The 83,800-nt window shown below is 60.8% G+C and carries 84 protein-coding genes, 1 tRNA gene and 1 pseudogene; 60 read left to right on the forward strand and 26 right to left on the reverse strand.

The features are described 5' to 3' along the window. Nucleotides 1-26: 26 nt before the first annotated feature. The 5 genes and pseudogenes from HX818_RS04690 to HX818_RS04710 all read right to left on the reverse strand — a co-directional run bounded on the left by HX818_RS04690 (nucleotide 27) and on the right by HX818_RS04710 (nucleotide 3,152). A pseudogene (locus tag HX818_RS04690) lies at nucleotides 27-407 on the reverse strand (termination factor Rho). A 57-nt stretch (nucleotides 408-464) separates the two neighbouring features. Then, the gene (locus tag HX818_RS04695) at nucleotides 465-731 is read right to left on the reverse strand and encodes a hypothetical protein (protein WP_004371249.1); all 267 of its coding nucleotides are present in this window, start codon (nucleotides 729-731) and stop codon (nucleotides 465-467) included. 48 nt (nucleotides 732-779) lie between these two features. Next, complete coding sequence (locus HX818_RS04700) at nucleotides 780-1,127, reverse strand: hypothetical protein (RefSeq protein ID WP_177008408.1); 348 nt, start codon at nucleotides 1,125-1,127, stop codon at nucleotides 780-782. 85 nt (nucleotides 1,128-1,212) lie between these two features. Next, complete coding sequence (locus HX818_RS04705; protein ID WP_087692765.1) at nucleotides 1,213-2,406, reverse strand: MFS transporter; 1,194 nt, start codon at nucleotides 2,404-2,406, stop codon at nucleotides 1,213-1,215. Between the two features lie 86 nt (nucleotides 2,407-2,492). Next, complete coding sequence (locus HX818_RS04710; RefSeq protein WP_177019570.1) at nucleotides 2,493-3,152, reverse strand: HD domain-containing protein; 660 nt, start codon at nucleotides 3,150-3,152, stop codon at nucleotides 2,493-2,495. Between the two features lie 112 nt (nucleotides 3,153-3,264). On the opposite strand from HX818_RS04710, the gene HX818_RS04715 reads away from it, so the two are divergent. From HX818_RS04715 to HX818_RS04740, 6 genes are all read left to right on the forward strand, one after another. Beyond that, nucleotides 3,265-3,744, forward strand: a complete 480-nt coding sequence (locus HX818_RS04715; protein ID WP_004371239.1) for a GNAT family N-acetyltransferase — start codon at nucleotides 3,265-3,267, stop codon at nucleotides 3,742-3,744. Nucleotides 3,745-3,893: 149 nt separating this feature from the next. Further along, complete coding sequence (locus tag HX818_RS04720; protein ID WP_177019571.1) at nucleotides 3,894-4,715, forward strand: SDR family oxidoreductase; 822 nt, start codon at nucleotides 3,894-3,896, stop codon at nucleotides 4,713-4,715. Between the two features lie 31 nt (nucleotides 4,716-4,746). Then, nucleotides 4,747-5,727, forward strand: coding sequence for a substrate-binding domain-containing protein (locus HX818_RS04725; RefSeq protein WP_008434927.1), 981 nt, complete (start codon nucleotides 4,747-4,749; stop codon nucleotides 5,725-5,727). Further along, nucleotides 5,724-7,232: an L-arabinose ABC transporter ATP-binding protein AraG gene (araG, locus tag HX818_RS04730; protein WP_004371233.1), complete on the forward strand. Its 1,509-nt coding sequence runs from the start codon at nucleotides 5,724-5,726 to the stop codon at nucleotides 7,230-7,232. Before HX818_RS04725 ends, araG begins: the two co-directional genes overlap by 4 nt. Before the next feature lie 16 nt (nucleotides 7,233-7,248). Further along, on the forward strand, nucleotides 7,249-8,214 hold the full coding sequence (gene araH / locus HX818_RS04735; protein WP_004371231.1) for an L-arabinose ABC transporter permease AraH: 966 nt from the start codon (nucleotides 7,249-7,251) through the stop codon (nucleotides 8,212-8,214). Nucleotides 8,215-8,399: 185 nt separating this feature from the next. Next, nucleotides 8,400-9,203 (forward strand): IclR family transcriptional regulator, encoded by an 804-nt coding sequence (locus tag HX818_RS04740; protein ID WP_004371229.1) that lies wholly within the window; start codon nucleotides 8,400-8,402, stop codon nucleotides 9,201-9,203. 139 nt (nucleotides 9,204-9,342) lie between these two features. Here the strand turns inward: HX818_RS04740 and HX818_RS04745 are convergent, their stop codons facing one another. Continuing rightward, a complete protein-coding gene (locus HX818_RS04745; protein ID WP_177019619.1) occupies nucleotides 9,343-10,395 on the reverse strand; it encodes an NAD(P)-dependent alcohol dehydrogenase in 1,053 nt (350 codons plus the stop codon). Nucleotides 10,396-10,576: 181 nt separating this feature from the next. Here HX818_RS04745 and HX818_RS04750 point away from each other — a divergent pair, with 181 nt between their 5' ends. Further along, a complete protein-coding gene (locus tag HX818_RS04750) occupies nucleotides 10,577-11,467 on the forward strand; it encodes an AraC family transcriptional regulator (RefSeq protein ID WP_177019572.1) in 891 nt (296 codons plus the stop codon). Between the two features lie 193 nt (nucleotides 11,468-11,660). On the opposite strand, the gene HX818_RS04755 is transcribed toward HX818_RS04750, so the two are convergent. After that, the gene (locus HX818_RS04755; protein WP_008434918.1) at nucleotides 11,661-13,325 is read right to left on the reverse strand and encodes an electron transfer flavoprotein-ubiquinone oxidoreductase; all 1,665 of its coding nucleotides are present in this window, start codon (nucleotides 13,323-13,325) and stop codon (nucleotides 11,661-11,663) included. Nucleotides 13,326-13,879: 554 nt separating this feature from the next. Between HX818_RS04755 and HX818_RS04760 the strand changes: the two genes are divergently transcribed. The 15 genes from HX818_RS04760 to HX818_RS04830 all read left to right on the forward strand — a co-directional run bounded on the left by HX818_RS04760 (nucleotide 13,880) and on the right by HX818_RS04830 (nucleotide 25,578). After that, nucleotides 13,880-14,629, forward strand: coding sequence for an electron transfer flavoprotein subunit beta/FixA family protein (locus HX818_RS04760; RefSeq protein ID WP_004371224.1), 750 nt, complete (start codon nucleotides 13,880-13,882; stop codon nucleotides 14,627-14,629). A gap of 2 nt (nucleotides 14,630-14,631) precedes the next feature. Next, nucleotides 14,632-15,561: an electron transfer flavoprotein subunit alpha/FixB family protein gene (locus tag HX818_RS04765; protein WP_004371223.1), complete on the forward strand. Its 930-nt coding sequence runs from the start codon at nucleotides 14,632-14,634 to the stop codon at nucleotides 15,559-15,561. Between the two features lie 83 nt (nucleotides 15,562-15,644). Beyond that, nucleotides 15,645-16,460, forward strand: a complete 816-nt coding sequence (locus HX818_RS04770) for an ABC transporter substrate-binding protein (RefSeq protein WP_177019573.1) — start codon at nucleotides 15,645-15,647, stop codon at nucleotides 16,458-16,460. A gap of 9 nt (nucleotides 16,461-16,469) precedes the next feature. Continuing rightward, nucleotides 16,470-16,832 (forward strand): DUF4398 domain-containing protein, encoded by a 363-nt coding sequence (locus HX818_RS04775; RefSeq protein WP_008434912.1) that lies wholly within the window; start codon nucleotides 16,470-16,472, stop codon nucleotides 16,830-16,832. Further along, nucleotides 16,829-17,641 (forward strand): OmpA family protein, encoded by an 813-nt coding sequence (locus HX818_RS04780; RefSeq protein ID WP_004371220.1) that lies wholly within the window; start codon nucleotides 16,829-16,831, stop codon nucleotides 17,639-17,641. Before HX818_RS04775 ends, HX818_RS04780 begins: the two co-directional genes overlap by 4 nt. A 313-nt stretch (nucleotides 17,642-17,954) precedes the next feature. Then, a complete protein-coding gene (locus tag HX818_RS04785; RefSeq protein ID WP_008434911.1) occupies nucleotides 17,955-19,394 on the forward strand; it encodes a PLP-dependent aminotransferase family protein in 1,440 nt (479 codons plus the stop codon). Between the two features lie 104 nt (nucleotides 19,395-19,498). Next, the gene (locus HX818_RS04790) at nucleotides 19,499-20,026 is read left to right on the forward strand and encodes a translation initiation factor 2 (protein WP_177019574.1); all 528 of its coding nucleotides are present in this window, start codon (nucleotides 19,499-19,501) and stop codon (nucleotides 20,024-20,026) included. Nucleotides 20,027-20,189: 163 nt separating this feature from the next. Further along, nucleotides 20,190-20,444, forward strand: a complete 255-nt coding sequence (locus HX818_RS04795; protein WP_004371217.1) for a YkgJ family cysteine cluster protein — start codon at nucleotides 20,190-20,192, stop codon at nucleotides 20,442-20,444. Between the two features lie 44 nt (nucleotides 20,445-20,488). Further along, the gene (locus tag HX818_RS04800) at nucleotides 20,489-21,094 is read left to right on the forward strand and encodes an START domain-containing protein (RefSeq protein WP_004371215.1); all 606 of its coding nucleotides are present in this window, start codon (nucleotides 20,489-20,491) and stop codon (nucleotides 21,092-21,094) included. A 79-nt stretch (nucleotides 21,095-21,173) separates the two neighbouring features. Further along, nucleotides 21,174-21,434, forward strand: coding sequence for a hypothetical protein (locus HX818_RS04805; RefSeq protein WP_004371213.1), 261 nt, complete (start codon nucleotides 21,174-21,176; stop codon nucleotides 21,432-21,434). A 213-nt stretch (nucleotides 21,435-21,647) separates the two neighbouring features. Next, on the forward strand, nucleotides 21,648-21,989 hold the full coding sequence (locus tag HX818_RS04810; protein WP_003193463.1) for a ribonuclease E inhibitor RraB: 342 nt from the start codon (nucleotides 21,648-21,650) through the stop codon (nucleotides 21,987-21,989). Nucleotides 21,990-21,993: 4 nt separating this feature from the next. Then, entirely contained in the window at nucleotides 21,994-22,164 is a 171-nt protein-coding gene (locus HX818_RS04815) for a hypothetical protein (RefSeq protein ID WP_177019575.1), read from the forward strand. 250 nt (nucleotides 22,165-22,414) lie between these two features. Next, on the forward strand, nucleotides 22,415-23,824 hold the full coding sequence (locus tag HX818_RS04820) for a circularly permuted type 2 ATP-grasp protein (protein ID WP_004371206.1): 1,410 nt from the start codon (nucleotides 22,415-22,417) through the stop codon (nucleotides 23,822-23,824). A gap of 3 nt (nucleotides 23,825-23,827) precedes the next feature. Further along, entirely contained in the window at nucleotides 23,828-24,778 is a 951-nt protein-coding gene (locus HX818_RS04825; protein WP_004371204.1) for an alpha-E domain-containing protein, read from the forward strand. Beyond that, complete coding sequence (locus HX818_RS04830; protein WP_004371203.1) at nucleotides 24,775-25,578, forward strand: transglutaminase family protein; 804 nt, start codon at nucleotides 24,775-24,777, stop codon at nucleotides 25,576-25,578. The genes HX818_RS04825 and HX818_RS04830 overlap by 4 nt, the downstream gene beginning before the upstream one ends. Before the next feature lie 206 nt (nucleotides 25,579-25,784). Here HX818_RS04830 and HX818_RS04835 read toward each other — a convergent pair whose 3' ends face one another. Beyond that, a complete protein-coding gene (locus tag HX818_RS04835; protein ID WP_177019576.1) occupies nucleotides 25,785-26,588 on the reverse strand; it encodes a cytochrome c in 804 nt (267 codons plus the stop codon). Between the two features lie 681 nt (nucleotides 26,589-27,269). On the opposite strand from HX818_RS04835, the gene HX818_RS04840 reads away from it, so the two are divergent. From HX818_RS04840 to HX818_RS04850, 3 genes are all read left to right on the forward strand, one after another. Beyond that, nucleotides 27,270-28,475 (forward strand): acetyl-CoA C-acetyltransferase, encoded by a 1,206-nt coding sequence (locus HX818_RS04840; RefSeq protein ID WP_102369690.1) that lies wholly within the window; start codon nucleotides 27,270-27,272, stop codon nucleotides 28,473-28,475. A 16-nt stretch (nucleotides 28,476-28,491) separates the two neighbouring features. Beyond that, complete coding sequence (locus HX818_RS04845; protein ID WP_177019577.1) at nucleotides 28,492-30,639, forward strand: 3-hydroxyacyl-CoA dehydrogenase NAD-binding domain-containing protein; 2,148 nt, start codon at nucleotides 28,492-28,494, stop codon at nucleotides 30,637-30,639. Nucleotides 30,640-30,738: 99 nt separating this feature from the next. After that, nucleotides 30,739-31,467, forward strand: coding sequence for an amidotransferase (locus HX818_RS04850; RefSeq protein WP_008434897.1), 729 nt, complete (start codon nucleotides 30,739-30,741; stop codon nucleotides 31,465-31,467). A gap of 131 nt (nucleotides 31,468-31,598) precedes the next feature. Here HX818_RS04850 and HX818_RS04855 read toward each other — a convergent pair whose 3' ends face one another. The 3 genes from HX818_RS04855 to HX818_RS04865 form a co-directional block, all read right to left on the reverse strand. Then, complete coding sequence (locus tag HX818_RS04855; RefSeq protein WP_004371189.1) at nucleotides 31,599-32,570, reverse strand: magnesium and cobalt transport protein CorA; 972 nt, start codon at nucleotides 32,568-32,570, stop codon at nucleotides 31,599-31,601. A gap of 71 nt (nucleotides 32,571-32,641) precedes the next feature. After that, on the reverse strand, nucleotides 32,642-33,397 hold the full coding sequence (locus HX818_RS04860) for a 1-acyl-sn-glycerol-3-phosphate acyltransferase (RefSeq protein WP_010165976.1): 756 nt from the start codon (nucleotides 33,395-33,397) through the stop codon (nucleotides 32,642-32,644). A gap of 215 nt (nucleotides 33,398-33,612) precedes the next feature. Then, nucleotides 33,613-34,302, reverse strand: a complete 690-nt coding sequence (locus HX818_RS04865) for a crotonase/enoyl-CoA hydratase family protein (RefSeq protein ID WP_004371187.1) — start codon at nucleotides 34,300-34,302, stop codon at nucleotides 33,613-33,615. Between the two features lie 333 nt (nucleotides 34,303-34,635). On the opposite strand from HX818_RS04865, the gene HX818_RS04870 reads away from it, so the two are divergent. Continuing rightward, nucleotides 34,636-34,725: transfer RNA gene (locus HX818_RS04870), tRNA-Ser, on the forward strand. Nucleotides 34,726-34,880: 155 nt separating this feature from the next. Then, complete coding sequence (locus HX818_RS04875; protein WP_087692754.1) at nucleotides 34,881-35,339, forward strand: DUF2442 domain-containing protein; 459 nt, start codon at nucleotides 34,881-34,883, stop codon at nucleotides 35,337-35,339. A 75-nt stretch (nucleotides 35,340-35,414) separates the two neighbouring features. On the opposite strand, the gene HX818_RS04880 is transcribed toward HX818_RS04875, so the two are convergent. From HX818_RS04880 to HX818_RS04900, 5 genes are all read right to left on the reverse strand, one after another. Then, nucleotides 35,415-35,684, reverse strand: a complete 270-nt coding sequence (locus HX818_RS04880; protein WP_087692753.1) for a short-chain dehydrogenase — start codon at nucleotides 35,682-35,684, stop codon at nucleotides 35,415-35,417. A gap of 243 nt (nucleotides 35,685-35,927) precedes the next feature. Further along, nucleotides 35,928-36,281 (reverse strand): gamma-glutamylcyclotransferase family protein, encoded by a 354-nt coding sequence (locus tag HX818_RS04885; protein WP_177019578.1) that lies wholly within the window; start codon nucleotides 36,279-36,281, stop codon nucleotides 35,928-35,930. A 17-nt stretch (nucleotides 36,282-36,298) separates the two neighbouring features. After that, nucleotides 36,299-36,961 carry a M24 family metallopeptidase gene (locus HX818_RS04890; protein ID WP_177008392.1) on the reverse strand — a complete coding sequence of 221 codons (663 nt, stop codon included), beginning with the start codon at nucleotides 36,959-36,961 and terminating at the stop codon, nucleotides 36,299-36,301. 68 nt (nucleotides 36,962-37,029) lie between these two features. After that, the gene (locus HX818_RS04895; protein WP_008434886.1) at nucleotides 37,030-37,608 is read right to left on the reverse strand and encodes a DUF4337 domain-containing protein; all 579 of its coding nucleotides are present in this window, start codon (nucleotides 37,606-37,608) and stop codon (nucleotides 37,030-37,032) included. A gap of 54 nt (nucleotides 37,609-37,662) precedes the next feature. Beyond that, nucleotides 37,663-38,547, reverse strand: coding sequence for a LysR family transcriptional regulator (locus HX818_RS04900; RefSeq protein ID WP_177019579.1), 885 nt, complete (start codon nucleotides 38,545-38,547; stop codon nucleotides 37,663-37,665). A 96-nt stretch (nucleotides 38,548-38,643) separates the two neighbouring features. Here HX818_RS04900 and HX818_RS04905 point away from each other — a divergent pair, with 96 nt between their 5' ends. Then, entirely contained in the window at nucleotides 38,644-39,612 is a 969-nt protein-coding gene (locus HX818_RS04905) for an SDR family oxidoreductase (RefSeq protein WP_177019580.1), read from the forward strand. Here the strand turns inward: HX818_RS04905 and HX818_RS04910 are convergent. Beyond that, a complete protein-coding gene (locus HX818_RS04910; RefSeq protein ID WP_087692747.1) occupies nucleotides 39,599-39,955 on the reverse strand; it encodes a DUF2784 domain-containing protein in 357 nt (118 codons plus the stop codon). The genes HX818_RS04905 and HX818_RS04910 overlap by 14 nt on opposite strands. 24 nt (nucleotides 39,956-39,979) lie before the next feature. Then, complete coding sequence (locus HX818_RS04915) at nucleotides 39,980-40,876, reverse strand: LysR family transcriptional regulator (RefSeq protein ID WP_004371170.1); 897 nt, start codon at nucleotides 40,874-40,876, stop codon at nucleotides 39,980-39,982. A gap of 97 nt (nucleotides 40,877-40,973) precedes the next feature. Here HX818_RS04915 and HX818_RS04920 point away from each other — a divergent pair, with 97 nt between their 5' ends. Beyond that, entirely contained in the window at nucleotides 40,974-41,822 is an 849-nt protein-coding gene (locus tag HX818_RS04920) for an oxidoreductase (protein ID WP_177019581.1), read from the forward strand. A gap of 104 nt (nucleotides 41,823-41,926) precedes the next feature. Further along, entirely contained in the window at nucleotides 41,927-42,613 is a 687-nt protein-coding gene (locus HX818_RS04925; protein ID WP_004371166.1) for an HAD-IA family hydrolase, read from the forward strand. Nucleotides 42,614-42,730: 117 nt separating this feature from the next. Here HX818_RS04925 and HX818_RS04930 read toward each other — a convergent pair whose 3' ends face one another. Continuing rightward, a complete protein-coding gene (locus HX818_RS04930; protein WP_177019582.1) occupies nucleotides 42,731-43,123 on the reverse strand; it encodes a YbaN family protein in 393 nt (130 codons plus the stop codon). Nucleotides 43,124-43,143: 20 nt separating this feature from the next. Next, nucleotides 43,144-43,731: a YecA family protein gene (locus HX818_RS04935; protein WP_004371163.1), complete on the reverse strand. Its 588-nt coding sequence runs from the start codon at nucleotides 43,729-43,731 to the stop codon at nucleotides 43,144-43,146. Nucleotides 43,732-44,007: 276 nt separating this feature from the next. Here HX818_RS04935 and recQ point away from each other — a divergent pair, with 276 nt between their 5' ends. After that, nucleotides 44,008-46,134 carry a DNA helicase RecQ gene (gene recQ, locus HX818_RS04940; RefSeq protein ID WP_004371161.1) on the forward strand — a complete coding sequence of 709 codons (2,127 nt, stop codon included), beginning with the start codon at nucleotides 44,008-44,010 and terminating at the stop codon, nucleotides 46,132-46,134. A 121-nt stretch (nucleotides 46,135-46,255) separates the two neighbouring features. Next, the gene (locus tag HX818_RS04945) at nucleotides 46,256-46,690 is read left to right on the forward strand and encodes a MarR family transcriptional regulator (protein ID WP_004371158.1); all 435 of its coding nucleotides are present in this window, start codon (nucleotides 46,256-46,258) and stop codon (nucleotides 46,688-46,690) included. Nucleotides 46,691-46,822: 132 nt separating this feature from the next. On the opposite strand, the gene HX818_RS04950 is transcribed toward HX818_RS04945, so the two are convergent. Next, a complete protein-coding gene (locus HX818_RS04950; RefSeq protein WP_177019583.1) occupies nucleotides 46,823-49,012 on the reverse strand; it encodes a patatin-like phospholipase family protein in 2,190 nt (729 codons plus the stop codon). A gap of 83 nt (nucleotides 49,013-49,095) precedes the next feature. Here HX818_RS04950 and HX818_RS04955 point away from each other — a divergent pair, with 83 nt between their 5' ends. Continuing rightward, entirely contained in the window at nucleotides 49,096-49,383 is a 288-nt protein-coding gene (locus tag HX818_RS04955; RefSeq protein WP_003214624.1) for a SelT/SelW/SelH family protein, read from the forward strand. Here HX818_RS04955 and HX818_RS04960 read toward each other — a convergent pair. Further along, nucleotides 49,377-50,267 (reverse strand): DMT family transporter, encoded by an 891-nt coding sequence (locus HX818_RS04960; protein WP_003214622.1) that lies wholly within the window; start codon nucleotides 50,265-50,267, stop codon nucleotides 49,377-49,379. The genes HX818_RS04955 and HX818_RS04960 overlap by 7 nt on opposite strands. Before the next feature lie 154 nt (nucleotides 50,268-50,421). After that, nucleotides 50,422-51,213, reverse strand: a complete 792-nt coding sequence (locus HX818_RS04965) for an AraC family transcriptional regulator (protein ID WP_102606513.1) — start codon at nucleotides 51,211-51,213, stop codon at nucleotides 50,422-50,424. A gap of 133 nt (nucleotides 51,214-51,346) precedes the next feature. Between HX818_RS04965 and HX818_RS04970 the strand changes: the two genes are divergently transcribed. Next, on the forward strand, nucleotides 51,347-52,156 hold the full coding sequence (locus HX818_RS04970; protein WP_003214618.1) for a UDP-2,3-diacylglucosamine diphosphatase: 810 nt from the start codon (nucleotides 51,347-51,349) through the stop codon (nucleotides 52,154-52,156). A 149-nt stretch (nucleotides 52,157-52,305) separates the two neighbouring features. On the opposite strand, the gene HX818_RS04975 is transcribed toward HX818_RS04970, so the two are convergent. The 3 genes from HX818_RS04975 to phhA all read right to left on the reverse strand — a co-directional run bounded on the left by HX818_RS04975 (nucleotide 52,306) and on the right by phhA (nucleotide 54,754). Next, nucleotides 52,306-53,502, reverse strand: a complete 1,197-nt coding sequence (locus HX818_RS04975) for an amino acid aminotransferase (protein WP_177019584.1) — start codon at nucleotides 53,500-53,502, stop codon at nucleotides 52,306-52,308. Then, nucleotides 53,502-53,858: a 4a-hydroxytetrahydrobiopterin dehydratase gene (locus HX818_RS04980; protein ID WP_010166022.1), complete on the reverse strand. Its 357-nt coding sequence runs from the start codon at nucleotides 53,856-53,858 to the stop codon at nucleotides 53,502-53,504. Before HX818_RS04980 ends, HX818_RS04975 begins: the two co-directional genes overlap by 1 nt. Before the next feature lie 104 nt (nucleotides 53,859-53,962). Then, entirely contained in the window at nucleotides 53,963-54,754 is a 792-nt protein-coding gene (phhA, locus tag HX818_RS04985) for a phenylalanine 4-monooxygenase (protein WP_063028067.1), read from the reverse strand. Nucleotides 54,755-55,020: 266 nt separating this feature from the next. Between phhA and HX818_RS04990 the strand changes: the two genes are divergently transcribed. The 26 genes from HX818_RS04990 to HX818_RS05115 all read left to right on the forward strand — a co-directional run bounded on the left by HX818_RS04990 (nucleotide 55,021) and on the right by HX818_RS05115 (nucleotide 83,654). Next, nucleotides 55,021-56,586, forward strand: a complete 1,566-nt coding sequence (locus HX818_RS04990; protein WP_003214613.1) for a sigma-54-dependent phenylalanine hydroxylase transcriptional regulator PhhR — start codon at nucleotides 55,021-55,023, stop codon at nucleotides 56,584-56,586. A 307-nt stretch (nucleotides 56,587-56,893) separates the two neighbouring features. Continuing rightward, complete coding sequence (locus HX818_RS04995) at nucleotides 56,894-57,634, forward strand: flagellar basal body rod protein FlgF (protein ID WP_003214611.1); 741 nt, start codon at nucleotides 56,894-56,896, stop codon at nucleotides 57,632-57,634. A 63-nt stretch (nucleotides 57,635-57,697) separates the two neighbouring features. Continuing rightward, on the forward strand, nucleotides 57,698-58,483 hold the full coding sequence (gene flgG, locus HX818_RS05000; RefSeq protein WP_003214609.1) for a flagellar basal-body rod protein FlgG: 786 nt from the start codon (nucleotides 57,698-57,700) through the stop codon (nucleotides 58,481-58,483). 53 nt (nucleotides 58,484-58,536) lie between these two features. After that, nucleotides 58,537-59,232, forward strand: coding sequence for a flagellar basal body L-ring protein FlgH (gene flgH, locus HX818_RS05005; RefSeq protein ID WP_003214607.1), 696 nt, complete (start codon nucleotides 58,537-58,539; stop codon nucleotides 59,230-59,232). A gap of 27 nt (nucleotides 59,233-59,259) precedes the next feature. Further along, nucleotides 59,260-60,348: a flagellar basal body P-ring protein FlgI gene (locus tag HX818_RS05010; protein WP_032899355.1), complete on the forward strand. Its 1,089-nt coding sequence runs from the start codon at nucleotides 59,260-59,262 to the stop codon at nucleotides 60,346-60,348. Nucleotides 60,349-60,352: 4 nt separating this feature from the next. After that, nucleotides 60,353-61,615 (forward strand): flagellar assembly peptidoglycan hydrolase FlgJ, encoded by a 1,263-nt coding sequence (gene flgJ / locus HX818_RS05015; protein ID WP_177019585.1) that lies wholly within the window; start codon nucleotides 60,353-60,355, stop codon nucleotides 61,613-61,615. A 10-nt stretch (nucleotides 61,616-61,625) separates the two neighbouring features. Further along, nucleotides 61,626-63,662, forward strand: coding sequence for a flagellar hook-associated protein FlgK (gene flgK, locus HX818_RS05020; protein WP_102604682.1), 2,037 nt, complete (start codon nucleotides 61,626-61,628; stop codon nucleotides 63,660-63,662). A 14-nt stretch (nucleotides 63,663-63,676) separates the two neighbouring features. Beyond that, nucleotides 63,677-65,260 carry a flagellar hook-associated protein 3 gene (locus HX818_RS05025; RefSeq protein WP_003214602.1) on the forward strand — a complete coding sequence of 528 codons (1,584 nt, stop codon included), beginning with the start codon at nucleotides 63,677-63,679 and terminating at the stop codon, nucleotides 65,258-65,260. 303 nt (nucleotides 65,261-65,563) lie between these two features. Further along, entirely contained in the window at nucleotides 65,564-66,493 is a 930-nt protein-coding gene (locus HX818_RS05030; protein ID WP_003214601.1) for a ketoacyl-ACP synthase III, read from the forward strand. Nucleotides 66,494-66,759: 266 nt separating this feature from the next. Further along, entirely contained in the window at nucleotides 66,760-68,217 is a 1,458-nt protein-coding gene (locus tag HX818_RS05035) for a flagellin (RefSeq protein WP_008434854.1), read from the forward strand. A 74-nt stretch (nucleotides 68,218-68,291) separates the two neighbouring features. Further along, entirely contained in the window at nucleotides 68,292-68,651 is a 360-nt protein-coding gene (locus HX818_RS05040) for a flagellar protein FlaG (protein WP_008434852.1), read from the forward strand. 80 nt (nucleotides 68,652-68,731) lie between these two features. After that, the gene (gene fliD, locus HX818_RS05045; RefSeq protein WP_177019586.1) at nucleotides 68,732-70,123 is read left to right on the forward strand and encodes a flagellar filament capping protein FliD; all 1,392 of its coding nucleotides are present in this window, start codon (nucleotides 68,732-68,734) and stop codon (nucleotides 70,121-70,123) included. Nucleotides 70,124-70,252: 129 nt separating this feature from the next. Continuing rightward, complete coding sequence (gene fliS / locus HX818_RS05050; RefSeq protein WP_003214591.1) at nucleotides 70,253-70,648, forward strand: flagellar export chaperone FliS; 396 nt, start codon at nucleotides 70,253-70,255, stop codon at nucleotides 70,646-70,648. 24 nt (nucleotides 70,649-70,672) lie between these two features. After that, nucleotides 70,673-70,969 carry a hypothetical protein gene (locus tag HX818_RS05055; RefSeq protein ID WP_003214590.1) on the forward strand — a complete coding sequence of 99 codons (297 nt, stop codon included), beginning with the start codon at nucleotides 70,673-70,675 and terminating at the stop codon, nucleotides 70,967-70,969. Nucleotides 70,970-71,140: 171 nt separating this feature from the next. Then, nucleotides 71,141-72,616, forward strand: a complete 1,476-nt coding sequence (locus HX818_RS05060) for a sigma-54 dependent transcriptional regulator (protein ID WP_003214588.1) — start codon at nucleotides 71,141-71,143, stop codon at nucleotides 72,614-72,616. Between the two features lie 110 nt (nucleotides 72,617-72,726). After that, nucleotides 72,727-73,938 (forward strand): PAS domain-containing sensor histidine kinase, encoded by a 1,212-nt coding sequence (locus tag HX818_RS05065; RefSeq protein ID WP_032899354.1) that lies wholly within the window; start codon nucleotides 72,727-72,729, stop codon nucleotides 73,936-73,938. Between the two features lie 6 nt (nucleotides 73,939-73,944). Further along, nucleotides 73,945-75,327, forward strand: coding sequence for a sigma-54 dependent transcriptional regulator (locus HX818_RS05070; protein ID WP_087694335.1), 1,383 nt, complete (start codon nucleotides 73,945-73,947; stop codon nucleotides 75,325-75,327). 129 nt (nucleotides 75,328-75,456) lie between these two features. Beyond that, nucleotides 75,457-75,789 (forward strand): flagellar hook-basal body complex protein FliE, encoded by a 333-nt coding sequence (fliE, locus tag HX818_RS05075; protein WP_003214581.1) that lies wholly within the window; start codon nucleotides 75,457-75,459, stop codon nucleotides 75,787-75,789. A gap of 14 nt (nucleotides 75,790-75,803) precedes the next feature. Continuing rightward, complete coding sequence (gene fliF, locus HX818_RS05080; protein WP_008434839.1) at nucleotides 75,804-77,579, forward strand: flagellar basal-body MS-ring/collar protein FliF; 1,776 nt, start codon at nucleotides 75,804-75,806, stop codon at nucleotides 77,577-77,579. Next, on the forward strand, nucleotides 77,572-78,591 hold the full coding sequence (gene fliG / locus HX818_RS05085) for a flagellar motor switch protein FliG (protein WP_003214577.1): 1,020 nt from the start codon (nucleotides 77,572-77,574) through the stop codon (nucleotides 78,589-78,591). The genes fliF and fliG overlap by 8 nt, the downstream gene beginning before the upstream one ends. A gap of 10 nt (nucleotides 78,592-78,601) precedes the next feature. Further along, on the forward strand, nucleotides 78,602-79,366 hold the full coding sequence (gene fliH, locus HX818_RS05090) for a flagellar assembly protein FliH (RefSeq protein ID WP_177019587.1): 765 nt from the start codon (nucleotides 78,602-78,604) through the stop codon (nucleotides 79,364-79,366). After that, on the forward strand, nucleotides 79,356-80,714 hold the full coding sequence (fliI, locus tag HX818_RS05095; protein ID WP_087694334.1) for a flagellar protein export ATPase FliI: 1,359 nt from the start codon (nucleotides 79,356-79,358) through the stop codon (nucleotides 80,712-80,714). The genes fliH and fliI overlap by 11 nt, the downstream gene beginning before the upstream one ends. Before the next feature lie 3 nt (nucleotides 80,715-80,717). After that, the gene (gene fliJ / locus HX818_RS05100) at nucleotides 80,718-81,167 is read left to right on the forward strand and encodes a flagellar export protein FliJ (protein WP_177019588.1); all 450 of its coding nucleotides are present in this window, start codon (nucleotides 80,718-80,720) and stop codon (nucleotides 81,165-81,167) included. An 88-nt stretch (nucleotides 81,168-81,255) separates the two neighbouring features. Then, a complete protein-coding gene (locus HX818_RS05105; protein ID WP_003214569.1) occupies nucleotides 81,256-81,561 on the forward strand; it encodes an STAS domain-containing protein in 306 nt (101 codons plus the stop codon). Continuing rightward, complete coding sequence (locus tag HX818_RS05110; protein ID WP_177019589.1) at nucleotides 81,558-83,276, forward strand: fused response regulator/phosphatase; 1,719 nt, start codon at nucleotides 81,558-81,560, stop codon at nucleotides 83,274-83,276. Before HX818_RS05105 ends, HX818_RS05110 begins: the two co-directional genes overlap by 4 nt. 30 nt (nucleotides 83,277-83,306) lie before the next feature. Further along, nucleotides 83,307-83,654 carry an Hpt domain-containing protein gene (locus tag HX818_RS05115; RefSeq protein ID WP_003214564.1) on the forward strand — a complete coding sequence of 116 codons (348 nt, stop codon included), beginning with the start codon at nucleotides 83,307-83,309 and terminating at the stop codon, nucleotides 83,652-83,654. Nucleotides 83,655-83,800 lie beyond the last annotated feature (146 nt).

Genomic DNA, 83,800 nt, shown 5'->3' on the forward strand with positions numbered 1-83,800 from the left:
AGCCCGCTCCCACATTTTGTTCCGCGTTAACCGGCCTTTTTCAGCGCCTCAATCAACTCATCCTTGCGCATGGTCGAGCGCCCGGAAATGTCCTTGGCACGCGCTGCTCTCAGCAAGCTTTCCTTGGTCTGCGTACCCAGCGAAACCCGGCTGTTACGCGGATGCCCCTAACGGCTGGCAGCAGCCCGCTTGGCCGACTCATGCCGGTCCTGGGACTTCTTCGCCGGCGCCTTGCGCTGGCCTGAACCGCCGGCCTTTTCGCCGCCGCCAGACTGCTTGTTGACGGTGGCCCAGGCCCGCGCCTCGGCTTCTTCTTTCGACAAGCCCTGGTGCTCATAACTCTCTTCGATATGGGCGGCCTTGCGCTTCTGTTCGGTGGTGTATTTGGCTTTGCTTCCACGAGGCATTGCGATACTCCTTCTGGCCCTCATACAAGATACAAGGGCCAGACCAGGCAAGGTGTGTTATTGGCCCGCTTCGCTTTCCAGCTTGCGAGCCGCTTCCACGCCGGACGCGGTGAGCTTGATCGGCAGGTTCAGCGAATGTTCACCGGCATCGTTGCAGGTCACATGGCCTTCCTTGATCCACCCGCGGTCCTGCAAGGTGGCCAAGGCGCTGGCCACCACTTTTTCACCTCGGTAGTTGTCCAGCACTTCTTTGCCCAACCCACTGGGATGAGCGTGGAGCAGACGGGTGAGGACTTCTTTTTCAAGGTTGTGATCGACGTTCATGCATACCTCTTCACTGGGAAATGGTTGGGTGTTCGTCTTTCTTGCGCATTAAGGCGCTGGCTGTTTTGGCGCGCCGGGGATGTTGGAGTCGTCACCCTTGTTGATCGAGGGCGAAGTGGCACCTGGGCCCATTTTGCCGTTGGGCACCGCACCGCTGTTGCGATTGGTGTCGTCGCCCTGGGTGCGTGGGTCCCTGCTGTTGTCGATGATGGCGCCGCCGTTGGTGTCCATGCCGGTACCCATCGAGTCCTTCGACTCTTGGGCGGCCGGGTTGGGCGGGCTGCCGACAGGGTCGGTCGGGCCGGTGCTGGAACCTGTGGTGGCGGCAAAGCTGCTCAGCGAAACAGCAGACAGCAAACCGGTGAGGGCGAGGGCGGCAAATTTGGAAGTCGTCATGATGGTGTCTCCATATGATTAATGTCCTTACCTGATATTGGTCCGCCCTCGTTTGTGATTCGTGCCTCGATACCGACGAACGGTCTTAGGTCGCTTGTAAGATTTTGTGTGACGAGATTCGGCGCCAGATCAACCGCGCCACCGTGATCAGCCAATTGAGCAGCGCCACCGCCAGTACGCTCATCAACAGGGTCGGCATGCCGTATTCGACGATGACCTTGCCCGCCAGCAGCGGGAAACCGAACACCCCGATAAAGTACGCCAGGCTGAACAACAGCAACGCCTGGGAGGTGGTGCCAGCGGGTGCCTCGTTCGCAGCCAAACCATTGATCACCGAATACGTCAGCCCGTAACCGACGCCCAGGGTGACGGCTGCCAGCAGGTAGCTGTAGTTGCCGCTGACCCTGAACCCGAACAGGAAAATCGACACCAGCATCAACCCCGACAACACACACGCCGCCCAATACGGATCACGCTTGACCACGATGCCGGCGATCAGCAGGCGGCTGGTAATCGCCGCACTCATGAAGCCCAGGAAGAACAGCGAATAGTCCAGCCCGTGCAGCGTTGCGTAGCTGGTCTGGAAACTCGACAGCCCGCCAAACACGCAACCGCCGAGGCCCACCATGATGATCGCGAACACCGCTTTCGATGACAGCACCTGGCGCGTGGCCGACCAGGAAATCTTCGCCACCGGCGCGGTGTGTTGACTCAGCGCGCGACCCAGTCGCCAGAAAATCAGCACACCCACCAGGCTCGCCAGCGCTGCTATATGAAAGGCCGCCGTCAGCGAAAAATCCAGGGCACTTGCCGCCCGCCCCAGCAGTGGCCCGGAGCCGATTCCGGTCATCATGCTGCCCGACAGCAGGGCAAAATACTTGGCCCGTTGCGCCGGTTCCACCAGCATCGCGACGATGATCGGCCCCAACGTGTAGAACACGCCCCAGCCCAATCCCAACGACAAGCCAAAGAACATCAAGCCCTCGCCGAACCCCGGCGCCAGCGCAAAGCCCAGGCACGCCACCACCAGCAATACGCCGAGCAGGGCGATCGACCTGGCAGCCCCCAGCAGGTCGGCCAGATGCCCGGAAACCAGCACCGCCACAAAGGTGCTGAGCATCGCCATGGAGATCACGCTGCCGGCGTCGTGTTCGTTGCCGCCGCGCGAATGGATCAGCAGCGACAGCAAGAATGTCGAGCCATAGGACAGGGAAAGCAGGTAGCTGGCGAGGCAGAAGAGGGCGAACAGTTTTCCGCCAACCGCAGGTGAGGCGTGCATGGAAGAGCCTTGCGTCTGTTGGATTTATGCCCAACTTTTTACCATGCACGGCACGTGGGATTGTTCTGTGGTTCGCGGCGCTTGCGTTAGCCCGCAGCGGAGTATGGTGTGCCGATTTCTTCGATGAACAGGTCCATGAATCCCTTCAGCCGTTCATGGCGCGCCAGGGCCATGCGTTGCCCCGTCGGCGTCTGAAATCCGCCCGCCAGATGCAGCAGCTTGGTCTGGAAATGGTCGAGGCAAAAGCGCTTGTCGTCGTACTCGCGATGCTGCGCCGTTGGGTCAGCCGGGTCATACAGCCCGCTGCCCATGCGCCCGGCGATGTAAAATGTGCGGGCCACGCCGATCATGCCCAGGGAATCCAAGCGGTCGGCATCCTGCATGATCTTTGCTTCAAGCGTCACCGGCGTCAGGCCCGCCGAAAAGCTGTGGGTCTCGATGGCGTGGGTCACCGCTGCAATCGTCTCGGGCTGCCACGCCAACCCCTGCAAAATCTGCCCGGCCTTGTCCGCCGCCAATGTTGAGGCCTTGGAACGCAACGGCGAATTCTTCTCCACCGCGACGCAGTCATGGAGCAGCACCGCCGCCAGCAGCACCTCCAGATCGCCACCTTCCTCTGTCTGGATCGACCGCACGTTGTGCCACACCCGTTGCAAGTGGGACAGGTCGTGGGCGCCGTCTTCCGAAGGCTCAAGGGCGTGAGGCAATAACGTCGCGGCGAGGTCGGTCAAGGGCGTGAAGGGCATGGGGATTCTCAAAGGTCGATGGCCTGCAGGTTAGCCGCGAATCAAATTGCACTGCAATCGGTCATTAAAGCGCCTTAGTATGTGTGCTCTCTTTCCCTGACAAGGCCTGCCCATGACCATCGAGATTCGCCCCGCCGTGCCCAGCGATGCTGCGCAGATCCTGACCTTCATCACCGAGCTTGCCGACTATGAAAAAGCCCGGCACGAAGTGATCGCCAGCGTGGTGGACATCGAGCGCAGCCTGTTCAGTGAAGGTGCCACCGCCCACGGCCTGATCTGCCTGCGCGACGGTTTGCCGATCGGCTTTGCGGTGTTCTTTTTCAGCTATTCCACGTGGCTGGGCAGCAACTGCCTGTACCTCGAAGACCTGTACATCAACCCCGAGCAACGCGGTGGCGGGGCGGGCAAGAAGTTGCTGCGCCACCTGGCGAAAATCGCCTGTGACAACGGCTGCGGGCGTTTCGAGTGGAGCGTGCTGGACTGGAACGAGCCGGCCATCGCGTTCTACAAATCCATCGGTGCCCAGCCCCAGGAAGAGTGGGTACGCTACCGCATGGAAGGCGACGCCCTCAGGGATTTCGCACAGGGTTAATTGTGCATAAAGGACCGGCTTTTAAAGCCGGTTTTTTTATATATTTGCTCACTATATGGGATGATAATTTATATATTGAGATGTTCCGGTTTCTGGGTTTATAGTCTTGCGCATCAGCACTCACTACCAAAAACAAAACAGGTGAAGCGATGCAGGCACAACCGTTGTCGTTACCTCCGGTGCCCGAGCCGACTTACGGCGAGCGACTGAAGAACAAAGTCGTGGTCATCACCGGTGCCGCCCAAGGCATTGGCGAGGCTATCGTCGCCTGCTTCCAGGCTCAGCAGGCGCGCCTGGTGATCGGTGATATCCAGGGCGAGAAGGTCGAGCGGGTCGCCGCCCACTGGCGCGAACACGGCGCCGAGATCTACGCACAACCTGTCGACATCACTTCCAAGGATCAATGGCGCGCCCTGGTGGACGTAGCTATCGAACGCTTTGGCCGCGTTGATGTGCTGGTCAATTGCGCCGGCGTCAACGTGTTCCGCGACCCGCTGGAAATGACCGACGAAGACTGGCGCCGCTGCTTCGCCATCGACCTCGACGGCGCCTGGTACGGCTGCCGTACCGTGTTGCCGCACATGATCGAGCAAGGCATCGGCAACATCATCAATATCGCCTCCACCCATTCCAGCCACATCATTCCGGGCTGCTTCCCGTACCCGGTGGCCAAGCACGGCCTGCTCGGGCTGACCCGCGCGCTGGGCATCGAATACGCGCCCAAGGGCATCCGCGTAAATGCCATCGCGCCGGGCTATATCGAAACCCAGCTCAACGTCGATTACTGGAACGGCTTTGCCGACCCGCACGCCGAGCGCCAGCGTGCCTTCGACCTGCACCCGCCCAAGCGCATCGGCCAGCCGATTGAAGTGGCGATGACGGCACTGTTTCTTGCGACCGATGAGGCGCCCTTTATCAATGCCACCTGCCTGATGATCGATGGTGGGCGGTCGGTGATGTACCACGATTAAAACTTTTCCAAATAACAAGAAGAGGTGGTTCATGCTCAAGAAAACACTAGGCACCCTTGCCCTCACGATGGCGCTCAGCGGCCTGGCCTCTGCCGAAGAAGTAAAGATCGGCTTCCTGGTCAAGCAGGCGGAAGAGCCCTGGTTCCAGACCGAATGGGCCTTCGCTGAAAAAGCCGGCAAGGACCATGGTTTCACCGTGATCAAGATCGCCGTGCCCGACGGCGAGAAAACCCTTTCCGCCATCGATACCCTGGCCGCCAACGGCGCCAAGGGTTTCGTGATCTGCCCGCCGGACGTGTCCCTCGGCCCTGCGATCATGGCCAAGGCCAAGCTGAATAACCTCAAAGTGCTGGCGGTAGACGACCGCTTCGTCGACGCCAAGGGCAAGCCCATGGAAGACGTGCCTTACGTCGGCCTGGACGCCTACAAGATCGGCCAGAAACAAGGCGAAGCCATGGCCACCGAAGCCAAGCATCGCAACTGGGACTGGAAGGACACCTACGCCGTCATCAATACCTTCGACGAGCTGGAAACCGGCAAGAAACGCACCGACGGGTCGGTAGAAGGCCTCAAGGCCGCCGGCCTGCCGGTTGACCATATCCTGTTCACCGCGCAAAAAACCCTCGACGTGCCGGGCGCCATGGACTCCACCAACTCGGCCCTGGTGAAACTGCCCAGCGGTGCGAAAAACCTGCTGATTGGCGGCATGAACGACAGCACCGTACTGGGCGGCGTACGCGCCACCGAAAGCGCCGGCTTCAAGGCCACAAACGTGATTGGCGTGGGCATCAACGGCACCGACGCCATCGAAGAACTGAAGAAATCCGACACCGGTTTCTACGGCTCGATGCTGCTCAGCCCCGATGCGTCCGGCTATAAAACCGCGACCTCGATGTTCGAGTGGGTGACCAAAGGCACTGAGCCTGCCAAGTTCACCGCACTGGATAACGTGACCCTGATCACCCGCGCCAACTTCAAGGAAGAGTTGAGCAAGATCGGTCTGTGGAAATGAACAGCGCCGCAGCAGAAAGCCTGCGCTTCAACGGCATCGGCAAGGAGTTTCCCGGGGTGAAGGCCCTGGCGCAGATCAGCTTTGAAGCGCGGCCCCATTCGGTGCATGCGCTGATGGGCGAGAACGGCGCGGGCAAGTCGACCTTGCTGAAAATCCTCGGCGGTTTTTATCCGCCCAACAGCGGCAGCTTGCAGTTGGGCGAACGCAGCGTGAGTTTCAAGTCGGCGGCCGACAGCATCGCCAGCGGCATCGCAGTGATTCACCAGGAGCTGCAACTGGTGCCGGAAATGACCGTCGCCGAGAACCTCCTGCTGGGGCATATGCCGTCGCGCTTTGGCGTGGTCAATCGCGGCGCGATGGTGCGCAAGGCGCGGGAGCTGCTCAAGGGCCTGGCGGATGAAATCGATCCGAACATGCGCCTGGGCAGCCTGTCCCTCGGCCAGCGGCAACTGGTGGAAATCGCCAAGGCCATGTCGCGCAATGCCCATGTGATTGCGTTCGATGAGCCCACCAGCAGCCTCTCGGCCCGTGAGATCGAGCGGCTGATGGTGATCATCGCCCGGCTGCGGGATGAAGGTCGGGTGATCCTCTACGTGTCGCACCGCATGGAGGAAGTGTTCCGGATTTGCGATGCGGTCACGGTGTTCAAGGACGGGCGCTTCGTGCGCACCTTCGAGGACATGACGCAGTTGAACGTCGACCAGTTGGTCAACTGCATGGTCGGGCGCGATATCCAGGATATCTACGACTACCGGCCGCGCGAGCACTGCGGTGAAGCGCTGCGAGTCGAAGGTTTGCTCGGGCCGGGGTTGCAGGAACCGGTGAGCCTGCAGGTGAACAAGGGCGAGATTCTCGGGCTGTTCGGCCTGGTGGGGGCCGGGCGCACAGAGTTGTTGCGCCTGCTCGCCGGGCTGTCCCGCAGCACCCAGGGGACCCTGGTGCTGCATGGCCAGGCGCAGACGTTCAAGACACCACGGGATGCGATTGCGGCGGGGGTGTTGCTCTGCCCCGAGGACCGCAAGAAGGAAGGCATCGTGCCCCGCGCGAGTGTTGCGGAGAACATCAATATCAGTGCGCGGCGTGACCATGCGCGCTTCGGCTGGCTGATCCAGGGCGGCTGGGAACGCACCAACGCCCAGCGGCAGATCAGCGCGCTGAACGTGCGCACGCCGTCGGCGGACCAGCCGATTCTGTTCCTGTCGGGCGGCAATCAGCAGAAGGCGATTCTCGGCCGCTGGTTGTCGATGCCGATGAAAGTGTTGCTGCTGGACGAGCCGACCCGCGGCATTGATATCGGTGCGAAATCGGAGATCTACCAGATCATTCATAACCTGGCGGCCAGTGGCATCGCGGTGATCGTGGTGTCCAGCGACCTGATGGAAGTGATGGGCATCTCCGACCGCATCCTGGTGATGAGCGAAGGCGCCCTGACCGGCGAATTGACCCGCGATCAAGCGGACGAAGCACGGCTGCTGCAACTGGCTCTTCCGCGTACGCGGGACTGAAGAATACGAGGTGGGTATGTCACAGGTAAAAACTGCAAGAAGCTTCTGGCCGGGGTTCAACCAGCGCAAGTTTCTCGATGATTGGGTCATGCTGCTGGCGGCCTTGAGCATCTTTGTGCTCAGCGCCATCTTCATCGACAACTTCCTCTCACCGCTGAACATGCGTGGCCTGGGGCTGGCGATTTCCACTGTGGGGATTGCGGCCTGCACCATGCTGTTTTGCCTGGCGTCGGGGCACTTCGACTTGTCGGTGGGTTCGGTGATCGCCTGTTCGGGCGTGGTGGCGGGGATCGTGATTCGCGACACCGACAGCGTGTTCTTCGGCGTGTCGGCGGCGTTGGCCATGGGCCTGGTGGTGGGGCTGATCAACGGCATCGTGATCGCCAAGCTGCGGATCAACGCGTTGATCACGACGCTGGCGACGATGCAGATCGTGCGTGGGCTGGCGTATATTTTTTCCAACGGCAAGGCGGTCGGCGTGATGGACGAAAACTTCTTCGTCTTTGGTAACGGCCAGCTGTTTGGCGTGCCGGTGCCAATCGTCATCACCGTGCTGTGCTTTGTGTTTTTTGGCTGGTTGCTGAACTACACCACCTACGGGCGCAACACCATGGCCATCGGTGGCAACCAGGAAGCGGCGCTGTTGGCCGGGGTGAATGTCGATCGCACCAAGATCATCATCTTTGCCGTGCACGGCGTGATCGGCGCGTTGGCCGGGGTGATCCTGGCGTCGCGGATGACCTCGGGGCAACCGATGATTGGCCAGGGGTTCGAGTTGACGGTGATCTCGGCGTGCGTGCTGGGCGGGGTGTCGCTGAGCGGCGGGATCGGGATGATCCGGCATGTGATTGCCGGGGTGCTGATTCTGGCGATCATCGAAAACGCGATGAACCTGAAGAATATCGACACCTTCTACCAATACGTGATTCGCGGCTCGATCCTGTTGCTGGCGGTGATTATCGACCGCATGAAACAGCGATAAAAAGGGCGCCACACGACCAATGTGGGAGCGGGCTTGCTCGCGAAAACGGTGTGTCAGTCAGCCTATGCATTAACTGGAAAACCGCATTCGCGAGCAAGCCCGCTCCCACATTTTGATCTCCTCTGTTTTGCTGGTCCGCATTTGCCATAATGCTCGCCGTTTTCGTACTTCCCAATAGGCCCGATATGCAGGAAAACGCCCAAACTCCCGTCAAAGAAGCCGCGCCCACCGGCACTCAAACCCTGCTTCGTGGCCTGGGCGTGGTGCAGGCAGTGGCGGCCGGTGCGCGGGATCTGAAGGAAATCGCCAAGCGCATCGGCACCACCCGCAGCACCACTCACCGCCTGGCCAGTTGCCTGGTGGAAGAACGCTACCTGCGCGTAGTGCCGCAAGTCGGTTATCTGCTGGGTCCCAAATTGATCGAGCTGGGTTTCCAGGCCCGTGAAGAACTGCCTTTGGTCAGCCTGGCAGTGCCGTATCTGGACGAGTTGTCGGCGTTGACCGGCGATACCATCCACCTGGCTATTCGCGAATACGACGACGTGCTGTACCTGCACAAGAACCCTGGCCGCAACGGCCCGGAAATGCGCTCGCGCGTCGGCCATCGCATGCCGCTGGCGCGCACCGGGATCGGCAAGGCGTTGCTGCTGGATGACAGCGTGGAAGAGTGGCAGCGCCTGTATCAGGTCAGCTTGCCGACGGGCGGGAAGAATCTGCAGTGGCCGCAGCACCCCGAGCAATCCTGGGCGCAGTTTGAACAGCGCATGCAGGAATACGTGGCGGGCGGTTATGCATTCGATCTGGAAGACAACGAACCGTCGATCCGTTGTGTCGCGGCACCGGTGCGCGATGCCAGCCGGCGAATCGTCGCCGGCATCAGCATCGCCAGTACCGTGCCCTACATGCCGCTGGAGAAAATGGCCGAGCTGATCCCTGTGATCAAACAGGTCGCAGCACGGCTGTCAGCGGAGTTGGGCGCGAAGGCCTGATCAGGCCGTGATCGTTCCCATGCTCCGCGTGGGAATGCCGCTTCGGACGCTCCGCGTCCAGCAGGACTTGAGCCCTGCGCAACGGTGACGCAGAGCGTCACAGCATGCGTTCCCACGCAGAGCGTGGGAACGATCATGATCAGGCCTTCAGGGTCGCCATGTCGATCACGAAGCGGTACTTCACATCACCGGCAATCATGCGGGTGTAGGCTTCGTTGATCTGGCGGATGTCGAGCATCTCGATGTCGCAGGTGATGCCGTGCTCGGCGCAGAAATCCAGGACTTCCTGGGTTTCGGCAATCCCACCGATCAACGAACCGGCCAGCACCTTGCGGCCCAGCACCAGCTTGGCAGCGTTGACGGGCGGGTCGACCGGCTCGATCAAACCTACCAGGATGTGCACGCCGTCAAAGCGCAGTACGTCGAGGTACGGGTTCAGGTCGTGCTGCACCGGGATGGTGTCCAGCAGGAAGTCGAAATGCCCGGCAGCGGCTTTCATCTGGGCTTCGTCGGTGGACACGATCACGTGGTCGGCGCCCTGGCGACGGCCTTCTTCAGCCTTGCTCGCGGAGCGGGTGAACAGCGTCACTTCCGCGCCCATGGCCTTGGCGAACTTGATGCCCATATGGCCCAAACCACCCATGCCCAGAACGCCAACCTTGTCGCCAGCCTTCACGCCGTAGTGCTTGAGCGGCGAGTAAGTGGTGATGCCGGCGCAGAGGATCGGCGCGGCGCTGGCCAGGTCGAGCTTGGCCGGGATCTTCACCACGAAGTGCTCGCTGACCACGATGCTGTCGGAGTAGCCGCCCATGGTGTTGCTGCCGTCGACCCGGTCCGGGGTGGCGTAGGTCATGGTCGGGCCTTCGAGGCAGTATTGCTCGAGGTCCGCGTGGCAGGCGTCGCAGTGACGGCAGGAGTCGACCATGCAGCCAACACCCACCAGGTCACCGACTTTGTGCGCGGTGACGCTGGCGCCGACGGCGGTGACTTTACCGACGATCTCGTGGCCCGGCATCAGCGGGTACACGGCGATGCCCCATTCGTTGCGTGCCTGGTGGATGTCGGAGTGGCAGACGCCGCAGTAGAGAATTTCGATCGCCACGTCATCGACGCGCGGGCTACGGCGTTCGAAGGACATGGGGGCGAGGGGAGTGGTGGCCGATTGAGCGGCATAACCGATGGCGGTGTACATGGAGAAACCTCGCAGGTGCAGTAACAGGTGAGGTGGCGCATTCTCCGCGCCGTGCCTGGGTGCGGCCATGGCGATTGCTCCGAGTCTCATGCCTATTCGTCCGGGAGTGCACCTGGATTGGATCGTTGTGGCGCCAGACCTGCGATGATGGTCTCATCCCCTTTTTCGCGAAGTTTTTGCCATGTTGTTGACCCGTCATGTCGATGCCAATGCCGCGTTGGTTGCCTTGATCGAACCCCTGACACCCCGTGATGGGTTCTCGCCCACGAACCTGCCGGGCGTGCAGGTATTGCGTGCCAGTTGCGATGTGGCGCGGGGCCCGCAGATTTATGAACCGAGCCTGATGATCGTCGCCCAGGGCAGCAAGGTCGCGTACCTGGGCCCGCGTACCCTGGAGTACGGCGCGGGGCATTACCTGATCCAGGCGATGCCGGTGCCGTTCGAATGCGAGACTTTTGCCATGCCGAATGCACCGCTGTTGGGGGTGACGGTGGGCATTGATCGGGTGGTGCTGGGTGAGTTGGTGATGGCGATGGGGATCCAGAGCGGGCCACCGCCAGCGGCGCAAACGTTGGAGTCGATGAGTTCGGTGGTGCTGGACGACGCCATGCGCGGCTGTGTCGAACGCCTGTTGCAGTGCCTGCACGATCCGCTGGAGAGCCGGATCATGGGTCCGGCGCGGGTGCGGGAATTATTGTTCACCGCATTGTGCGGGCCACAGGCGGATGTGTTGCGGGCGTTGGTGGAGCAGCAGGGGCAGTTTTCGCGGGTGGCGACTTCGTTGAATCACCTGCATGCCCATTACGCCGAGCCGCTGAATATCGAGACATTGGCAGGTTATGCGCACATGAGTGCGTCGACCTTCCACGAACACTTCAAGCGCTGCACGCTGTTGTCGCCGGTGCAGTACCTCAAGCGTCTGCGGTTGCTCAAGGCACAGCAGTTGCTGTTGGTGGAGGGCATGGGCGTGGCGCAGGCGGCCCACAGTGTGGGGTATCAGAGCACGTCGCAGTTCAGCCGGGAGTACAAGCGCTACTTCGAGCGCAGCCCCGGGGATGAGCGGGTTGCGTAGCTCTCCCGGGCACAATTCGGTCAAAAATGTGGGAGCGGGCTTGCTCGCGAAAGCGGTGGTTCAGCCAAAATATCTGTGACTGATACACCGCTTTCGCGAGCAAGCCCGCTCCCACATTTGACCGAGTCGATGGGTCTTTTTCCGGGCTACAAAAAAGGCCCCCATTTGGGAGCCTTCTGTTCAAGCAGCGGATTTACATATTCGGGTAAGTCGGCCCACCCGCACCTTCCGGCGTCACCCACGTAATGTTCTGCGAAGGGTCCTTGATGTCACAGGTCTTGCAGTGCACGCAGTTCTGGGCGTTGATCTGGAAGCGCTTCTCGCCGTCTTCCTTGGTGATCACTTCATACACGCCGGCCGGGCAGTAGCGCTGCGCCGGTTCATCGTAGAGCGGCAGGTTGGTGCCGATCGGGATGCTCGGGTCTTTCAGCTTCAGGTGGCACGGTTGTTCTTCTTCGTGGTTGGTACCGGAGATGAACACCGAACTCAGCTTGTCGAAGCTCAGCTTGCCGTCGGGTTTCGGGTAGTCGATCTTCTTGCTGTCCTTGGCCAGCTTGAGGCAGGCGTAGTCCGGCTTGGTATCGTGCAGGGTAAACGGCATTTTGCCGCCGAGGATGTTCTGGTCGAACCAGTTGAAGCCGGCACCAATGATCGGGCCGAACTTGTGCATCGCCGGGCCGAAGTTACGGCTGGCGAACAGTTCTTCGTAGAGCCAGCTGTTCTTGAAGCTGTCGACGTAAGCGGTCAGTTCGTCACCGCCTTCGGATTCGGCGAACAGGCGGTCAGCCACGGCGTCAGCGGCGAGCATGCCGGACTTCATAGCGGTGTGGCTGCCCTTGATCTTGGCGAAGTTCAGGGTGCCCAGGTCGCAGCCGATCAGCGCGCCGCCCTTGAACACCATTTTCGGCAGCGAGTTCAGGCCGCCTTTGCAGATGGCACGGGCGCCGTAGCTGATGCGTTTGCCGCCTTCCAGGTACTGGGCCAGCACGGGGTGATGCTTGAGGCGCTGGAACTCGTCGAATGGCGACAGGAAGGTGTTGCTGTAGGACAGGTCGACGATCAGGCCGACGACCACCTGGTTGTTTTCCAGGTGATAGAGGAACGAACCGCCGGTGTTCTCGGCGCTCATGATGTCCAGCGGCCAGCCGGCGGTGTGCACCACCAGGCCTGGCTGGTGTTTGGCCGGGTCGATTTCCCAGATTTCCTTCAGGCCGATGCCGTAGTGCTGGGCGTCGGCGTCGCTGTCCAGGTTGAAGCGCTGGATCAGTTGCTTGCCGATGTGGCCACGGCAACCCTCGGCGAACAGCGTGTACTTGCCACGCAGTTCCATGCCCGGGGTGTAGACGCCTTCTTTCGGGTTGCCTTCACGGTCGACGCCCAGGTCACCGGTGATGATCCCGCGCACCACGCCGTTTTCGTCGAACAGCGCTTCCTGGGCGGCGAAGCCCGGGTAGACTTCCACCCCCAGGTTCTCGGCCTGCTGGGCGAGCCAGCGGCACAGGTTGCCCAGGGAAATAATGTAGTTGCCTTCGTTGTGCATGGTCTTGGGCACAAAGAAGTCAGGCACCTTGGTGGAAGCTTCGCTGGAGCGCAGTACATAGATGTCATCACGCACAACAGGGGTGTTGAGCGGCGCACCGAGTTCTTTCCAGTCCGGGAACAGTTCGTTCAGGGCACGGGGTTCAAACACGGCACCGGACAGGATATGAGCGCCGACTTCGGAGCCTTTTTCGACCACGCAGACGCTGATTTCCTTACCGGCTTCGGCGGCCTTCTGCTTCAATCGGCAGGCGGCAGACAGGCCAGCCGGGCCAGCGCCGACGATGACCACGTCGAATTCCATGTATTCGCGTTCCACAGGCTATCTCCTACTCAAGGCTCAACGGCTTTTTTTTCTAATGGGTGGAGGTTCGGTAATCCGTCCCACAATGCCTGCATCAATCTCATGCAAGGGGCAGGGAACGACCCACCTTTCTCTCTAGGTGGCGCATTATATCTACACCACTCTCAGCGTCCAATACAAACGTTTGTTTGAATTGCCCGCAAGCTAGGTAAATCAAAGCAACGCGGCTTATAACTGACCATTTTGGCGTATTGACCGGAATAGGCGTTCCGGTCAATATACGGTCGGTTTTGCGCATCCCGTAGGCAGACTGTGGGTTTCAAGGCCACCTCGAAAGACAGGCTGAAGGCAAATAAGGGTGACGCGCGAGCCACGATGGCGCGCAGTTTACACGCCACGATAATGAATGACCTCTCAGTCACCGCTGACGAACGGTCATCACTCCCGTGAGCAAGGTCCCCCGCCGACGATTGCCGGTGTTTTTGGAGGTGCCCTTGTGTGCCGATGAGCATCAAACCGCCAGGTTCGCCTAGGCGACTTTCTTTTCACCGGAGAGTAACGAGGAATCCATGAAGGTTCTTGTAGCTGTCAAACGCGTTGTCGATTACAACGTGAAAGTTCGCGTCAAGGCGGACAATTCCGGCGTCGACCTCGCTAACGTCAAGATGTCGATGAACCCTTTCTGCGAAATCGCCGTGGAAGAAGCCGTACGCCTGAAAGAGAAAGGCGTTGCGACTGAAATCGTCGTCGTTTCCATCGGTCCGACCACTGCTCAAGAGCAGCTGCGTACCGCCCTGGCGCTGGGTGCCGATCGCGCCATCCTCGTCGAATCCGCTGAAGAGCTGACTTCCCTGGCCGTTGCCAAGTTGTTGAAAGCTGTTGTCGACAAGGAACAGCCATCGCTGGTGATCCTCGGCAAACAAGCCATCGACAGCGACAACAACCAGACTGGCCAGATGCTGGCTGCACTGACCGGTTACGGCCAGGGCACCTTCGCCTCGAAAGTCGAAGTGAGCGGCGACAAGGTTGCCGTGACCCGCGAAATCGATGGCGGCGCGCAAACAGTTTCCCTGAAACTGCCCGCCATCGTCACCACCGACCTGCGTTTGAACGAGCCGCGCTACGCGTCCCTGCCAAACATCATGAAAGCCAAGAAGAAGCCTCTCGAAGTGCTGACTCCGGACGCTTTGGGCGTTTCCACCGCCTCCACCAACAAGACCGTCAAAGTCGAAGCGCCGGCTGCACGCAGCGCGGGCATCAAGGTCAAGTCGGTGGCTGAACTGGTCGAGAAACTGAAAAACGAAGCGAAGGTAATCTAACCATGACTATCTTGGTAATCGCAGAACACGACAACAAGGTCGTGGCTCCGGCCACCCTGAACACTGTTGCCGCCGCCGCCAAAATCGGTGGTGATATCCACGTCCTGGTCGCTGGCCAAAACGTTGGTGCCGTGGCTGAGGCCGCTGCCAAAATCGCTGGCGTGAGCAAAGTACTGGTTGCCGATAACGCAGCCTACGCTCACCAATTGCCGGAAAACGTTGCGCCGCTGGTAGCAGAGCTGGGCGCTGGCTACAGCCACATCCTGGCTGCCGCCACCTCCAACGGCAAAAACATCCTGCCGCGCGTTGCTGCGCAACTGGACGTTGACCAGATCTCCGAGATCGTTTCGGTAGAAAGCGCCGACACCTTCAAGCGTCCGATCTATGCCGGTAACGCCATCGCTACCGTGCAGTCCACTGCGTCGGTAAAAGTCATCACCGTGCGTGCCACCGGTTTCGACCCGGTTGCAGCTGAAGGTGGTTCGGCTGCGGTTGAAGCTGTGGCTGCTGCCCACGACGCTGGCACTTCCAGCTTCGTTGGCGAAGAGCTGGCCAAGTCCGATCGTCCGGAACTGACCGCTGCCAAGATCGTCGTTTCCGGCGGCCGCGGCATGCAGAACGGCGACAACTTCAAGCACCTGTACGCCCTGGCCGACAAGCTGGGCGCTGCGGTCGGCGCTTCCCGCGCTGCCGTCGACGCAGGTTTTGTACCCAACGACATGCAGGTCGGCCAGACCGGCAAGATCGTTGCGCCACAGCTGTACATCGCCGTCGGTATCTCCGGCGCAATCCAGCATTTGGCCGGTATGAAAGACTCCAAGGTGATCGTTGCGATCAACAAGGACGAAGAAGCGCCGATCTTCCAGGTGGCTGATTACGGCCTGGTGGCGGACTTGTTCGAAGCCGTACCCGAGTTGGAGAAGCTGGTCTAATCCAGCCGCTTCACTTATAAAGAGCCCGGTCTTTTGACCGGGCTTTTTTTTGCCCGGTAATTTTTCAACTGGAGAACCCTGCCATGGAATTGCGTCCCTGGACTGTACTGCTGGCCCTGTCACTGCTGCCGACGGTGTCGCTGGCGGCGGGCAAATGTGATCGGCTGGTGATCACCGGCAGCCCGGACGCCCCGCCTTATCTGTGGCGTGATCCCCAGGACCCCACGCACTTGATCGGCGCGACCGCCGACATGCTGCAGCAAGTGGCCAAAGACCTCGGGGTGAAAATCGACCTGCTGTACGGCGGCAAACGTTCCCTGGCGCTGGAAGAAGTGCGCAGCGGGCGCATGGACATCCTCGCCGACGCGCCATTGACCCTCGACGCCCTGGACTCCCTCGACTACATCCACCCGGCATTGGTGCAAACCGATTATCTGGTCTGGACCCGCAAGGATTCGACCCTGGCCTACAGCCAGGCCGGCGACCTGCACGGCCACAAGGGCGCGGTGTCGGAAAGGGCACGCCTGAGCCGCGACTTTGAAACCTTCGCCGGTGAGCAACTGACCCTGCAGCGCCTGCCCACCCTGACCCCGGCGTTCCAGAAATTGCTGTTGGGAGAAGTGGACTACGTGCTCGCCGGACGTTATTCCGGCATGGCCATGGCCCAGACCCTGGGCATGAGCAACGACCTGGTGGCGCGGGAAATCCCCATCGACCAGCCGGGCCTGTACCTGGCCATTTCCCACAACTCCGCCTGCAACGATCCGTGGTTGCGCGGACAGCTCGCCAAAAAGATGACAGAATTGCCCGCGTCCGGTCTGGCGGAAACCGCGCTGCAGAGCAATCTTGAGCGCTGGAAAGCGCAGTTGCAGCAACCCGTCGGCACCCCAACAAAGTAGGGATTTTCAGTGACTATTCGACCTCTTTTCGCGGCCCTCGCCGTTGTAGCTCTGGCGGGATGTGCAGCCGATCCTGCGCCGAATGAACAAATGCGCCTGACCCAGCAAGCCCTGGAACAAGCCAGCGCCGTGGGCGCCGTCGCCAGCGATTCGCCCGAGCTGAAGCTGGCGGAAGACAAGTTCACCCAGGCCCGTGCCGACATGGCCGATGAATCCTACAAGGACGCCCGCATGCAGGCTGAAGAAGCCGAGCTGGACGCCCGCCTGGCGGAAGCGCGGGTGCTGACCCGCAAAAGCCAGGAGCAACTGAACGTGCTCAACACCCGTATCACCCGCCTGCGCAAGCAGTTGCAGTTGGGAGACGCCCAATGAGCCCGTTGATGCGTGGGTTGAGCTGTGTGGTGTTGCTGGGCAGTGCGCTGGGTGGTTGTGCGACCCATCCCGACAGTAACCTCGCCTTGCAACAGGCCAGCACTGACTTCCAGAAGGTCAAGGAAGATTCGAATGTGCTGCGTATCGCACCCAAGGACGTGATTCGCGCCGGTGAGTCCCTGGCCCGTGCCGACCGTTTCTCCAGCTTCTGGGGCAGCGGCGCCGATGTGGCGCATTACGCCTACCTGAGCCAGCGCTACAGCGCGATTGCCCGGGAACACACCGAGCAGGCACTCAATCAGGAGCGTGGGGTCAAGCTGGAGCTGGAACGCCAGCGCCTGCAACTGGCCCTGCGTGAAGCCAAGCTCTCCAGCGTTCAGCAACAGGGCAAATGGATTGAGGCGCAGATATCCAGCCTGACCACCGTCCAGCCTGATCGCGGGCTGGTGATGACCCTGGGTGACGTGCTGTTCGATACGGGTGATGCAGAGCTGCAAAACTCGGCCAACCGCACCGTGCTCAAAGTGGTGCAGTTCCTGCAACTGAACCCCAAGCGCGTGGTGCGCATCGAGGGTTACACCGACAATACCGGCGGCGAACAGGAAAATATCAAACTGTCCCGGGACCGCGCTCAAGCGGTTGCGGATGTACTGAGCGACCTGGGGATCGACGAAAAACGCATTCAGGTCGAAGGCTACGGCGATCAGTATCCGGTCGAAGCCAACGCGTCTGAGCGGGGCAGGGCGCAGAACCGTCGGGTAGAAATTGTGTTCTCCGACGAGAAAGGCCAGCTGGGCGCTGCTCGCTGAACCTGTTGTTCAAGATGGAGGGGTGATTCCTGTAGGAGCTGTCGAGCCCCAGCGAGGCTGCGACAGGATCGCCTCGGTGGACCTACGAGACTGAAGTGCCTGCATCGCAGCCTCGCTGAAGCTCGACAGCTCCCACATAAGCCCGATCAATGATCGGGTTTTTTGTGCCCGCGATTCAGTTCGCAACCCTTACAGTTTTTTCTATCACTGCCGCCCGCGCTCGACTATTGTGGCAACTGTCCCCGTACACTTCTAAACTGTGCCGGTATGTTTCACACAAAAATAAAATACCCGTGAAATCGAGTGCTGCGTCATGACCAATCTGTTGCTCTACCAACGTATCGCCCAGCAGCTGGCTGAGGATATCCGCCGCGGTGTCTATCAACCGGGCGAGCGCGTGCCTTCGGTACGCAAAATGAGCTCCCAGCTCAACGTCAGCCACGCCACCGTGTTGCAGGCCTACGCGAACCTGGAAGACCAGGGTTTGATTCGCGCGCGGCCGCAGTCCGGGTATTACGTGCACCAGACGCCGGCGCTCACTGCGCCCACGCCGGACATCGCCCGGGTCGAGCGTCCAGGGTTGGTCACCCGCAGCAGCATCATTCAACAGGTGTTGGTGGAATCCCGTCGCGAAGGCGTGTTCCCGCTGGGCGCCGCCGTGCCGAGTGTCGACTACCTGCCTGTGCGCGCGCTGCATCAGCAACTGGCCAAGGTCACGCGTTTCCAAAGCCCGCGGGCGTTCAGCTACATGTTCAGCCCGGGTTTCGAGCCGCTGCGGCGCCAGGTGGCGATCCGTATGCGCGATGCCGGGGTGGTGGTCGACCCCTCCGAAGTGGTGATCACCCATGGGTGTGTCGATGCATTGCAGATGTCGCTGCGGGTGCTGACCCGCCCCGGCGACCTGATCGCCGCCGAGTCACCGACCTATTACGGCTTGCTGCAACTGGCGGATCTGCTGGGCCTGAAGGTCATCGAAATCCCCAGCGACCCGGCCACCGGCATGAGCCTGGAAGCCCTGCAACTGGCAGCCAACCAATGGTCGATCAAGGCCCTGGTGCTGACCACGCGCCTGAGCAATCCCCTGGGCGGCACCATGCCCGAAGAGCGGCAGAAACAGTTGCTGCGCCTGGCCTCGGATTTCGATATCCAGGTGGTCGAGGACGATATCTATGGCGAACTGATGTTCGAACTGGGCCGCACCAAGGCCCTGAAAGCCTACGACCGTCTGGACCGGGTCATCTATTGCTCGAGTTTCTCGAAGACCCTGTCACCGGGCATTCGCATTGGCTGGATGATTGCCGGCAAGTACCAGCAGGAAATCCAGCGCCTGCAAATGTTCAGCACCCATTCGGCCTGCAGCGTGACCCAGATGGGCACGGCGGCGTACCTGGAGAATGGCGGTTACGACCGCCACCTGCGCTATATCCGCCAGGAGTACCGCAAAAACCTCAGCGCGTTCCAGCTGGCCGTGCAGCAGTATTTTCCCGAAGGCACCCAGATGACCCGCCCGACCGGCGGTTTTATCCTGTGGGTCAGTTTGCCTGGACGGGTCAATACCCAGGAACTGCACGTGCGCGCCTTGCAGCAGGGCATCAGCATTGCACCGGGGCTGATCTTCAGTAATACGGAACAGTTCAACCACTGTATTCGCCTGAACTGCGGCACCCCGTGGAACCGCGAGGCGGAGCGCGCCTTGATGACCCTGGGGATGCTGGCAAGCCAGTTATGCCAGGAGACTGCGGCGGGTTTTTGAGGCATGGAAAGGGGACACGACGGGTAGCTGGCTAATTACCATGCTTGTCATACCGTCCTCAACAAGCGAGCATATGGCCTTCTGCCGTTAATGCTGCTGGCGATATGACTTATACCTTTCCTGCTGCCCTGCTGATCTGCGTGTTAAGCCTGTGTAACGCTGGCGCTGTCCTGGCGGCTCCCGCTAGTGAAGCGGTGCCTGCTGCCAGCTCCCAGCAAACGGTGCCTGCTGCCAGCTCCCAGCAAACGGTGCCGGCGAAAAAAGCCGCTGCGGCCAAGAAGGCACCGGTCGCGAAGAAAGCCCCCGCAAAGAAAGCAACGCCGGTTAAAAAACGTGCGCCTATCGCCAGCAAGTCAAAGTCGGCCCACGAAGTCGCCAAGACGCCGCTGCCGCCTGCAGAGCTGGATTTGAGCCTGCCGTCGAACATGGTCCGCCACCTGCAACCCCTCGGCACCATGCCGCAGCCGAAGAACGTGCCGCTGCTGCCGCCGATGTTTGCCGAAAAGCCCACTGACAACAGCGCATTCCAGATCAACGGGCGCCTGCTCAGCAATGAAATGCAGCTGCAACTGCGCAACGAAGAACGCCGCGAAGTTGAAGGTGCGGCGCTGGATTTCCAGTTCAAGCAATAAACCCGACGAGTAAACGTGACGCGCACCCCTGACCTTCTGTCGCAGACTGGTCAGTCACTTTTGTTTTCGGTGAAAAACCCCTGTTAAGCCAATTTAAAACGTCTGTTTAAGGGCGTAGTCTTACGTGGCCATCAACGCTTGAGTTGTCGAGGATCTGTTCGTCATGAAATGCCGTGAAGGCTGTGGCGCTTGCTGCATTGCCCCATCCATCAGTTCTCCGTTGCCGGGAATGCCTGCCGGCAAACCGGCGGGCGAACGCTGCCTGCATCTTTCGGTCGAACAACTGTGCCAGTTGTTTGGCCAGCCTGAGCGGCCGGCAGTGTGTAGTTCGTTCCAGGCGGATATCGAGGTCTGCGGCAGTAGCCAGGCAGAAGCGATCAGGTTGATCGGCTGGTGGGAACAGATGACGGCGGCTTAGTGGGCTGTTCAAAGTACTGAACTTCAACAATAAGGAATAAGACCATGGGTTCACTGAAACGAATTGCTGTGTTGTGCGGTTTTACCGCGTTGTTCGCTGCCGCAGCGCATGCTGAAGACTGGCAGACGGCCAAGGATGAAGACGGCATCAAAGTGTCCTTGAGTGAAATTGCCGGCTCCAAGTACAAGGCTTATCGCGGTGTGACGACCATCAAGGCGCCGCTGGCCAAGATCCAGGCGCTGCAGGAAGACGTGGCGGGGGCCTGTTCCTGGATCCACGAATGCAAGTCGCAGAAACTGCTCAAGCAGGAAGGCGACAAGAGCTGGACCTACACCCAGTTCAAGGCACCGTTCCCGGTGACCGATCGTGACTCGATCCTGGAAATCACCACCACCAAGGCTGCCGACGGCACCGTCACCCGCAAGCTGTTGGAAGTGCCGACCTACCAGCCAGAAGTCAAAGGCTATGTGCGCGTAGCCCAGGTCGATGGTTACTGGAAGCTGGTGCCTAAAGGCGACAACCTGACCGAAGTGACCTACCAGGTGCACACCGAGCCAGGTGGCAGCGTGCCGTCTTGGTTGGCCAACAAGTTCGTGGTGGACGCACCGTTCAACACCTTGAAAGCCCTGAAAGAACACGCTGAAAAATAACTGCAGTTGATCAGGTGCCTCCTGCCTTGAGTGGAACGATTTCCAGGCCCTCAAGGTCCAGATAGATGTAAGCCCACCCATGGGTTTTATCGAGGAGGCTCTGATGCCAAAGTGGAACGTTTCCTTCACCAATGATCATGGTGAGTCGGTAGTCGAGCAATTCGAGTGCGAGCAAAAACCCACGCTTGAAGAAGCCGCGCGCCTGGTTCGCGCCCGCGTATCACCGGTGCTGGAGGAACTGGATCTCAACGATCTGGAGGGGCGTATTGCCGAACCCACGGTCAAGATTCTGAAAGATCAAAACAGCATCAAAGACCTCAAGGTCGACCCCGCCGCCTGAACATTCCCTGTACGCCTTTAAACAGACTCTGGTGGAGGTGATAGCTTCGCGCTACTCTGCAATGGAGATCAGCGAACGAATCGCTAAGGTCTGGTCTTGTCAGCTACATGCTTGTCTCCCAGCGGCGACGTCACTGCCGTAACACCCGCGTCCTTGCAGCGCGGGTCTTGGGAAGCACGGAAAGTCTATCCATCGGTTTGAGGAGGACGTTTCATGAGCACAGCCTATCAAGAAGACATCAGCACCAACGTGTTGCGCCGCATGAAAGAGGGCGGCTTTGACTTCTCGCGTTTCCACCCCATCGAGTTCTACGCCATTTTCCCGGATGAGGAACGTGCGCGGCGGGCTGCGGGTCGGTTTCGTGGGGAATCCCTGAATGCCCAGGTCAGCGCGCGGGATGACGGCGCCTGGTACCTGGAATTGAGCAAAATCATGTTCGCCACCTACGACGGCATAGGAGACTTCGAGCAGGACTTTGAGGCGGTGGTCGAGCCCTTGGGCGGAATCATCGAGGGATGGGGCGTGAAACAGGAGGTGCGTGGGTTACCCATGTAGCGACATGAGCAACAACACAGCGTATCGGCTGACCTTTGGGTCGGCCGTTTTTGTTTCTGGCGCGGGAAAAATCCTGCGCAAAAAAAAGCCACCCGAGCAGGGTGGCCAAAGGGAAGATCGCAAAGGAGGAGAGCGATTCGGTACAAGCGGTAATGCGCAATGGATGAAGCTGTAGGACGCGTCCTGTTCAGCTGATGGAGGTGATTATCCGCGGGGTTTGCCGGGCAGTGAAATCAACTCTGACTATGCTGGTGATAGTCATGGCCTGCATTGCAATGAGGCGCCGCCCATGACAGCGGGCATTTGCTGCACCGGGACGGTGCGATGAGACCTGCGTCTATATCCAACTGATTGATACTTAAGTGTTTATGCCGCTGGCACGGGCCTTGCGATGGTTCTGGCGTCCGGGTGACAAGGAGTACGGCATGATCCGCACTTATTATGATGAGATGTACGACGGGGCAGGGCAGGTGCGCCCCCATTACCGCGAATTTGCCCGCTGGTTGGCCGACACGCCGGCCGAACTGCTGGCCCAGCGCCGGCGCGAAGCCGATTTGCTGTTTCACCGGGCCGGTATCACCTTCACCTTGTATGGCGATGAGCAAGGTACCGAGCGCCTGATCCCCTTCGACACGATCCCCCGCAGCATCCCGGCCAGTGAATGGCGGATCGTCGAGCGCGGCTGCATCCAGCGGGTCAAGGCGCTGAACATGTTCCTCGCCGACCTCTACCACGAACAACGCATTATCAAGGCCGGGATCATCCCCGCCGAGCAAGTGCTGGCCAACGAGCAATACCAGTTGGCGATGCAGGGCCTGGACCTGCACCGGGATATCTATTCCCACATCTCAGGTGTCGACCTCGTACGCGATGGCGACGGTACTTACTACGTCCTCGAAGACAATCTGCGCACCCCCAGCGGCGTGAGCTACATGCTCGAAGACCGCAAGATGATGATGCGCCTGTTCCCCGAACTGTTCGCGGCCCAGCGTATCGCGCCCATCGACCACTATCCCAACCTGTTGCTCGACACCCTGAAAAGCTCCAGCCCGCTGGATAATCCCAGTGTGGTGGTGCTGACGCCTGGGCGTTTCAACAGTGCGTTCTTCGAGCATGCATTCCTGGCCCGGGAAATGGGCGTGGAACTGGTGGAAGGTGCCGACCTGTTCGTGCGTGATGACCGCGTGTTCATGCGCACCACCGATGGTCCCAAGGCGGTGGATGTGATCTACCGTCGCCTCGACGACGCGTTCCTCGACCCGCTGGCCTTCAACCCGGACTCCATGCTCGGCGTACCGGGCCTGCTGGCGGCGTATCGCTCGGGCAACGTGGTGTTGGCCAATGCCATCGGCACCGGGGTGGCGGATGACAAGTCGGTGTACCCCTTCGTCACCGAGATGATCCGTTTTTACCTGGATGAAGAACCGATCCTGAAGAATGTTCCGACGTTCCAGTGCCGTAATCCCAGTGAACTGTCCCACGTACTGGCCAACCTTCCGCAACTGGTGGTGAAGGAAACTCAGGGCTCCGGTGGCTATGGCATGTTGGTCGGCCCGGCCGCCTCGGCGGCGGAAATCGAAGCCTTCCGCGCACGCATCAAGGCCAAGCCCCACGCCTATATCGCGCAACCGACCCTGTGCCTGTCGACATGCCCGACCTTCGTCGAAAACGGCATCGCCCCACGGCACATCGACCTGCGCCCGTTTGTGCTGCAAGGCAAGGAAACCCGTGTGGTCCCCGGCGGCCTGACTCGTGTGGCGCTGCGGGAAGGTTCGCTGGTGGTCAACTCGTCCCAGGGCGGCGGCACCAAAGACACCTGGGTGGTCGAGGATTGAAATATGTTGAGTAGAACTGCCTCGGATTTGTATTGGATGTCACGCTACCTGGAGCGCGCGGAAAACCTCGCGCGGATGCTCGATGTCAGTTATTCGCTGTCGCTGATGCCCCAGGACGGGCGCGGCGATGGCCTGCATGAACTGGCGATGCCGCTGCTGATCACCGGCACCCTCGACGATTACCGCGAGCGCCACGGTGAGTTGCACGCCGAACGCCTGCTGCACTTCTTCGCCCTGGATGCGGCGAACCCGGCCAGCATCTACAGCTGCCTCGGCGCTGCACGCGCCAGTGCCCATGCCGTGCGTGGGCGAATCACCGCCGACATGTGGGAAAACATCAACGCCACCTGGCTGGAGATTCGCGACATCGCCCAGCAAGGCCTGAGTCGCTACGGCATGAGCCGCTTCTGCGAGTGGGTCAAGGAGCGGTCCCACCTGTTCCGTGGTGCCACCTACGGCACCATCATGCGTAACGACGCCTTTCGTTTTATTCGCCTGGGCACCTTTATCGAGCGCGCCGACAACACCCTGCGTTTGCTCGACGCTCGCTACGAAATGGCCGGCGACCAGGCCGAAGCGGTCACCGATGGTACCGCCCACGCCTACTATCAATGGAGTGCGTTGTTGCGGGCGTTGTCGTCGTTCGAGGCCTACACCGAAATCTACCGTGATGCCCCCGGCGCCCGACAAGTCGCCGAGCTGTTGCTGCTGCGCGCCGACGTGCCGCGGTCGCTGCGGGCCTGCAGTGAAGAGATCGACCAGATCCTTGGCAGCCTGCCCGGCATCAACGGTCGCCCGGCCCAACGCCTGGCAGCGGAAATGGACGCACGCCTGCGCTATACCGCCATCGACGAAATTCTCGAGGAAGGCCTGCACGCTTGGCTGACCGACTTCATCCCGCTCGTGCGCGAGTTGGGCGATGCTATTTACAGTTCCTACCTGGAGGCGGCATGAGACTTTCCATCAGCCACGAAACCACCTACCACTACGAAGACCAGGTGCGTGCCAGCATCCAGTACCTGCGGCTCACGCCCCACGACAGCGAGCGCCAGCATGTCCTCAGTTGGCAGTTGGACTTGCCCCGGCCGGTACGGGCGCAACTGGACCCGTTCGGCAACATCCTGCACGTGTTGACCCTGGACGAGCCCCACGAAGCCATCATCATTGGCGCCCGTGGCCAGGTGGATATCGACGAATTGCGCGAGGCCGAACATGAAAGCCAGTCGGCCTTCCCGTTCCTGCGCTGCACCCGGTTGACCGAGCCGGACGAGGCCCTGCGCAGCTTTGCCGAAAAGCATTGCCATCAACGCCGCGACCGCAGCGCATTGATCGACCTGATGCACGCGCTGAACCAGTACATGACCTATTCGCCGGGTTCTACCGAAGTCGACACCTGTGCGGCCAAGGCGTTTGCCGGGCGTGCCGGGGTGTGCCAGGACCACACCCACGCCTTCCTCGCCTGTGCCCGCAGCCTGGGAATTCCGGCGCGTTATGTGTCGGGGTATTTGTACAGCGAAGACTGCGAGCACCTCGCCAGCCATGCCTGGGCTGAAGCGTGGCTGGATGACGCCTGGTACAGTTTTGACGTGACCAATCAACTGGCGCGGCCGGAGCGGCATTTGAAGCTGGCGGTGGGTCTGGATTACCTGGACGCCTGCCCGGTACGAGGCATGCGTCGTGGGGGAGGGCATGAGCAAATGCATGCGAAGGTATTTGTAGCGCCGACACCGGTGATATCGGTGCAGCAGCAGTAGGATCCAGGGAGAGAGGGAGCTCTGTGTAGCAGGAAAGCTCTCCGTGCCAGGACAGCTTTTTGTGGCGAGGGAGCTTGCTCCCGCTGGGCCGCGAAGCGGCCCCAAGGCATGCCCCCGAGTTCTGTCTGGAGAAATGTGATTGCCTGATTGGGGCTGCTGCGCAGCCCAGCGGGAGCAAGCTCCCTCGCCACAGGTTTACCCGAGCCTTAAGGCTGCTTTCTGCCTGCCATATGCTTCAAATACCCCACCAGCAGATCCAGGTCCGCATCCGGCAACACGCTGGTGGCAAACGCCGGCATTTTCGCCTGTGGCCAGTGCCGCATGCTTTGCGGATCGCGGATGTAGCGCTTGAGGAAATCCCCGGCAAAATATTCAGTGGGGTTGTAAGGAATATTCAGGTCCGGCCCCACCTGCGCATCGCCGGCCCCGTTCAGGCGATGACATGCCAGGCAGTTCTTCTGGAACAGTGCGAACCCCTGATTCACCGGGTCATTCGCCGCCAGTTTCGGATCCGGCAACAACGCCGGGAAGCGCTCCGCCACCGTCTTCAACTGCTTGATCCCGGAAATCTGAAACGGCCACTGCTCAGGGCTGATATTGCCTGCCTGCGGATCGGTCCACACCAGATAAAACGGCCCGGCACTGGGCTTGCCGTCTGCCAGTGGCGGCCACGGATGCGCCGGATCTTCCACCGCCAGCCAGGCCCGCGCGCCGCTTTTTGATAGCAGCGGTGCCGCCGTCAGTTCCGCGGCAAAGCCGTCGAGGGCCACTGCCTGCAGATGGTTTTCCGGCGTGATGCCCGGCAACAGTGCTGCCAGCGGCACTGCGCGATACGTCATGTTGCGCTTGTAGGAAACGTCATCAACGATCTGCACCGTCTGCACATCCGGACGCTTGAGCAGTTCGGTGGTTTCCCAGGTTTTGCTGGCGTGATCCAGCTCGACGGTCAATTTCGCGGCGTGCGCCGGCAAGGCCAGCAGCAGGATCAGGAGGACGATGATCTGTTTCAAGGAAGGGCCACATATCGGAAAAGGCGGTGGAACTCACGATACCGCAAAATCACAAAATCTCGGCGCGCAAAACGGCAGCCCCTGACGGGATCGCTATACGCAATATCCCGAAAGGCGCTGCCAAAGGCTGCGATCCTGGCGCTGTGTCTGCGCAGAATGTGGGGTGTGAGAGGTCACCCAATGACCTTGGTGAGGTTGGGCAAGATCAGAATCAGGGTGGTGGCGAACAGAATAAGTCCCGCCTGACGTACTTTCGAATGCTTGAACATGGCTGACTGCCTTTTGTTGTTATTCCTGAGCGTCAAATGCGTGCCGGTCGATTCAACTATGACGGTGCTACATGACTCTTTTCTTACAGTTCCTACAGGTGCTCCAGCAAAACCCGGCAGCAACCTTTAACTTCTCTTACAGATTCAACCTTAGAGCCCTCGTTCTACACGGCTTAGATCCATTTCATCTCATCAACTTAATAAAACTTATTAAAAAGGCATGAGGCCAATTGCCAGCCAGACGCCAGCCCTACGGCTAGACAGCTAAAACGATTAATCAGCCGATTCCCGTAGCCTCCTACCGTTCGTCTGAGCGTGAGCGTCAAGGTCAATGAGCGGTTCGGTCATTGAATCCGGCGCCCCGGCGCCTAAGGTAAGGGCACGATTCGTTGCATAGTGATTCGAGGACGTCATGACCCAAGCTTTGATCTTTGATGCGATACGCACGCCCCGGGGCAAAGGCAAGGCGGATGGCGCCCTGCACAGCGTCAAGCCGGTGAACCTGGTGGCCGGTTTGCTGACGGCACTGCAACAGCGCACCGACCTCGACACCCGGCAAGTGGATGACATCGTCCTGGGCTGTGTCACACCGATTGGCGACCAGGGCGCCGACATCGCCAAGACCGCCGCGTTGGTGGCGGACTGGGATATCAGCGTCGCCGGTGTGCAGATCAACCGGTTTTGCGCCTCGGGCCTGGAAGCCGTGAACCTCGGCGCGATGAAAGTGCGCTCCGGCTTTGAAGACCTCGTGGTGGTGGGCGGCGTCGAGTCCATGTCCCGAGTGCCCATGGGCAGTGACGGCGGCGCCTGGGTGCTCGACCCGCAAACCAATATGCACAGCCACTTCACCCCGCAAGGCATCGGTGCCGACCTGATCGCCACCCTGGAAGGCTTCACCCGCCAGGACGTCGACGCCTTTGCCCTGCACTCACAGCAGAAAGCGGCGCGGGCCAGATCAGACGGTTCCTTCAACAAGTCGCTGATCGCCGTGCAGGACCAAAATGGCATTGTGCTGCTGGATCATGACGAATTCATCCGTGCCGACTCCACCCTCGAAGGCCTGGGCAAACTCAAGCCCAGCTTCGAAATGATGGGCCAGATGGGCTTCGACGCCACGGCGTTGCGGGTCTACAGCCACGTCGAACGCATCAATCATGTGCACACACCGGGCAACAGTTCCGGGATTGTCGATGGCGCGGCGCTGATGCTGATCGGTTCTGAAGCCAAAGGTCGCGAACTCGGCCTGCAACCCCGGGCGCGGATCGTCGCCACCGCTGTCACCAGTACCGACCCCACCATCATGTTGACCGGCCCGGCACCGGCAACCCGCAAGGCACTGGCCAAGGCGGGTTTGCGGGTTGAAGACATCGACCTGTTCGAGGTCAACGAAGCGTTTGCGTCGGTGGTGCTCAAGTTCATCAAGGACATGGGCATCGACGCCGCACGGGTCAACGTCAACGGTGGCTCCATCGCCATGGGCCACCCGCTGGGCGCCACGGGCTGCGCGATTCTCGGCACCTTGCTCGATGAGCTGGAGGTGCGCCAGCAGCGTTATGGCCTGGCCACCCTGTGTGTCGGCGGCGGCATGGGTATCGCCACTATCATCGAACGCCTCTGAGCCTAAGGAATCAGTCATGACCGATGCCATTCGTTACGAAAAGGGCCAGGACCAGATTGTGGTGCTGACCATCGACATGCCCGGCCAGAGCGCCAACACCATGAACGGGGTGTACCGCGAGGCCATGGCGGCCACCGTCGTCCGCCTGGACGCCGAGAAGGATTCGATTGCGGGCGTGATCATCACCTCGGCGAAGAAGACCTTCTTTGCCGGCGGCGACCTTAATGAACTGATCAAGGTCGACAAGCCCCACGCCAAGGATTTCTACGACAGCGTGCTGGTGCTGAAGGCGCAACTGCGCACCCTGGAAACCCTCGGCAAACCGGTAGTGGCCGCGATCAACGGCGCAGCGCTGGGCGGTGGCTGGGAGATCTGCCTGGCGTGCCAGCACCGTGTGGCGCTGGACCACAAGTCGGTACAGATTGGCCTGCCGGAAGTCACCCTCGGGCTTTTGCCGGGTGGCGGCGGTGTGGTGCGCATGGTGCGGATGCTGGGCCTGGAAAAAGCCTTGCCCTACTTGCTGGAAGGCAAAAAGATTACGCCGCAGCAGGCGCTGCAAGCCGGGTTGATTGATGAGCTGGCGGCAGACCGTGACGAGCTGCTGGCCAAGTCCCGGGCGTGGATTCTGGCCAACCCCGAGGCGAAACAGCGTTGGGACATCAAGGGCTACCAGATCCCGGGTGGTACGCCGTCCAACCCGAAAGTCGCGCAAATGCTCGCCATTGCGCCATCGATCCTGCGCGCCAAAACCAACGGCTGCTTCCCGGCCCCGGAGAAAATCCTCTGCGCCGCCGTGGAAGGTGCCCAGGTGGATTTCGACACCGCGCACTTGATCGAGACCCGCTACTTCACCGAGCTGGTCACCGGGCAAGTGGCGAAAAACATGATTGGCACCTTCTGGTTCCAGCTCAATGAAATCAATGCCGGCAGTTCGCGGCCCAAGGGCTTTGCGCCGTATGTGACACGCAAGGTCGGCGTGCTCGGCGCCGGGATGATGGGCGCGGGCATTGCCTACGTCAGCGCTTCGGCGGGCATTGAGGTGGTGCTCAAGGACGTCAGCCAGGCGGCGGCAGAGAAGGGCAAGGCCCACTCGGCCACGTTGCTGGACAAGAAGGTCGGGCGTGGGCAATTGACCGCCGAACAGCGGGAAACCATCCTCGCGCGGATTGTTCCTACCGAATCCGACGCCGATCTTGCCGGCTGCGACCTGATCATCGAAGCCGTCTTCGAGGATCGGGAACTCAAGGCCAAGGTCTCGGCGGCCGCGCAAAGCGTGGTGGGTGCCGAAGCGGTGATCGCCTCCAACACCTCCACCTTGCCCATCAGCGGGTTAGCCACCGCCGTTCCAGACCAAGGCAAGTTTATCGGCCTGCACTTCTTCAGCCCGGTGGACAAAATGCCCCTGGTGGAAATCATCAAGGGCGCCCGCACCAGCGACGAAACCCTGGCGCGGGGATTCGACTTCGTACTGCAAATCAAGAAAACCCCGATCGTGGTCAACGACAGCCGCGGCTTCTTCACTTCAAGGGTGTTCGGCACCTTCACCAATGAAGGTATCGCCATGCTCGGCGAAGGCGTGGCCGCACCGATGATCGAGACCGAGGCGCGCAAGGCCGGGATGCCGGTGGGGCCGCTGGCGGTCTCTGACGAAGTTTCCCTCAGCCTGATGAGCCATATCCGTCAACAGACGGCCAAGGACTTACAGGCCGAAGGCAAGCCGTTACCACAGCACCCGGCGTTTGCCGTGATCGACCTGTTGCTCAATGAATACAAGCGCCCGGGCAAGGCGGCGGGTGGCGGTTTCTACGAGTACCCGGCGGGCGGGCAGAAACACCTGTGGCCGGAGCTGAAAAGCCGCTTCGAAAAGCCCGGCCAACAGATCTCGCCGCAAGACGTGCGCGACCGTTTGCTGTTCATCCAGGCCATCGAAACCGTGCGCTGTGTGGAGGAGGGCGTGTTGATGTCGACGGCTGATGCCAACGTCGGCTCGATCTTCGGTATCGGCTTTGCCGCCTGGAGCGGCGGAGCGCTGCAATTCATCAACCAGTACGGCCTGAACGATTTCGTCGCCCGCGCCCGCTACCTGGCCGAGCAATATGGTGAGCGCTTCACGCCGCCGGCGCTGCTGTTGGAGAAAGCTGCACAGGGTGAAGCGTTTCGGTGATCCAAATGTGGGAGCGGCGATGGGGCTTGCCTTGGAAGGGTATTTCAAGGCAGGCTCTGGGGGTGTTCATTATTCCCATCGCCGTGTCAGGTATTTTTTATGTCGTTACGCGTGTGCATCCTGGAAACCGATATCCTGCGTCCTGGGCTGATCGATCAGTACCAAGGGTACGGGCAGATGTTCAAGCGCCTGTTCTCCAAACAGCCGATTGCCGCCGAGTTCGTCATCTATAACGTGGTGCAGGGTGAATACCCGGCGGATGAAGAGGTGTTCGACGCGTACCTGGTGACGGGCAGCAAGGCCGACTCCTTTGGCACCGATCCGTGGATCCAGACCCTCAAGACCTACCTGCTGGACCGCCATGCCCGCGGCGACAAGCTGATCGGCATCTGCTTCGGCCACCAGTTGCTGGCGCTGCTGTTGGGTGGCAAGACCGAGCGGGCGACCAAGGGCTGGGGCATGGGCATCCATGACTACAAACTGAACGCCAAGGCACCGTGGATGAGCCCGGTGGTGGAAGAACTGACGCTGTTGATCAGCCACCAGGACCAGGTCACCACCTTGCCGGAAAACGCCACCGTGATCGCCTCCAGCGAGTTCTGCCCGTTTGCGGCGTACCACATTGAAGACCAGGTGCTGTGCTTCCAGGGCCACCCGGAATTTATCCACGACTATTCCCGCGAGTTGCTGGAGATTCTTCAGACAACGCTGGGGGAGAAGGTCTACACCAACGGTGTGGCCAGCCTGGAGCGAGACCATCACGGCGTTACCGTGGCGGAATGGATGATGCGGTTTGTGGCGCACAAACCAAAAGCGGACGTGGCCTAACTATTCGGGTTGATTGACGAGCTTTTTGTGGCGAGGGAGCTTGCTCCCGTTCGGCTGCGCAGCAGTCGCAAGCCTTGGGGGCGCTTCGCACCCCAGCGGGAGCAAGCTCCCTCGCCACAACAGCATTTTTCCTACAGCCAGCCTGAACGCTTGAAGCTGGCCCACAAACTTGTACACCCCACCGCAATAAACCCCAGCACCGCAAAATAGCCGTAGTGCCACTGCAGCTCCGGCATGTTCTGGAAGTTCATCCCGTAAATCCCGGCCACCGCCGTTGGGAACGCCAGAATCGCTGCCCACGCGGCAAACTTGCGTTGCACCACGCTTTGGCGCGAGGCTTCCAGCAACACCCCAATCTCGATGGTCTGGCTGGCGATATCCCGCAAGGTGGTCAGGTCTTCCATCTGCCGGGTGACGTGAATCTGCACATCGCGAAAGTACGGACGCATGTTCTTGTCGATAAACGGGAAGCTCAGTTTCTGCAATTCCTGACTGATCTCCACCATCGGTGCCACATAGCGCTTCAGTCGCAGCACATCGCGGCGCAGGCCGTGGAGCTTCTGGATATCCGCTTCACTCAGGGAGTTGCACAACACGTTGCGCTCCAGCTCATCGACCTCGGCATGAATCGCCTCGCTCACCGGCTGATAGTTCTCGGTAACAAAATCCAGCAGCGCATAGAGTACGAAATCTTCCCCATGCTCCAGCAACAGCGGTCGCGCCTCACAGCGCTGGCGCACATAGCCGTAGGATGCCGAGTGGCCGTTGCGGGCGGTGATGATGTAGCCGTTGCCGGCAAAGATATGGGTTTCGATAAACTCCAGCTTGCCGTTATCGCGCACCGGTGAGTAGGTCACGATAAACAGCGCGTCGCCGAAGGTTTCAAGCTTGGGCCGGCTGTGTTTTTCCAGGGCGTCTTCGATGGCCAGTTCGTGCAGGTTGAACTGGCGCTGCAGGTTGGCCAGTTCCAGCGCGCTGGGCTCCTCCAGGCCGATCCACACAAAGTGGTCAGGCTTGGCGGCCCACGCGGCGCCTTCGTCGAGGGTGATATCAGTGACTTTCTTTCCGGCGCTATAGACGGCGGCCGCAACAACTCTACCCATAGTGCTGATCGCTTCTTCTTGAATGGCAGATGACAACTGTCAGGCAGCTTAGCTGCCCTGCCCAATCAGAGTCAGCAAATTCGGCGGGGTTCAGCCGTGATTGCAGGCGTGGTTTGCAGCTCGCGGTCCATCGCCTCGATGCAGTCGCGCATTTGCTCGCGACAGGTCTGCATTAACAGCGGCATGTCATCCATCGTCAGCCCCTTCGTAGGAATCGGCGGCAACGAGCGAATCAGAATATCGCCACTGTTCCAGCGATTGAGCTTCATCTGCTTCACATAGGTGCTGACACACACCTGCACAATCGGCACGCCTGCGGCGATCGCCATCTGGAACGCGCCTTTCTTGAACGGCAGCAGGGTTTCACCGAAGTTGCGCGTGCCTTCCGGGAACACCCAGATCGAGGTGTCGGCATGCTGCAAGGTGTGGGTGGTGGTCAGCATCGAACGCCGCGCCTTGTGCGCATTGCCCCGGTCGATCAACACATTGCCCGCCAGCCAGAACAACTGTCCGAACAACGGCACCCACTTCAGGCTCTTCTTGCCGATACACACCGTGCGGTACGGCACCACGGTGCCGAACACAAACAGGTCGTAGTTGGATTGATGGTTGGCGATGATCACGCAACTGCTGGGCTTGTTACGCAGCGAGTCGACATCGGCCTTCACTCGCAGGCGCAATAGCCACATCGCCGGCACCGCATACAGGCGCGCGCAGTAACGGCTGTTGTCCGGATTGAACGGCCGACAGATCCCCAGCAGCACGCCCAGTACGCCCGCAATCATAAAATGCAGGCCCATCAACAACATGCGTAACAAAAAAAGCATCGACACAGCCCATCGGGACAAAAGGTCGCGCAGTGTACGGATGTGCACTGTATTCGGCAATTGCCCCTATAGAGTCAGAAGATAGGCGATGTTTAAGCGCATGTTTCAACATGCTGTGACAGACACTGTCTAGAGCGGTTGTAGGCAAACCGGAATTCTTTGTAAGAAAAAGCCCGACTCAAGGTCGGGCTTCGATTCAGCAGGCGTAGGTTTGATTAACCCAAGTGCCCCTGATCCTGAATGATCGCGTCATCCAGGGCTTCCAGCAGCGCCTTACGCACCTTCAGCTTGGTGTGCTTGTGGGCGTTCATATTGATCTTCTTCAGTTGGCGAGCGGCTTCCAGTGCGGCTGCCTGCAACTCTTCCGGCGCGACCACCTTATCCAGGAACCCGGCGCTCAACGCGTCCTGCGGGTTAAACATCTCGGCATTGATCACCGAACGGTGGAACGCCGACTTGCGCAGACGATCCCGCGCCAGCTCGATCCCGGCGTGGTGCATGGTCATGCCGATCATCACTTCATTCAGACCAATGCTGAACGGTCCGTCTACACCGATCCGGTAATCCGCCGACAACAGCAGGAATGCCCCCTTGGCCACCGCGTGCCCGGGGCACGCCACGATCACCGGGAACGGGTGCGACAACAGGCGGCGGGCGAGGGTCGAACCCGACGTCACCAGGCTCACCGCTTCTTTAGGGCCGGCGGTCATCACCTTCAAATCATAGCCACCGGACAAAATCCCCGGCGTGCCCGTGATGATCACCACCGCCCGATCCTTCTCGGCCTGATCCAGCGCTTGATTAAACGCACTGACCACTGCCGGCGAAATGGCATTCACCTTGCCGTTGCTCAGGGTCAGGGTCGCGATACCGTCTTCGAGGTGGTAGGCAATCAACTCACTCATGACGCGATTCCTTGTAATGCTTGTAATAGAAGGACAGACGGCAGACGTTACCCACCGCGCCCGCCCTGGTAAAGCGCCATGACTGACTACCCAGTCAGACTTTTCCCCCATGCCCGCCCGCAGGCGGCCTTCGGCAAGGCGCAGCAGCTACTATAGACAAGCGCCGAGAGTGCCCGAGAATGGCAGAATCGCCGTGGTGTGCATGGCGCCACAGAGGGCTGGAACGGCATAACCGCCTAAGCGCATGAAAATTCTGAAAAAAACCTTTGCCATCGGAAAAGCTTTCGACTACATTAGCGCGCCTCGACAGACTGAATCAGTTTGACGAGATACGGTGAAGTGTCCGAGTGGCTTAAGGAGCACGCCTGGAAAGTGTGTATACAAGAAATTGTATCGAGAGTTCGAATCTCTCCTTCACCGCCAAATTCGATGTAAACAAAACCCCTGGTTTCGAGAGAAGCCAGGGGTTTTGTGGTTTCTGGGGTTTGAATATTTGGTTGTGCTAGGAAAAAATTTTCTCTAGCTTCAGCTCCTTGTCTAGACGGGTATGGAATGAACAAAACCGGAGGAACTGACTTATGACCAGCAAGCTTCGCATCTCTGCTGTGCAACCAGTTGCCGGCAAGCATGCCATCGAAATTGAGTGGAATAACGGTAAGCGGCACACCGTTGATCTCACTGATCACATAAATACCTTCCCGATTCTAAAACCCCTTCAGGACTTGGCTCTATTTGGTCGGGTTGAAGTCGGTGAGTGGGGCTTTGACGTGACTTGGGGCAATGACCTGGAGTTGTCCTCCGTCACCTTGCATCGTTTGGCGCTGGAACAGTCCGGCGAGGTCATGCTGACGCAGGACTTCAGAAAGTGGATGCTCAGCAACAATCTGTCGCTCTCCGCTGCGGCTGTGGAACTAGGCTTCACTCGTAGGACCATTACTTCCTACAGCAGCGGGGCCGCTCTGATTCCCAAGCATGTAGGGTTGGCGTGTAAGGGGTGGGAGTACGAGCATAAGGCTCGTGGCACACGTTGCGTTTAGGTTGGGTAATGTTCGCAAAAAGGGATGACTGAGAGGTCGTCCCTTTTTCGTTTTTGCGGGGTCAAGCCAATGGGTTCAGGAATACTGCGCTGCCATCCTCCGACCTATGACATCCAGCAGATCGCATCCATCGCGTAACGGAATTGCGCAGAGCAAGGAAAAGTCGCCCAGCACGACCGTATCACTACTGATTTCTGCACGCAGCGCCAGGTTTTCTAGAACTTGGGTTACGGCGCGAATCCGATAGTTTGCAGCATCAAGCAGGACATCCAGCGGTGCTGTTGTGTCTACGAAAAGGGCGGGTGTGGTGCAGTCGTTGCTGGTGAGTGCCATATATTGATTCATACGGGAGTCCATCTGAGACAAATAGAAAAATAGCTAACCTTTTTTCAAGTTAGACCTTCATAAAACAGCCGCCGCCTGAAAAACTGGTTCGCAGAGTTTTAGTTTTCAGATTTGTCTTCGAGTCGCCAAACTCGGTCGCCATGACGGCGACCGAGGAACTATAGACCTAGCATTACGAGGCGGGCAGGGCATGCTTTCAGATTGATCTGTAGGAAATCACTCCGACTGACCAACTGCACCCCCTCAAGCCTGCACATACACCCAAGCCGTCAACCCCGAAGCCAACCCCACCGAAACCCGCTTATAGTCCGACACCTCATACGCATCCGCCGCCGCCAGCTCCTTCTCGGTAATCTGAAACACCATCCCCTCAACACTGTCTTCATTGCGCCCGCTGGGAGCAACGATCGGATGATGGGTCTTGCCGCTGGCCGCCAATACCTCAGGATCGGTAATCTCCACCCAGCTTTTTGAATACCCCAGCATCGCATCCTGCTGGCCCACCAACTCCCGACCAAAGTTGGCCAACTGCACAGCCTTGTCCTGCAACGTGCCGTAGGAAAACAACAGCACGGGAAATTCGGTCGAGCGTTCCATCTTTATTCCTTGAAAAGTTAAGCCAGCAAATCTTCGTAAAACGCACCATAAGCCCCGCTCGGGTGCGCGATCTGTATCTCCAGAATCCACAGCCCTTCATTGGGATACTGGTCAAAGTCCCCAAGATCACCGCCACGATAAATCGCATGGGGGAAATCGCTGACGCGGTGCCCTTTGATGTCCAGGTTCAGCACCCAACCCATTGCCTTCGCTTGCTCTTCGGCAAAACGATACAGCTCCAGGCCGACGACTTTATCGTTCCTCCAGCGCCGCTCAACCCGATCAAACAACTCTTTTGCCGCGCTCGCACACGCCTTCAGCTCGGGGTCGTTACCGGTGCTGAATGTCGCCCCCGCATCACCTTCATGGCCTTGCCACACGGCGCCCATGTCGATGAAGTAGATGTCGTTTTCCCCCAGCACCGGGTCGCCGTCGGAGCGTTCCTTGAAGGTCTTGAGGGTGTTGGCGCCAAAGCGCACCAGCAGCGGGTGCCAGATGCGCTGCATGTCGAGGTCGGCGAGGACTTTTTTGCCGAGCTCGCGGGCTTCGGATTCGAGCATGCCGGGGCGGATGAGCCTGGACAGCGCTTCGATGGCGCGCCAGGTCATGGCCTGTGCGTAGCGCATTGACTCGATGCTGTAGGCGACGCCCACAGCTTCCTTGGATGATTGTGCGGTCACCGGCTTTTCCTCGGCTTTATAGTGTCAGGCGTTATGCGTTTTACTATATAGCGATGGCAGGATGGAACCTAAATATGCAACCACGCCATCCCACCCAACACCACACTCACACCACCGGCGGTATACGCCATGCGCTTCAACCATTCCTTCCTTGTCAGCAACGTGATCGCCGCCAATGAAATCGCGATCTGAATCGCGGTCATCGCCTGCGCCCAGCGGTGATGCTGATGCAGCGCCTGTTCTGACTTTTCATCCCATTCCTTCGACGTGGCCTCGAGCTTTTCGGCTTGTTTGCGCACGTCTTCCTTCTGGGTTTTATAACGCTCGATCTCATCGGTGTAGTGCTTGGCGTCAACCCCCGGAATATGGGTCGCCAGCTCGGCGAGGTTCTGCCGGCTGGATTTGGCCTGGTAGTAGTTCCACTGGTTGGCGGCTTCGGTCTTGAAGATGGCGGCGTTGTTTTTGTCCATCGCCGCTTCGCTTTCGGTGGAGCCGGCCTGGTAGCTGAGCATGGCGCCGACGGTGGCCATGATGGCGGTCATCACGGCGATGCGGCTGGCGAAATTGTCTCCGCTGCGGTGGGCATGTTCGGTGGCGTGTTCGACGTGTTTTTCGTGGGGGCTGGGGACTTCGAAGGCTTCGGACATGGGGGCGTCTATGAAGGGTTTGAGGGACTCTGATTCTTCACCAGCGAAGCTGTCTCAATCCTGTACGTAATGCTGCAAACCGGCCACCAGGGCGTCAAAGGTGACGCGGCAGCGCGGGCTGTTGCGCAGGTCTTCGTGCATGGTGACCCAGGTGTCCAGTTGCAGGGCGAATGCGTCGGGCAGGACCCGGCTCAGGCGGGCGTCTTGCCGGGCCAGTTTGACCTGGCAGCCACCGATGCCGGCGCCAGCGCGGATCAGGGCCAGTTGTGCGAGGTCGCTGTCGCTGCTGAGGGAAAAGGCGCTGCGGTCGAAGCCTTTGACGGCCAGGCTGCGGATGAAGGCGCTTTCCTGGTCGTAGCCGATGACTGAATGAGCTGAGAGATCATTCAGGCTCTGGGGTGTGCCATGTTGTTGCAGGTAGTCGTTGCGCGCATGCAGGCCGACTTCGATAACGCCGATCCTTTTCGCCAGAAGTTGTTCCTGGCTGGGTCGGACCATTCGCACCGCGATGTCGGCCTCCAGTTGCAGCAGGTCCAGCAGGCGATTGCTCAGCACCAGTTCGACCTTGAGGTGCGGGTGCTGTTGGCGCAGGCGGGTGATGATCGGCGGCAGGACTTCCACGCCGATCACTTCGCTGGCAGACACTCGTACCACGCCGCGCACTTCGGGGCCTTGGGGCGACGCGGCGCGCTCGAGTGCGGCGGCGGTGGTTTCCATGGTTTCGGCATGGGTGCGCAGGGTGAGGGCGACCGCCGTGGGCAACAGGCCGCTGGCGGAGCGGGTGAACAGCACCACGTTGAGGGATTTTTCCAGCGCAGCGATGTGCCGCCCGACCGTGGGCTGCGTGATGCCGAGCTGCCGTGCGGCCCCCGACAACGATCCTTCCTTGAGTACCCCGAGGAACGACCGGTAAAGCTCCCAACCAATATTTGATGCCATGCATAAATGTATAGCGTCTGGATGATCTTCGGCAATTCCTCTATAGCTCGCCGGCGAACAGAATCGCCCCATCACACAACCCTCAGGGGAAAAAGCATGAACAAGGTTCTGGTAATGGGCGCGACAGGCGGGATTGGTGGCGAGGTGGCGCGGCAGTTGTTCGCTGCCGGCTGGCAGGTATGTGCCCTGACTAGAGATGTGGATAAGGCCCACAAACAGAACGCCGATTTCACCTGGATAAAAGGTGATGCGCTGAACCGTGGGGAAGTCGTCGCAGCGGCCCGGGGTTGTTCGGTGATCGTGCATGCGGTGAATCCGCCCGGTTACCAGCGCTGGGCGGAGCTGGTGCTGCCGATGATCGACAACAGCATCGCGGCGGCAGTCGCGGAAGGGGCGACGATTGTCTTGCCGGGCACGGTGTACAACTTCGGGCCTGATGCATTCGCGCGGTTGGAGGAAGATTCGCCGCAGCATCCACTTACCCGCAAGGGCGCGATCCGGGTGGAGATGGAGCAGCGTTTGCTTGAGGCGACCCAGCAGGGCGCACGGGCGCTGATCGTGCGGGCAGGCGATTTTTTCGGCGCCAAGGCCGGCAGCAGCTGGTTTTCCCAAGGCCTGGTCAAGCCCGCAAAACCGGTGGCCAGCGTGAGTTATCCGGGAGCACCAGGCGTGGGGCATCAGTGGGCTTACCTGCCTGATGTGGCGAGGACCATGGTCGAGTTGATTGCACGCCGCGACAGCCTTGATGCCTTCGCCCGCTTTCATATGGCGGGGCACATAGATGCGGACGGTCGGCAGATGAGCCAGTCGATTCAGCGGGTGGTGTCACGCAGGACCGGCCAACAGCCTTCTGTACGTGCTTTCCCGTGGTGGCTGCTGAAACTGGCCGCGCCCTTTGTCACCACCTTCCGCGAGATGCAGGAAATGCGTTACCTGTGGCAAACCGAGGTGCGGATGGACAACCGCCGCCTCGTACAGATATTGGGCAGTGAACCGCACACGCCTTTGGACGAGGCGGTTGAGGCGACATTGGTGGGTATCGGCTGCTTGCCTAAGCGCGCCTGATCAGCCGCACATACACCGCGATATTGATCAACAGCACCAGCGCGCCCAGCCCCAATTGAATCTGCGGCGTCAGCCCGGCCGGGTAGATCAGGGCCAGGATGTAATGCTCGATAAACCCGCCGCCATAACCGTCCTGCCCGGCCAGGTGGCGAAACAGGTTTTCCCAGCGTGTCAGCGGGCAGGGCAGGTGGAACACTTCCACCGCAACGCCCCAGGCAGCAGCGGGCAAGTGCAGCCACATCACGGGCCGCCATCTCAGGGCGAGCAAACCGCCAAACAGCACGAACAGAATGAACGACAAATGAAACAGCACCAGGCCGTCGGCGGCGAAGCGGTAGAGCATGATGGGGTTCGCTTTTTGAATGGATCAGGTCCCGAATTCTTCCTTCAGGAACTCGATAAACACCCGCAATTTCTTCGGCGTGTTCGTACGGTTGAAGTAATACAAATACAGCGCGCTGTGGGCAATCCAGTCGTCCAAAACCTCCACCAACTCACCGCGTTGCAGGTACTGCTCGACGCTGGAGCGCGCCACGTAGGCAAAGCCAAACCCGTCCAGCGCACCGCGCACCATCAATTCAACATCGTTGGTCGCCAGCCGGCCTTTTACCGTAACCCGCATCTGCTTGCCGGCTTTTTCAAAGTCCCAGCGGTGCAGCGAGCCGGTCTGCGCACTGCGGTAGTTGACGCACTCATGCTCGAGCAAGTCGTGGGGATGAGTGGGCAGTTTGCGCCCCTGCAAATACTGCGGCGTGGCGACGATGACGAATCGCAACTGCGTCGCCACCGGCACCACCACCATGTCTTCGGCCAGCACATGGTCGTAGCGGATGCCCGCGTCAAAACCCTGGGCGACGATGTCCACCAGGCTGTTGTCCACCGCCACTTCCAGATTGATGCCCGGGTATTTGCGCAGGAAGCGCTGGAGCAACGGTTGCAGGACCATTCGGCTGGCGGTGGAGGGAATGTTCAGGCGCAGGGTGCCGGCGGCGTCGACCGTCGCCGCTGCTACGCTGTGCAGGCTGGTTTGCAGTTCTTCCAGCAGCGGCGTGATCTTCTGGATCAACTGCTCGCCGGCCTCGGTCACGCTGACGCTGCGGGTGGTGCGGTTGAGCAGTTGCACACCCAACTGTTTCTCGAGGGCGCGCACGCGATGGCTGACGGTCGACACCGACAGGCTGCTGGCGTCGGCCGCCTGGGTGAAGCTTTTCGAGCGGGCGACCTGCAGGAACAGTCGCAACTGCTGAAAATCGGGCGTGTCCATTGTGTGGTATTTCCGAAAGGGCCTTGCAGATTATGCATCTTTTTAGCAAGAACAGCGGCGCGCATACTTTTCCTACACACACGAGGATTGGCCCTTTATGACGACTTCCACCGCAAAACCCGTCTGGTTCATCACTGGCTGCTCCACCGGTTTCGGCCGCCAGCTGGCGTTGCACACCCTGAGCCTCGGCTACCCGACCGTGGTCACCGCGCGTAATCCGCAGCAGGTGCAAGACATCGTTGCCGGTCACGAAGAAAACGCCCTGGTCCTGACGCTGGACGTTACCGACCAGGCCCAGGTCGAGGCGGCTGTCAAAGCGGCTGAAGAACGTTTCGGCCATATCGACGTACTGGTCAACAACGCCGGTGTCGGCTACTTCGGCTCCTTCGAAGAAAGCGACCTGGATGACGTGCGCAACATGTTCGAAATCAACGTGTGGGGCTTGAGCGCCATGACCCGCGCGGCCTTGCCCGGCATGCGCGCCCGGCGCTCGGGCAGCATCGTGAACATTTCCTCGGTGGGCGGTGTGGCGGCGTTCCCGTCGCTGAGTTTCTACAATGCGACCAAGTTTGCGGTGGAGGGCCTTTCCGAGGCGCTGTCCCAGGAAGTCGCGCCGTTGGGGATCAAGGTGTTGCTGGTCGAGCCGGGCCCGTTCCGCACCGACTGGGCCGGGCGTTCGGCCAACGAGGCGGCTCACGGGATTGCCGACTACAAGGAAACGGCGGTGGCACGGGCCAATATGGTTCGCAACTACAGCGGCAAGCAGCCGGGTGATCCGGTGCGCGCGGCGATTGCCATCGTCAAGGCGGTGGAGGCTGAGCAACCGCCATTGCGCCTGTTGCTGGGCAAGGCTGCGTTGACCTTTGCGCGGACCAAGGTGAAGGCGCTGAGTGCGGATTTTGATGCGTGGGCTGAGATAACTGAGGGGGCGGATTTTCCCGAGTGAAGCACTGACTGGATTCGGCACAAGGCCGTAACGGTTGCTTGCAGGTAACGCTGGCCGTTATTGTGCTGAATCCTTTTAGTCCTTTTGCCCACGGATCTGTAGTGATGAATGCACCGCGTACCGCTGTCCCGATCAAGGCTGTCATTTTCGATATGGACGGGTTGTTGCTGGACACAGAAGGCATCTACACCGAAGTCACACAGATCATCGCCGAACGCTATGGCCGTACCTATGACTGGGGGATCAAGCAGCACATCATTGGTCGCGGCGCCCAGGACCTGGCGGATTACGTGGTCAAGGCGCTGGACCTGCCGATTACCCCCGCAGAATTCCTGGTGATCCGCGAGCCGCTGATGAGCGAGCGTTTCCCCAAGGCCTTGGGCATGCCGGGCGCTGAGGCGCTGGTGCGGCACTTGAAGGCGCATAACATTCCGATTGCCGTGGGCACCAGTTCGTCGCGCAACTCGTTTGGCCACAAGACTACGTTGCATCGTGAGTGGTTTGGGTTGTTCGACACCATCGTCACGGCGGATGACCCGGAAGTCGGGGCGGCCAAGCCGGCGCCGGATATCTTCCTGACGGCGGCGCGCCGCTTGGGTGTGGCACCAGAGGATTGCCTGGTGTTTGAGGATTCGCCGTTTGGCGTGACAGCGGCGAAGGCTGCGCACATGACCGCGATTGCGGTGCCGGATGAGGCGATGGCGGACAGCAAGTATCACCATGCCGACCAGATTATTCGCAAGTTGGCTGACTTTGATTTGGCGGCGTATGGCTTGCCGCCGATGCGTTGATCCCTCTGAAGCGACTGGATTAAAAATGTGGGAGCGGGCTTGCTCGCGAATACGGTGTGTCAGCCGATACATGTGCTGACTGATCCACCGTATTCGCGAGCAAGCCCGCTCCCACATTTAGTCCTGCGGTGCCTTGGGCAAGGTCTTCTGCCGCAAAATATAAACCGTCACCAACACCGCACTGGTCAGCATGAACCCTCGCGCCCAGATCAGCGGCACCAGGTAGCAGGAAAAACCGATACTCACCCACATCAACCCAATGGCATACACCTTGCCCTTGAGCGGAATCCCGTTGCCATCCAGATAGTCACGAATCCACGGCCCCAGGCGCGGGTGTTCCACCAGCCAGTGGTAGAAGCGCGGGGAGCTACGGGCAAAGCAGGCGGCAGCCAGCAGAAGGAAGGGGGTAGTGGGCAGCACCGGCAGGAAGATGCCGATTACCCCGAGCGCCACGCTCAACCAGCCGATGGCCAGCAAAGCGTAACGCAGGATCACGGAACGGTTGCCCATGGGCGCCACGGGCAACGGTCTTAGTGGTGGCGAGGCTTGAGGATCGCCGGCTTTTCGTCAGGTGCGTTGCACAGCAGGTACAGGGCGGTCAGCGCTTCCGGGATCTGAACGATCATGTCGTCCATCAGGTTGGCGTCGGCGGCGATGTCGGAGAACTCAGGTTGCTCGTCGAACAGGCCGGAACCGACCATGATCGGCAGCAGCATTTCGCTGACTTCTTCTTCAGCCGTTTCGAACCAGGCCTCTTCACGCAGGAACACGCCTTCCATGAAACCGATGCACCAGCCGCGCAGTTCGGAGTCGTCCGGGTCTTCGCCCAGGTCCAGGTCGCAAGGCAGTTCGAACTCTTCATCGGAAGCCAGTTGGCGGCCAATGTGAGCCTTGAGGGCCAGCAGGGTCGATTCGATTTCTTCGCGCTGGGCGGCATCACTGTAGTGAGGCTCTTCGGAGAACAGCGCGTCGATCCATTCACGGTCGGGAACGACATCGGAGCAGATCGACAGCGCGGTCAGATAGCCGTGGGCGGCCACGTAGTCCAGCGCCTCGTCGTGCAGCTCATCGGCATCGAGGAAGGCTTGCAGGCGGGTTAGTTGCTCAGCGAAGGACATTGACGGACTACCTTGGGAATAAACGATGGGCAATTCTAGGCTTTCTTGAGCTGCCAGGCCAGCCGCAGCACAGATTTGAGAGGTATTTGAGCCCGGCGGCAATTCACCAACGGCACCCTTTGCCGGGTAACGCTCGGGTATACTGCCGCGTTTTGTGATGCCCCTGCAGGCCAAGCGCCAGTCGCGGGAAAAGTTCGCTTACGGATTATTTCCCGCTCAAGCGTGCTTTTTCGACCAGCCTGTACAGAGGGATTTCGGCGATATTTGGAGTTTTTCATGCTCGAGCAGGCTCAACGCGTCCTCAAGGACATCTTCGGCTACGACAGTTTTCGTGGCCGCCAGGGTGCGATCATTGAGCGCGTGGCCAACGGCGGTGACGCCCTGGTGCTGATGCCTACCGGCGGCGGCAAGTCGCTGTGCTTCCAGGTACCGGCACTCCTGCGGGAAGGGCTTGCGGTGGTGGTGTCGCCGTTGATCGCCCTGATGGACGACCAGGTGGCCACCCTTGAAGAGCTCGGCGTGGCGGCCGCTTCGCTGAACTCCACCCTCAGCGCCGAACAGCAGCGTGACCTCGCCGCCCGGATCAAGCGCGGCGAAGTGAAGATGCTTTACCTCGCCCCCGAGCGCCTGGTGCAGCCACGGATGCTGGCGTTCCTGCAGAGCCTGGAAATCGCCCTGTTCGCTATCGACGAAGCCCACTGTGTGTCCCAATGGGGCCACGATTTCCGTCGTGAATACCTGCAACTGGGCCAACTGGCGGAACTGTTCCCCAACGTCCCGCGCATCGCCCTGACCGCCACCGCCGACAAGCGGACCCGCGAAGAAATCGTCGAGCGCCTGCACCTGCAGAACGCCGAGCGCTTCCTCTCGAGCTTCGACCGGCCGAATATCTTTTACCGCATTGTGCCCAAGGAACAGCCGCGCAAGCAGTTGCTGGCGTTCCTCTCCGATCGGCGCAGCGACGCCGGCATTGTCTATTGCCTGTCGCGCAAGAAGGTCGATGAGGTCGCCGCATTCCTCAGTGAACAAGGCTACCCGGCACTGCCGTATCACGCGGGTTTGCCCAACGAACTGCGGGCCTACCACCAGAAGCGCTTCCTCAACGAGGAAGGCCTGATCATGGTCGCCACCATCGCGTTCGGCATGGGCATCGACAAATCCAACGTGCGCTTCGTGGCCCACATGGATTTGCCCAAATCCCTTGAGGCGTACTACCAGGAAACCGGGCGTGCCGGCCGTGACGGCCTGCCGGCGGATGCCTGGATGGTCTACGGCCTGCAAGACGTGGTGATGCTCAAGCAGATGCTGCAGAACTCCGAAGGCGACGAGCGCCACAAGCGCCTGGAACAGCACAAGCTCGACGCGATGCTGTCGCTGTGTGAAGAAACCCGCTGCCGTCGCCAGACCTTGCTCGCCTACTTCGACGAAGACATGCCCAAGCCCTGCGGCCACTGCGACAACTGCGTGGACGGCGTGCAGACCTGGGACGCCACCGAGCCGGCGCGCCAGGCGTTGTCGGCGATCTACCGCACCGGCCAGCGCTATGGCGTCGGCCACCTGGTGGACGTGTTGCTGGGTAAGGACAATGAAAAGATTCGCAGCTTCGGCCACGAAAAACTCTCGGTCTACGGTGTGGGCAAGGCTCGCGCCGAAGGTGAGTGGCGCTCGCTGTTCCGGCAGATGGTCGCCCGTGGCCTGGTGGACATCGACCTGGAAGGCTACGGCGGCCTGCGTCTGAACGACAGTTGCCGGCCGCTGCTCAAGGGCGAAGTCAGCCTGGAGCTGCGCCGCGACCTCAAGCCGCAAACCACCGCCAAGAGCAGCACCAGCCAGGCCAGCCAACTGGTGCGTTTCGAAGAGCGCGAACAGTGGGAAGCCCTGCGCGCGCTGCGTAAGAAGTTGGCGCAGGAACACAGCGTGCCGCCTTACGTCATCTTCCCGGACTCCACCTTGCTGGAAATGCTCCGCGACCATCCCACTACCCTCGGCGAGATGGCCAGGGTCAGCGGCGTCGGTGCGCGCAAGCTGGAGCGTTATGGCCAGGCCTTCCTCGAAGTGCTCGGCGGCCAGGTCGAGGCGCCGAAAGAGGTCGCCGACATCCGCCACGAGTTGATCAGCCTCGCCCGTGCCGGCATGACCCCGATCCAGATTGCCGGGCAGCTGCAGTGCTCGGAAAAGAACGTCTACACCTTGCTCGCCGAGTCCATTGGCAAGCAGCAGTTGTCGTTGGAGCAGGCCCTTGATCTGCCGGAAGATTTGCTCGGTGAAATCCAGGATGCATTCCTGGATGGAGAAGGCGAATTGCCACCCGTTTCCGAGATTGCGCCGCTGTTTACCGGCCGCGTTCCCGAGGGCGTTTTGTACTGCGTAAGGGCCGCTTTGCAGTCGGAATTCGAGATTTGATGTGCCAATTACGACAATGTAACGAATCAGTACATACCGGGTCTTGCCTACTGGCATGGGTCATGCTTAGCTGACTAATAATTAGCCACACTTTATTTTCAGTCTAATCCATGAGTTTTTTATGCCGTTAACCGATCAACACCGTTTTGGCATGCAGTTGGCGCATATGTCCCGAGGATGGCGTGCCGAGCTGGATCGCCGCTTGGCAGGTTTGGGACTGTCCCAGGCACGCTGGCTGGTGCTGCTGCACCTGGCCCGTTTTACCGAACCGCCTACCCAGCGTGAGCTGGCGCAGAGTGTCGGGGTAGAGGGGCCCACCTTGGCCCGTTTGCTCGACAGCCTGGAAAGCCAGGGCCTGGTGCAACGCCAGGCCGTGGTGGAAGACCGCCGCGCCAAGCGCATTGTGCTGTGCGACACCGCGAAGCCGTTGATCGAGCAGATCGAGACCATCGCCACGGCCTTGCGCCATGAACTGTTTGTGGGGGTTGATGAAGAGGATCTGCGGGTGTGCATGCGGGTGCATGAACACATCCTCGGAAATCTCGAGAAGTCCTGATCCCAAGTACACAGAAGATCAAAAATGTGGGAGCGGGCTTGCTCGCGAAGGCGGAGTGTCAGTGAATACATGTGCTGACTGACACACCGCCTTCGCGAGTAAGCCCGCTCCCACATGGGTTTTGCGGCGTAGTTAGAAGGTTTGCCCCAGGTTCAGGTACACCGCCTGCTGACTGTCATCGTTAAACCCATAACTGAAATTCAACGGCCCCAGCGGCGTATCAAACCCCAGGAAAATACTGGCGGCGTTGATGTACCCGCTGTCGTATTCATTGTCGTTGTTCCAAGCCCGCCCGCGCTCCAGTGACGCGCCCAGGTACAACGGGAAGTCCAGCGGCAAATAGGATCGCGGTGTCAGTCGGCGATAGTAGACCGCACGCATCAGGCTGATGTTCTGCCCGGCAATCGCATCCTCGCGAAAGCCCGACAACTGCCGCGCGCCCCCCAGCAGGAAGCTGGAAATCACCACGTCCGACTTATCCAGGGTGCGCCCATAACGCCCGCCGAGGATCAGCGTGTCCGGCCCGCTGCTCATGGCCTTGTCCAGCTTGAACTCCCACTGGCGATAGCGCTGGTCCGAACCCAGCCCCGGTTCGAACTCCCGGAAGGCCAGGCCGATGTCTTCGCCGGTATGGGGGAAGTACACGTTGTCGAACGAATCGAAGGAGTACTTCAGCTCATAGAAGCCTTCGCTGAAGTTGATGCTCGGCGAATCCCGGTCACCAATGCGCACATCCGCCTTGCCCCAGGCCTCGCCGACGCCGAAACGAATCTCGCCGCTGTTGCCGATCTGCCGGCCCACGTTCAGGCCGAAACCGTAGCGTTCCAGGCGGTATTCGGAGATCGGGTTATTGTCTTCAATCAGTTCGACGTTCTGCGCCTGGGCACTGATATAGGGCGCGACGAAGTAGCGTGAACCGGTGTCCATCGGCTGATAGAACTCGCTGTACAGCTCCTGCTTGTCACCGATCTGCACCCGCGTCAGCCATTCGGCGCCGAGGCGGTTGATGCCGTTCATGCGGTAGCTGGCGCCGAGGTTGAAGGCGCTGTCGCCGCGCATGTCATCCGACAGGTTCAGGCCCAGGCGCAGGTAGTCGGTGCCGCTGCGTTTGCCCCGGGCGCTGATGACCAGGGTGTTGTCCTTGCCCTTTTTCACCACGCGGTATTGCACCTGTTCGAAGTAATCCAGGCCGTACAGAGTGCCCATGTCGGTTTGCAGGCGGGCCAGGTCCAGGGGCTCGCCGAGGTTCTGGCGGATGTAGTAGCGGATCACCTCGTCGCCCACCTTGGAGTCGTTCTCTACCTTGATTGCGGTGATCACCGGGTTGCGCTCGCCGGGCGTTCGCGCGGCCACCAGCGACGGGTCCACCGGTTCGGCCGGGCGCAGGTGCGCCAGGCGCACGTCGAGTGCGCGGGTGGCGCGGTAGCCCGCGTCGATCATGTCCTTGGCGCGCCCGAAATCCGTCACCCCGTAGGCGGCCAGGGGGGGCTGGATCAGCACGTCGCGGGGCGCCAGGGCCTTGAGTTGTTCTTCGGAATTGCGCCGGGTCATCAGGGTGATGGACTGGTTGAGCACGTCCACCACGGTGTTGAGTTGCTTGCGTGAGCGCAGCGGGGTGCCGATGTCGACGACGATGGCGATGTCGACCCCCATTTCCCGCGCCACATCCAGCGGGATGTTATCGGTCATGCCGCCATCCACCAGCAGCCGGCCATCCAGCTCCACCGGGGCAAACACCGCCGGGATCGACATGCTGGCGCGGATCACCTGGGGCAGGTGGCCTTTGCGGAACACCACTTTTTCACCACTGGTGATGTCGGTGGCCACAGCGCGGAAGGGGATCGGCAGCTTGTCGAAATCCCGCACGTTACTGGTGTGGGCGAACATGCTTTCCAGCAGCAAGGCCAGGTTCTGACCCTGGATCACCCCCAGTGGCAGGCCGAGGCTGCCGTCGTCGCGGAAGCTGAGTTTCTGTTTGACCAGGAAATCGCGGTCATCCTGCTTGCGCCGGAATGGCACGTCTTCCCGCGGTGGCGCGTCAGACAGGGCAAGCTTCCAGTCGATGTTCAGCGCGAGTTTTTCCAGCTCGTCGATCTTGTAGCCCGAGGCGTACAGCCCGCCGATCACCGCACCCATGCTGGTGCCGGCAATCGCATCGATGTGGATGCCCTGTTCTTCCAGGGCCTTGAGCACGCCAATGTGCGCCAGGCCACGGGCGGCACCGCCGGAGAGCACCAGGCCGATCTTCGGGCGCGGGTTTTCGACGGCTTGGACGAGGACAGGGAACAGGCACAGCAACAGGCAGGACAACAGGCGGCGCATCATCAATCTCAAGGCAGGACGATAAAGGCCGGTATTATAGCCACTCGATCCTTTCAACCCGCCAAGCAGGAGCCAGTCAATTCATGTCAGCGGCCAAGCCCGAGATTGTCATCACCTATTGCACCCAGTGTCAGTGGCTGCTGCGCGCCGCCTGGCTGGCCCAGGAATTGCTGAGCACGTTCGCCGATGACCTCGGCAAAGTGGCCCTGGAGCCGGCCACCGGCGGTGCGTTTCGGATTACCTGCGACGGTGTGCAGATCTGGGAACGCAAGGCCGACGGTGGCTTCCCGGAAGCCAAGGTGCTCAAGCAAAGAGTGCGTGACCAGATCGACCCGCAACGGGACCTGGGGCATAACGACCGTACTCAATGAACCTCGGCCGTGGTGGCCGGCTGCTTGGCCGGTTTGGCGCCGCCCATCAGCCCGGACACCACGATGGCCACGATGATCAGCGCGCCGCCCATCAGCATGCGCAGGGTCGGCGTTTCAGCAAACAGCAGCCAGGCCGCGGTGATGCCGTACACCGGCTCCATGGCAAACACCACCGCCGCCGTGCGCGCCTTGAGCACCGCGAGGCTGGCGACAAACAGGCTATGGGCCAGGCCGGTGCAGAACACCCCGAGCAGACCGATCCACAGCCAGTCCAGTGGCCGCACTTCGGCCAGCCCGGGCGCGGCGACGGGCAACAGGCACAGCGCTACCACCACGTTCTGGCACAAGGCGGCCTGTACCGGCGGGATGCGCCCACTGGCGCGGTTGTTCAGCGACAGCAGCGAGAACAACAACCCGGAGCCGACCGCCCACAACAAGCCGCTGGTGGCCTGGCTGGCGAGATTGAAATCCGGCGTGACCAGCACCAGGCCGATGCTCACCAGCACCACCAGCAGGATCTCGTTGGCGCGAATCCGCTCGCGGAAAATCAAGCCTTCGAGAATCACCGTGAACGCCGGGAAGGTGGCGAAGCCCAGGGTGGCGATGGCCACACCGGCGACCTTTACCGCAATAAAGAAACTTACCCAATGCCCGGCCAGCAGCAGGCCGCTGACCAGCAGGCGGCGCCAGTCGCGGGCTTGCAGCTTCTGCCAGGGCGTGTTGCTGGCAAAGCGCGCAAAGATTGCCAGGGCAATGACCGCGAACGCGGCGCGGCCGAACACGATAATCGCCGGCGAAGCGGCCGCCAGTTTGCCGAACACACCAGTGAGGCCAAACATCAATGCGCCGATATGCAGGGCGCCGAGGGCTGTGCGGGGAGTCATTGCGATCCTTAAACGACGGGTTTACAGGATCGCAGTCTAGAGGGTTGCAGGCATTCGCGTCTGTCGTTGGGCTCGCGGCTTTTGTCGCAGGACTCTTGCTTGGTGAAGATCCCTGTGGGAGCTGGCTTGCCTGCGATGCAGACAACTCGGTCGTTCAGATAGCGCGCGGTGATGCTATCGCAGGCAAGCCAGCTCCCACACCGGGCGGTGCTCGTCTGAAGGCTCGGGGCGAGAGGCCAAACTCGCGCAACATCGCCGCAGCAAATGCACTTTGCGAACCATAGCCCACCCGCGCGGCAATCTCGCCGATCGGCAGCTGGCTGTCGCGCAACAGGCCGCGGGCCATCTGCAAGCGCCGGGTGCGTATGTAGTCCATCGGCGTCTGCCCGCTTTCCGCGATAAACCGTGCATGCAGGCGGGCGACGGACAGGTCGGCGAGCTTCGCCAGGTCCGCCACTTGCAGTGGGTGCGCGGCGTGCCGCTGGATATGCGCATCGAACGCGGCATAGGGCAGGCGCTTGCCCACCGGCGGCTGCGCAAGGTTGAGGCTGGCCAGCAGCAACACGGCGCCTTGCTGGGCGATCAGCGGATCGTCCACCGGGCTGCTTGCCAACCACTGCACCAGTTGGCTTTGGCGATTGTCGAGGGTCAGGTGTGCGCACCGGTCGAGCAAGCGGCGGCTGGCGTCGGCATGCTCGCCCAGGGACTGGGCCAGCCAGTGCTCATCGGGCACGTCCAGCACCAGGCAGCGGCTGCCATCGCGACTGCGGCACGCGTGATGGGCGGAGTAGGGCAGCACCATCACACTGCTGTGCTGCACCTGGCCGCCCCGGCCATCCACCTCGAAGTCCAGGTGCCCGGACAGGCCAAACACCAGCTGTGCATGGTCGTGGCTATGGGCGATAGGCGCATCGGGGTAGTGGCGTAGCGTGAGGTTGGGTCTCATCGCAGTCTCCTGGGCAGGCCCGCAGTTTACATCGCTTCGCCGCCTGTGGGCGCTGTCATCAGACTGACGCAACACTGTCATGGGCTATTAATCCCATGGGCGCAAGCTCGCGAAAACACCGTGAGGCATGCCCATGACCAGCGCCGAACTCGCCAAACCCAGCCGCAAGCAACGCGTGCGTACCCTGTGGATTTCCGACGTGCATTTGGGCACTCGGGATTGCCAGGCCGAACACCTCTCGCATTTCCTCAAGGGCTACCACGCCGACAAGGTCTACCTGGTGGGCGACATCATCGACGGCTGGAAGCTGCGCAGTGGTATGTATTGGCCCCAGGCCCACACCAACGTGATCCGCCGCCTGCTGACCATGAGCAAGCGCGGCACCGAGGTGATCTACGTCACCGGCAACCACGATGAATTCCTGCGGCGTTATTCGAAGCTGATCCTTGGCAATATCCAGTTGGTGGACGAAGCGGTGCACGTGACTGCCGATGGCCGGCATTTGCTGGTGATCCATGGCGACCAGTTCGACGTGATCACTCGGTATCACCGCTGGCTGGCGTTCCTCGGCGATTCGGCCTACGAATTCACCCTCACGCTCAACCGCTGGCTGAACCACTGGCGGGCGCGCTATGGCTACGGCTATTGGTCGTTGTCGGCGTACCTCAAGCACAAGGTCAAGACGGCGGTGAGCTTTATCAGTGATTTTGAAGAAGCGATCGCCCACGAAGTGACCAAGCGCGAGCTGCATGGCGTGGTGTGCGGGCACATTCACCATGCGGAGATTCGCAAGGTGGGCGAGGTGGACTACCTCAATTGCGGGGATTGGGTGGAGTCGTGCACGGCGCTGATCGAGCACTGGGACGGGCATATCGAGCTGTATCGATTGGCGGATGCCCAGGCGAAAGAGGCGCAACTAAAGGCCGAAATGGTCGCGGGCTAAGCCTCAAACCCACAGACTCACAGACTCACTCAGTCTAAATGTGGGAGCGGGCTTGCTCGCGAATGCGGAGTGTCAGTCACCAGATAATTCGACTGACCCACCGCCTTCGCGAGCAAGCCCGCTCCCACATTTGGAGCCGGTTTCTTCAGTCAGGTGTGGGAAACATCTGCGATCGCTTCGGCCAACAGCGTCAACCGCGTCGCATCAATCCCCGCCACGTTCGCACGCCCGGAATTGACCATATACACGCTGTGCTTGTCCCGCAGTTGCTTCACCTGATCCGCACTCAACCCGGTATAGGAAAACATCCCGCGTTGCGCCACGATGTGCGCAAACCGCTCCGACAACCCATGGGGCGCCAACGCCTCCACCAGCCCGGAACGCAGCTGCGCAATCCGCGCCCGCATCGCTTCCACTTCCTCGGCCCACTGCTTTTTCAGCCCGGCGTCACCGAGAATCGTCGCCACCACAGCAGCACCATGGTCCGGCGGCGTCGACCACAAGTTACGCGCAATGAACGCCAGCTGGCTGCGCACATCCGTCAGTTTCTCGGCGTCCGCCGCGCACACAATCAACGCGCCGACACGGTCGCTGTACAAGCCGAAGTTCTTCGAGCAGGAACTGGTGATCAGTACTTCAGGCAGCTCAGCCGCGAACAGCCGCACCGCCCATGCATCCTGTTCCAGGCCATCGCCAAACCCCTGATACGCAAAGTCGATCAGCGGCAGCAACTGACGTTCCTGGACGATCTTCAGCACCTGGCGCCAGTCATCGTGGGACAGGTCGAAACCGGTCGGGTTGTGGCAGCAGGCGTGCAGCAGCACCACATCGCCCTCAGGCACCGTCGACAGGGTGGCCAGCATTGCCGCTACGTCCAGACGATTGTCGCTGCCCACGTACGGGTAATGGCTGACCTTGAGCCCGGCCTTGGCGAAGATGGTTTCGTGGATCGGCCAGGTCGGGTTGCTCAGCCATACGCCACGGCCGGGCAGGCTGTGGGCGATAAAGTCGGCGCTCAGGCGCAGCGCGCCGGTGCCGCCAGGCGTCTGGGTGGCGCCGGCGCGGCGTTCACTCAGCAGCGGCGAACCAGCGCCCAGCACCAACTCACTGATCAGCGTGCCGAACGCGGCATTGCCATGGCCGCCGATGTAGGTCTTGGTGGTTTGTTGTTCCACCAGGCGCTGCTCGGCCAGTTTTACCGAATGGGGGATCGGCGTCAGGCCCTGGTCGTCCTTGTACACGCCCACGCCGAGGTCGAACTTGTTCGGGTTTGGATCCTGGGCGTACAACTCCATCAGCCCGAGGATCGGGTCCCCGGGTACCCGGCCAATTGCGTCGAAATGCATTACTTGCGGCCCTCGGCATCCTTGGCCACTTCGTCGGTGCGCGCGGCCATGATGAAGTCGTTGCGGTGCAGGCCCTTGATGGAGTGGCTCCACCAGGTCACGGTGACTTTGCCCCATTCGGTGAGCAGGCCCGGGTGATGGCCTTCAGCTTCGGAGATCGCGCCCACGGCGTTGGTGAAGGCCAGGGCGAATTTGAAATTCTTGAACAGGAAGACCTTTTCCAGCTGCATCACGCCATCGCGTACTTCGATGTTCCAGTCGGGGATCTGCTTGATCAGCACCGGCAACTCTTCGTCGCTGACTTGCGGGGCGTCGGCGCGGCAGGCTTCGCAGTGGGCTTGGTTCAACGTGGTCATGTGGGTATTCCTGAAATCGAGTATTTGGAAACGGTCGTCAGTAGCGTCACCCTAAAGCAACGCGGGGCCAGGGAACAGACTCACCTGGCCCTAAAAGCCGCAGTTCAAGCCGCTTTTGGCTTGGGCGGGAACTTCGGTGCGTGCAGCCCCAGCTGCATCCCGCGTTCGACCATGCCCATGATGTCTTCCTGCGCCACTTCGAACAGGCGCTTGAGGTTGGGCAGGGCGAAGTACAGCGGTTGCAGGATGTCGATACGGTACGGCGTGCGCATCGCTTCCAGCGGGTCGAAGGCTTGGTGCTCGGGTTCGTCCGAGAGGCAGTACACGGTCTCCTTGGGCGAAGACAGGATGCCGCCACCGTAGATGCGCCGGCCTTCGGGCGTGTCCACCAGGCCGAACTCGATGGTCATCCAGTACAGGCGCGCCAGGTACACGCGCTGTTCCTTGGTGGCGGCCAGGCCGAGCTTGCCGTAGGTGTGGGTGAATTCCGCGAACCAGGGGTTGGTCAGCAGTGGGCAATGGCCGAAGATCTCGTGAAAAATGTCCGGTTCCTGCAGGTAATCCAGCTCTTCACGGGTACGAATAAACGTCGCCACCGGAAACTGCTTGTTGGCGAGCAATTCGAAAAAAGTCTGGAAGGGAATCAGCGCCGGCACCCGGGCGACTTGCCAGCCCGTGGTCTCGGCCAGCACTTTGTTGACTTCCGCCAGCTGTGGAATGCGGTCGTGGGGCAGGCCGAGCTTGTCGATGCCGTCCAGGTATTCCTGGCACGCGCGGCCCTCGATCACTTTCAGTTGGCGCGTGATCAGGGTGTTCCACACCGCGTGTTCTTCGGGCGGGTAGTCGATAAAACCGTTCGCGTCGGGCTCGCGGGCCACGTACTGCGTCTGCTTCATACTGCTCTCCTGCTAGGCATTCGTTCTTGTTATGTCCTGGGATGAGCCTATTGATACGCCGCCTGGGCCAGGAAGCCATCCTCCTGCGCCATGCTTTTGTAGGAAAAATTACTGAGATTCGTAAAGTTTTCGTTACGGATGAAGCGATTCGTTCTCCATGTGGCGTATTTTGGGTGTGAATCGCCTCGCAGCTGTCACATAATCTTGACGATTATCTGCGGCCAGCGGCAAAAAGACGCAGCGACTCCACCTCTTCGGGCCTTCTCATGCGTATCAAAGTGCATTGCCAGAACCGCATCGGCATCCTGCGGGACATCCTCAACCTGCTGGTGGAGTACGGCGTGAACGTTGCCAAGGGCGAGGTCGGTGGCGAGCACGGCAACGCCATCTACCTCTATTGCCCGAACCTGGTGAACCTGCAGTTCCAGGCATTGCGCCCGCAGTTCGAGGCGATTGCCGGGGTATTTGGCGTCAAGCGGGTAGGGCTGATGCCCAGCGAGCGTCGGCATATGGAGCTCAACGCGCTGCTGGGGGCGCTGGAGTTTCCGGTGCTGTCCATCGACATGGGCGGCTCCATCGTCGCGGCCAACCGCGCGGCGGCGCAGTTGCTCGGAGTACGGGTGGATGAGGTGCCGGGCATTCCGTTGTCGCGCTACGCCGAAGATTTCGATTTGCCGGAACTGGTACGGGCCAGCAAATCGCGAATCAACGGCCTGCGGGTCAAGGTCAAGGGCGATGTATTCCTGGCCGATATTGCGCCGCTGCAATCCTCCGAGCATGACGACAGCGAAGCCATGGCCGGCGCCGTACTGACCCTGCACCGCGCCGACCGGGTGGGTGAGCGTATCTACAATGTGCGCAAGCAGGAACTGCGCGGCTTCGACAGCATTTTCCAAAGCTCCAGGGTCATGGCCGCCGTGGTGCGTGAGGCTCGGCGCATGGCGCCGTTGGATGCGCCTCTATTAATAGAAGGCGAAACCGGCACCGGCAAAGAGTTGCTGGCCCGCGCTTGTCACCTGGCCAGCCCACGCGGCCAGTCGCCGTTGATGGCGCTCAACTGCGCCGGTTTGCCCGAGTCCATGGCCGAGACCGAGTTGTTCGGCTATGGTCCCGGCGCCTTTGAAGGGGCGAGGGCGGAGGGCAAGTTGGGACTGCTGGAGCTGACGGCGGGCGGTACGTTGTTTCTCGACGGCGTCGGCGAAATGAGCGCGCGGTTGCAGGTGAAGTTGCTGCGCTTTCTGCAGGACGGCTGCTTTCGCCGTGTAGGCAGTGATGAAGAGGTGTACCTGGATGTGCGGGTGATCTGCGCGACCCAGGTGGACCTTTCCGAACTGTGCGCCCGGGGCGAATTCCGCCAGGACCTTTACCATCGTCTCAATGTGCTCTCGCTGCATATCCCGCCGCTACGCGAGTGCCTCGACGGTTTGCCGCCGCTGGTGGAGCACTTCCTGGATCAGGCCAGCCGGCAGATCGGCTGCCCGCTGCCCAAGCTCGCACCGGCGGCGATGGAACGCCTCAGCCATTACCACTGGCCGGGGAATGTGCGGCAGTTGGAGAACGTGCTGTTCCAGGCGGTTTCGCTGTGTGAGGGCGGCACCGTCAAGGCCGAGCACATTCGCCTGCCGGACTATGGCGTGCGCCAGCCGCTGGGGGATTTTTCCCTGGAAGGCGGGTTGGAGGAGATCGTCGGGCGCTTTGAAAAGGCCGTGCTGGCGCAGTTGTATGCCGAACATCCCAGCAGCCGTCTGTTGGGCAAGCGGCTGGGCGTGTCCCACACCACTATTGCCAACAAGTTGCGCGACTACGAAGTCGTCAAAGCCGAACGCGGTTAAACCTGTGGGAGCGGGCTTGCTCGCGAATGCGGTAGGTCAGTCGATACATAGGGTGACTGTCACACCGCATTCGCGAGCAAGCCCGCTCCCACATGGGTTCTTTGTCGGTCTTGATACCTGCACTTGCCGTTAGCGGCATAAGTCCGCCGTTTTTTCGACTCTCTTCCTGCTGCCCTAAGCTGCTACCTGCCGGCAAACCCCCGCCCCGCCTGGACTTTCCCTCATTTCAAAAAGTTGGTTCGCAAATTGCTTAAGCCTCATCAGTACAGCGGTGGGCGGCAAGCGTCCGTCAGAAAGAGGAAAGAGCGTGGATAAGTACCTTTACGTGGCAATGACCGGCGCCAGCCAGAATGCACTGGCGCAGAAGGCCCACGCCAACAACTTGGCGAACGTTTCCACCAATGGTTTCCAGCGTGACCTGGAACAGGCGCGCTCGATGCCGGTGTTCGGTGACAGCTTTCCGGCGCGGGCCTTTGCCTTGACCGAGCGCCCAGGCACGGACTTTTCCCCTGGCGCGATGATTGAAACCGGCCGTGACCTCGATGTGGCCGTCAGCGGTGACGGCTGGATGGCCGTGCAAAACCCGGATGGCGGCGAGTCCTACGTGCGCAGCGCCAGCATGAACGTCGATGCGCTGGGTGTGCTGCGGGCCGGCAACGGTATGCCGATCATGGGCAACGGCGGCCCGATTGCCGTGCCGCCCCAGCAGCAGATCGAAGTCGGCCAGGACGGCACCATCAGCATCCGCGCCATGGGCGAAGGCCCGCGGGTGATGGCTGAAGTGGACCGGATCAAGCTGGTGCAGCCCGACCTCAAGAACATGACCAAGGGCCTCGACGGCACCATCCACACCAAGGATGGCCAGCCGGCCCAGGCCGATGCCAACGTCAAGCTGACGTCGGGCTTCCTGCAGGCGAGCAACGTGAACGCCGTCGAAGAAATGACGGCAGTCCTGGCCCTGTCCAAGCAGTTCGAATTGCACATCAAGATGATGAACAGCGCCAAAGAAGACGACCAGGCCATGACCCGCGTCCTGGCGATGAGCTGATAGCAGCCACACACTAATTTTTGTAGCGCGGCGCCATAAAACAGGCGCACGAAGGAGAAGAACATGCTTCCGGCTCTATACGTTGCCAAGACAGGCCTGTCCGCCCAGGACACCAACCTGACCACCATTTCCAACAACCTGGCCAACGTGTCGACCACGGGTTTCAAACGTGACCGCGCCGAGTTCCAGGACTTGCTCTATCAGATCAAGAAGCAGCCTGGCGCCCAGTCGACCCAGGACAGCGAATTGCCGTCGGGCCTGCAACTGGGTACCGGTGTGGCAATCGTTGGCACCCAGAAGAACTTCAGCGCCGGTAACCTGCAGCAGACCGGCCAGCCACTCGACCTGGCAGTCAACGGCAAGGGTTTCTTCCAGATCCTGCAGCCGGACGGCACCACCACCTACACCCGTGACGGTACGTTCCACCTGGACTCCAACGGCCAGGTCGTGACCGCCAATGGCTTCGCGCTGGAGCCGGCGATTGTCGTGCCGAACAACGCCCAGACTTTCACCGTCGGCAACGACGGCACCGTGTCGATCACCGTGGCCGGCAACCCGGCGTCCCAGGTGATCGGCAACCTGCAAACCGCCGACTTCATCAACCCGGCCGGCCTGCAGGCGATCGGTAACAACCTGTTCCTGGAAACCGCGTCCAGCGGCGCGCCGCAAATCGGCACCCCGGGCCTCAACGGTTTTGGTACCACCCTGCAAAGCACCCTGGAAACGTCCAACGTCAGCACCGTTGAAGAGATGGTCAACATGATCACCACTCAGCGCGCCTACGAGATGAACTCCAAGGTGATTTCCACTGCCGACCAGATGCTTTCGTTCGTAACGCAGAATCTGTAATCAAGTCTATGGGGCGCCCTTGAAGGCGCCTGCAACACCGTGAGGTATGGGTCATGAATCGCTATGTTTCTGTTCTGGCATTGAGTGGGATTGCTGTGCTCGCGGGCTGTGTCGCCCCGACGCCTAAGCCCAATGACCCGTACTATGCGCCGGTGTTGCCGCGCACGCCGTTGCCGGCGGCCGCCAACAATGGCTCGATCTACCAGGCCGGGTTCGAACAGAACCTGTACAGCGACCGCAAGGCCTTCCGGGTCGGTGACATCATCACCATCACGCTGAACGAGAAGACCCAGGCGAGCAAGAACGCCAACTCGCAGATCGGCAAGACCAGCAAGACCAGCATCGGCCTGACTTCGTTGTTTGGCGGTGTACCGAACACCAACAACCCGCTGGGCAGCGGTGACCTGAGCCTGGACGCCGGCTACAGCGGCGACCGCGCCACCAACGGCAAGAGCGCGGCAGGGCAGGGCAACAGCCTGACCGGCTCGATCACCGTGACCGTGGCCGACGTGCTGCCCAACGGCATCATTGCCGTACGCGGCGAGAAGTGGATGACCCTCAACACCGGTGACGAACTGGTGCGCATTGCGGGCATGGTTCGCGCCGACGATATCTCCACCGACAACACCGTGCCGTCGACACGGATTGCCGATGCACGCATCACCTACTCGGGTACGGGTTCGTTTGCTGACGCCAGTCAGCCGGGCTGGTTTGACCGTTTCTTCCTTAGCCCGCTGTTCCCTTTCTAGGTGATCACTTTGAACTTCAAACAGCTGATGGCTGCGATGTTGCTGCTGGCCCTGAGCGCAGGCGCCCAGGCCGAGCGCTTGAAAGACATCGCGAGCATTTCCGGCGTGCGGTCCAACCAGTTGATCGGCTACGGCCTGGTGGTGGGGCTTAACGGTACGGGTGACCAGACCACCCAGACCCCGTTCACCCTGCAGACCTTCAACAACATGCTCTCGCAGTTCGGCATCAAGGTACCGCCGGGCTCGGGCAACGTGCAGTTGAAGAACGTCGCGGCGGTGTCCATCAGTGCTGACTTGCCGCCGTTCGCCAAGCCGGGGCAGGTGGTCGACATCACCGTCTCGTCCATGGGTAACTCGAAAAGCCTGCGCGGCGGCACCTTGCTGATGACGCCGCTAAAAGGTATCGACGGCAACGTCTACGCGATTGCCCAAGGCAACCTGGTGGTGGGCGGCTTTGACGCCGAAGGCCGTGACGGTTCGAAGATCACCGTCAACGTGCCGTCGGCCGGGCGGATTCCCGGTGGTGCCTCGGTGGAGCGCACCGTGCCCAGCGGCTTCAACCAGGGCAACAGCCTGACCCTGAACCTCAACCGCTCTGACTTCACCACCGCCAAGCGCGTGGTCGACAAGATCAATGAGCTGCTCGGCCCGGGCGTGGCCCAGGCCATCGATGGCGGCTCGGTTCGTGTGACGGCACCGCTGGACCCAAGCCAGCGTGTGGACTACCTGTCTCTGCTGGAAAACCTTGAGGTTGACCCGGGCCAGGCGGTGGCGAAAGTCATCATCAACTCGCGGACCGGCACCATCGTGATCGGCCAGAACGTCAAGGTTTCGCCAGCGGCCGTGACCCACGGCAGCCTGACCGTGACCATCACCGAAGACCCGATCGTCAGCCAGCCTGGCCCGTTGTCCAACGGCCAGACTGCCGTGGTACCCCGTTCGCGGGTAAATGCCCAGCAAGAAGCCAAGCCGATGTTCAAGTTCGGCCCCGGCACCACCCTGGACGAGATTGTCCGTGCGGTGAACCAAGTGGGCGCAGCGCCCGGCGACTTGATGGCGATCCTTGAAGCATTGAAACAGGCCGGCGCCTTGCAAGCCGACCTGATCGTGATCTGACGCCATGGCCATGGACATGCGCAAGAGCGGCCTGACCAGTACGGCGGATTCGGGTTCCTATTCCGACCTCAACCGGCTTAACCAGTTGAAGGTCGGCGACAAGAACAGCGACGGCAACATGCGCAAGGTCGCGCAGGAATTCGAGTCGCTGTTTCTCGGCGAGATGCTCAAGTCCATGCGTTCGGCCACCGAAGCCCTGGGCAAGGACAACCCGCTGAATACCCCGGCGGCCAAGCAGTACCAGGAAATGTACGACCAGCAGTTGGCGGTTTCCCTGTCTCGCGAGGGCGGTGGTATCGGCCTGGCGGACGTGCTGCTGCGCCAGATGCAGAAGAACAAACCGGTGGACGCCCAGGCGGCCACCTTGCAAGGCCCGGCTGCGCCCGCGAAGAAGGTGGATGTGCCGACTGAAATTGCCGCCGGTACCAAGGCCGATGGCCCGCTGGGCCGCAGCAATGGTCAGCGGCCATTGTGGGCGTACCGCGTGGCGGTGCCTGAAGGCACCAACTCCCACGCCAACGACATCGCGCTGATGAACCAGCGACGCATCTCGTTGCCGAGCAAGCTGACGGATCGCCTGCTGGCCGGCATCGTGCCGGGTGCCGAGGCTACCACTGCCGCCAAGGCCGCGCCGCTGCGCAACAGCGCTGCCGATGATGGCGTGGTCAACAGCACCGCCCGCAGCCTTGCCGCCATACCGCCTCGCGGGCAGATGCAGGTTTACGGCCGCGCCGTCGCCCAGCCACCGCTGGCACCGGCGAAGAAAGCCTTCAGCTCGCAGGATGAATTTGTCGCCACCATGTTGCCGATGGCCAAGCAGGCCGCCGCGCGGATTGGCGTCGACCCACGCTACCTGGTGGCCCAGGCCGCCCTGGAAACCGGTTGGGGTAAATCGGTGATGCGTGCCGAGGATGGCACCAGCAGCCACAACCTGTTCGGCATCAAGGCCGGCCAGAGTTGGCAGGGCGAACAGGCCCGGGCGATCACCAGCGAGTTTCGCAATGGCGCGATGGTCAAGGAGACGGCGCAGTTCCGTTCCTACAATTCCTACCAGGACAGCTTCCATGACCTGGTCACGTTGCTGCAAAGCAATGATCGCTATAAAGAAGTTGTGAAATCAGCCGACAACCCGGAACAGTTTGTGCGCGAGTTGCAAAAAGCCGGATATGCAACCGACCCGGATTACGCCAGCAAGATTTCGCAGATCGCAAAAACGATGAACAGCTACCAGAACTACGCTGCCGCGGGCGCTTCCACTCATTTATAAGGTCTGAATCATGAGTTTGCTCAATATCGGGATGTCGGGGCTCAATGCCGCCCAGGGATCGTTGTCGGTCTTAAGTAACAACATCGCCAACGTCAACACCCCGGGATACTCGCGTCAACAGAGCGCTCAGACCGCGAATGCGTCGAACGCCTACGGCGGCGTATTTATCGGCACCGGTACGACCCTGGCGGACGTGCGTCGGGTGTACAACCAGTTCCTCACCACGGCTTACCAGAACAGCACGGCACTCGACAGCGATGCCAACGCCTACCTGGACCAGGCCAGTGCCATCGACAAGACCTTGTCGGATTCCAACACCGGCATGTCTTCGGTGCTCAGTGCCTTTTTCGCGGCGGCGCAGACGGCTTCTGCCACCCCGGGCGACGTGTCCGCGCGCCAATTGCTGCTGACCAGCGCCCAGACCCTGAGCAACCGCTTCAACTCCATTTCCGGCCAGTTGAACCAGCAGAAACAAACGATCAACAGTCAGTTGAGCACCATGACGGATCAGGTCAACAAGCTGACGTCCTCGATCGCCTCGCTCAACAAGCAGATCGCCCAGGCCCAGGGGACTTCCAGCAGTGCGCCGGCCAACCTGCTGGACTCGCGTGACGAAGCGGTGCGCTCGCTCAACGAGCTGATCGGCGTTACGGCCACGGAAAAAAACGGACAGTTCAGTATTACGACCGGTACGGGGCAGTCGCTGGTGGAAGGCGGGATATCCAATAATATCTCTGCGGTACCGAGTAGCACCGACAATAGCCAGTACACCATCCAGCTCTCGATGGGCGACTCGTCCATTGACCTTGGTAATGTAGTCACCGGCGGCAGTATCGGTGGCTTGCTGCGCTATCGCAGTGACGTGCTGATGCCGGCCATCAATGATCTGGGGCGCATCGCGATTGCCACGGCAGACACGATCAACAATCAGTTGGGCCAGGGCCTGGACCTCAACGGCGAATTCGGTTCGTCGCTGTTCACCGATATCAACAGCGCGGCGGCGATTTCCCAGCGCAGCCAAGGGGCCGCCGGCAACAGCGCGGGGTCTGGCAACCTGAATGTCACGATCAAGGACAGCAGCCAGCTGACGACCTACGACTACAAAGTCACGTTTACCAGTGGTAACCAGTACAACGTCGTCCGCTCCGACGGCAAGGCCATGGGTTCGTTCGACACTACAACCACGCCGCCGCCGGTGATTGATGGCTTTACCCTGGCACTGGACGGCAAAGGGCCCATGGCTGCCGGTGACAGCTTCAAGGTCAGCCCCACGGCCAACGGGGCCACGGGCATCGGTGTCGACCTGAAGGACGTTAACAAGCTCGCCTTCGCGGGCCCCTTGGCGGGGAACGCAAGCAAGACCAACACCGGCACCGGTACGTTCACACCGCCTCAGCTGACTGTGCCGCTGGATATTCATGGCGGCGCTGATACCGCCCAGTTGCGCGCCGGCATCGAAAACTCCATGCCGGTAAAAATGCTCTTTGGCAAGCCGGCCGCCGACGGCACCCAGTCGTATACGGTGAGCGACGCGCAAGGCAATCCGATCGGCAGTGGCACCATCATCCCGGGCCAGGGCAACAAGATCAGCATCAACGTACCGATGCGCGATGCCTCCGGTGCGTTGATCCCGGGCAAAAGCTTCAACTTCGACACCACGGTCGGCGGCTCGCCTGCCAATGGTGACAGCACGACTTTCTCGTTCAACGCTTCGGGCACCTCCGACAACCGCAACGCCCAGCAATTGCTGGACTTGCAGACCAAGGCCACCGTGGGCGCCAGCGACGGCAGCCCGGGTGTGAGCCTGGTCAGCGCCAACGCCCGACTCGTGTCGCAGGTGGGCTCCAAAGCCAGCCAGGCCGCTACCGACTCCACCGCGACGGGTGCGCTGTTGGCAGCGAACAAGGCGGCCAGCAACTCGGTGTCCCAGGTCAACCTGGATGAAGAGGCGGGTGACATGATCAAGTTCCAGCAGTACTACACCGCGTCGTCGCAGATCATCAAGGCTGCGCAAGAAACTTTCAGCACACTGATTAATGCCCTTTAAAGGAGTCTGGGACGATGCGTATTTCTACACAGCAGTATTTCGACACCAGCGCCAGCAAGTACCAGACGAACTATTCCGGTGTGGTGAAAGCCCAGGACCAGGCGAGCAGCGGTATCCGGGTGCAGACCGCCTCCGATGACCCGGTCGCCGCCGCGCGCTTGCTGCAATTGCAGCAACAGAAAGACATGCTTGGCCAGTTCAACGGCAACATCAACACCCTGCAGAACTCGCTGACCAACGAAGAATCGGTGTTAAAGAGCATCAACACCGCCTTGCAGCGCGGTAATGAACTGGCGCTGCGTGCGGCCAACCAGTCCCTGAGCGATGACGATCGTAAATCCATCGCCAGCGAAGTGGGCGCGCTTGAGGACCAGGTGCTGGGCTTGCTCAACTCCAAGGATGCCAACGGCAACTACATGTTTTCCGGGTCGAAAACCGACACGCCGCCTTACATCCGCAATAACGACGGCACCTACACGTATCAGGGTGACGAGACGCCGCTGAGCTTGCAGATCTCGGACAATCTGTCGATGGCGGGGGGCGACACCGGTAAGTCGATGATGGAAAGTTCGACCAACACCGGTCGCACCCAGGCTACGTTGTTGCCGCCTGCGGTCAATGACGGCAAGGTCGCGGTATCGGCGGGCACGGTGACCTCCGGTGTCACCTACACCAAGAGTTTTACCGACGGCCAGCCCTACAAGCTGACCTTCAGCAGCAGCACGCAGTATTCCGTGACCGACAAGGACGGTAACGACGTTACCTCGGAGATTCCCGGCAACGGCACTTTCGACGCGACCAAAGAGGGCGCATCCAGCGTCAACCTGCGCGGCGTCAAGTTCGATATCAGCCTGACGCTCGGCGCGGACGTTGCGCCCGGCGCTGACTCCGACGCACTGGTGGCGGGCAAGGCGTTCACCCTGCAATCCAAGCCGGACACCTTCAGTGCTTCGCGTTCGCCAGGCAACGCGTCGACTGCACAAGTCACCGGTGGCCAGGTGACGGATCAGGCGGCCTACGCCAGCACCTTCCCTGATACCGGTGCGGTGATCAAATTCACCAGCGGCACCACGTATGAGGTGTATGCGCAGCCCTACAGTCCGAACAGCAAGACCATCGCGACCGGCACCATGGCTGCCGGTGCCACCTCGATCAACGCGGCCGGCGTGACGTTCGACATCAGTGGTGCGCCAGGGGCGGGCGACCAGTTTGCGGTCAGCGCCGTCAGCAACAAGAACGAAAACGCCCTGGACACGTTGAGCCAATTGCGCAAAGCCCTGGAAACGCCGGCTGACGGCAATCTGGTCGCGCAGAACAACCTCAAGGATGTGGTGGCCAAAACCATCGGCAACCTGAACAACGCCAGTTCACAGATTGACCAGGTGCGCGGCTCCATCGGTGCTCGCCAGAATGCCCTGGATCTTCAAACGGATGAAAACACCAGCCTGGGGACTGCCAATACCAACACCATGAGTTCCCTGGGCAACGTCGACATGGGTCAGGCGGCGATCAACCTGCAGCTTCAGCAAACCATGCTGCAGGCCTCTCAGTTGGCCTTTGTGAAAATCTCTCAGTTGAGCCTGTTCAACAAAATGTGATGTCCGCAGCTGCAAACCGGCGGCTCACCCTGGAAACGGGGTGGGCCGTTGTGGTTTTTGGCGTTTGTATGTCCCCGTGTTTCGCACAAAGCTCAGAAAATTGAGTGACCTGTGAGTCATAAAGCGCATCTTCACTGTATCGTGTGAAAAGGATAGGTCGTCGCCAGGTCTCTGCGAGGGCCTGCCGCCAGGGTAAAAAGGCGGTTTTCGGCGAGTTTTTTGCGGGGTCATCCCCATTATTGTCAGCACCCGGCGACGTGTCTCGCGGGGTGTTCTCCAGCTATTTAGTATTGGGAAGCCACAATGATTGGCATAAAAAGCATCGCCAGTTACGTGCCGGCAGACGGGATTGATAACTACGCCCAGGGTGCCAAATTCGCCAAGGATGAAGAATTCATCATTGGCAAGATCGGTTCGGCGTTCCTGCCGCGCAAGGATGCCGCGCAGGAAACCTCCGATCTGTGCGTCGAGGCGGTCAACGCCTTGTTTGCCAACAACCCCGATTTGAAGCGCGAGTCCATCGATGCGCTGATCGTCGTTACCCAGAATGGCGACGAAGAGGGCTTGCCTCACACCGCCGCCATCGTCCAGGACAAGCTGGGCCTGCCGACGCACGTGGCGGCCTTCGATATTTCCCTGGGCTGCTCGGGCTACGTCTACGGCATCTATGCGATGAAGGGCTTCATGGAGGCTACCGGCCTGAAGAACGGCCTGCTGGTGACCGCCGATCCGTACTCGAAGATCGTCGACCCTGAAGACCGCAACACCACCATGCTGTTCGGCGATGCCGCTACCGCCACCTGGATGGGTGAAGATGCGCCGTGGCAGTTGGGCAAGTCCAAGTTCGGCACTGACGGCTCCGGTGCGCCGCACTTGAAGGTCAGCGATGGCGTGTTCTTCATGAACGGCCGCCAGGTGTTCAACTTCGCCTTGCTCAAGGTGCCGGCGCATTTGCACGAGCTGCTCAACGAATCGGACCTCAAGGCTGACGAGATCGATGCGTTCTGCATCCACCAGGGCAGTGCGGCGATTGTCGACGCCGTGGCCCGGCGTTTTGAAGATGCTCCGGTAGATAAATTCATCAAGGACATGGTCGAGACTGGCAATACCGTGTCCTCGAGCATTCCGCTGCTGCTGGAAAAGCACATGCTCGACTCCACCTGGAAGCGCGTCGCCATCAGTGGTTTTGGTGTGGGGCTGTCCTGGGGCTCGGCGATTTTGCACCGCCCTTGACGACTTAAAGGCGCTGCACAAAAAAACGCCCATGATCGAAAGATCATGGGCGTTTTTTATTTGGCGCCAGAAAGCCAACAATTGCTGGGGTTTGGGCTATCGTAAATGCTTGAATTAAAAGGGGTGGCACGGCGCCAGTAAAAAAAATCAAAAAAGTCCTCAAGCAACCTGCTTTCACGACGATAACTATTACGAAGGTTCTCTAGGCCACACCCGGCGGTTGCCAGGGCCGGAAGCCGCAGTACACCACCCACGAGGATTTCGTCATGGCATTAACAGTAAACACCAACCTTGCTTCGTTGACCGTTCAGAACAACCTGAACAAGGCTTCCAGCGCCCTGCAAACTTCCATGCAGCGCCTGTCCTCCGGCCTGCGTATCAACAGCGCCAAAGACGATGCGGCCGGCCTGCAAATCGCTGGTCGTCTGACCAGCCAGATCAACGGCCTGGGCGTTGCCATCAAGAACGCCGGTGACGGTAACTCCATCGCGCAAACTGCTGAAGGCGCGATGCAGCAATCCACCAACATCCTGCAGACCATGCGTTCCCTGGCTCTGTCGTCCGCTAACGGCTCCCTCAGCGCTGACGACCGTAAGTCGAACCAGGCTCAGTACGCTGCTCTGAGTTCGGAATTGACCCGTATCGCATCGACCACTACCTTCGGTGGCCGTAACCTGCTGGACGGTTCTTTCGGTACTACCGCTTTCCAAGTAGGCGCGAACGCCAACCAGACCATCAACATGAGTCTGGGTAACGTAGCGGCCAGTAACATCGGTTCGCAGCAACTGCTGTCCAACGCTCAGACGCCAAGCCTTAACGGTGTTGCGGGCGGCACTATCACTGTGACCGGTGGTGGTCAGGTGTCGAACGCTCTGACCATCGCTCAAGGCGCGTCGGCCAAGCAAATTGCTGCCCAGCTTAATGGCGCAGTAGGCGGTCTGGCGGCCACTGCTAGCACTGAGCTTCAGTTCACGCTTCCTGCTGGTGGCTTTCCTGCGGCCACTCCTAGCGGTAAGTTCGACCTTACAGTCGGCAGCGGTCCTACTGCCTCTACTGTTTCGTTCGTGGGTATCACCAGCGCTGCCGACCTGGCGGGTCAACTGAACTCCAACGCTGCCAAACTGGGTATCAGCGTTAACTTCAACCAGTCGACCGGCGCCCTGTCGATCAAATCCGACTCGGGTGAGAACTTCACCTTCGCCAATGCTGACACCGGTGCCCAAACTATCGGCATTGCCACTAAAGGCGGCGACGGTAAGTTCAATGCTACCGTGACCAACCTGGCCGCAACCAACCTGACCGCTACCGGCCAAGTTTCGTTGAACTCCAGCTCCAGCTACTCGCTGGCTGGCAACGGCGTTACCGGTGTGTTCGGTGCTGCAGCTGCTACCGCTGTCAACTCGGCGCAAGTCGTCGTCAGCAATACCGACGTGACCACTGCTGACAACGCACAGAAGGCTGTAGACGTGCTGACCCAAGCACTGTCCACCATCGACTCTCAGCGTGCTGACCTCGGTGCGGTACAAAACCGTTTCGACAACACCATCGCCAACCTGCAGAGCATCTCGGATAACTCCACCGCTGCCCGTGGCGTGATCCAGGACGTTGACTTCGCCGCTGAAACTGCTCAGCTGACCAAGCAACAAACTCTGCAACAGGCTTCGACTGCGATCCTGTCCCAGGCGAACCAACTGCCATCCGCTGTACTGAAGCTGCTTCAGTAATAACGGCACTTGGTAACTGACGGAAGGGCGCGTTTACGTGCCCTTTTGTCTTTTGTCTAATGAGGTGATTGGTCATGGACATGAGCGTCAAACTGAACCTGTCTTACCCTGCGGCAGCGCCACAGAGTGCACCCGCTCCTGTCAGTGCCGATCCGCAGAAGCCCAAGGTGGACGCCGTTGCTGGCGCGAAAGATGCCCAGCAGCCATCGAGCCACACCGACTTGAAAAAAGCGGTCAACGACATAAACGAATTCATCCAGGCTGCCCAGCGCAAACTGGATTTTTCCATTGATGACTCCACCCACCAGGTTGTGGTCAAGGTCATTGCGACCGAAAGCGGTGAGGTCATTCGCCAGATTCCTTCGGAATTGGCCCTGAAACTCGCCCAGAGCCTTCATGACGCCAGCAGCTTGCTGTTTGACGCCAAGGTCTAAACTGGCATGAACTTTGTTGCGAAAACTGCCTAGAGCGTGATTCGTCAATAAAGCATCAGCCCCGGATTAGGAGAAAGACGATGACAGTCGTAGCAGGTCTAACGGTCAACGGCCCGGGTACGGGCATCGACGTTCAAGGTCTTGTGAAGTCGTTGGTGGGGTCGCAAACCGCACCCAAGCAAGCGCAGATCGACAGCCAGACCAAAACATCCACTGCGCAACTGACCTCAATCGGCAAGATCCAGGCGGCTCTGGACGCGTTCCGGGGCGCGCTGGACACCATGACCAAGACTGTTAACTTCAGCGGCTTGAGTTCGACGCTGTCGAACGACAAGCTCGCGACGGTCACGTTGGGCCCAGGTGCCGCCGCCGGCAACTTTACGCTGGGTGTCACCCAATTGGCCACGGCGTCAAAGGTCTCCACCGCAGTAATTCCTGGCGGGCCGACGGCCGTTGTCAATTCCGGGGTCTCGGCGACGGTGTTTACGGTCTCCCAGTCCGGCAAGAATTACAGCGTCAGTGTGCCACCGGGCGGAACCCTGCAGCAGGTGCGCGATTCGCTCAACTCGCAGTACGGCAACGCGGGCTTGAGTGCCAACATCCTGACTGACTCCAACGGTTCGCGGTTGGTGGTCACATCGTCGACGACCGGTGTCGGTAGCGACATCACCTTCAAGGGTTCCTCGGGCCTGGATACGGGTGCGACGGTTGTGGGCTCGGCGCCGCAGAACGCCATATATAACCTTGATGGCAGCCCTCAAGAGTCCACGAGTAATACCCTGCCCGACGCAATCAGTGGTGTGAGCATTACCTTGACGGGGGTTTCGGCAGCTACTGACGGCCCTAACGGCGCTTCGACGATCAAAGTCTCTGCGAACAGCGCAACCCTGAAGTCGGCAGTCAAGGGCTTCACAGATACCTACAGTGCGTTGGTCAAGGCTGTGAATGCCGAAACTCAGGTCACCACCAATGCCGACGGTTCCGTCACGCCAGGCCCGTTGACCGGGGACAGTTCGGTGCGCAGCATGATGGCGTCGATCCGCAACGTGATGAACTCGGTGACCGGTAGCGGCTCGTTTTCATCCCTGGCGCAGTTTGGCGTGACCACGGACCAGACAGCGGGCACCCTGAGTGTCAGTGATGTGGCGTTTGACAAGGCGGCCCTCACAAACGGCTCCGACATCAACAGCATCTTCACCGGGCCCAACGGGCTGCTGGCAAGCCTGACGAATGCCACCGCCAACTTTGCGCTGAGCAAGACCGGGGTGTTCGCCGAAAAGTCCGCGACCCTGCAGGATAACCTCAGGGATTTGACCAACCAGCAGACCGCCCTGAACACGCGTTCTGATGCCCTGACGGCGTCCCTGACCCTGAAATACAACGCCATGGACTCCCTGGTTGCCCAGCTCAAGGCTCAAGGCGACAGCGTCATGACCACCCTCAACTCGCTGAACAATCCGAAGTCCACCTGATTGGCGGATGGATAAAGCCCGCCGAAGGCGCTGTGTCAAAGCGCCAGGCGGGCTAAAGTTTTGTGTAACGCCGTCGACATAATAATCAGCGTCCACCCTTTTAGTTGTCGCCTGTCACGAGGTAGAAACATGAATCCCATGAGAGCCCTTCGCCAATACCAGAAGGTCAACACCCACGCCCAGATCTCCGAAGCCAGCCCGCACCGCCTGGTGCAGTTGCTGATGGAAGGCGCACTGGATCGTATGGCGCAGGCCAAGGGTGCGATGGCTCGCGGTGATATCGCGCAGAAGGGGTTGATGCTGGGCAAGGCGGTGGACATCCTCGTCGGGTTGCGTGACGGCCTGAACCCCGAGAAGACCCCGGACCCGATTGCACTGCAGCAGTTGGATAACCTGTATGCCTTCATGACCATGCGCCTGCTGGAAGCCAACCGTCAGAATGACGCTGCGATGATCGATGAGGTCGCAGGTCTGATGATTACGCTCAAGGAAGGCTGGGACGGTATTGCCACAGAGGTACAGTAGGCCGTAAGGCCTGAGGACGATGTCATGAGCCAAGCATTGCAAAAAATCGACGAGACCCGTGAGGCGCTGTCCGAGGCGTTGGCTGAACGCAACTGGGGGGCGATCGGCGAACTGGATTTGGGCTGCCGCGCGTTGATCGATGCTGCGCTCAACGAGGAATCGGCGGATGAGGCAGCCATTCGGGCAAAACTGGAAGACTTGCTTTCGGTCTACCAGCAGTTGCTTGAGGCGACGACAGGGGAGCGACAGGCTATTTTCGAAGAGATGTCGCAGTTCAACCGAGCTAAACATGCGTCAAAGGTTTACCATATGTTCGGCTGAAAGCTCAGTTAATCCGAACACCGCGCGTCATAAATTTGACTGTGCACGATTTTTTGACTTAACTAGTGCTATTTTCAGACGTCAGAAAGCCGTAGCGCAGAAAATGCCTACAGCAATCTAGATTGCCCCAACTCGAGGGCATTAGAGTTTTACTAGGGAAGTTGCTATTGCATGTGGCGTGAAACCAAAATTCTGCTGATCGATGACGATAGCGTTCGGCGCCGCGATCTGGCGGTGATCCTGAATTTTCTTGGCGAAGAAAATCTACCCTGTGGCAGCCACGACTGGCAGCAGGCGGTCAGCTCTTTGTCGTCGAGCCGCGAAGTCATTTGTGTGCTGATCGGGACGGTAAACGCTCCTGGTGCAGTTCTGGGCTTGTTAAAGACACTGTCGACCTGGGATGAGTTCCTTCCGGTGTTGCTGATGGGCGATATTTCTTCCGTGGACCTCCCGGAAGACCAGCGCCGCCGCGTGCTTTCCACCCTCGAAATGCCCCCCAGCTACAGCAAATTGCTCGACTCCCTGCACCGTGCCCAGGTCTACCGCGAGATGTACGACCAGGCCCGCGAGCGCGGCCGTCACCGCGAACCCAACCTGTTCCGCAGCCTCGTCGGCACCAGTCGTGCGATCCAGCACGTGCGCCAGATGATGCAGCAAGTGGCCGACACCGACGCCAGTGTGCTGATCCTCGGCGAGTCGGGCACCGGCAAGGAAGTGGTCGCACGCAACCTGCACTACCATTCCAAGCGTCGTGACGGGCCGTTCGTGCCGGTCAACTGCGGGGCGATCCCGGCAGAACTGCTGGAAAGCGAACTGTTCGGCCACGAGAAGGGCGCCTTTACCGGGGCGATCACCAGCCGTGCCGGGCGTTTTGAACTGGCCAACGGCGGCACCCTGTTCCTCGACGAAATCGGCGACATGCCGCTGCCGATGCAGGTCAAGCTGCTGCGGGTATTGCAGGAGCGCACCTTCGAGCGCGTGGGCAGCAACAAGACCCAGAGCGTCGACGTACGCATCATCGCGGCCACCCACAAGAACCTCGAAAGCATGATCGAGGTCGGCAGCTTCCGCGAAGACCTGTACTACCGCCTCAACGTATTCCCGATCGAAATGGCGCCCCTGCGCGAGCGCGTCGAAGACATCCCGTTGCTGATGAACGAGCTGATCTCGCGCATGGAACACGAAAAGCGTGGTTCGATTCGCTTCAACTCGGCGGCGATCATGTCACTGTGTCGCCACGGCTGGCCGGGCAACGTCCGCGAGTTGGCCAACCTGGTGGAGCGCATGGCGATCATGCACCCGTACGGGGTGATCGGCGTGGTCGAGCTGCCGAAGAAATTCCGCTACGTCGACGACGAAGACGAGCAATTGGTGGACAGCCTGCGCAGCGACCTGGAAGAGCGCGTGGCCATCAACGGCCACACGCCGGACTTCGGCTCCACCGCCATGCTGCCGCCGGAAGGCCTGGACTTGAAGGACTACCTCGGCAGCCTCGAACAAGGCCTGATCCAGCAGGCACTCGACGACGCCAACGGTATCGTCGCCCGTGCCGCCGAGCGCCTGCGCATCCGTCGTACCACCCTGGTGGAAAAGATGCGCAAGTACGGCATGAGCCGCAAGGAAGGTGATGAACAGGCGGATGATTGACGCCTGTTTTTCAACTGACTGAAAACCAAGCCTATTTTTTTAGGCACGGGTATTGCTACAGCACTCGCAACGTTCCGTTTAACTGACGGTCAGCCAAGCGAGAGAGCATGATGCCCCACGCCGCCCAACTATCTTCGGTCCCTGACACTCAGGGACCGGCCCCCTCCGTAGAGCAGATCAGCCGCCTCGGGCTTGAACAGGCTTTTTCCCTGTTCAACCAGATGTCGAGCCAGTTGACTGACTCCTACAGCCTGTTGGAAGCCCGGGTTTCCGAGCTTAAAGGCGAGTTGGCCGTGGTCAGTGCCCAGCGCATGGAAGAGCTGGCCGAGAAAGAGCGACTGGCCAACCGTCTGCAAAACCTCCTCGACCTGTTGCCCGGTGGCGTGATCGTCATCGACGAGCAGGGCCGTGTGCGCGAAGCCAACCCGGCGGCCTGCAACATGCTTGGCCTGCCGCTGGAAGGCGAGCTGTGGCGCGAGGTCATCACCCGCTGCTTTGCCCCGCGGGAAGACGACGGCCACGAAATCTCCCTCAAGGATGGGCGCCGCCTGTCCATCGCCACGCGTTCCCTGGATGCCGAGCCTGGCCAGTTGGTGTTGCTCAACGACCTGACTGAAACCCGGCACCTGCAAGACCAGTTGGCCCGCCATGAGCGCCTGTCGTCTTTGGGGCGAATGGTCGCTTCCCTGGCCCACCAGATTCGTACGCCATTGTCGGCCGCGCTGATTTACGCCAGTCATTTGACTGATGAGCAATTGCCCGCCGCCACCCACCAGCGTTTTGCCGGCCGCCTCAAGGAGCGCCTGCACGAACTGGAGCATCAGGTGCGCGACATGCTGGTGTTTGCCCGCGGCGAATTGCCGCTGACCGATCGCGTCACCCCGGCCGCCTTGATGCAGTCCCTGCAAGCGGCGGCCGCCACTCATATCCAGGAAGCGTCAGTCCGTTGGCAGTGCGACAGCCATTACGGCGAGTTGCTGTGCAACCGCGACACCCTGGTGGGCGCGCTGCTCAACCTGATCGAAAACGCGACCCAGGCCAGCGGCCCCGGGGCGCGGCTCAAGGTGCACCTGTACAACCGTGGCGAGACCCTGCGCCTGAGCATCAGCGACAGCGGCAGCGGGATTGACCCGGTGGTGCTGCAGCGCCTCGGCGAGCCTTTTTTTACCACCAAGACCAACGGTACCGGCCTGGGCCTGACCGTGGTCAAGGCAGTCGCCCGTGCACATCAGGGAGAATTGCAGCTGCATTCCCGGTTGGGTCGTGGCACGTGCGCGTTGATCACGCTGCCGCTGTTTTCATGCGCCGTCAGCGCGGAGTAAAAGGTCATGGCTATCAAGGTTTTATTGGTTGAAGACGATCGCGCCCTGCGTGAAGCATTGGCTGACACGCTGTTGCTGGCGGGCCATGACTATCGGGCGGTCGGTTCTGCCGAAGAAGCCCTGGACGCGGTGGAGCAGGAGTCCTTCAGCCTGGTAGTCAGCGACGTCAACATGCCGGGCATGGACGGACACCAGTTGCTCGGCCTGTTGCGTGCGCGCCAGCCGCAACTGCCGGTGCTGCTGATGACCGCCCACGGCGCCGTCGAGCGTGCCGTCGACGCCATGCGTCAGGGCGCTGCGGATTACCTGGTGAAACCCTTCGAACCCAAAGCCTTGATCGAACTGGTCGCCCGGCATGCCCTCGGCACCCTGGGCGCTGCAGAGGGTGAAGGCCCGATTGCCTTCGAACCGGCCAGCGCGCAATTGCTGGAACTGGCGGCCCGTGTTGCCCGCAGCGATTCCACCGTGCTGATCTCCGGCGAGTCCGGTACCGGCAAGGAAGTACTGGCGCGCTACATCCACCAACAATCCCATCGTGCCAGCCAGCCGTTCATTGCGATCAACTGCGCGGCCATTCCCGACAACATGCTCGAAGCCACCTTGTTCGGCCATGAGAAGGGCTCGTTCACCGGCGCCATCGCGGCGCAGGCCGGCAAGTTCGAACAGGCTGACGGCGGCACCATCCTGCTCGACGAAATCTCCGAAATGCCCCTGGGCCTGCAAGCCAAGTTGCTGCGGGTATTGCAGGAGCGCGAAGTGGAGCGGGTGGGCGCACGCAAGCCGATCCAGCTGGACATCCGTGTGGTCGCCACCACCAACCGCGACCTGGCGGGCGAAGTGGCGGCGGGGCGCTTCCGTGAGGACCTGTTCTACCGGCTCTCGGTGTTCCCGTTGGCCTGGCGCCCGTTGCGCGAGCGCCCGGCCGACATCATCCCGCTGGCCGAGCGCCTGCTGGGCAAGCACGTCAATAAAATGAAGCATGCCCAGGCGCGCCTGTCGGCCGAGGCCCAGGCCTGTCTGATCAGTTACCCGTGGCCCGGCAACGTGCGGGAACTGGACAATGCGATCCAGCGTGCGTTGATTTTGCAGCAGGGCGGCCTGATCCAGCCCCAGGATTTCTGCCTGGCCATGGGCGCGGGCGCAGCGCCGCAGCCGAGCCTGGCTGCCGCGCCACAGGTCGAAGCCGTGCCTGCCGAATCCGCCGGCGCCCTGGGCGACGACCTGCGTCGCCGGGAATTCCAGATGATCATCGACACCCTGCGCTCCGAGCGCGGGCGCCGCAAAGAAGCCGCCGAGCGCCTGGGCATCAGCCCGCGCACCCTGCGCTACAAGCTGGCGCAGATGCGTGACGCCGGGATGGACGTGGAAGCCTATCTCTACGCCACCTGAAAATTCTCAAAGCCGACAGGGCCAGTCGCCTTTTCTTACAGAATGCCACGGAGCTGGCACCCTTGTTGCTACCACCCCTGTAATCGCTGTGTAGTGTCAAAAAATTGCGGGTCGTCGGAGAGAAAGTTCATGAGCCAAGGTGTTGAGTTCAATCGGTTGATGTTGGATATGCGGTCCATGCAAATGGATGCCATGGCTCAACCGAAATCCGCCGCGCAAGCCGTACCGGAATTGGGCCAGAGCAGCTTTGCCGACATGCTCGGCCAGGCCATCAACAAAGTCAGCGACACCCAGCAGGCATCCAATCAGTTGGCGACCGCCTTCGAGATCGGCAAGAGCGGCGTGGACCTCACCGACGTGATGGTCGCCTCGCAAAAAGCCAGCGTTTCATTCCAGGCCTTGACCCAGGTGCGCAACAAACTGGTTCAAGCCTATCAAGACATCATGCAGATGCCGGTTTAAGGACGATTTGAGTCATGGCAGAAGCACTCGTGGATAACGCACCCGCCAAGGCAGACGGCAAGCCGCCGCTGTTTGGCCTGTCGTTCCTGGAAAACCTCTCCGAGATGACCATGTTGCGTCAGGTAGGCCTGATGGTCGGCCTGGCTGCCAGCGTGGCGATTGGTTTTGCCGTGGTGCTGTGGTCCCAGCAACCGGATTACCGTCCGTTGTACGGCAGCCTGGCGGGCATGGATTCCAAGCAGATCATGGAAACCCTGGCGGCGGCAGACATCAGCTACACCGTCGAACCGAATTCCGGCGCCCTGTTGGTCAAGGCCGACGATGTGGCCCGTGCGCGGATGAAACTGGCGGCTGCCGGCGTAACCCCGTCCGACGCGAATATCGGCTTTGAAATCCTCGACAAGGACCAGGGCCTGGGGACCAGCCAGTTCATGGAAGCCACCCGCTACCGTCGCGGCCTGGAAGGCGAACTGGCGCGCACCATCTCCGCCCTGAACAACGTCAAGGGCGCCCGCGTGCACCTGGCGATTCCGAAAAGCTCGGTGTTCGTGCGTGATGAACGCAAGCCCAGCGCCTCGGTCCTGGTCGAACTCTTTGCCGGCCGCTCCCTTGAGCCTGGCCAGGTATTGGCGATCATCAACCTGGTGGCCACCAGCGTTCCTGAATTGAGCAAGTCGCAGATCACCGTAGTCGACCAGAAGGGCAACCTGCTGTCGGACCTCGCGGAAAACTCCTCGCTGACCATGGCCGGCAAGCAGTTCGACTACAGCCGCCGTATGGAAAGCATGCTGACCCAGCGGGTGCACAACATCCTGCAACCGGTGTTGGGCAATGATCGCTACAAGGCTGAAGTGTCGGCCGACGTCGACTTCAGCGCCGTCGAATCGACCTCCGAGCAGTTCAACCCGGACCAGCCGGCCCTGCGCAGTGAGCAATCGACCACCGAACAACGTACCGCCAGCAATGGCCCGCAAGGCGTGCCGGGTGCCCTGAGCAACCAGCCACCCACCCCGGCCACTGCCCCGCAAACCACCGGTGGCGCTGCCGCTACCGCAGGCGCGGTGCAGCCTGGCCAGCCGCTGCTGGACGCCAACGGCCAGCAGATCATGGACCCGGCCACCGGCCAGCCCATGCTCGCGCCGTACCCGGCCGACAAGCGCAACCAGTCCACCAAGAACTTCGAGCTTGATCGTTCGATCAGCCACACCAAGCAGCAACAGGGTCGGATCAATCGCCTGTCGGTGTCGGTGGTGGTGGATGACCAGGTCAAGGTCAATGCCGCAGACGGCGCCATCACCCGCGCCCCATGGAGCGCCGATGAATTGGCGCGCTTCACTCGCCTGGTGCAGGACGCGGTGGGCTTCGATGCCAGCCGTGGCGACAGCGTCAGCGTGATCAACATGCCGTTCTCCGCCGAGCGTGGCGAAGTCATCGCCGAGGCAGCGTTCTATACTCAGCCGTGGTTCTGGGACATCGTCAAGCAAGTGCTGGGGGTGTTGTTCATCCTGTTGCTGGTGTTCGGCGTGCTGCGCCCGGTGCTCAACAACATCACCGGCCACGGCAAGAAGCAACTGGCCCTGGCCGGCGGCGACGTCGAGCTGGGTGGCATGGGCGGCCTCGATGGCGAACTGGCCAACGACCGCGTGAGCCTCGGTGGCCCGCAAAGCATTCTGTTGCCGAGCCCGAGCGAGGGTTATGACGCTCAGTTGAACGCAATCAAGAGCCTGGTGGCCGAAGACCCGGGTCGTGTGGCCCAGGTCGTGAAAGAGTGGATTAACGCAGATGAGTGATAGCCGAGCTGCAGTAGCCAAACTCTCCCGGGTCGACAAAGCCGCCGTGCTGTTGCTGTCCCTCGGAGAAACCGACGCCGCCCAAGTGCTGCGCCACATGGGGCCCAAAGAGGTTCAGCGTGTCGGCGTGGCCATGGCGCAAATGCGCAATGTGCACCGCGAGCAAGTCGAGCAGGTGATGAGCGAGTTCGTCGAGATCGTCGGCGACCAGACCAGCCTGGGCGTCGGCTCCGACAGCTACATTCGCAAGATGCTCACCTCGGCCCTGGGCGAAGACAAGGCCAACGGCCTGATCGACCGCATCCTGCTGGGTGGCAACACCAGCGGCCTCGACAGCCTGAAGTGGATGGAACCGCGGGCCGTGGCCGATGTGATCCGCTACGAACACCCGCAAATCCAGGCGATCGTGGTGGCGTATCTCGACCCCGACCAGGCCGGTGAAGTGCTCGGCCACTTCGACCATAAGGTGCGCCTGGATATCATCCTGCGCGTCTCGTCGTTGAACACCGTGCAGCCAGCGGCCCTGAAAGAACTGAACACGATTCTCGAGAAGCAGTTCTCGGGCAATTCCAACGCTTCGCGCACCACCCTGGGCGGCATCAAGCGTGCGGCCGACATCATGAACTTCCTCGACAGCTCGGTGGAAGGCCAGTTGATGGACTCGATCCGCGAGATCGACGACAGCCTGTCGGTGCAGATCGAAGACCTCATGTTCGTGTTCAACAACCTCTCCGATGTCGACGACCGTGGCATCCAGGCGTTGCTGCGGGAAGTGTCCTCCGACGTGCTGGTGCTGGCCCTCAAGGGCTCCGACGAAGGCGTCAAGGAAAAGATCTTCAAGAACATGTCCAAGCGGGCTTCCGAACTGTTGCGCGACGACCTCGAGGCCAAGGGCCCGGTGCGCGTCAGCGACGTGGAAACTGCGCAGAAGGAAATCCTCACCATTGCCCGCCGTATGGCCGAAGCCGGAGAAATCGTTCTCGGTGGGAAGGGCGGCGAAGAAATGATTTAAGGCGCCGCGCATGTCGAACAAAGATGAGACGCCCAGCGATCTGATTCGCGCACGGGACGTCGGAGGGTTCGACGTCTGGTCGCTGCCCAGTTTCGACCCGCATCGCCCGGAGCCTGAGCCGGAGCCGGTAGAAGAACCCCCGGCCGAGATGGAAGAAGTGCCGCTGGAGGAAGTCCAGCCACTGACCCTGGAAGAGCTCGAAAGCATTCGCCAGGAAGCCTACAACGAAGGTTTCTCCGCCGGCGAGAAGGATGGTTTTCGCAGCACCACCCTCAAGGTCCGCCAGGAAGCCGAGGCCGCGCTGAGCGTCAAGCTGGCCAGCTTGGAAACCCTGATGGGCAGCCTGTTCGAGCCCATCGCCGAGCAGGACTCGCAGATTGAAAAAGCCATGGTCGGGCTGGTGGAGCACATCACCCGCCAGGTGATTCAGCGCGAATTGGCCCTGGACTCCACGCAAATCGAAAGCGTGATGCGCGAAGCCCTCAAGCTGCTGCCCCTGGGCGTCGGCAACGTGCGGCTGTACATCAACCCGCAGGATTTCGAACAGGTCAAAGCCCTGCGCGAGCGCCATGAAGAAACCTGGCGCATCGTCGAAGACGCTGCGCTGCTGCCCGGTGGTTGCCGGGTCGAGACCGAGCACAGTCGCATCGATGCCACGGTGGAGACGCGCATCACGCAGATCATGGCCAAGCTGTTCGATCAGTTGCACGAGCAGGCGCTGCACCCGGCAGAGCCGGACTTGAGCGTCGAACTGGACACCCCCGATGCGCCTTGATCGCACCAGCTTCGCCAAGCGCCTGGGTGGCTATGCCGAAGTCACCGAGTTGCCCGGCCAGCCGATCCTGGAGGGCCGCCTGCTGCGCATGGTCGGCCTGACCCTGGAAGCCGAAGGCCTGCGCGCCGCCATGGGCAGCCGCTGCATGGTGATCAACGACGACAGCTACCACCCGGTGCAGGTCGAAGCCGAAGTGATGGGGTTCTCCGGCAGCAAAGTATTCCTGATGCCCGTCGGCAGCGTTGCCGGCATTGCCCCCGGCGCTCGCGTGGTGCCGCTGGCCGACACCGGCCGCCTGCCGATGGGCATGAGCATGCTCGGCCGCGTGCTGGATGGCGCCGGGCGCGCCCTCGACGGCAAGGGTGGGATGAAGGCCGAAGACTGGGTGCCGATGGACGGCCCGACCATCAACCCGCTCAAACGCAACCCCATCAGCGTGCCGCTGGACGTGGGCATTCGCAGCATCAACGGTTTATTGACGGTGGGCCGCGGCCAGCGCCTGGGCCTGTTTGCCGGTACCGGCGTGGGTAAGTCGGTGTTGCTGGGGATGATGACGCGCTTTACCGAGGCCGACATCATCGTGGTCGGGCTGATCGGCGAGCGGGGCCGGGAGGTGAAGGAATTCATCGAGCACAGCCTCGGCGAAGAAGGCCTCAAGCGTTCGGTCGTGGTGGCCTCACCGGCGGATGACGCGCCGCTGATGCGCCTGCGCGCCGCGATGTACTGCACGCGCATCGCCGAATATTTTCGCGACAAGGGCAAGAACGTCCTGCTGCTGATGGACTCCCTGACCCGTTTCGCCCAGGCCCAGCGGGAAATCGCCCTGGCCATCGGCGAGCCGCCGGCCACCAAGGGCTATCCGCCGTCAGTGTTCGCCAAGCTGCCCAAGCTGGTGGAGCGTGCCGGTAACGCCGAAGCCGGTGGTGGTTCGATCACTGCGTTCTACACCGTACTCTCCGAGGGCGATGACCAGCAGGACCCGATTGCCGACTCGGCGCGGGGCGTGCTCGACGGGCACATCGTGCTGTCCCGGCGCCTGGCCGAAGAAGGGCACTACCCGGCCATCGACATCGAAGCCTCCATCAGCCGGGTGATGCCGTCGGTGGTCACCCCGGAGCACATGATGCGCGCGCAGCAGTTCAAGCAACTGTGGTCGCGTTATCAACAGAGCCGCGACCTGATCAGCGTCGGCGCCTATGTGGCCGGCGGCGATCGCGAGACCGACCTGGCGATTGCCCTGCAACCGCAACTGGTGACGTACCTGCGCCAGGGCCTCAACGACAAGATCAGCATGGGTGAAAGCGAAGCACACCTGGGCACCATCTTCGCGCCGGCGCCAGGCGGATAAACCATGGCCAACACTCGCGCCGCGCGCCTTGCCCCGGTAGTGGACATGGCCGAAAAAGCTGAAAAGACCGCCGTCCAGCGCCTGGGATACTTCCAGGGCCAGGCTCGCCTGGCGGAAAGCAAGCTGGGGGATCTGGAGCGCTTTCGCGGCGAGTATCAGCAGCAGTGGATCGAGCGTGGCAGCAAGGGCGTCTCCGGGCAGTGGCTGATGGGCTACCAGGGCTTTCTCAACCAGTTGGAAACCGCCGTCGGCCAGCAGCGCCAGAGCCTGGCCTGGCACCAGGCCAACGTCGACAAGGCCCGCGACAGCTGGCAACAGGCCTATGCCCGGGTCGAAGGCCTGCGCAAACTGGTGCAGCGCTACATCGACGAAGCCCGTGCACTGGAAGACAAGCGCGAGCAGAAATTGCTGGATGAATTGTCCCAGCGTCTTCCCCGCCAAAACCCCTATTAACCACGCCCTCGCTCCTACATGGATTTGCCCACTTCCCTATCACCTGCTACACCTTGTTGCACATTGCCAATGACAAGGAAGCAGTCGTATGTCAGTCGAATCAGAAGTGTCCCTGGACGGGACGAAGTTGACGATCACCGTCAGGGGGCGATTCGATTTCGGTAGCCACCAGGCCTTTCGTGATGCCTACGAGCGGTTCTACAAGGTGCCCGAGATCTACGTGGTGGACTTGAAGGAAACCACCTACATGGACAGCTCGGCCCTGGGCATGCTCCTGCTGTTGCGTGACCATGCCGGAGGCGACAATGCCGAAGTGCAGGTGGTCAACGCCAACTCCGATGTGCGCAAGATCCTGGCCATTTCCAACTTCGACAAACTGTTCGACCTCACTTGAGCGTCCTGGCCCCGGTCCTCGAGGCGCTGACGGTGTTGATCGCCGAAGACAGCGCCGCCGACCTGTTGTTGCTGTCGACCATCGTGCGCCGCCAGGGCCACCAGGTGCTGACCGCCAGCAACGGCCAGGAAGCGGTCGATGTGTTTACCCGTGAACGGCCGCAGTTGGTGTTGATGGACGCCCTGATGCCGGTGATGGACGGCTTCGAGGCGGCCCGTCAGATCAAGCAGCGGGCGGGGGAGGCGCTGGTGCCGATCATCTTCCTCACCTCCCTGCGCGAGAGCGAAGCCCTAGCCCAGTGCCTGGATGCCGGGGGTGACGACTTCCTGGCCAAACCCTATAACCAGGTGATCCTGGCGGCAAAGATCAATGCCATGGATCGCCTGCGTCGCTTGCAGGCCACGGTGTTGCAGCAACGCGACCTGATCGCCCGGCACCACGACTACCTGCTGCAGGAGCAGCGAGTGGCCAAGGCGGTGTTCGACAAGGTGGCCCACTCGGGCTGCATCAACGCCGCGCCGAATATTCGTTATGTGCAGTCGCCCTACGCGCTGTTCAACGGCGATTTGCTGTTGGCCGCGTACACGCCGTCGGGCGATATGCATGTGCTGCTGGGGGACTTTACCGGCCACGGTTTGCCGGCGGCGGTCGGCGCCATGCCCCTGGCGGAAGTGTTCTACGGCATGACTGCCAAGGGCTACGGATTGGCGCAAACCCTGCGGGAGATGAACGCCAAGCTCAAGCGCATCCTGCCGGTGGACATGTTCTGTTGTGCCACCTTGCTGTGCCTCAGCGCCCAGCGACGGGTGGTAGAGGTGTGGAGCGGCGGCATGCCCGACGGCTACGTGCATGACGTCACCACCGGCAAGCGTACGCCGCTGGTGTCGCGGCATTTGCCATTGGGCGTGCTGGCGGCCGAGGCGTTTGATGACCGCACTGAAGTCTGGCCGATGGCGCTGGGTGACCGAGTGTTTTTGCTGTCGGATGGTGTGCTGGATACCGCCGATGCCCATGAACAGTTGTTTGGCGCCGAGCGGTTGCAGCAGGTGTTTGCGGCCAATCGCGAGCCGGACCGGTTGTTCGAGGAGATCGAACAGGCCTTGGCGGGTTTTCGCGGTGAGGTGCGCGATGACATCAGCATGGTGGAGATCAGCCTGCAGGCGGATGAGCCGTTGCGTTCGTCGTCGGTGGTGTATTCCGACAGTGGGCAGTCGTCGCCGCTGGATTGGTCGGTAAGTTTTGAGTTTCGTGCCGAGACGCTCAAGTCCTACAACCCTTTGCCGTATTTGTTGCAGTTGCTGTTGGAGATTCATGGGCTGCGGGAGCAGAGCGGGGCGTTGTACAGCGTGATGGCAGAGTTGTATTCCAATGCGCTTGAACATGGTGTGCTGGGGCTGGATTCGCGGCTCAAGCGGGATGCACAGGGGTTTGCTGCGTATTACCGCGAGCGTAATGAGCGGCTGGCGCGGTTGGATAGCGGGTATGTGCGGGTGCGCCTGGATGTGGTGCCGACCGGGGAGGGGGGGTGTCTGACGCTGCGGATCGAGGACAGTGGGGCTGGGTTTGATGTGGATAAGGTGCTGGCCAGGCCGCTGGATGTTGACCGTCTGTCTGGTAGGGGATTGAGCCTGGTGCGCCAGTTGAGCAGCGATGTAGGCTGGTCTGACGGCGGGCGGTGTGTGTGCGTGGAGTTTTCATGGAAGGCTCTGGCATAATCCGCCGATTCTTGATCAAGGAGCGAACAAGTGGCAGAGATTCATCTGGACCCCGATGTGCTGACTGGCTTGCAGGAGGTCATGGAGGGCGAGTATCCGAAGCTGCTCGACACTTTTCTCGATGACTCGCAAAAGCGGGTAGAGGCGTTGCGCCGGGCTCGGGATGATGCCAAGGCGCTTGGGCGGATTGCGCATAGCTTCAAGGGGAGTAGCGGTAATCTTGGGGCGGTGCGGTTGGCTGAGCTTTGTCAGTTGCTCGAGGATAAGTCCGCCAAGCCTGTGGTTGCGGATTTGGCGCAGTTGGTGGATGAGATTGACCATGAATTCGCGCTGGTGCGGCCGTTGTATGAGCATGAGCGGGGGCGGTTTCAGCTCTGACGCTTTTGGTGTGTATATCGGTTTCTTCGGTAACGGCGGCTTATGGTTTCGCTCTTGCAGCGAGTCACTTTGCAAAAGCGGCACAGTAACCAAAGCGCTCTGCCCCATCAAAAACCAGAGCGAAAGCAGAGCTGCTTTTCTGTGGG

Origin of the sequence: Pseudomonas sp. F9001 (assembly GCF_013385435.1) — a bacterium.
Taxonomy (GTDB): Bacteria; Pseudomonadota; Gammaproteobacteria; order Pseudomonadales; family Pseudomonadaceae; genus Aquipseudomonas.

What these genes read in the sequence shown, in the direction of transcription:
- HX818_RS04740 (WP_004371229.1), top strand. Translation starts at nt 8,400, where the DNA reads ATGCAGGAAAACGCCCAAACTCCCGTCAAAGAAGCCGCGCCCACCGGC.
- HX818_RS04810 (WP_003193463.1), top strand. Translation starts at nt 21,648, where the DNA reads ATGAGCACAGCCTATCAAGAAGACATCAGCACCAACGTGTTGCGCCGC.
- HX818_RS04885 (WP_177019578.1), bottom strand. Translation starts at nt 36,281, where the DNA reads ATGGAACGCTCGACCGAATTTCCCGTGCTGTTGTTTTCCTACGGCACG.
- HX818_RS05025 (WP_003214602.1), top strand. Translation starts at nt 63,677, where the DNA reads ATGCGTATTTCTACACAGCAGTATTTCGACACCAGCGCCAGCAAGTAC.
- HX818_RS04725 (WP_008434927.1), top strand. Translation starts at nt 4,747, where the DNA reads ATGCTCAAGAAAACACTAGGCACCCTTGCCCTCACGATGGCGCTCAGC.
- HX818_RS04900 (WP_177019579.1), bottom strand. Translation starts at nt 38,547, where the DNA reads ATGGCATCAAATATTGGTTGGGAGCTTTACCGGTCGTTCCTCGGGGTA.
- HX818_RS04990 (WP_003214613.1), top strand. Translation starts at nt 55,021, where the DNA reads ATGCGTATCAAAGTGCATTGCCAGAACCGCATCGGCATCCTGCGGGAC.
- HX818_RS04800 (WP_004371215.1), top strand. Translation starts at nt 20,489, where the DNA reads ATGGGTTCACTGAAACGAATTGCTGTGTTGTGCGGTTTTACCGCGTTG.
- HX818_RS04960 (WP_003214622.1), bottom strand. Translation starts at nt 50,267, where the DNA reads ATGACTCCCCGCACAGCCCTCGGCGCCCTGCATATCGGCGCATTGATG.
- HX818_RS05105 (WP_003214569.1), top strand. Translation starts at nt 81,256, where the DNA reads ATGTCAGTCGAATCAGAAGTGTCCCTGGACGGGACGAAGTTGACGATC.
- HX818_RS04955 (WP_003214624.1), top strand. Translation starts at nt 49,096, where the DNA reads ATGTCAGCGGCCAAGCCCGAGATTGTCATCACCTATTGCACCCAGTGT.
- fliD (WP_177019586.1), top strand. Translation starts at nt 68,732, where the DNA reads ATGACAGTCGTAGCAGGTCTAACGGTCAACGGCCCGGGTACGGGCATC.
- HX818_RS05055 (WP_003214590.1), top strand. Translation starts at nt 70,673, where the DNA reads ATGAGCCAAGCATTGCAAAAAATCGACGAGACCCGTGAGGCGCTGTCC.
- flgH (WP_003214607.1), top strand. Translation starts at nt 58,537, where the DNA reads ATGAATCGCTATGTTTCTGTTCTGGCATTGAGTGGGATTGCTGTGCTC.
- phhA (WP_063028067.1), bottom strand. Translation starts at nt 54,754, where the DNA reads ATGAAGCAGACGCAGTACGTGGCCCGCGAGCCCGACGCGAACGGTTTT.
- HX818_RS04760 (WP_004371224.1), top strand. Translation starts at nt 13,880, where the DNA reads ATGAAGGTTCTTGTAGCTGTCAAACGCGTTGTCGATTACAACGTGAAA.
- HX818_RS04715 (WP_004371239.1), top strand. Translation starts at nt 3,265, where the DNA reads ATGACCATCGAGATTCGCCCCGCCGTGCCCAGCGATGCTGCGCAGATC.
- HX818_RS04720 (WP_177019571.1), top strand. Translation starts at nt 3,894, where the DNA reads ATGCAGGCACAACCGTTGTCGTTACCTCCGGTGCCCGAGCCGACTTAC.
- HX818_RS04970 (WP_003214618.1), top strand. Translation starts at nt 51,347, where the DNA reads ATGACCAGCGCCGAACTCGCCAAACCCAGCCGCAAGCAACGCGTGCGT.
- HX818_RS04750 (WP_177019572.1), top strand. Translation starts at nt 10,577, where the DNA reads ATGTTGTTGACCCGTCATGTCGATGCCAATGCCGCGTTGGTTGCCTTG.
- HX818_RS04815 (WP_177019575.1), top strand. Translation starts at nt 21,994, where the DNA reads ATGAGCAACAACACAGCGTATCGGCTGACCTTTGGGTCGGCCGTTTTT.
- fliH (WP_177019587.1), top strand. Translation starts at nt 78,602, where the DNA reads ATGTCGAACAAAGATGAGACGCCCAGCGATCTGATTCGCGCACGGGAC.
- HX818_RS04790 (WP_177019574.1), top strand. Translation starts at nt 19,499, where the DNA reads ATGACTTATACCTTTCCTGCTGCCCTGCTGATCTGCGTGTTAAGCCTG.
- HX818_RS04935 (WP_004371163.1), bottom strand. Translation starts at nt 43,731, where the DNA reads ATGTCCTTCGCTGAGCAACTAACCCGCCTGCAAGCCTTCCTCGATGCC.
- HX818_RS04920 (WP_177019581.1), top strand. Translation starts at nt 40,974, where the DNA reads ATGACGACTTCCACCGCAAAACCCGTCTGGTTCATCACTGGCTGCTCC.
- HX818_RS04770 (WP_177019573.1), top strand. Translation starts at nt 15,645, where the DNA reads ATGGAATTGCGTCCCTGGACTGTACTGCTGGCCCTGTCACTGCTGCCG.
- HX818_RS05070 (WP_087694335.1), top strand. Translation starts at nt 73,945, where the DNA reads ATGGCTATCAAGGTTTTATTGGTTGAAGACGATCGCGCCCTGCGTGAA.
- HX818_RS04905 (WP_177019580.1), top strand. Translation starts at nt 38,644, where the DNA reads ATGAACAAGGTTCTGGTAATGGGCGCGACAGGCGGGATTGGTGGCGAG.
- HX818_RS04910 (WP_087692747.1), bottom strand. Translation starts at nt 39,955, where the DNA reads ATGCTCTACCGCTTCGCCGCCGACGGCCTGGTGCTGTTTCATTTGTCG.
- HX818_RS04700 (WP_177008408.1), bottom strand. Translation starts at nt 1,127, where the DNA reads ATGACGACTTCCAAATTTGCCGCCCTCGCCCTCACCGGTTTGCTGTCT.
- HX818_RS04785 (WP_008434911.1), top strand. Translation starts at nt 17,955, where the DNA reads ATGACCAATCTGTTGCTCTACCAACGTATCGCCCAGCAGCTGGCTGAG.
- flgG (WP_003214609.1), top strand. Translation starts at nt 57,698, where the DNA reads ATGCTTCCGGCTCTATACGTTGCCAAGACAGGCCTGTCCGCCCAGGAC.
- HX818_RS04780 (WP_004371220.1), top strand. Translation starts at nt 16,829, where the DNA reads ATGAGCCCGTTGATGCGTGGGTTGAGCTGTGTGGTGTTGCTGGGCAGT.
- HX818_RS05035 (WP_008434854.1), top strand. Translation starts at nt 66,760, where the DNA reads ATGGCATTAACAGTAAACACCAACCTTGCTTCGTTGACCGTTCAGAAC.
- HX818_RS04950 (WP_177019583.1), bottom strand. Translation starts at nt 49,012, where the DNA reads ATGCGCCGCCTGTTGTCCTGCCTGTTGCTGTGCCTGTTCCCTGTCCTC.
- HX818_RS04860 (WP_010165976.1), bottom strand. Translation starts at nt 33,397, where the DNA reads ATGCTTTTTTTGTTACGCATGTTGTTGATGGGCCTGCATTTTATGATT.
- HX818_RS04830 (WP_004371203.1), top strand. Translation starts at nt 24,775, where the DNA reads ATGAGACTTTCCATCAGCCACGAAACCACCTACCACTACGAAGACCAG.
- fliI (WP_087694334.1), top strand. Translation starts at nt 79,356, where the DNA reads ATGCGCCTTGATCGCACCAGCTTCGCCAAGCGCCTGGGTGGCTATGCC.
- HX818_RS05060 (WP_003214588.1), top strand. Translation starts at nt 71,141, where the DNA reads ATGTGGCGTGAAACCAAAATTCTGCTGATCGATGACGATAGCGTTCGG.
- HX818_RS04865 (WP_004371187.1), bottom strand. Translation starts at nt 34,302, where the DNA reads ATGAGTGAGTTGATTGCCTACCACCTCGAAGACGGTATCGCGACCCTG.
- HX818_RS04745 (WP_177019619.1), bottom strand. Translation starts at nt 10,395, where the DNA reads ATGTACACCGCCATCGGTTATGCCGCTCAATCGGCCACCACTCCCCTC.
- HX818_RS05040 (WP_008434852.1), top strand. Translation starts at nt 68,292, where the DNA reads ATGGACATGAGCGTCAAACTGAACCTGTCTTACCCTGCGGCAGCGCCA.
- HX818_RS04945 (WP_004371158.1), top strand. Translation starts at nt 46,256, where the DNA reads ATGCCGTTAACCGATCAACACCGTTTTGGCATGCAGTTGGCGCATATG.
- HX818_RS04795 (WP_004371217.1), top strand. Translation starts at nt 20,190, where the DNA reads ATGAAATGCCGTGAAGGCTGTGGCGCTTGCTGCATTGCCCCATCCATC.
- fliG (WP_003214577.1), top strand. Translation starts at nt 77,572, where the DNA reads ATGAGTGATAGCCGAGCTGCAGTAGCCAAACTCTCCCGGGTCGACAAA.
- HX818_RS04930 (WP_177019582.1), bottom strand. Translation starts at nt 43,123, where the DNA reads ATGGGCAACCGTTCCGTGATCCTGCGTTACGCTTTGCTGGCCATCGGC.
- HX818_RS04825 (WP_004371204.1), top strand. Translation starts at nt 23,828, where the DNA reads ATGTTGAGTAGAACTGCCTCGGATTTGTATTGGATGTCACGCTACCTG.
- araG (WP_004371233.1), top strand. Translation starts at nt 5,724, where the DNA reads ATGAACAGCGCCGCAGCAGAAAGCCTGCGCTTCAACGGCATCGGCAAG.
- HX818_RS04895 (WP_008434886.1), bottom strand. Translation starts at nt 37,608, where the DNA reads ATGTCCGAAGCCTTCGAAGTCCCCAGCCCCCACGAAAAACACGTCGAA.
- fliF (WP_008434839.1), top strand. Translation starts at nt 75,804, where the DNA reads ATGGCAGAAGCACTCGTGGATAACGCACCCGCCAAGGCAGACGGCAAG.
- HX818_RS04705 (WP_087692765.1), bottom strand. Translation starts at nt 2,406, where the DNA reads ATGCACGCCTCACCTGCGGTTGGCGGAAAACTGTTCGCCCTCTTCTGC.
- HX818_RS05030 (WP_003214601.1), top strand. Translation starts at nt 65,564, where the DNA reads ATGATTGGCATAAAAAGCATCGCCAGTTACGTGCCGGCAGACGGGATT.
- HX818_RS04765 (WP_004371223.1), top strand. Translation starts at nt 14,632, where the DNA reads ATGACTATCTTGGTAATCGCAGAACACGACAACAAGGTCGTGGCTCCG.
- HX818_RS05010 (WP_032899355.1), top strand. Translation starts at nt 59,260, where the DNA reads ATGGCTGCGATGTTGCTGCTGGCCCTGAGCGCAGGCGCCCAGGCCGAG.
- HX818_RS04710 (WP_177019570.1), bottom strand. Translation starts at nt 3,152, where the DNA reads ATGCCCTTCACGCCCTTGACCGACCTCGCCGCGACGTTATTGCCTCAC.
- HX818_RS04975 (WP_177019584.1), bottom strand. Translation starts at nt 53,502, where the DNA reads ATGCATTTCGACGCAATTGGCCGGGTACCCGGGGACCCGATCCTCGGG.
- HX818_RS04840 (WP_102369690.1), top strand. Translation starts at nt 27,270, where the DNA reads ATGACCCAAGCTTTGATCTTTGATGCGATACGCACGCCCCGGGGCAAA.
- HX818_RS04820 (WP_004371206.1), top strand. Translation starts at nt 22,415, where the DNA reads ATGATCCGCACTTATTATGATGAGATGTACGACGGGGCAGGGCAGGTG.
- recQ (WP_004371161.1), top strand. Translation starts at nt 44,008, where the DNA reads ATGCTCGAGCAGGCTCAACGCGTCCTCAAGGACATCTTCGGCTACGAC.
- flgK (WP_102604682.1), top strand. Translation starts at nt 61,626, where the DNA reads ATGAGTTTGCTCAATATCGGGATGTCGGGGCTCAATGCCGCCCAGGGA.
- HX818_RS04805 (WP_004371213.1), top strand. Translation starts at nt 21,174, where the DNA reads ATGGGTTTTATCGAGGAGGCTCTGATGCCAAAGTGGAACGTTTCCTTC.
- HX818_RS04980 (WP_010166022.1), bottom strand. Translation starts at nt 53,858, where the DNA reads ATGACCACGTTGAACCAAGCCCACTGCGAAGCCTGCCGCGCCGACGCC.
- HX818_RS05065 (WP_032899354.1), top strand. Translation starts at nt 72,727, where the DNA reads ATGCCCCACGCCGCCCAACTATCTTCGGTCCCTGACACTCAGGGACCG.
- fliS (WP_003214591.1), top strand. Translation starts at nt 70,253, where the DNA reads ATGAATCCCATGAGAGCCCTTCGCCAATACCAGAAGGTCAACACCCAC.
- HX818_RS04855 (WP_004371189.1), bottom strand. Translation starts at nt 32,570, where the DNA reads ATGGGTAGAGTTGTTGCGGCCGCCGTCTATAGCGCCGGAAAGAAAGTC.
- fliE (WP_003214581.1), top strand. Translation starts at nt 75,457, where the DNA reads ATGAGCCAAGGTGTTGAGTTCAATCGGTTGATGTTGGATATGCGGTCC.
- HX818_RS04965 (WP_102606513.1), bottom strand. Translation starts at nt 51,213, where the DNA reads ATGAGACCCAACCTCACGCTACGCCACTACCCCGATGCGCCTATCGCC.
- HX818_RS04695 (WP_004371249.1), bottom strand. Translation starts at nt 731, where the DNA reads ATGAACGTCGATCACAACCTTGAAAAAGAAGTCCTCACCCGTCTGCTC.
- HX818_RS04845 (WP_177019577.1), top strand. Translation starts at nt 28,492, where the DNA reads ATGACCGATGCCATTCGTTACGAAAAGGGCCAGGACCAGATTGTGGTG.
- flgJ (WP_177019585.1), top strand. Translation starts at nt 60,353, where the DNA reads ATGGCCATGGACATGCGCAAGAGCGGCCTGACCAGTACGGCGGATTCG.
- HX818_RS04850 (WP_008434897.1), top strand. Translation starts at nt 30,739, where the DNA reads ATGTCGTTACGCGTGTGCATCCTGGAAACCGATATCCTGCGTCCTGGG.
- HX818_RS04880 (WP_087692753.1), bottom strand. Translation starts at nt 35,684, where the DNA reads ATGAATCAATATATGGCACTCACCAGCAACGACTGCACCACACCCGCC.
- HX818_RS04875 (WP_087692754.1), top strand. Translation starts at nt 34,881, where the DNA reads ATGACCAGCAAGCTTCGCATCTCTGCTGTGCAACCAGTTGCCGGCAAG.
- fliJ (WP_177019588.1), top strand. Translation starts at nt 80,718, where the DNA reads ATGGCCAACACTCGCGCCGCGCGCCTTGCCCCGGTAGTGGACATGGCC.
- HX818_RS04925 (WP_004371166.1), top strand. Translation starts at nt 41,927, where the DNA reads ATGAATGCACCGCGTACCGCTGTCCCGATCAAGGCTGTCATTTTCGAT.
- araH (WP_004371231.1), top strand. Translation starts at nt 7,249, where the DNA reads ATGTCACAGGTAAAAACTGCAAGAAGCTTCTGGCCGGGGTTCAACCAG.
- HX818_RS04915 (WP_004371170.1), bottom strand. Translation starts at nt 40,876, where the DNA reads ATGGACACGCCCGATTTTCAGCAGTTGCGACTGTTCCTGCAGGTCGCC.